The organism is Vibrio gigantis (assembly GCF_024347515.1).
In the GTDB taxonomy this organism is placed as follows: Bacteria; Pseudomonadota; Gammaproteobacteria; order Enterobacterales; family Vibrionaceae; genus Vibrio; species Vibrio gigantis.
In genome coordinates this window covers 1,845,483-1,960,825 of sequence record NZ_AP025493.1, presented here as the reverse complement: position 1 = coordinate 1,960,825, position 115,343 = coordinate 1,845,483, and the positions used below count along the sequence as shown (strand labels likewise).

General features: G+C 43.0%; 98 protein-coding genes and 1 riboswitch (2 of these 99 cut by a window edge). Of the genes, 33 read left to right on the top strand and 65 right to left on the bottom strand.

Annotation, left to right across the window (positions count from 1 at the left end):
• The 6 genes from OCV56_RS24690 to yghU all read right to left on the bottom strand — a co-directional run.
• A protein-coding gene (locus OCV56_RS24690) for a DOPA 4,5-dioxygenase family protein (protein ID WP_086712071.1) crosses the window boundary here: on the bottom strand, nucleotides 1–207 show its 5' portion. The gene continues 117 nt to the left of window position 1, outside the view; the window shows 207 of its 324 coding nt (coding positions 1–207); it begins with the start codon at nucleotides 205–207; its stop codon lies off the left edge, out of view.
• Nucleotides 208–405: 198 nt separating this feature from the next.
• Nucleotides 406–1,212, bottom strand: a complete 807-nt coding sequence (locus tag OCV56_RS24685) for a metal ABC transporter permease (RefSeq protein ID WP_086712072.1) — start codon at nucleotides 1,210–1,212, stop codon at nucleotides 406–408.
• Nucleotides 1,212–2,144: a metal ABC transporter solute-binding protein, Zn/Mn family gene (locus tag OCV56_RS24680; RefSeq protein ID WP_086712073.1), complete on the bottom strand. Its 933-nt coding sequence runs from the start codon at nucleotides 2,142–2,144 to the stop codon at nucleotides 1,212–1,214. The genes OCV56_RS24685 and OCV56_RS24680 overlap by 1 nt, the downstream gene beginning before the upstream one ends.
• Nucleotides 2,134–3,270 carry a hypothetical protein gene (locus OCV56_RS24675; RefSeq protein WP_086712074.1) on the bottom strand — a complete coding sequence of 379 codons (1,137 nt, stop codon included), beginning with the start codon at nucleotides 3,268–3,270 and terminating at the stop codon, nucleotides 2,134–2,136. The genes OCV56_RS24680 and OCV56_RS24675 overlap by 11 nt, the downstream gene beginning before the upstream one ends.
• Before the next feature lie 353 nt (nucleotides 3,271–3,623).
• Nucleotides 3,624–4,850, bottom strand: a complete 1,227-nt coding sequence (locus tag OCV56_RS24670) for an NAD(P)/FAD-dependent oxidoreductase (protein WP_086712075.1) — start codon at nucleotides 4,848–4,850, stop codon at nucleotides 3,624–3,626.
• A 225-nt stretch (nucleotides 4,851–5,075) separates the two neighbouring features.
• The gene (gene yghU / locus OCV56_RS24665) at nucleotides 5,076–5,933 is read right to left on the bottom strand and encodes a glutathione-dependent disulfide-bond oxidoreductase (RefSeq protein WP_086712076.1); all 858 of its coding nucleotides are present in this window, start codon (nucleotides 5,931–5,933) and stop codon (nucleotides 5,076–5,078) included.
• A 306-nt stretch (nucleotides 5,934–6,239) separates the two neighbouring features.
• Here yghU and OCV56_RS24660 point away from each other — a divergent pair, with 306 nt between their 5' ends.
• Nucleotides 6,240–6,584, top strand: coding sequence for a YajD family HNH nuclease (locus OCV56_RS24660; RefSeq protein WP_086712077.1), 345 nt, complete (start codon nucleotides 6,240–6,242; stop codon nucleotides 6,582–6,584).
• 135 nt (nucleotides 6,585–6,719) lie between these two features.
• On the opposite strand, the gene OCV56_RS24655 is transcribed toward OCV56_RS24660, so the two are convergent.
• A complete protein-coding gene (locus OCV56_RS24655; RefSeq protein WP_060981516.1) occupies nucleotides 6,720–7,100 on the bottom strand; it encodes a hypothetical protein in 381 nt (126 codons plus the stop codon).
• 594 nt (nucleotides 7,101–7,694) lie between these two features.
• Here OCV56_RS24655 and OCV56_RS24650 point away from each other — a divergent pair.
• The 3 genes from OCV56_RS24650 (at nucleotide 7,695) to OCV56_RS24640 (ending at nucleotide 13,155) form a co-directional block, all read left to right on the top strand.
• On the top strand, nucleotides 7,695–8,933 hold the full coding sequence (locus tag OCV56_RS24650) for an L-lactate MFS transporter (protein WP_060981517.1): 1,239 nt from the start codon (nucleotides 7,695–7,697) through the stop codon (nucleotides 8,931–8,933).
• Between the two features lie 57 nt (nucleotides 8,934–8,990).
• Entirely contained in the window at nucleotides 8,991–10,655 is a 1,665-nt protein-coding gene (locus OCV56_RS24645; protein WP_086712078.1) for a VRR-NUC domain-containing protein, read from the top strand.
• A gap of 145 nt (nucleotides 10,656–10,800) precedes the next feature.
• Nucleotides 10,801–13,155 carry a fatty acid cis/trans isomerase gene (locus OCV56_RS24640; RefSeq protein WP_086712079.1) on the top strand — a complete coding sequence of 785 codons (2,355 nt, stop codon included), beginning with the start codon at nucleotides 10,801–10,803 and terminating at the stop codon, nucleotides 13,153–13,155.
• A gap of 122 nt (nucleotides 13,156–13,277) precedes the next feature.
• On the opposite strand, the gene torS is transcribed toward OCV56_RS24640, so the two are convergent.
• Nucleotides 13,278–16,280 (bottom strand): TMAO reductase system sensor histidine kinase/response regulator TorS, encoded by a 3,003-nt coding sequence (torS, locus tag OCV56_RS24635; RefSeq protein ID WP_086712080.1) that lies wholly within the window; start codon nucleotides 16,278–16,280, stop codon nucleotides 13,278–13,280.
• Between the two features lie 92 nt (nucleotides 16,281–16,372).
• Between torS and torT the strand changes: the two genes are divergently transcribed.
• Nucleotides 16,373–17,401: a TMAO reductase system periplasmic protein TorT gene (gene torT / locus OCV56_RS24630; protein WP_086712081.1), complete on the top strand. Its 1,029-nt coding sequence runs from the start codon at nucleotides 16,373–16,375 to the stop codon at nucleotides 17,399–17,401.
• A 60-nt stretch (nucleotides 17,402–17,461) separates the two neighbouring features.
• Nucleotides 17,462–17,917, top strand: coding sequence for a methylglyoxal synthase (locus OCV56_RS24625; RefSeq protein ID WP_017064778.1), 456 nt, complete (start codon nucleotides 17,462–17,464; stop codon nucleotides 17,915–17,917).
• A gap of 217 nt (nucleotides 17,918–18,134) precedes the next feature.
• Here the strand turns inward: OCV56_RS24625 and OCV56_RS24620 are convergent, their stop codons facing one another.
• Nucleotides 18,135–19,310, bottom strand: coding sequence for an MFS transporter (locus tag OCV56_RS24620; RefSeq protein WP_086712082.1), 1,176 nt, complete (start codon nucleotides 19,308–19,310; stop codon nucleotides 18,135–18,137).
• Nucleotides 19,311–19,538: 228 nt separating this feature from the next.
• Between OCV56_RS24620 and OCV56_RS24615 the strand changes: the two genes are divergently transcribed.
• Complete coding sequence (locus OCV56_RS24615) at nucleotides 19,539–20,429, top strand: LysR family transcriptional regulator (RefSeq protein WP_086712083.1); 891 nt, start codon at nucleotides 19,539–19,541, stop codon at nucleotides 20,427–20,429.
• 121 nt (nucleotides 20,430–20,550) lie between these two features.
• Here OCV56_RS24615 and OCV56_RS24610 read toward each other — a convergent pair whose 3' ends face one another.
• The 6 genes from OCV56_RS24610 to OCV56_RS24585 all read right to left on the bottom strand — a co-directional run bounded on the left by OCV56_RS24610 (nucleotide 20,551) and on the right by OCV56_RS24585 (nucleotide 30,534).
• Complete coding sequence (locus OCV56_RS24610) at nucleotides 20,551–25,491, bottom strand: ATP-binding protein (RefSeq protein ID WP_228761236.1); 4,941 nt, start codon at nucleotides 25,489–25,491, stop codon at nucleotides 20,551–20,553.
• 40 nt (nucleotides 25,492–25,531) lie between these two features.
• Nucleotides 25,532–26,557, bottom strand: coding sequence for an HD-GYP domain-containing protein (locus tag OCV56_RS24605; RefSeq protein ID WP_086712085.1), 1,026 nt, complete (start codon nucleotides 26,555–26,557; stop codon nucleotides 25,532–25,534).
• A 271-nt stretch (nucleotides 26,558–26,828) separates the two neighbouring features.
• Nucleotides 26,829–27,593 (bottom strand): iron ABC transporter ATP-binding protein, encoded by a 765-nt coding sequence (locus OCV56_RS24600; protein ID WP_086712086.1) that lies wholly within the window; start codon nucleotides 27,591–27,593, stop codon nucleotides 26,829–26,831.
• Nucleotides 27,594–27,605: 12 nt separating this feature from the next.
• Nucleotides 27,606–28,556: an iron chelate uptake ABC transporter family permease subunit gene (locus tag OCV56_RS24595; protein WP_086712087.1), complete on the bottom strand. Its 951-nt coding sequence runs from the start codon at nucleotides 28,554–28,556 to the stop codon at nucleotides 27,606–27,608.
• The gene (locus tag OCV56_RS24590; RefSeq protein WP_086712088.1) at nucleotides 28,549–29,502 is read right to left on the bottom strand and encodes an ABC transporter permease; all 954 of its coding nucleotides are present in this window, start codon (nucleotides 29,500–29,502) and stop codon (nucleotides 28,549–28,551) included. The genes OCV56_RS24595 and OCV56_RS24590 overlap by 8 nt, the downstream gene beginning before the upstream one ends.
• 99 nt (nucleotides 29,503–29,601) lie before the next feature.
• The gene (locus tag OCV56_RS24585) at nucleotides 29,602–30,534 is read right to left on the bottom strand and encodes a siderophore ABC transporter substrate-binding protein (protein ID WP_086712089.1); all 933 of its coding nucleotides are present in this window, start codon (nucleotides 30,532–30,534) and stop codon (nucleotides 29,602–29,604) included.
• A 952-nt stretch (nucleotides 30,535–31,486) separates the two neighbouring features.
• Between OCV56_RS24585 and OCV56_RS24580 the strand changes: the two genes are divergently transcribed.
• Nucleotides 31,487–31,696 carry a hypothetical protein gene (locus OCV56_RS24580; protein ID WP_004731601.1) on the top strand — a complete coding sequence of 70 codons (210 nt, stop codon included), beginning with the start codon at nucleotides 31,487–31,489 and terminating at the stop codon, nucleotides 31,694–31,696.
• A 231-nt stretch (nucleotides 31,697–31,927) separates the two neighbouring features.
• On the opposite strand, the gene OCV56_RS24575 is transcribed toward OCV56_RS24580, so the two are convergent.
• The gene (locus OCV56_RS24575) at nucleotides 31,928–32,521 is read right to left on the bottom strand and encodes a hypothetical protein (RefSeq protein WP_086712090.1); all 594 of its coding nucleotides are present in this window, start codon (nucleotides 32,519–32,521) and stop codon (nucleotides 31,928–31,930) included.
• Nucleotides 32,522–33,181: 660 nt separating this feature from the next.
• Between OCV56_RS24575 and OCV56_RS24570 the strand changes: the two genes are divergently transcribed.
• A complete protein-coding gene (locus OCV56_RS24570) occupies nucleotides 33,182–33,721 on the top strand; it encodes a DUF3332 domain-containing protein (protein WP_086712091.1) in 540 nt (179 codons plus the stop codon).
• 75 nt (nucleotides 33,722–33,796) lie between these two features.
• Here OCV56_RS24570 and OCV56_RS24565 read toward each other — a convergent pair whose 3' ends face one another.
• Genes OCV56_RS24565 through OCV56_RS24550 form a run of 4 tightly spaced genes read right to left on the bottom strand, consistent with a single transcriptional unit; the run spans nucleotide 33,797 to nucleotide 37,712 of the window.
• Nucleotides 33,797–34,456, bottom strand: a complete 660-nt coding sequence (locus tag OCV56_RS24565; protein ID WP_086712092.1) for a potassium channel family protein — start codon at nucleotides 34,454–34,456, stop codon at nucleotides 33,797–33,799.
• Nucleotides 34,457–35,557 carry an AI-2E family transporter gene (locus OCV56_RS24560; protein ID WP_086712093.1) on the bottom strand — a complete coding sequence of 367 codons (1,101 nt, stop codon included), beginning with the start codon at nucleotides 35,555–35,557 and terminating at the stop codon, nucleotides 34,457–34,459.
• A 24-nt stretch (nucleotides 35,558–35,581) separates the two neighbouring features.
• A complete protein-coding gene (locus tag OCV56_RS24555; RefSeq protein WP_086712094.1) occupies nucleotides 35,582–36,601 on the bottom strand; it encodes a DUF2955 domain-containing protein in 1,020 nt (339 codons plus the stop codon).
• Nucleotides 36,591–37,712, bottom strand: a complete 1,122-nt coding sequence (locus tag OCV56_RS24550) for an HlyD family secretion protein (RefSeq protein WP_086712095.1) — start codon at nucleotides 37,710–37,712, stop codon at nucleotides 36,591–36,593. The genes OCV56_RS24555 and OCV56_RS24550 overlap by 11 nt, the downstream gene beginning before the upstream one ends.
• Nucleotides 37,713–37,869: 157 nt before the next feature.
• Here OCV56_RS24550 and OCV56_RS24545 point away from each other — a divergent pair, with 157 nt between their 5' ends.
• A complete protein-coding gene (locus OCV56_RS24545) occupies nucleotides 37,870–38,865 on the top strand; it encodes a helix-turn-helix domain-containing protein (RefSeq protein ID WP_086712096.1) in 996 nt (331 codons plus the stop codon).
• 16 nt (nucleotides 38,866–38,881) lie between these two features.
• On the opposite strand, the gene OCV56_RS24540 is transcribed toward OCV56_RS24545, so the two are convergent.
• Complete coding sequence (locus OCV56_RS24540) at nucleotides 38,882–39,943, bottom strand: sensor domain-containing diguanylate cyclase (RefSeq protein ID WP_086712097.1); 1,062 nt, start codon at nucleotides 39,941–39,943, stop codon at nucleotides 38,882–38,884.
• A gap of 118 nt (nucleotides 39,944–40,061) precedes the next feature.
• Nucleotides 40,062–41,066: a Solitary outer membrane autotransporter beta-barrel domain gene (locus OCV56_RS24535; protein ID WP_086712098.1), complete on the bottom strand. Its 1,005-nt coding sequence runs from the start codon at nucleotides 41,064–41,066 to the stop codon at nucleotides 40,062–40,064.
• 380 nt (nucleotides 41,067–41,446) lie between these two features.
• Between OCV56_RS24535 and OCV56_RS24530 the strand changes: the two genes are divergently transcribed.
• A complete protein-coding gene (locus OCV56_RS24530; RefSeq protein ID WP_086712099.1) occupies nucleotides 41,447–41,914 on the top strand; it encodes a hypothetical protein in 468 nt (155 codons plus the stop codon).
• Between the two features lie 104 nt (nucleotides 41,915–42,018).
• On the opposite strand, the gene OCV56_RS24525 is transcribed toward OCV56_RS24530, so the two are convergent.
• The 3 genes from OCV56_RS24525 to OCV56_RS24515 all read right to left on the bottom strand — a co-directional run bounded on the left by OCV56_RS24525 (nucleotide 42,019) and on the right by OCV56_RS24515 (nucleotide 45,198).
• Complete coding sequence (locus tag OCV56_RS24525; protein WP_086712100.1) at nucleotides 42,019–43,305, bottom strand: carbohydrate porin; 1,287 nt, start codon at nucleotides 43,303–43,305, stop codon at nucleotides 42,019–42,021.
• Between the two features lie 301 nt (nucleotides 43,306–43,606).
• A complete protein-coding gene (locus tag OCV56_RS24520) occupies nucleotides 43,607–44,590 on the bottom strand; it encodes a helix-turn-helix domain-containing protein (RefSeq protein ID WP_086712154.1) in 984 nt (327 codons plus the stop codon).
• A 179-nt stretch (nucleotides 44,591–44,769) separates the two neighbouring features.
• Nucleotides 44,770–45,198, bottom strand: a complete 429-nt coding sequence (locus OCV56_RS24515) for a PACE efflux transporter (RefSeq protein ID WP_086712101.1) — start codon at nucleotides 45,196–45,198, stop codon at nucleotides 44,770–44,772.
• A 139-nt stretch (nucleotides 45,199–45,337) separates the two neighbouring features.
• Between OCV56_RS24515 and OCV56_RS24510 the strand changes: the two genes are divergently transcribed.
• Together OCV56_RS24510 and OCV56_RS24505 are read left to right on the top strand one after the other, a co-directional pair.
• Nucleotides 45,338–46,240: a LysR family transcriptional regulator gene (locus OCV56_RS24510; protein ID WP_086712102.1), complete on the top strand. Its 903-nt coding sequence runs from the start codon at nucleotides 45,338–45,340 to the stop codon at nucleotides 46,238–46,240.
• A gap of 379 nt (nucleotides 46,241–46,619) precedes the next feature.
• Complete coding sequence (locus OCV56_RS24505; protein ID WP_086712103.1) at nucleotides 46,620–46,964, top strand: thiamine-phosphate diphosphorylase; 345 nt, start codon at nucleotides 46,620–46,622, stop codon at nucleotides 46,962–46,964.
• Nucleotides 46,965–47,065: 101 nt separating this feature from the next.
• Here OCV56_RS24505 and thiE read toward each other — a convergent pair whose 3' ends face one another.
• Entirely contained in the window at nucleotides 47,066–47,683 is a 618-nt protein-coding gene (thiE, locus tag OCV56_RS24500; protein ID WP_086712104.1) for a thiamine phosphate synthase, read from the bottom strand.
• A gap of 262 nt (nucleotides 47,684–47,945) precedes the next feature.
• On the opposite strand from thiE, the gene OCV56_RS24495 reads away from it, so the two are divergent.
• The gene (locus OCV56_RS24495; RefSeq protein WP_086712105.1) at nucleotides 47,946–49,889 is read left to right on the top strand and encodes a methyl-accepting chemotaxis protein; all 1,944 of its coding nucleotides are present in this window, start codon (nucleotides 47,946–47,948) and stop codon (nucleotides 49,887–49,889) included.
• A 124-nt stretch (nucleotides 49,890–50,013) separates the two neighbouring features.
• On the opposite strand, the gene thiM is transcribed toward OCV56_RS24495, so the two are convergent.
• From thiM to OCV56_RS24435, 12 genes are all read right to left on the bottom strand, one after another.
• The gene (thiM, locus tag OCV56_RS24490) at nucleotides 50,014–50,799 is read right to left on the bottom strand and encodes a hydroxyethylthiazole kinase (protein ID WP_086712106.1); all 786 of its coding nucleotides are present in this window, start codon (nucleotides 50,797–50,799) and stop codon (nucleotides 50,014–50,016) included.
• Between the two features lie 28 nt (nucleotides 50,800–50,827).
• Nucleotides 50,828–51,508 carry a thiaminase II gene (gene tenA, locus OCV56_RS24485; protein WP_086712107.1) on the bottom strand — a complete coding sequence of 227 codons (681 nt, stop codon included), beginning with the start codon at nucleotides 51,506–51,508 and terminating at the stop codon, nucleotides 50,828–50,830.
• Nucleotides 51,509–51,516: 8 nt separating this feature from the next.
• Entirely contained in the window at nucleotides 51,517–52,473 is a 957-nt protein-coding gene (locus OCV56_RS24480) for an ABC transporter substrate-binding protein (RefSeq protein ID WP_086712108.1), read from the bottom strand.
• Between the two features lie 121 nt (nucleotides 52,474–52,594).
• Nucleotides 52,595–53,410 carry an ABC transporter permease gene (locus tag OCV56_RS24475; protein ID WP_086712109.1) on the bottom strand — a complete coding sequence of 272 codons (816 nt, stop codon included), beginning with the start codon at nucleotides 53,408–53,410 and terminating at the stop codon, nucleotides 52,595–52,597.
• On the bottom strand, nucleotides 53,403–54,182 hold the full coding sequence (locus tag OCV56_RS24470) for an ABC transporter ATP-binding protein (RefSeq protein ID WP_086712110.1): 780 nt from the start codon (nucleotides 54,180–54,182) through the stop codon (nucleotides 53,403–53,405). The genes OCV56_RS24475 and OCV56_RS24470 overlap by 8 nt, the downstream gene beginning before the upstream one ends.
• Nucleotides 54,172–55,056 carry a bifunctional hydroxymethylpyrimidine kinase/phosphomethylpyrimidine kinase gene (gene thiD / locus OCV56_RS24465; protein WP_167373146.1) on the bottom strand — a complete coding sequence of 295 codons (885 nt, stop codon included), beginning with the start codon at nucleotides 55,054–55,056 and terminating at the stop codon, nucleotides 54,172–54,174. Before thiD ends, OCV56_RS24470 begins: the two co-directional genes overlap by 11 nt.
• A gap of 98 nt (nucleotides 55,057–55,154) precedes the next feature.
• Nucleotides 55,155–55,266, bottom strand: a riboswitch (TPP riboswitch).
• A 98-nt stretch (nucleotides 55,267–55,364) separates the two neighbouring features.
• Nucleotides 55,365–56,282, bottom strand: a complete 918-nt coding sequence (locus OCV56_RS24460) for a DMT family transporter (RefSeq protein WP_086712111.1) — start codon at nucleotides 56,280–56,282, stop codon at nucleotides 55,365–55,367.
• A 77-nt stretch (nucleotides 56,283–56,359) separates the two neighbouring features.
• A complete protein-coding gene (locus OCV56_RS24455; protein WP_086712112.1) occupies nucleotides 56,360–57,100 on the bottom strand; it encodes a helix-turn-helix domain-containing protein in 741 nt (246 codons plus the stop codon).
• Between the two features lie 169 nt (nucleotides 57,101–57,269).
• Nucleotides 57,270–58,295 carry a DUF4382 domain-containing protein gene (locus tag OCV56_RS24450; protein ID WP_086712113.1) on the bottom strand — a complete coding sequence of 342 codons (1,026 nt, stop codon included), beginning with the start codon at nucleotides 58,293–58,295 and terminating at the stop codon, nucleotides 57,270–57,272.
• Between the two features lie 326 nt (nucleotides 58,296–58,621).
• Nucleotides 58,622–59,011, bottom strand: coding sequence for an ASCH domain-containing protein (locus OCV56_RS24445; RefSeq protein ID WP_086712114.1), 390 nt, complete (start codon nucleotides 59,009–59,011; stop codon nucleotides 58,622–58,624).
• Nucleotides 59,012–59,255: 244 nt separating this feature from the next.
• On the bottom strand, nucleotides 59,256–59,507 hold the full coding sequence (locus OCV56_RS24440; RefSeq protein WP_004731647.1) for a DUF2999 family protein: 252 nt from the start codon (nucleotides 59,505–59,507) through the stop codon (nucleotides 59,256–59,258).
• A 107-nt stretch (nucleotides 59,508–59,614) separates the two neighbouring features.
• Complete coding sequence (locus OCV56_RS24435) at nucleotides 59,615–60,712, bottom strand: YdcF family protein (RefSeq protein ID WP_086712115.1); 1,098 nt, start codon at nucleotides 60,710–60,712, stop codon at nucleotides 59,615–59,617.
• A 495-nt stretch (nucleotides 60,713–61,207) separates the two neighbouring features.
• Here OCV56_RS24435 and OCV56_RS24430 point away from each other — a divergent pair, with 495 nt between their 5' ends.
• The 3 genes from OCV56_RS24430 to OCV56_RS24420 all read left to right on the top strand — a co-directional run bounded on the left by OCV56_RS24430 (nucleotide 61,208) and on the right by OCV56_RS24420 (nucleotide 64,445).
• Nucleotides 61,208–61,888, top strand: coding sequence for a glutathione S-transferase family protein (locus OCV56_RS24430; protein WP_086712116.1), 681 nt, complete (start codon nucleotides 61,208–61,210; stop codon nucleotides 61,886–61,888).
• 485 nt (nucleotides 61,889–62,373) lie between these two features.
• Entirely contained in the window at nucleotides 62,374–63,702 is a 1,329-nt protein-coding gene (locus tag OCV56_RS24425) for a metal-dependent hydrolase family protein (RefSeq protein WP_086712117.1), read from the top strand.
• An 89-nt stretch (nucleotides 63,703–63,791) separates the two neighbouring features.
• Entirely contained in the window at nucleotides 63,792–64,445 is a 654-nt protein-coding gene (locus tag OCV56_RS24420; protein ID WP_158094613.1) for a DUF3299 domain-containing protein, read from the top strand.
• Nucleotides 64,446–64,714: 269 nt separating this feature from the next.
• Here OCV56_RS24420 and OCV56_RS24415 read toward each other — a convergent pair whose 3' ends face one another.
• The 10 genes from OCV56_RS24415 to OCV56_RS24370 form a co-directional block, all read right to left on the bottom strand.
• Nucleotides 64,715–65,251, bottom strand: a complete 537-nt coding sequence (locus OCV56_RS24415; protein WP_086712119.1) for a HEPN domain-containing protein — start codon at nucleotides 65,249–65,251, stop codon at nucleotides 64,715–64,717.
• Nucleotides 65,252–65,412: 161 nt separating this feature from the next.
• A complete protein-coding gene (locus OCV56_RS24410) occupies nucleotides 65,413–66,645 on the bottom strand; it encodes a VWA domain-containing protein (RefSeq protein WP_206192955.1) in 1,233 nt (410 codons plus the stop codon).
• Nucleotides 66,646–66,952: 307 nt separating this feature from the next.
• Nucleotides 66,953–68,476 carry an AAA family ATPase gene (locus tag OCV56_RS24405; RefSeq protein ID WP_206192956.1) on the bottom strand — a complete coding sequence of 508 codons (1,524 nt, stop codon included), beginning with the start codon at nucleotides 68,474–68,476 and terminating at the stop codon, nucleotides 66,953–66,955.
• A 47-nt stretch (nucleotides 68,477–68,523) separates the two neighbouring features.
• On the bottom strand, nucleotides 68,524–71,802 hold the full coding sequence (locus OCV56_RS24400; protein WP_086712120.1) for a DEAD/DEAH box helicase: 3,279 nt from the start codon (nucleotides 71,800–71,802) through the stop codon (nucleotides 68,524–68,526).
• Nucleotides 71,803–72,002: 200 nt separating this feature from the next.
• Entirely contained in the window at nucleotides 72,003–72,893 is an 891-nt protein-coding gene (locus OCV56_RS24395; protein ID WP_086712121.1) for a hypothetical protein, read from the bottom strand.
• A complete protein-coding gene (locus OCV56_RS24390) occupies nucleotides 72,893–74,359 on the bottom strand; it encodes an AAA family ATPase (protein WP_086712122.1) in 1,467 nt (488 codons plus the stop codon). The genes OCV56_RS24395 and OCV56_RS24390 overlap by 1 nt, the downstream gene beginning before the upstream one ends.
• Before the next feature lie 51 nt (nucleotides 74,360–74,410).
• Nucleotides 74,411–75,625: a restriction endonuclease subunit S gene (locus tag OCV56_RS24385; RefSeq protein ID WP_206192957.1), complete on the bottom strand. Its 1,215-nt coding sequence runs from the start codon at nucleotides 75,623–75,625 to the stop codon at nucleotides 74,411–74,413.
• Nucleotides 75,622–77,199: a type I restriction-modification system subunit M gene (locus OCV56_RS24380; protein ID WP_086712123.1), complete on the bottom strand. Its 1,578-nt coding sequence runs from the start codon at nucleotides 77,197–77,199 to the stop codon at nucleotides 75,622–75,624. Before OCV56_RS24380 ends, OCV56_RS24385 begins: the two co-directional genes overlap by 4 nt.
• Nucleotides 77,200–77,368: 169 nt before the next feature.
• Entirely contained in the window at nucleotides 77,369–80,806 is a 3,438-nt protein-coding gene (locus OCV56_RS24375) for a DEAD/DEAH box helicase family protein (protein ID WP_086712124.1), read from the bottom strand.
• Nucleotides 80,807–80,882: 76 nt separating this feature from the next.
• Nucleotides 80,883–82,322, bottom strand: a complete 1,440-nt coding sequence (locus tag OCV56_RS24370) for a sigma-54 interaction domain-containing protein (protein WP_228761234.1) — start codon at nucleotides 82,320–82,322, stop codon at nucleotides 80,883–80,885.
• Between the two features lie 233 nt (nucleotides 82,323–82,555).
• Here OCV56_RS24370 and OCV56_RS24365 point away from each other — a divergent pair, with 233 nt between their 5' ends.
• From OCV56_RS24365 to cas6f, 4 genes are read left to right on the top strand one after another with little or no spacing between them, the layout of a single operon-like run.
• Nucleotides 82,556–83,740, top strand: a complete 1,185-nt coding sequence (locus OCV56_RS24365) for a TniQ family protein (RefSeq protein WP_086712126.1) — start codon at nucleotides 82,556–82,558, stop codon at nucleotides 83,738–83,740.
• Nucleotides 83,741–85,642: a type I-F CRISPR-associated protein Csy2 gene (locus OCV56_RS24360; protein WP_086712127.1), complete on the top strand. Its 1,902-nt coding sequence runs from the start codon at nucleotides 83,741–83,743 to the stop codon at nucleotides 85,640–85,642. It abuts the gene before it with no gap.
• A 5-nt stretch (nucleotides 85,643–85,647) separates the two neighbouring features.
• Entirely contained in the window at nucleotides 85,648–86,703 is a 1,056-nt protein-coding gene (gene csy3, locus OCV56_RS24355) for a type I-F CRISPR-associated protein Csy3 (RefSeq protein WP_086712128.1), read from the top strand.
• Nucleotides 86,704–86,705: 2 nt separating this feature from the next.
• Nucleotides 86,706–87,305 carry a type I-F CRISPR-associated endoribonuclease Cas6/Csy4 gene (cas6f, locus tag OCV56_RS24350; protein ID WP_086712129.1) on the top strand — a complete coding sequence of 200 codons (600 nt, stop codon included), beginning with the start codon at nucleotides 86,706–86,708 and terminating at the stop codon, nucleotides 87,303–87,305.
• 393 nt (nucleotides 87,306–87,698) lie between these two features.
• Here the strand turns inward: cas6f and OCV56_RS24345 are convergent, their stop codons facing one another.
• Nucleotides 87,699–87,905: a helix-turn-helix domain-containing protein gene (locus tag OCV56_RS24345; protein ID WP_086712130.1), complete on the bottom strand. Its 207-nt coding sequence runs from the start codon at nucleotides 87,903–87,905 to the stop codon at nucleotides 87,699–87,701.
• Between the two features lie 92 nt (nucleotides 87,906–87,997).
• Here OCV56_RS24345 and OCV56_RS24340 point away from each other — a divergent pair, with 92 nt between their 5' ends.
• From OCV56_RS24340 to OCV56_RS24330, 3 genes are all read left to right on the top strand, one after another.
• A complete protein-coding gene (locus OCV56_RS24340; protein ID WP_016795647.1) occupies nucleotides 87,998–88,555 on the top strand; it encodes a hypothetical protein in 558 nt (185 codons plus the stop codon).
• Nucleotides 88,556–88,587: 32 nt separating this feature from the next.
• Nucleotides 88,588–89,937 (top strand): DEAD/DEAH box helicase, encoded by a 1,350-nt coding sequence (locus OCV56_RS24335; protein ID WP_228761235.1) that lies wholly within the window; start codon nucleotides 88,588–88,590, stop codon nucleotides 89,935–89,937.
• Between the two features lie 189 nt (nucleotides 89,938–90,126).
• Nucleotides 90,127–90,333, top strand: coding sequence for an antitoxin Xre/MbcA/ParS toxin-binding domain-containing protein (locus OCV56_RS24330; RefSeq protein ID WP_086712132.1), 207 nt, complete (start codon nucleotides 90,127–90,129; stop codon nucleotides 90,331–90,333).
• 70 nt (nucleotides 90,334–90,403) lie between these two features.
• Here the strand turns inward: OCV56_RS24330 and OCV56_RS24325 are convergent, their stop codons facing one another.
• The 4 genes from OCV56_RS24325 to OCV56_RS24310 form a co-directional block, all read right to left on the bottom strand.
• The gene (locus tag OCV56_RS24325) at nucleotides 90,404–91,396 is read right to left on the bottom strand and encodes a TniB family NTP-binding protein (RefSeq protein ID WP_086712133.1); all 993 of its coding nucleotides are present in this window, start codon (nucleotides 91,394–91,396) and stop codon (nucleotides 90,404–90,406) included.
• Nucleotides 91,397–91,407: 11 nt separating this feature from the next.
• Nucleotides 91,408–93,219, bottom strand: a complete 1,812-nt coding sequence (locus tag OCV56_RS24320) for an integrase catalytic domain-containing protein (RefSeq protein ID WP_086712134.1) — start codon at nucleotides 93,217–93,219, stop codon at nucleotides 91,408–91,410.
• The gene (locus OCV56_RS24315) at nucleotides 93,212–93,901 is read right to left on the bottom strand and encodes a TnsA endonuclease N-terminal domain-containing protein (RefSeq protein WP_086712135.1); all 690 of its coding nucleotides are present in this window, start codon (nucleotides 93,899–93,901) and stop codon (nucleotides 93,212–93,214) included. Before OCV56_RS24315 ends, OCV56_RS24320 begins: the two co-directional genes overlap by 8 nt.
• Before the next feature lie 150 nt (nucleotides 93,902–94,051).
• On the bottom strand, nucleotides 94,052–95,095 hold the full coding sequence (locus tag OCV56_RS24310) for a GMP reductase (RefSeq protein ID WP_048659894.1): 1,044 nt from the start codon (nucleotides 95,093–95,095) through the stop codon (nucleotides 94,052–94,054).
• A gap of 598 nt (nucleotides 95,096–95,693) precedes the next feature.
• Here OCV56_RS24310 and OCV56_RS24305 point away from each other — a divergent pair.
• Together OCV56_RS24305 and OCV56_RS24300 are read left to right on the top strand one after the other, a co-directional pair.
• Entirely contained in the window at nucleotides 95,694–96,002 is a 309-nt protein-coding gene (locus OCV56_RS24305) for a hypothetical protein (protein WP_086712136.1), read from the top strand.
• Nucleotides 96,003–96,318: 316 nt separating this feature from the next.
• Nucleotides 96,319–96,870: an outer membrane beta-barrel protein gene (locus OCV56_RS24300; RefSeq protein WP_158094614.1), complete on the top strand. Its 552-nt coding sequence runs from the start codon at nucleotides 96,319–96,321 to the stop codon at nucleotides 96,868–96,870.
• 101 nt (nucleotides 96,871–96,971) lie between these two features.
• On the opposite strand, the gene OCV56_RS24295 is transcribed toward OCV56_RS24300, so the two are convergent.
• From OCV56_RS24295 to OCV56_RS24285, 3 genes are all read right to left on the bottom strand, one after another.
• The gene (locus tag OCV56_RS24295) at nucleotides 96,972–97,400 is read right to left on the bottom strand and encodes a PAS domain-containing protein (protein ID WP_086712138.1); all 429 of its coding nucleotides are present in this window, start codon (nucleotides 97,398–97,400) and stop codon (nucleotides 96,972–96,974) included.
• A 1-nt stretch (nucleotide 97,401) separates the two neighbouring features.
• Nucleotides 97,402–98,406, bottom strand: coding sequence for a response regulator (locus OCV56_RS24290; RefSeq protein ID WP_010430576.1), 1,005 nt, complete (start codon nucleotides 98,404–98,406; stop codon nucleotides 97,402–97,404).
• 335 nt (nucleotides 98,407–98,741) lie between these two features.
• The gene (locus tag OCV56_RS24285; protein ID WP_086712139.1) at nucleotides 98,742–98,987 is read right to left on the bottom strand and encodes a hypothetical protein; all 246 of its coding nucleotides are present in this window, start codon (nucleotides 98,985–98,987) and stop codon (nucleotides 98,742–98,744) included.
• A 212-nt stretch (nucleotides 98,988–99,199) separates the two neighbouring features.
• Here OCV56_RS24285 and OCV56_RS24280 point away from each other — a divergent pair, with 212 nt between their 5' ends.
• Nucleotides 99,200–99,637 (top strand): Spy/CpxP family protein refolding chaperone, encoded by a 438-nt coding sequence (locus tag OCV56_RS24280; RefSeq protein ID WP_086712140.1) that lies wholly within the window; start codon nucleotides 99,200–99,202, stop codon nucleotides 99,635–99,637.
• Nucleotides 99,638–100,056: 419 nt separating this feature from the next.
• Here the strand turns inward: OCV56_RS24280 and OCV56_RS24275 are convergent, their stop codons facing one another.
• Nucleotides 100,057–101,409 (bottom strand): MATE family efflux transporter, encoded by a 1,353-nt coding sequence (locus OCV56_RS24275; RefSeq protein ID WP_086712141.1) that lies wholly within the window; start codon nucleotides 101,407–101,409, stop codon nucleotides 100,057–100,059.
• A gap of 100 nt (nucleotides 101,410–101,509) precedes the next feature.
• Between OCV56_RS24275 and OCV56_RS24270 the strand changes: the two genes are divergently transcribed.
• On the top strand, nucleotides 101,510–102,481 hold the full coding sequence (locus OCV56_RS24270) for a LysR family transcriptional regulator (RefSeq protein ID WP_086712142.1): 972 nt from the start codon (nucleotides 101,510–101,512) through the stop codon (nucleotides 102,479–102,481).
• A gap of 132 nt (nucleotides 102,482–102,613) precedes the next feature.
• Complete coding sequence (locus OCV56_RS24265; RefSeq protein ID WP_086712143.1) at nucleotides 102,614–103,735, top strand: FAD-dependent monooxygenase; 1,122 nt, start codon at nucleotides 102,614–102,616, stop codon at nucleotides 103,733–103,735.
• Between the two features lie 116 nt (nucleotides 103,736–103,851).
• On the opposite strand, the gene OCV56_RS24260 is transcribed toward OCV56_RS24265, so the two are convergent.
• Nucleotides 103,852–105,252 carry an alpha-amylase family protein gene (locus OCV56_RS24260; RefSeq protein WP_086712144.1) on the bottom strand — a complete coding sequence of 467 codons (1,401 nt, stop codon included), beginning with the start codon at nucleotides 105,250–105,252 and terminating at the stop codon, nucleotides 103,852–103,854.
• Nucleotides 105,253–105,552: 300 nt separating this feature from the next.
• On the opposite strand from OCV56_RS24260, the gene OCV56_RS24255 reads away from it, so the two are divergent.
• On the top strand, nucleotides 105,553–106,452 hold the full coding sequence (locus OCV56_RS24255) for a DMT family transporter (protein WP_086712145.1): 900 nt from the start codon (nucleotides 105,553–105,555) through the stop codon (nucleotides 106,450–106,452).
• A gap of 108 nt (nucleotides 106,453–106,560) precedes the next feature.
• Here the strand turns inward: OCV56_RS24255 and OCV56_RS24250 are convergent, their stop codons facing one another.
• Nucleotides 106,561–106,980: a VOC family protein gene (locus OCV56_RS24250; RefSeq protein ID WP_086712146.1), complete on the bottom strand. Its 420-nt coding sequence runs from the start codon at nucleotides 106,978–106,980 to the stop codon at nucleotides 106,561–106,563.
• Nucleotides 106,981–107,165: 185 nt separating this feature from the next.
• Nucleotides 107,166–108,197, bottom strand: a complete 1,032-nt coding sequence (locus tag OCV56_RS24245) for a zinc-binding alcohol dehydrogenase family protein (protein ID WP_086712147.1) — start codon at nucleotides 108,195–108,197, stop codon at nucleotides 107,166–107,168.
• A 200-nt stretch (nucleotides 108,198–108,397) separates the two neighbouring features.
• Here OCV56_RS24245 and OCV56_RS24240 point away from each other — a divergent pair, with 200 nt between their 5' ends.
• Nucleotides 108,398–109,321: a LysR family transcriptional regulator gene (locus OCV56_RS24240; protein ID WP_086712148.1), complete on the top strand. Its 924-nt coding sequence runs from the start codon at nucleotides 108,398–108,400 to the stop codon at nucleotides 109,319–109,321.
• Nucleotides 109,322–109,451: 130 nt separating this feature from the next.
• Here the strand turns inward: OCV56_RS24240 and OCV56_RS24235 are convergent, their stop codons facing one another.
• Nucleotides 109,452–109,832 carry a hypothetical protein gene (locus tag OCV56_RS24235; protein WP_086712149.1) on the bottom strand — a complete coding sequence of 127 codons (381 nt, stop codon included), beginning with the start codon at nucleotides 109,830–109,832 and terminating at the stop codon, nucleotides 109,452–109,454.
• A 168-nt stretch (nucleotides 109,833–110,000) separates the two neighbouring features.
• Nucleotides 110,001–111,194, bottom strand: coding sequence for a benzoate/H(+) symporter BenE family transporter (locus tag OCV56_RS24230; protein WP_086712150.1), 1,194 nt, complete (start codon nucleotides 111,192–111,194; stop codon nucleotides 110,001–110,003).
• 102 nt (nucleotides 111,195–111,296) lie between these two features.
• On the opposite strand from OCV56_RS24230, the gene OCV56_RS24225 reads away from it, so the two are divergent.
• Nucleotides 111,297–111,863 (top strand): helix-turn-helix domain-containing protein, encoded by a 567-nt coding sequence (locus OCV56_RS24225; RefSeq protein WP_086712151.1) that lies wholly within the window; start codon nucleotides 111,297–111,299, stop codon nucleotides 111,861–111,863.
• Nucleotides 111,864–111,940: 77 nt separating this feature from the next.
• Here OCV56_RS24225 and OCV56_RS24220 read toward each other — a convergent pair whose 3' ends face one another.
• Entirely contained in the window at nucleotides 111,941–112,990 is a 1,050-nt protein-coding gene (locus OCV56_RS24220) for a cysteine synthase A (RefSeq protein WP_086712159.1), read from the bottom strand.
• Between the two features lie 169 nt (nucleotides 112,991–113,159).
• On the opposite strand from OCV56_RS24220, the gene OCV56_RS24215 reads away from it, so the two are divergent.
• On the top strand, nucleotides 113,160–113,375 hold the full coding sequence (locus OCV56_RS24215; RefSeq protein WP_017067490.1) for a hypothetical protein: 216 nt from the start codon (nucleotides 113,160–113,162) through the stop codon (nucleotides 113,373–113,375).
• Between the two features lie 207 nt (nucleotides 113,376–113,582).
• On the opposite strand, the gene OCV56_RS24210 is transcribed toward OCV56_RS24215, so the two are convergent.
• Both OCV56_RS24210 and OCV56_RS24205 read right to left on the bottom strand, forming a co-directional pair.
• On the bottom strand, nucleotides 113,583–114,275 hold the full coding sequence (locus OCV56_RS24210) for a hypothetical protein (RefSeq protein WP_086712152.1): 693 nt from the start codon (nucleotides 114,273–114,275) through the stop codon (nucleotides 113,583–113,585).
• Nucleotides 114,276–114,521: 246 nt separating this feature from the next.
• Nucleotides 114,522–115,343 carry the 3' portion of a hypothetical protein gene (locus OCV56_RS24205; RefSeq protein WP_261901425.1) on the bottom strand. 162 nt of this gene lie beyond the right edge of the window, so 822 of the gene's 984 nt are visible here — the last part of the coding sequence; its start codon lies beyond the right edge, outside the window — the gene reads right to left on this strand; the stop codon is at nucleotides 114,522–114,524.

The window sequence follows — 115,343 nt, the reverse complement described above, 5'->3', positions numbered from 1 at the left end:
ACCACGCTCTTGATCCAGCCATTCCACGATGCCCGACTCTTTGTTGGCAAAATGAATCTCAAACATCGGCATCTTATGTGGGCCAACTAAGCGTTGTACTAAAGGAAAAACCTCTAATACATCTTTGCGCTCAGATAGAATCTTTTGACGCAGTGTTTCTGCTTGCTCTGCAAATCGCAGAGGGAAATAAACATGACCGTGGTACATGGCACCATCCTTTAGAATTATGATGACGCGATTTTATACCTAAATAGCCTTCAATAGCTAAATCTAAATATAATATGCCAGTACCACCTGTTCTATAGAAATGAACGGTTTCATGCCCACGGTCTTTCGCTCTACCTTCGGTATGCTTACAAACTATATATCTTGAGTTATCGGGCTCAACGTCATCAGAAGAATAGCCTAGTCAGTTCGGCATATATGTTCAGTTCGGTTGATTCGCCGATATCGAAGAAATAATGACATCGTATTAAATATCACCCCTGCAAAAAACAACGTAATGACAATGCTTGCGCCGCTCGGTAAATCATAATGAGCGGACATGGCCAATCCCGACAGAATACCAACTGTACCAATACTGACACTTGCGATAACAAAACGAAGCCCTTTTAACGCAGCGGCACATAAGGCAGGGATAACTAATAGAGCGAACTCCAAATAGATCCCGGTTAGCTTGACCGTAATCGGCATTAAGATAGCGAATATTAGATAGAAGCCACTACCCTGCATAAATTCGGGCTTTACGCTGACCAACACCAACATCGCGGTCGTTATTATTGCCAATGGCCAAACATCATCCCAAGTAGCCCAAAGTAGTTGCCCATTGAGAATACCTTGAATAAAATCAGCGCCGTGTGGATCTTGACTCACCAATAAAATAGCCAATGAAGCCGAAACGACAAATAAGCTACCAATCATAGGTTCCAGGTGTTGTTTGTAATGCTTTTCCATCAATGCAATTAGGCCACATAGCAGAAGTGACATTGCCCACGGGCCAGCCATTTCACCCAACCATGAATCGCTGAACAACTCATATCGACTTAACCAATATTGGCTCAAAGCAGCACCCAACGCAGCAACTTGTGCAACAGCGAGATCAATAAAGATGATTTGCCGTTTGAGCACTTGTTCACCCAGTACAATGTTACCGACCAACGCAATCAAACCACACAATACGGCAGGTGCCAGCCAGCTATATTCCATCCACATCACGAGCTCTCAGGTATTTCTGAGTCGACCAACAGATCCAACAGATCATCAATCACTTGATCGTACATCTCGTCTAAGCTCTGTCCTTCTGAAACTGAAAGTGGTAACTGAACCATAGGCTTACCGGTTTGTTGATTGAGCCAATTAGCAGGACGCTTATCTTGGTGCGATGAATATACGATGGCATCAAATGAAGCAGGATCAAGTTTCGTTAACGTCTGCAAATGCGCTGTTGTCGGCGAAATACCTGGCTTGGGTTCTAAGTCGGCAATTTGCGTCATGTCTAACCAATCAAAAAGGTAACGATACGTGGCATGGTAACCGACCACCTTTTTACCTTGTAAAGGTTCAGCTTTCGTTTCCCACTCTGCCAATTTTTTACGCCAGTTAGCACGAAATTTCATGCCATTCCGCATATAAACAGGTGAATTATCAGGGTCTATTAGCTGTAAACGTTTGGTGACTTCTCTTGATATAGGAATCATATATTCAGCAGCAAACTGAACATGTGGATTTCCATGAGCGTGGATGTCCCCCATGCTTCGATCAACATAGTCATGGGTATCAAGCATACCAACCATATCGCTCGCGTATAACATGGTTGGTGCGCTATCTTGAACCGCAGGGTTACCACTACGTACTTGCAGCATTGGCAACCAACCTACTTCTAATTCAGAGCCAGAACACATTGCCATGTCAGCTTGGCGCATTTTGGCAATAAGCGACGGTCTCGCTTGCACGTAGTGTGGATCCTGCATGGCTGTGGTCGCCGAGTAGATGTTAGCTTCAGGGGCATGGCTATGTATAAGCGCTTGCCACTCAGGCTCACAAACGAAAATATTCAACGCCATTGCAGGCGAAGATACCATTATAGATGAGGATACAACGGCAACACCTGTTGCCATTGTTAGGAGTAATTTCCTAGAACGCATGAGCACCATGCGCCCCAAAGGTCATTACATATTGCAAGGTAAAGACGTTATCTGTCTCTTTGCTTTGGTTTTCAACACGAGAATATTGTGCCCTAACCGTACCAAAATGAGATGAGTCCCAAGCAACCATCGCATCTGCTTCTTTGTCATTCATTGCAGTAAAATGCATGTGATCACCGTGAGCATGACCATCGTAGCTTTCAGCTTCACCGTAACGCAGACCCGCAGACCAGCTCGGACTAAAGCGATAAACACCCGACACATAATATGCTGCTAAGTTATCTGGGGATTCTGCATCATTTTTGTACTTGTCATCCACGATGCCATCCAACAGCATGTATTCTGCTGCTAGCGTAAAGTTCTGGTATTTGTAGTTACCATTTGGCGCCCACTTCCATACAAAGTCAGCACCGTATAGGTTTGAGCCCGTTACCGCTGCACCATGGCTATGATCGTGGTCGTGGTCATGCCCGTGATCATGGTCTTCAAATTCTCGAGTTTTGCCATTTTCGTTACGTAAGTAACTCAGGCCAAACTGCCAGCTTGATGAATCCGAGAAGTCATCACCCAACTTCATGGTTGTCGTGTAGACACCCACATCAGAACCATCCTCAACAGAAGACATCTTGCTACCACTTAGCGCTTCAACCCCAAACTTCACATACAGGTCAGTCGGAAGAACAATGTTTGCGCGCACACCATCATCGTAATAATGAGAACCCAAGAAGGTACGGTAAGCAGCGGGACGCTCAACAAAACTGTCGGTATGCATGTGTTGGTTATTCAGGTAACCAAAGTCCGATAGGAAACGACCACCTCGGATACTCAAGCCATAAGGCATTGTTAAGGTTTCAATGAACGCTTCTTCAAGCAACAACTCCGTTTCATCATCATGACTTTCAATGACGGTCGTTAAAGAGCCATAGAACTTATCGTCAATATTCGCCGACATGTTCAGCTCTGTATGACCAAGGCCAAATCCTTCATCACGTTCCGAATTATTACGCTGTCCGTCCTGATAGTAACCATCAAGTACGACACCAATTTGTGGGTTTGACAGCGTATCAGCAAAAACAGGGGCAGAAAGAGTGCTACCAATCGCTAGAGAAACCAATTTTTTATTCACTGTATTTTTCCTTTTATAATACTCACCAAGAATTAAGTTGATACGTTATAACATAACAATTAATTCTTGAGAAACAAATTTTGATCATTAGCGAGAAGTTAAATTGTTGTTTTAGGGGGCTTTAGAACCACTATCTATAAGGAAAGTAAAATATGTTGAAGTGAGTCCTTTATTTAAAAAGGTTCGCCACGATTGTCGTAAAAGCACGAGAGCTGCATCTGTCCGAACAAAAGTGCATCTCGATTGAGCAACTAGAGCGACCTCTAAAAAAAACGCCACACTCAATTCTGAGCGTGGCGTTTTATAAGGATGAATCAGTTTGAGTATTGATTCCTAGAACAAATACCCGATGACTAAATCTTTTTACTGTATGGGTTTAGTGCGCATTTAAGTCTCTTTAAGACGACTAGTGCTGTCACTCTGCCCCAACTAAACAAGACTCGCTGATGCAAACGGAAAATAGTGTCGTAAAGGTTTCGTACTAATCTGCCACGCAAAAGCACTCTGTCATTCATGAGAGCACCGACTGCATAGTCATGTCCAACCGCTACCAACATGCCTCCATCGTGAAAAACAAAGGGTTGTAACGCCTTGCCTTTCGCTAAACGCTTGAACTGCTGAGCCAAGTGACCTGCGGCTTGATTCGCAGCTTGAGCTCTTGGTGGAACAAAAGAACCATCCGGTTGAGGGCACTCTGCACTATCACCAATCACAAAAATATCGTTATCGTTGGTCGTTCTTAGTGTCTGATCTACCACTAATTGATTGATTCGATTTGTTTCTAAACCGTCTAATTCACTTAGCCAATCTGCACATTTAATACCAGCAGCCCATACTTGCAGATCTGCTGAAATAACCTCTTCTTCTGAAGTGACTAATTTCGCCTCTTCTGCTCTTTGAATTCGAGTCCCAGTTCTAACGTTAATACCTTGTTTTACCAGAGCTTCATGAACTCGTTTCGACATACATTCTGGCCCAGCAGGTAACACGCGATCTGCCGCTTCAATCAAAGTAATTTCAAGGCTACCTTCCTGACGATAACGCTGTAGCTTGGCGCTCACTTTTGCCAACTCTGCCGCCAGCTCAACACCGGTTGCACCTGCGCCAACAATTGAAATTTTACGCTGACTGCTTGCTCTCAGTAGAGGGTTGATTTCCTGCCAAGCTTTCTGTGCTTGCCCTGCTGAATCGAGGAATAAACAGTGTTCACTGACACCTTCTGTTTTAAAGTCATTGCTGATAGCACCTACAGCGATAACGAGATAGTCGTATTCGAACTCTTGAGTCGTACCGCTAAAGTGGTTCAACTGGATGACTTTGTTAGCACGCTCTAATCCACTCATTGAAGCTTGAACGTAAGTGTAGCCATTACAAGATGCATGCTGGAAGTAGCTAACAGCGTCGAGCTCTTCGTCGAATGTTCCTGCTGCAATTTCGTGCAAGCGAGGTTTCCAGTAGTGATGTGACGACGGCTCAACGAGTGTCACGTCATAACGTTTGTCACGACCTAAACGCGTAACCAATTCAAGGCCAGCAGCACCTCCACCAACCACAACAATTTTTTCTTTCTGTTTCAACATTCGCTTACCCACCATGCCTAAAGGCAAAATCTTTCTGATGGAGCGCATTATATTTATAACAGAATTAATGATAATCCCAATTTAAATAAAATCACTTTTACCAATTTGTAATAATGGCTTTAAATTTGAATCAATTTGACAAGTAACAGGATAAAAAAAGCGCCATATACAAAACGATACATGGCGCTTCTTATCTAACGATATATAGAACTAACTATATAGAGATTACGGCTTTAGTTTCAAAACTTTATCGATGTCTTCCGCAGAATGGCGCTCTGGTACTTGCTCCCACTCTTCGCCAAATGAACGGTTAACCACTCGACCTCGTTGGAAGCCTTCTCGCGCTTCCAGTTGCTTTGCCCAGCGTACAACGTTGGTGTAAGACTCAACCTGTAGAAACTCAGCTGCATCGTAGATTTTGCCTAGCACAAGGTTGCCGTACCAAGGCCAAATCGCGATATCAGCAATGCTTAGCTCTTCACCCGCCACAAATGTGTTATTTGCGAGTTGTTTGTCTAACACGTCTAGCTGACGCTTAGCTTCCATCGCAAAACGGTTAATTGGGTATTCTTGCTTTTCATCAGCGTAAGCGTAGAAGTGACCAAAGCCGCCACCTAGGAATGGGGCTGAACCTTGTGCCCAGAATAACCAGTTGATAGTTTGCGTTCTTGACGCCCCTTCGTTTGGTAAGAAGTGACCAAATTTTTCTGCTAGATGCATCAAGATAGAAGCTGACTCGAAAACATTAACGTCTTCAGCACCAGATTTATCAACAAGAGCTGGTATTTTAGAGTTTGGATTCACTCCAACAAAGCCAGAGGAGAACTGTTCAGCCTCACCGATGTTGATCAAGTACGCATCATATTCAGCTTCTTTAACACCCGCCGCTAACAACTCTTCAAGCAAGATAGTGACTTTCTGACCGTTAGGTGTGCCAAGAGAATACAATTGGAAAGCATGGTCACCAACAGGAAGCTCTTTCTCAAACCGAGCGCCAGATTCAGGACTATTGATGTTTGCCCATTTGTTTCCACCATCGGTATCGTTAACCCAAACTTTTGGCGGAGTGTATTGTTCTGACATGATATTTCCTTATTAATATAGGGTCTCACAAACTGATATTAGGTCACATGTCTGTGGTTAAAACCCCTGAATACGATTTATTTTCAAACTGTTAAGCATGGCTTATTCCAGAAAGACATAACCCGCTTTAATGCTAGCTTGTGTAGTTAAGAGTTAGTGTGTCTAAAAGATAAGTACGTATTCAAACTTCAATGTGATTTGGGTAAATCCACCGTATCATTTAGCAATGATTTTACGAATGACATACCGACAGCTTCAAGAAAGCTGTGATAAAATCGGGATATTACAATTGATAAGGATTTGGCAATGTCTTCTGATTACACAGGTTCGAGTGCAGCGTACGCTCGCCAAGAGAAAGGCTATCGCGAAAAAGCACTAAAACTGTACCCTTGGGTTTGTGGTAAATGTGCGCGTGAATTTGTTTACTCAAACTTGAGAGAGCTTACTGTTCACCACGTGGATCACGACCATACAAACAACCCTGGAGATGGCAGTAACTGGGAACTATTGTGCCTATACTGTCACGATCATGAGCATTCAAAATACACTGACCATGAACGTTATGGTATGGATGCAAAAGCAAGTTTAGATGATCATCAGTCCGCGACACACAACCCGTTTGCTGACCTAGCGAAGATGATGAAAAAGTAAACGTTCTTCATCAAGGATTAATAACAAGAAACCCCAGTATGTCGCCATACTGGGGTTTCTTTTATCTGCGGCCATATAAACTTTCACTGGATCAAAAAAGCCTTCCGAAGAAGGCTTTTGAAAATTCGTTTTGAATTATGCTGCCGCTTGTTTGCGAGACTCTTCTACCTGCTTAGCGCGCTGTTTTAACGTCAATTTATCGCGGTATGCAAACCAAACGTAAGACACAACTACTAAGAAGAACAGGTATGACAATGAGAAAATGAACGGCGATTGAATGATATCGTTCGAAATACCCCAAGAAACACCGACAACAGTCACTGCAATTTTTGCAAAAAAGCCACACATCAATAGCACTAATGCCAACTGTGGGAAACGCGTGCTACGGAATGCAAGCCAGTAGCAACTACCAACTGCTAGCGCCGCAACATAGAAGCCGAATAGGAAAGAGTGAATATGGTCAGCTGCCGCTACACCACCAGAAATTGACATCAATAAAATTAAAAACAGTTTCATAATACTCGCCTCACCATAAGTTGGAAACGCATCCTTTCAAATTTGGAATCTCAGTTTGCGTACTATTTTCCCACTTTTTTCCGACAACACAACCCCTCAAATCGAACAAAATGTAAGCAAAGGTACTAACAAAAAGTCACCTTAACAATTACTTAACATTCTGTTTTTAGTAAAACTCCGCTACTCCTTGTCTCATATGAACAAAGCGCCATTTCGATTTATTTTGTTACACAAAATTAACCTTAGAAATTAATTAAAATTATTTGTAACTCTGTGATATCCGCACGGAATACGCGTCTATTCAAAAACCATCACCTCAAAATCCCTGAAATAATAAGAAGACAAAGCGAAAAAGAACAAAATAGAAGGGTGTTGCAAACATTTTAAAAACCAATGAAAAACAACTCATTAACAAAATGAATTTAATTGACCAAAAATGGAAAAAGAGATTCCAATCACATTTTTATTGGTTATAATCCGCGCTCTTTTGCGCTATCTGTTGATAAACGCAAACTAATTTTGAAGAAACAATCACAATAACCCGTCTTTAGTTAAGTGGCTCTCCACTAACCGATGACAAAACTGAGAATAAAAATGAGCAAGATTGATAAAGCAACACGTATCCTGCTAGCAGGCTTCTGTATCAACCTTTGTCTTGGCATCCTGTATGCTTGGAGTGTATTTAACAAAGCGCTAGTCACTGAAGCTGGTTGGAGTGCTGCTGAAGCATCTTCTCCTTACGCTATTGCAACTATCACATTCTCTGTTTGTCTTCTTGTTGCAGGCATCCTACAAGACCGTATGGGTCCACGTAAGATCCTTATCCTAGGTACAGCGCTTACAGGCCTAGGCATGATTGCTTCTGGTTTCGCTACAACGCCAATGATGCTGAACCTAACGTTTGGTGTTATGACAGGTGCTGGTATCGGCTTCGGTTACGCGTGTCTTTCTCCATCAGCAATGAAGTGGTTCCACTCTTCTAAGAAAGGTATGGTTAACGGTCTTATCGCAGCAGGCTTCGGTCTTGCGGCTATCTACCTAGCACCAGTAACTTCTGCGCTAATCGACAGCATGGGTATCCAAACCAGCTTTATGATTCTTGGTGTTGGTGTACTTGCAATCGCAGTACCTCTAGCAGCAACAATCAACAACCCACCAGCGGATTACACGCCAGCTGAACCTAAAGTAAAAGCAGGCCAAGCACCTAAAGCGGTTAAGAAAACTGAAGATCTAACTTGGAAAGTAATGCTGAAGACTCCTCAGTTCTACTCTCTATGGATCATGTACGCGTTCGCAGCATCTGTTGGTCTAATGATCATCGGTAACATCACTACGATTGCTAGCGTTCAAGCTAACCTGCCAAATGCAGTTTACCTAGCGTCTATCCTTGCAGTATTTAACTCAGGCGGCCGTGTTGCTGCGGGTATGCTTGCAGATAAAATTGGTGGCGTACGTACTCTACTTCTAGCGTTCATCCTTCAAGGCGCGAACATGGCTCTATTCGCTACGTTCAACTCTGAATTCACGCTAATCATTGGTACGGCTATCGCAGCTGTTGGTTACGGTACACTTCTAGCTGTATTCCCAACACTTACTGCTGAGTTCTACGGCCTGAAAAACTACGGTACTAACTACGGCGTGCTTTACACGGCATGGGGTATCGGCGGCGCTATCGGTGCAGCAGTTGTTGGTTTCTCAATGTCGAACGGCGAAGGTTACGGCCTAGCTTACACAATCTCTGCAGTTATGATGGCAGTGTGTATTGTTCTAGCAATCATCACTAAGCCTATCTCTGAAGCTAAAGTTTCTGAACTGAAAGCATCTCAAGCTTAATCGTCAGAAAAGATTGAATTTGTTACTGAAGAGCTTAACCTTAGGGTTAGGCTCTTTTTGTATCAAGCGACTTCTCCATTGACGATAGAAACCACTCCTCAGCTCTCCCCGACTTATTATCTAGACAACTTCAATCGACTGATTGAACACGCTCAAACACTCTACCCCGATCTTCTGAGTGGCGATGAGCGCCGTTGGTTGTCTGAATACAAGCGTCTTTCTGTATCAAGCCAGTGTTTAATGGTTCGTTTGCTTTCGCGTAGAGGTTGTTGGTTTCGCAGCGATAAACTCAACTATGTAGAGATTCCCGATTTAAATAGCGCACTACAAGAGCTAAGCACCTCAGGTTTTATTACGTTAAGTCATCCTGCAGAGCAACATGACCTCGTCATTAGTGAGGTCGAGATCGGGTTGCACTTGCTTACCAAACCAGAGTTGTTGAGCGTATTCCCCGCCCTTAAGAGCAACAAAACGGCCAAGAAAGATGAGCTGTTGTTACGACTTGAACACCAACCTTTTGATCAATTTCAAAGCCTCCCCTTCGACTGTATTTACGTCGTCGAATCTCAAGTTATCGATGTATTACTGTTGCTGTTCTTTGCCAATACCTATCAAGACTTAAGCCAGTTCGTTTTAAGCGACCTTGGGCTCAATACCTTTGAGAACTACCCATTAAGCAAACAGTGCCGCTTCTTCACCTCCAGAGATCAACTCAACCAATTGCTCCAGATGCGCGATGTTCACCGCTTGTATTCAGAAGGTGACCGCAAAGATAGTGAGTTTCTTGAACGGCTTTTAAACTCAATTCCCGCCGAATCAGAGCACAGGAGTATTGCCAGAAAACGAGCGCGCTTGATCAATGATATTGCTCGCGATCTCGAAAGGCTCAACCAAAACGATCAAGCTATCTTTTGGTTCAAACAATCTGTCCTTCCTCCGAGCAGAGAACGACTTGCGCGTATCTATGACAAACAGGGTGAGTTAGACTTAATGTGTGACATTGTCACGCAAATGAAAGCTACTCCATCAGATGTATCAGAATTAGAAGTCGCTATTAAGCTTGAAGACAGGCTATTACGGAAGCAAGGGCACAAAGTTTCACGATCCATAAAGCCGATCTGCAAAGAGATAAAACTGGAATTAGACCTCAGCCAAACGCGAGTCGAGCTTGCGGTAAAGCAGCATTTTGAGAACCAAGGCTGGGATGTCTACTTTTCTGAAAACAGTTTTCTGTGTGGCTTGTTTGGTTTGGCTTTCTGGGATGTCGTTTTCTCTGATGTAGAAGGCGCTTTTATCAATCGCTACCAACATCGACCGCTGGACTTGTACCATCCCGATTTCGTAGACAAGCGAGCCGAACAGGTTGAAGCCGTGTTTCAGACGATATCCAAACATGGACTGAACCATTTGCTCGATACTTACGATGAAAAGCAAGGTATAGCTAATCCCTTTGTTCATTGGAATCATTTCCCTAAAGCACTCATCGAACACAGCATTGCTTCGATTCCCAAGCCCTTAGTTGTCGATCTCTTTAAGGTGATATTGGGTGATTTAAAACTATTCCGAACTGGGATGCCGGATTTGATTGCGTTCAAGGATGGTGAATTTCATTGGATTGAAGTCAAAGGTCCTGGCGACAAATTACAAGATAACCAATGGCGCTGGATAAAGGAGTTTGAGCGACTGTCAGTTCCCTTCTCAGTTTGTTACGTTAATCAGTAAGCCGATCCTGCTAGGCTCTATACTCACTGCTAAGCCTACAGAATCACTCTGTCCTATAGAGATCTTGCCTACAAAATTATCAGAACATGAGCATTTTCAATCATTTTCGATATAATTAGAAAAAATACCTAATATCTAAGTACGTATGAATTTGAAAAAACTCTTCATTTTATCTCTTGTCAGCGTGTTCTCAGGTTGTGCCGTCTACGCGGGTTTAAACTTCGATGAGCTGTTTGGTGAACAACAAGTTCGTGATCGCCAAACCCCTATTTTTTCAGCTCAAGCGCAACACTTTCTTAACGAAGTTAAACCGATCATTGATAACCGATGTGTAGTTTGTCACGCTTGTTATGATGCTCCTTGCCAGCTCAAAATGTCTTCCGTGGAAGGCATCGACCGAGGCGCTAGCAAAGCACTCGTATATCAAGGCACCCGCTTAACGGCTTCTGCACCAACTCGCTTGTTCGAAGATGCATTAACCACACAAGAGTGGCGTGATGCGGATTTTCATCCGGTTCTTAATGAGCGTATGCAGAATTCAACCGCTAACTTAGATGCAGGGCTTGTTTCTCGTATGTTGATCCAGAAAGAGAACCACCCTCTTCCAGATCAAACGCAGCTTGAAGGCTTCGACTTTTCCACTGATCGCGACCAACAGTGCCCGACTATCGAAGAGTACGCTCAATACGAAAGAGACTACCCAACTTGGGGAATGCCTTATGGTATGCCGAACTTAGACAAATCTGAATATGCGACATTGATGAGCTGGCTAGAAAATGGCGCCTTGATGAACGACCATATTCCACTAAGTGATGCTGAACAAGAACTCGTAAATGTCTACGAAAGCTTTCTTAATAAGAGTGACAACAAAAGCCAACTTTCAGCGCGTTACATTTATGAGCACCTATTTCTGGCGCACGTCTATTTCTCTGATTTGGCTCAACCAACACGTTTCTTCACTATTGTTCGTTCATCGACGCCTCCAGGTAAAGCAGTACAACGCATTACAACTCGCCGCCCTTACGACGATCCAAAAGTAGAACGTGTTTACTATCGCCTAATTCCAGAACAAGGCACAATCGTTGACAAGACACACATGCCTTTCGCACTCAACGAAGAACGTCTTCGAAACTGGAACACTTGGTTTGTTGATGCCAATTACACAGTAGCCAAGCTGCCAAGCTACGAAGTTGATGTTGCAGCCAACCCAATGACTTCGTTTGAAGCTCTACCTGTTAACTCTCGTTTTAACTTCATGCTGGATAACGCGCAAAACACCATCATGGCGTTCATAAAAGGGCCTGTATGTCGTGGGCAACTTGCGCTCAATGTGATTAATGACCGCTTCTGGGTTTTCTTTATTGATCCAGAGAAAGCCGATGTCCCGGAAATTAACGCCTTTTACGCGAGCCAAAAGAAAAACCTAAAACTCCCAAGCGAGTTGGAAAGTAACACAGTCCCAGCGTCCAACTGGGTGCGTTATTCAAAGCAACAAGCTCGATACCTTAATGCTAAGTCAGACTTCACAAACAAATGGTTTGAAAGCGGTGTAAACCTAGACACTGGTATCATTTGGGATGGAAATGGTACTAACCCCAATGCTGCTTTGACCATATTCAGGCACTTTGACAGCGCTTCAGTTGTGCAAGGGCTCGTTGGGCCGCAACCTAAAACCGCGTGGATCCTTGATTACGCCCTGCTCGAGCGTATTCACTACCTACTTGTTGCAGGCTTCGATGTATATGGAAACTTCGGCCACCAACTGATTACCCGTATGTTCATGGATTTCTTACGCCTTGAAGGCGAGAGTAACTTCTTAACCCTTCTTCCTAAGGATGTCCGCCACCTTGAGCACTCAAGTTGGTATCAAAACCAGAGTGTACAATTGAGCGATTTCTTGCAGCGTAATATTGCCCCTTTCGATCAACCGACTAGCGTGGTGTACAAAACGGCCGATCCTAAGCGTGAACTGCTGGATATGATCAAAGAGAAGCTGGAACCCGTTCTCGATAATCGTTTTGATATTGTCGAAACAGGCTTTGGTAAGAAGAATGAAGCACTACTGAATCAAGTAAGTTTGATTAAAGGAGAAGGCCTACGTCATGTGCCTCAATTAGTGATGATCATGATTGAAGGCGAAAATGGCCAAGATCAACTGTTTACCATGATTCACAACAATGCTCACAGCAACATTTCGAGCCTGTTTAACGAAGAAGGTAACCGTGATTACGCCAACGACGACTTAACACTCGTACGTGGCGTTGTGGGTAGCTACCCAGCGGCTTACCTATCATTAACTGAGAGTGAAATTCCGACTTTGGTTAAAACGCTACAGAACTTGAACACGGAAGAAGACTACGTGGAGCTACTCGACAAGTTTGCTGTACGACGCAGTTCTCCCGAATTCTGGCCGTTCAGTGACCGTGTACACCGCTGGTATCAACAAGCGCAACCTATCGAGTTCGGGTTGTTAGATTACAATCGCTTTGAGAACCGTTAGTGCTCACGCATAGCCTTCAAAACAAAAAACCTCTGCCTTGGCAGAGGTTTTTTTATCTGACACTTGCTTAGAGAGATCTAAACTCAACCTAAAAAGCTAATTGCAGCGAGGAACAGTGTGCATCAGACATGTTGCTGAAGTGCTGTCAGAGAGTCTTTAACCAGCTCAGTTAAATTTTCAGAGCTATCCCTGTATTGCGTTAATGGGTCGCTGCTAATCTCAATGTTCTTGCACACATCAAACAAGGCTAACAGCCCCAAACTCCCTGCTGACCCTTTTAGCTTATGAGCCAGCGATTTTACTTCACGAGCGTTCTCCGCATCGTTGGCATCAACCAGTTCTTTTAACGTCTCAAGGCTGCTTTGTTCAAATAGCCCAACAATCTGCTTCATCTTGTCCAAACCAAGAATAGACAAATCACCTTCAATCACTTTGTTATCAATTATCACTTTGCTATCAATACTGGTCACAGGACTTTCCCCTTGCTCTGGATGTTCAGCTTTTGTTTCGACTACTAGCTCGCTCCCGGTGCGCTTTTCACAATACCCTAGATTATTCTGCTGGCAGATTGAATCGTTAGGATCCGGTTGTGGTAATAGCAAGGTTTTGCCATCAAGCTGAGTCACAACAAGCCTTGCAAGCGCCTCTTTCTCAAGAGGTTTTGGCAGGAAGCCGTCAAAGCCAGACGCCAAATAGCTTTCTACTTCCTCATTAAACACATGAGCAGATACTGCGATCATAGGGGGTGCTTTGCGTGTTGCGCCTTCTTCATCTTCATGCTGGAGCACATCATCTTTGAGTTGTTGAATTAACTCGACCCCATCGCAGTCAGGCAAGTTGATGTCCACCAGCGCAATATCGAACTCTTGTTCCCTGAATATAGCTCGAGCTCCTTGTCCTGTTGTCGCGATGACCACATCGTGACCTAAATTATTCAAGAAGCCTTCCGCAACAATACAGTTTACTGGATTGTCTTCTATCAAAAGTACCTTCGCTCGAATACAAGCTTCAATGACCGGTACTTTCGTTTCTATCTTCTCCCCGACTTCAAGTGGCAACGAGAACCAGAACTGGCTACCTTCGCCTTCTTCGGAATGAACGCCAATATCCCCATTCATTGCCAACATGATGCTTTTACTGATCGCTAATCCAAGCCCCGTGCCACCGGTTTTGTTGCGACCACTGTCAGTTTGAGTAAAGGCATCAAACAAACAAGCTTGTTCACTTACGTCAATTCCGACACCGGTATCTGACACTTCAAACATGACACGATTTTCATCTTCGATATCTAAGCTGATAAAGATATCGACCGAGCCACTTTCAGTAAACTTAATCGCGTTACCGACTAAATTGTTCAAGATTTGGCTGATTCGTGTTACGTCACCACGCCAATAGCGTTGCACGTCACTTTCGATATAGAAATCAAAATTTAGCTTCTTCTCAGCAGCACGCCCTTCCATCAATTGATAGGTGTCTTGAACCATCTGATGAAGATCAAACGAAGCTGTGCGTATTTCTAAATGCCCGGCTTCAATCTTTGAGTAATCCAACACATCATTCAAAATCGCGAGTAGATTCTTACCGCTGCGGTTAATGATGTCAGCATAGCCTGATTGCAGCGGGTTTAACCCTGTGTCTTTGAGCAGCCTTGCAGTACCTAACACACCGTTCATCGGCGTTCGTATTTCGTGACTCATCGTCGCAAGGAACGCGGATTTCGCGCGGCTTGCTTGTTCTGCGGCGTTACGAGCCTTAGCGTGGTTCCCCACCTCAATATTCAGCTTCTCATTGGTCTTTTGCAGTTGATAGGTTCGGTCTGTGACCAACTCTTCTAAATGCTCTTTGTGCTCTTCGAGTTCGCGTTTCGCTTTTGCTTCACCCACCGCGACCACTTGCAGTGCCTGTGCGGTATTTCTGGCCGTAATAATAGCTTCACCCATATGAGCCAATTCATCATTACCCTTAACTGAGATATCAATATTTAGGCGGCCTTGTGCAATAGACATCAGCGCAGATGAGTATTCCGTAAGACGTTTAACAACCGAGATATACACCACTCGCCACACGATAAATGCAACAATAACCAAACCAATAACCGAAATAACCGACAGCGACCATTGAGCCAAATTCAGTGTACTGGTCAGCTCATCAACCGCTTTCTTGGTGCTTCGATTTGAGTCATCAACCAGTTGGTTAACTGTCGTATTCAGTTGAGAGAACAGCTCTAGCGTCTTTTGCATCAGAAACTCTGACTTCTTGGTGTTCTCATATTGTTCTAACGAAATATCAAACACGACTTGCCGCTTTCTTAGCTCTTCAAGAAGCTGAGACATCTGCGCTGAACGAGTAGGATCTTCGACCGCTTTAACACGGCGCGCCATGATTCTTAGATTGGATTCAAACTCAGATTGGATTTGATGAATACGCTCAACGTTGGTAAGCGTCTGCGTTTCTTCAATTTGATTAAGCATTTTGAACGCCAGTAAATGCAACTCGTGCAAGCGCTCGGACAAATCAAGGTCAACCTCAACAAGCGCATCTAAGGCTTGGTAGGCTTTGTCCGTTTCTTTGGTTTCTAGCAGGTCGTAGATGTGCGTTACGTTAGCAACGGCGATGGTAGCCGTGTTCAAAACTTGGGTTCTTGTCAGCTGTTCTAGCTCTTCGGCCAATAGGCGCATCTCTTCGACACGAGACGACAGCTCTTTGCTTAACCAAAGCTTACGCTCAACCGATACACCCAGCTCAGCCAGTGTGTTAATAACGCTTTGAACGTTGTTTTCAAGTTTATTGAGAAGCTGGGAATCAAAACTGTCGACGCCAAGATCTTTGATATGCTGAAGAAGCGACTCAAGTTGGTCAAATAGTACAGTGCCAGCCTCTTTTCGTTCGGCCTCGTTTCTCGCATTAGAAAGCGTTTGTACTGACGAAATAATACGATTACTCAACTCAGAAACCTGACGAGCCTCGATCATGGCAGGAAGCGCCGAATCAACGACATTTCTTTCCGTTTTTGCTACAAAGCTAAAACCAGAAACACCGATCAATGCAGACAATAGAACCAACAGAGCCATCACTAGGAATGAGGCCAGCAGCTTGCGTCCAATACTCGCTGAAGCTAACAACATAAACTCTAAACCTTAAAACGTTCTTCTTTACCCATGCAGAATACGCTATATTTTGCAGTGTTTCTTATCTAAAACCAATAAAACGGCAATTCATGCTATCTAGACCTTTAGCTTCAAAAATTCTTCTCTCATTACTGGCCTCAGTGACTACGGTCGCAAGTGCTAGTGAGCTTTTGAGCCCAATCAAGCCTGCCGAAGCCACATCACACAAAGAGAAAATTTGTGCCATTTATCCGCACCTAAAAGACTCTTATTGGTTATCTGTTAACTACGGAATGATCTCTGAAGCAGAAAAGCAGCAAGTCGAATTGAGAGTATTGGAAGCTGGCGGCTATCCAAATATTGGTAAACAAGCCTCGCAACTGGTGCTGTGCACACAATGGGGTGCCGATGCCATTATTTTGGGCACTGTATCACCAGACGCCTATCACGATAACCTCACAGACTGGGTTGGCTCCACACCTGTGTTTGCGACAGTGAATGAATTGACGTTAAGCAAAGAGCAACAAAAAGTACTGAAAGGTACGGTTGGTGTCGATTGGTATCAGATGGGCTTTCAAGTGGGTGAGTATCTAGCGAAGCTTCATCCAACAGGCTCTGGAGAAACCCCTATCGCCCTGTTACTTGGCCCACAAGCGAGTGGCGGCACTAAGCCTGTAGCACTTGGCTTTTATGATGCGATCAAGTCGAGCGATATCAAAATCGAAATTAGCTATTGGGCCGATAACGATAAAGAGCTTCAAAGAAACCTAGTTCAACAGGTGATCGAGCAGCCGGATATCCAATATATAGTCGGAAGTGCAGTCGCAATTGAAGCGGCAATCAGTGAGCTACGAGCGGCCGATAAAACCAAAGAGATAGGCTTAATTTCAAGTTACTTAAGCCACGGCACTTACCGCGGCTTACTTCGTCACAAGGTACTTTTTGCGCCAACAGATAAAATGGTTGAGCAAGGTCGCTTATCGGTGAAACAAGCCACGAGTTACTTACGCGGCCAACCATACGAAAAACACAGCGCACCGACTATCGAAGCGCTGACCCCTGCAACACTCAAAGATCAAATTATCGCCGACTCATTGTCACCTTCTGAGTTTCGCCCGGTATTCAGTGTGAATCCTTAGTGCTATATTGGCTGAAGAAATCAAAACAATAAAAACGAAACAACAATTTAGGGAACATCCATGCAAAAAACAACGCGCACTATGCCAACACACAAGCATATCGCTTTGGTCGCTCATGACCACTTCAAACCTGAGCTACTAAGATGGGTTAAAGAGAACAAAGAAAAACTACAAAAGCACTTCCTTTACGCAACAGGCACAACAGGTTCTCTACTGAGTAAAGAGACGGGCTTGGCGATTAAGAGCATGATCAGTGGCCCTATGGGCGGCGACCAGCAACTTGGCGCGCTTATCTCTGAAGGCAAAATCGATATGCTGATTTTCTTCTGGGATCCACTTAATGCCGTACCACACGACCCAGATGTAAAAGCACTGCTTCGTATCGCAAGTGTTTGGAACATTCCTGTAGCAACCAACCGCGCTACCGCTAACTTCCTGTTTAACTCTTCGCTACTTGAAGAAGAAGTGATCATCGAGATCCCTGACTACGAAGCGTATCTAGCTGAACGCACGTAAAGCTGTGTGAACTATCAATAGCTAAACGGCTTCATCCCAAAATAGAACGACGATTTTTAGCAAGCCAGTAACCTTTGTTATTGGCTTTTTTTGTTCGTCACGGCTTTCTAGAGAAAGCCACGATGAACCTTTTTTGACTGTGCTTTGGTAGCATCATTAGCACTGTAGAGAGGCTATCGTAGCATTACGTTCAATTTTCAGGCGGTTCAACTAGTCCTTACACTGGTTGTTTTTGAATGCGTGATTTACGTGCACTGAACGCGAACACTAAGATAACGGCTAATACGAACGGTAAGACATAGATATTGAGGTTCTGCCACCCTGCTGTCGATTCTAACCACCCAGAAAGCATGGCGGTAATAGTCACACAGCCAAAGACAATAAATTCATTAAACGCTTGTGCCTTCGCTTTATTCTGCGATTGGTAAGACTGACTAAATAGCCCCGTTGCTGCTATGAACATGAAATTCCAACCGACACCCAACAGAACTAAAGCCGCTCTGAAGTGCCAAATCGATTCTCCATGAATGTTGATCGCGATGCAGACAACAAACAGCACTCCTCCCGCTAGGATCATCATTCTTGATCCAAACTTCTCGATGAGAGAACCAGTAAAGAATGCAGGTACAAACATGCCCAGCACGTGCCACTCAATGACGCCCGCCGCCTTGGTAAAGTCAAAACCACAGCCAATCATTGCCAATGGTGTTGCTGTCATCAAGATATTCATCACCGCATAAGCGACCATTGCAGCAAACACAGCACCGATAAAGTTGGGCGCTTTCACTATTACACTAAGAGGATCGGATTTAGGAGCCTGACTATTAAAAGAGACTTTAGGAAACTGAATGGTTTGTAAGATGAGTAACGCAAGAATGTTCAACCCAATCAAAGACGCAAAAGCACCGATGTACAAGCCATCTTGCGACCACTGTTGAGACATAATCGCCAAATTTGGCCCTAACACCGCAGCTAAAACGCCGCCAGCCATAGAGATAGAGATCGCTCGATGACGAGCATTTTCATCGCACACTTCGATTGCAGCAAAACGATAAAGCGTACCAAAACCTATGCCAATCCCAAGTAAGAACGTAGCGAAACAAAACAGATAGAAATGTTGTTGAGACAGTGCGTAAGTTGCAAGGCTTGCCCCTGTAATGCCGACTACATTACCAATACTAAACCCTCGTTTTCGCCCTAATTTACCCGAAATTAAAGACGCTGGAATAGTGGCAGCCATCAAACCCAAAAACTGCAGTGCAACCGGCAAAGTAATCATGCTGACACTGGGCGCAATCTGCTTACCGATCAAACCAATCACAGAGATCAGTAATATGTTACCCGTCATCAACAAAGCCTGACACAGTGAGAGCAGCCAAACATTTCTATTCATCTTCGTTCCTAAGTATGAGCACAGTTGGTCAATAGACCAAAAATTCAACAAAGTCGCAACACTTTGTTACTCATAGGAACTCGACACCGCGGCCAATAGACCAATAGACCAATAGCGGTATATAGCAACACATTGACTTTGATCGGCGTTACTTTAGACATCAGAGTTGAAATTATTATTACTAGAGATAATAATAATTTTTTGTTATTTAGACTTTGGACGCTGGGCATGATCAATCCACTTTGGCTCAATACATTTAAGACTCTGGTTGAAGTCGGACATTTCACCCAAACGGCAGAAAAGTTGTACATGACACAACCTGGGGTCAGTCAACATATCAAAAAGCTAGAACAAGCTTGTCATTGTGATCTGCTCTCTCGAGAAAATAAAAGCTTCGAGCTGACCGAACAAGGTCGCATTATGTATCGCTATGCGCTCAAACTAGAGAAAGACCAAGAAGATCTTTTTGAATCGCTCAGCTTTGATAATCCTTATTCAGGCCAGTGCCACCTATCATGTTCAGGTTCACTCTCATTACGCTTATATCCCAAGCTTCTTGAACTTCAGCAACAACACCAAGAGCTCAGCATCAACTTAGAAGCAGCTCCAAACAAAAAGATATTGAATGACCTAATCGAAGGGACTACCGATATCGGCATTGTTCGGCATTCACCGAACGACAGCTACTACCAAAGCCAAGTCATCGGCAAGGAAGCATTGTGCCTTATCGTCCACCACAGCCTTGCTGATATAGAAATTACACCGCAAGTATTGAATGACATCGGGCTGATTGCGCACCCAGATTCTGCGCACTACCTCTCTTTGTACTTCGACCTGTGTGGAGACAAAGACTTAGCGAACATCAACGTTAATGAGATACCAAGATCTGGCTACATCAATCAGCTTCACCAAATCTTGCTGCCAGTTTCAAAAGGGTTAGGTTTTACTGTATTACCGGCTGGCGCGGTTGAGCACTTCCCAGAAAGAGACAAGCTACACGTTGTGCCGCCAAAGGTAGAAGTTGAAGAAACACTGTATTTGGTTCAGAAGAGAAACCGAAAGCTGCCGCATCGATACGATACCGTGATCGATTTAATCAAACAGAATGTGAGTGGTTAGAAACGTTGATTAAATTAAAGCCTTTAACCCAGAAAAGGTTAAAGGCTTTAATATTGAAGAGCTGGTTATAAAACAGCAATTGTTACATACCTAATAAGCAAAACGGCTTATGCCAAGGGGCTTATTCCAACGAGCTTATAACCTCACTGGCTCGCTCGAAATCATAATTATCTAATGCACTCTGAATGTCTTTAAGCACAGCAGCATGTGGATACTGCACGAGTAACTCAGCCACATATTGTGTAGCATCGTTATCATAGGCTTCGAGCAGCGATAACAACTCTGAGCGTTGCTCTTGAGTTATATAATCTGAGTCCGATGTATCAGTAGTACTTGCCTCTTCTGCATCTACAGCTTCGAAGTCAACTTCGTCTACATCACGCTTGTAAACATTAGACTCATCAAAGTGGCACTCCAGCACATTCATAAGTTCCATTAAGCCAAGTTCGCTTTGTTTAAGGTCCTGTTCATTACACGCCTTATTATGGGCCTTGTGTTCTAAATCACTGAGTCGTTCAGCTAATCGTAATCCACCAATCGAAGCAGCCATACTTTTTAAAGTATGTAGATTACGCTCTAACGTTTCCCAATCGCCTTGTTCTAAGTTATCGGAAGCTTCCGAAATCGTATCTGGCGCGCCTTGGCAGAACCTATTAAGCATCTTGGCTTGCAGTCTCACATCATGATAAGTCAGTTGCTCAAATCTCGACTGAGAGAAAATAGGTGGCTCAATTGAGGCATCAGAGTTTAATCCCGCACTATCATTCGAATCATCAGTCTGTTTCGTATGTGAAGACGAGTCAGATGGCGCTCGACCTTCTACTAGCACCTCAGGAACAATGTACCTCGTAATCAAAGACATCGCTTTATCAATAACAATTGGCTTATCCAAGAAGTCGGTTACACCCGCTTCCCTCGCTCGTTGTTTCGCATCGGCAAACACATTGGCCGACATTGCAACAATCGGTACATCTGTATCGAACTCGCGAATCAAACGGGTTGCTTCAAAGCCATCCATAATCGGCATTTGAAGATCCATAAAGATTATCTCGTAGTCGTTACTTTGAGCTAATTCCAGCGCTTCCTTTCCGTTTTCAGCAAGATCCGCATTCAATTTAGAACGACTGAAAAATGCTAAGGCTAGATCTTGGTTCAGCTCATTGTCTTCAACCAATAGTACTCTTTGCCCTTTGAACTCTATCTGATAATCCAACTGCAGCTCTTGGGCTTTAAAGTCGGCTAACTCATCCCCGCTTGCTCGTGGCAATGTCAGCACAAATGAGAACTCGCTGCCCTGCCCGTAAACACTCTCCACAGTAATTTGACTACCCATCGCGTGCACTAATTTCTGGCTAATGTTAAGCCCAAGCCCCGTACCACCGAACCGACGGGTCGTTGTGCTATCCGCTTGGCTAAAGGCTTCAAACAGCTTGTGAAGATTCTCATCCGAGATGCCTATCCCGGTATCCATCACACTCACCTTCATGGTCAGGCTGTTATCGCTAGACTCGACAAGGTCCACCGTTAATGCCACGTTGCCTTTTTCCGTAAACTTAATCGCGTTACCAACAAGGTTAAGAATGACTTGGAACAACCTCAATGGGTCACCTCGCAACGGCGAGTCTAACTCAGGGTCAATAACCATCGACAAATTGAGTTGCTTCTCAGCCGCTTTCGACTCCATCAGCTCAATCACATCATTAAAGGTCGTCACGGGGTCAAACGGAATGTTATCAATAACAAGTTGCCCTGCTTCTATCTTAGAGAAATCAAGGATGTCATTGATTATGCTGAGTAACGAATGACCTGAACGATGCACTTTTTCGATATAATTTCGAGCTACAGGGTTAGATATTTCGCCAATCGCCAGATAAGACAAGCCAATAATGGCATTCATTGGTGTTCTTATCTCATGGCTCATATTGGCTAGGAACTCAGATTTAGCTTGGCTCGCCAAATCGGCTCTCTTTTTCTCTTCTTCCAATTGTTCGTTAAGGTGCTTCATCTCAGAGATATCGAATGCCCAGAACAGCGTGGCGACTTCACCATCCAACTCAAACAAATAGTAACTGACTAACGCAACAAAGCGAGTACCATCAGACTTCCTAAGTACCAACTCTCTGTTTTCAACCTTACCATTGAGGCTAAGCTCATTATGTATTGCGTCACGGACATTTAAAGAGTCGTGAATAGAAACGACGTCGATAGAGGAGAGTACTTGGTCTTCAACCCCAAACAAGCGCTTCGCTGTGTCGTTCGCATAACGAACCTTCTCTTCAAATACGACAGCAGCGGCAATTGGGGAGCTATTTAACATGTTATAGAGCTGTTCTTGAGCCTTCTTCAGTGCATCTGTTGCATCATTGGCAATACTAATTTGCTTAGCAAGTTTTCGGTTCCAGAAAACAATAAGCAGAACGATGAGTAAAGAAAAAGCGGAGATGGTATAAACCAATTCGTAATCGACTCTCTCTATCGCTTTTGGTGCCGCCCACTTCGCTGATATCTGTTGATGCTCTTCAGCAGAAATCCCCTCAATCGCTTTATTCACAATGGAAAAAAGCAAAGGTTGAGACTTGGAGACATGTAAGGTTGGTGAGAGGAAAAAATCAAGTCGTCCGATAATCCCGATCTCTCTGTGACCAAATGAGTCAATGAGATAGTTGAGGACATCGACCGTATCGATCATGCCATCTAAGGTTTTATTATCTAATCTGTTGAGCCCGTCTTCCGTAGAATCTACCTTTACCCATTCAACTTTCGGGTACTTATCTAAAATCGCGTTAGTATTTGCCGCATTCTTCAAGATACCGATTTTCCAACCATCAGCTTCTTCAAGTACCAAGCTACTAACGTCTCTTCTCGATGCAATGGCTAAACGACTCGAAAACAAGCTTTTAGCTGCTTTGACGTTATCTCCTAACGAGCGATTTTCTTGAGCAGCAGAGACCAGATCCACCTCATGATGATCAACCAAGCTTCGAGTCTCAGACCAACTTTCAACGTTTACATGGTTAATACTTAACCCTGTTTTTTGCTCAATAAGCGTTAAATAATCGTCAATCATCCCGATATACTCTCCGGTATTTGATACCGCCTCATAAGGGAGAGAGTTTGGATCGATACCTATCCTCACATCTGGGTTATCTTTGATCCATTGTCTTTCTTTTGGGCTTAAATTTAAAATCTCGCCAATTAAATTGTTTGCTTGATACACATCTGCGATATAGCGTTTGGCCGATTCACCAAACGAATCAAACTGCTCGACCGCGGGAAAATAGACGTGGTTTCGTTCTAGTGATTTAGTATCAAAATAGAAAGTCATCGAGCCAGAATTGATCGTTCCTCCCTTGGTTCGGTAATTTGCTATCTTTGTTACCGACGCAAAGTGAGAGGTGTTTTTTTTCTCGCCGTACTCATCAACTAAGTTCCCGATGTTCCAGGACTTAATAGGACGGTTACTATTATCAGCTTGAGCGGTGATCACTTGGAATGAGCTGTCTGTATCAAAAACCTCAAAAATCTCTGACAACTCTTCAAAGCGGTCATTGACGATAAAATAGGCCGATATCTGCGCGATAATACTCGCTTTCTTAAGCACTTTACTTAAGTCATTCTGGACATTGGTCTCAATAATTTGGCTTAAACCATCATCAGTTTGTTTAAGGTTTGTTATCGCTACATTAAAGCTATCCCTAAGCTCTTTACTCTTAAAATCTACATAGATGGGATACGTAACTTTGTAGTTTTCATGCAGCTCTAGCTCTGCCATTTCGATAAAGCGAGTGTTGGTGATAAACCATTTCAACACTCGCTTTTCGACCATTAACAGATCGACGTTTTGAGCCCTCAGCTGTGAGAATGCTGATTCAAGACTTTCATAATCTTCGACATGTTCGATGTCTAACTTACCGCTCAGTACTTCAATAGAGTTTTTAATTGGTGAGCTGTCGTCATACAATAGAGCACCTAATGACAGATCTTTCTGGGATTGAAGATTGAGTTTACGTCGAGCGAGGGAAACCGGAACAAACTCGACATCAAGAACGCTATCACTCAAGAAATGGGCATTCGGGTCATCAAACTGAACACCTGAAACAAAAGCAATCGAGTTATTGTTATCAATGGCTTTTCTAGCTGCGCTAGGAGGAAGAGTGACAACGTCACCTAGCTTATATCCCATATCATTGAGAGCACGTTGAAGAACATCGTGCTCTAGCCCTACTGCAGTGCTATCTGGGTACATATACGGAGGGTTACCAAAGCCGAATACGCCCTTTAATGGCACTCGATAAGGAGAACTGTCTAACCACTTTGATAGAATCTGGTTCTTATTGCCCACATCGAAGGTTTCAATCTGTTTGTTTATTAGCGTCAGCAGCTCTGATTCATCGGTTCGAACCACCATCGATGCTTCTAACCTTTTCCAATGCTCCAGAACATAATTTACCGCTAAATCATGAACACCAATCTTTTTTGCCAGATCCATGGTGGTGATGGGCTCACCTACAATGCCTTCAACATCGCCTTCCCCTAAAGCTCGTACCGCATCAATAACATTTTCAAAGTCGACTCTCTCAACAGAGCTCAATCTGACTCCTGCGCGCTCCAAGTCAATATTTTCATTAACCATGGCAATACGGCGCTTATGATTTTGATCCAAGTTAGTATCAATTTTGTTGTCGATAGGGACAATCACGGCTACCTGATAAGGAATATACGGCTCACTCGCAAGAAACCGACCACCCTCACTGGGATCAAACTGTTGAAATGGGAAAATATCGCCTCGCCCATCTAACAAGGCTTCTTTCGCCTCAACACGCGAGCCCACACTGATAAATCGAGTTTGAACACCGAATCTAGTTTCAAGATCTAATGCCCAATCTTTTATGATCCCGGAAACCTTTCCGTCATCATCAATAAAAGAGTAAGGATAATGGTCAGTAAGGGCGATAAAAGTCACGGTTGGCTTGTTGTCTAACCACTGATTTAACTGTTCTTCAGTAACTTCAGCGGCCAACGTAGTGCGAAGAGTTAGTGGCCACGCAAATAACACGATCATAAAAGGAAGGACAAAACGATTAAATACCGATGTTAAGCGATCACTCATCTTTAAATTGCTCTTTGATGCTTAATATTTGAGGTAGGTTTTCAAACAGTAAATCGACAATTCGAGGGTCAAAATGTTTACCTTTTTGCTCTTCAAACAAGGCGAGCGCTTCATCGACGCTCCACGCTTTTTTGTAGGGCCTTTCTGCTGTTAAGGCGTCAAATACATCAGCGACCGCTGCAATACGCCCGACTAAAGGGATCTCTTCGCCCGCAATCTGGTTTGGATAACCACTGCCATCCCATTTTTCATGATGATACTGCGCGACTTGAATAGCCATTCGCATCAACTTGGAGTCGCTCTGTCTTCCAAGGATCTCAACACCATACTCGACATGCTTCTGCATGATACTCCATTCATCGGCGTCCAATTTACCTGGCTTGAGTAACACACTATCTGGAATACCAATCTTGCCAATATCATGCATCGGAGCGGCATCACGTAAGGTCTCAGCATCTTCATCTGTCATACCTAAAGCTTTGGCTAAGATCTCGCAATAATGACTCATGCGCATTACATGCATACCGGTTTCATTATCTTTGAATTCAGCCGCCCTACCCAATATGTTAAGGGTTTCTAGCTTGCCCAGATTGATCTCTTGAGTTTTTTCTTTTACTTGACTGAACAACGCGCGTTGCTGGTCATAAAGAGTAATGTGAGTTTTCACACGCTGCAGCGCGATTTCAGGTGTAATTGGCTTCGTCAGGTAGTCAACAGCACCTAGAGATAGCCCTTTCACTTCGGCTTCTGGACCGATCTTAGCAGTAACGAATATGACAGGTATATGTGCCGTATTTGGCTGAGCTTTCAGCTGACGACATACCTCGTAACCATCAATGTCAGGCATCATGATATCTAGGAGAATGAGGTCTGGCTGAGGCACCATCTTGGCAATCTTAATTCCAATGGTACCGTTAATTGCTACTTTGACTTGATAGGTATCTTTGAGTATTGCTGTTAACACATCCAAGTTGCTCGGGGTGTCATCTACGACTAACACTATAGGTTTACGACTCATTGATACCTCGTATAAAAATCAAACAGTTATAACCATAGTGTAGAACGATTTTGGAAGGCAAGGCACAAAAAATGGCAAATGATTTTAAAAAGTGAAGAGCAGATCTTCGAGTGACATCAAACTATCACTTTGGATAAAACAACACGTCAATATTACGTCGATTAAGTGGTTATAAGTCAAACGGAAATCATAAATACAGCCTTGCAACTTAGGTTCCTAACCTAAAAAAGAGCTCCTCATATGGGAGCTCTTTTCGCTTGCTATAGACTGACTAACGACCTGAGTAATACATACAGATTCGAACGCCATCGAACTCGCGAATCTCAAATGGGATCTCGTAGATAGACTCCATCACTGATTTTTCAACCACTTCAGAGACCTTACCCGACTTAACCACTTTGCCTTTCTTCATCGCGACAATGTTATCTGAGTAGCATGAAGCAAAGTTGATATCATGAATCACTATCACCACCGCTTTATTGAACTCATGAGCCAAACGACGAAGCGTCTGCATGATTTCCACCGAGTGTTTGATATCTAGGTTATTCAGTGGCTCATCTAAGAACACGTAGTCCGTATCTTGTGCAACAACCATTGCTATGAATGCCATTTGACGCTGACCGCCACTAAGCTCATCAAGGTATTTATTTTGAATATCAGTAATACCTAAATGCTCTAGAGCTGTATCAACAATCTTGTTGTCCTCGTCTTTCAAGCGACCTTGAGAATGCGGGAAACGACCAAAACAGACCAATTCACGAATCGTAAATCGCATGTTGATGTTATTCGATTGTCTAAGCACAGCAAGGTGTTTCGCTAGTTCTTTGGTATCCCACTCAGCAAGCAGCTTATCACCAATAATAACTTCACCAGCATCACTCTCTGTTAAGCGGCTCGCCATTGAAAGCAGTGTACTTTTACCCGCACCATTTGGGCCAATGATAGAAGTCACTTCTCCCTTCGGGAACATGGCACTGGCATCATCAACCACGAGTGACTTGCCATACTTCTTACTTAAACCTGTTAATTTAATCACTACTTACTACCTTTACTGAATTCTGGTGCGTAACAACAAGAACATAAAATACAAACCGCCAACCAAGTTAATGATCACACTCACTGTAGTTTCAAACGACATCACTTTTTCAATAAACCATTGACCAGAAACCAATAGAACGATCGCTAACAAGCTGCTTGCTATGATAAGCACACGGTGCTGATAAGATCTGAATATCTGGCGAGCTAAGCTAACGGTGATCAAGCCAAAGAACAACACAGGGCCCACCAGAGCCGTCGATACCGCGACCATCACTGACACAATCACTAAAGTAATCTGAGTCAGTCGCTTGGTGTTTACGCCCAAGCTTGTCGCGTTATCAACACCAAGCCAAAGTACATCCAGCTTAGGAGCCAACAGCCACAGGCCAAGCAAGCTCAAACCTAATGGAATAAGGCTGAGATAAACCAGTTCTCCTTTCACGTTATTGAAGCTTGCGAACATCACATTCTGCAGCACCGCAAATTCGTTCGGATCAATCAACATCGCAAGGAAGTTCGCTAAGCTCGAGAATACGCTGCCACACACGATGCCAATCAGAAGCAATGTGAACACGTTGTTTCGCTTACTCTTAAAGTAGAAATGGAACAGAACAAACGAGAACAAGATCATCACGGTCACAGACATCGAAAAGTTTGCGATTGAATCAATCACCCAAAAACTAGCACTGCCAAACACAAACAGAAGTACCGTTTGCACCAGCATATACAAGCTGTCAAAACCTAAGATGGATGGGGTTAGAATTCGATTATTAGTGATGGTTTGAAAAACCAGTGACGATGCCGAAATCGCTACCGCCGCCAATACAATCGACAGCAATTTGGGTAGTCTCAGAGACAAAAAGAACTCGTAGTTATCCCAGGTTAGCCCTTGTCCCACAAAAACGGCCGTCATACACAAAGACGCGATAGCCAGAATCGCGATTTTTACTGAATCACGCATTCGACTTGTCTCTCATGATTAGGTAGATAAAAATCAGGCCACCGAAAATGCTGATTACCATAGAGATTGGAATCTCATAAGGGAAGATGACGATTCGCGCTAACAAGTCACAAGCCAACACCAAGATCACGCCCCAGTAGGCTGTCCAAGGCAGAATTTTCTTCATGTTATCGCCCATCATCAGCGACACAATATTCGGCACGATCAGACCAAGAAAAGGAATGACGCCAACAATCATCACCACAGAAGAAGCACAGATAGCGACAAGAGCAACACCAATGAAAACGATCTTCTGGTAATTCAAACCGATATTTTTCGCAAAGCTCTCACCAATACTCGCCGCGCTGAACTGACTTGCGAAATAGTAAGCCAACATACAAGCAGGAACTGCAAGGTACAGGATTTCATAGCTGCCCTGCAATACGCTCGCGAAGTTCGCCATGGTCCAAGCAGACATGGTTTGTACTAGGTCGTGCTTGTAAGCGATAAATGTCGTCAGCGCTGAAACCACGTTGCCATACATGATACCAATCAAGGGCACCAATACTGCATTCTTGAACTTGAGGTGTTGTAGGAAGCGAACCAATAACATGGTGCCGAATACTGCAAACGCAAAGATGAAACCTAAGTAGCTCCATTGCGCAGCATTGCCTAGCACTAAAATGCCGACTATGTAACCCAACATGGCACAGTCAATGGTGCCCATCGTTGAAGGCGCGGCAAACTTGTTCTGTACGATTTGCTGCATGATCAAACCAGAAACACTCAATCCAGCTCCCGCGAGCACGATGGCAAGCAAGCGAGGGATTCGACTCACGATATAAATAGAATTGGCGTGTTGGTTGCCGTTAAAGAAGTCACTAAAACTGATTTCAGCGACTCCTATCATCAATGACGCAACACACAACACGACAAGAAAGACAGCAGCTGCAATGGGTTTCAACATAGGAATAATACTAAAGGTAGGTCTCTTGGAGTTCGTATAAAAAGTGAAAAAGGGCTTATAAGAACATTCTTATAAGCCCGAAAATCTGGTTAGTGGTTACTATTGAATCGTACGTTCAATGTCACCCAGCATTCGGTGAATGGCTGTCACACCGCCACCCGCCAGATACCAAGCACTTGAATCAAGATAAACGATATTACCTTGCTGTGCTGCAGGTGTTGCCGCGACTAGTGGGTTATCAAATAGTTGCTGCGCGCGTCCTTCTGATTTACCAATCGCTTTCTCACGGTCAAGAACGTAAAGCACTTCAGGTTTTGCATCAGCAATATATTCAAAAGAGATTAGGTTGCCGTGTGTTCCTTTGATCGGAGCCACTGTTGCACTCTTTGATTCCACGAAACCAAAGTCATCAAAGATGATTGAGAAACGGCTGCCTTTGTTAAACATCGCGATGTTGTTACCGTTGTTCATTAGCATCATTGCTGAAGTTTCGTCAGACGCTACTTTGTCATTTACAGCCGTGATTGAACCTTGAGTCTCTTTGATGATCGCTTCAACTTCGGCCTGCTTACCAAATAGCTCACCCAATGAGCGCCAGTTCTGTTGTGCATCAGCCCAGTACTTATCTCCTTCAATAGAGAACATGATAGTCGGAGCAATTTGTGCCAACTTGTCGTAAACTTTAAGCATGCGGTTTTCAGCGATGATAACGTCAGGCTTCAACATGTAGATAGCTTCAAAATCGGGTTCGCTCAACGAGCCAGTGTTTGCTGTCGTTTCTTTGTAAGACTCTAGGTAATCAGGCATAAGGCTATGAGGTGCACCAACTGGCTTCACACCGATTTTGTCCAGCACATCCAAGCTACCAAAACCAAGAACAACGACTCGTTGTGGCACTTCATCAAACTGTGCTGTGCCCTTTACGTGTTCAATGGTCACAGTTTCCGCTTGAACGGTCATCATGAATGATGATGCAAGAACGATGGCAAGCCCGCCCACTAACTGGCGAACTGAATTGATTGTTTTCTTCATGTTTCTTCCTTTGCCATTGAGACAAACCACCACTCATGACAATGAAAGTCAGATTACTCATAGGTGAGTATGGGGCCTACACAACTGCTAAATAACGATAATTTAAAGTCTGTCATTGATTTGACAACAAACTTGTAACGCAAGTGAGAATTATTATCAATAATATTTGCAGTATTTAAGGTACACAACAACTTTGTTATTCAGAAACGTAAAAGTGATTATTCATATTTTGCGAGGCTTCGCTTTGAAGTATTGAGATAGTCAGCAACATAGAAGGGTGTAGACAGAGAGAGTGAACAGTTGGACAAAGAAAAATACGGCGAAGATGTCTGTCGGTCTTAAGCTCAAAGAGGCGTTCTATTCCTGTAAACGCAATCCATACGTATAGTTTTCATTTTCGATTTACAATGTAAAAACCCAGTATAACAGGTACTTAATTAAAGCTATTAATAACGAAAATACGAAAAATTCAAAAGACACATGGACTCGATAACTACCTATATCCAATGAGCGAATGCGCTGACAAAACATCTACCCTTAGATTGATTGAGTGATCAACACGTGATGGCTATTTATTCGACGTTATTTTAAATTTAATTAAAAATAGGGTTGTAATTTAAACAACTAGGCGTATAGTGCGCCACCTGGCTCTGATCTATAGAGCTGTTAATGCTAAAGTAAGTCCAAGTTCCACATAGACAGTTCTCGATTCCCTCGTTACACCATCTCTGCGTCAGCTTTCACCTAGATAGTCATTCAATAGCTTTTAAATTCGATCCTACTACCGCTCTATTCGTCATTTGCTTTCTTTCTAGCGAATTCAAAATAGATCGACTACTTAAATATAAATGTAATAAACACAAGGCACAGTTATGTCACGCAGAACAACACGACAAACCCATTGGTACCAACTATCACGCGAAAAAACAGTCAATAAACTAAAAGGTAATAAATGCTCAAGATTAAAATAGACTTACACAAAGAAGAAATTTCATGGGTCACCGAGATTCGACAGCTCAATAGCGATATACTCCACCGCCACATATTGCCCAAGCTACAACATCACAGTTATCTCATCGACTTTGAATTTAATGAACGAGAAAGCATCGGAACTATCGTTTCAGGCAACGGAAACACCCTAGGACATTTCACACTCCTATAGCATTTCCCAAAGGCGACAAAAAGAAACATCACCTAGTTCCAAAGATATAAAAGATGTCACCCTCAATTCGCTCTAGCAGAACAAATTAGAGTAGAAGTAAAACAGATCAGAAACCTAGCCCTTTTTGCATTTCACACGCGGCTAACGCTAGCTAGGTTATCGTGCTTCTATTGAAACCAACTTATATCGAACTCTGAATCACCAATGACTCATTATCAGTGCATTCATGGACTAATAAGTTAACGGCATCGACCTTAACTTCTGATCCAGCGTATATAAGTGTTCTGCAGCTTGCATGTGTTGAGGGTAATCACTGAATTTCTCACGATTCTCCTCATTCATCTTACATGTCTCATCCACCAGCATTAACTTCCAATACAGCTTTGTTGTATGCAGCATCGCCAGTAAAGGTTTAAACACCTCTTTCTCATAAGCTTGAATCAACTCTTCAATCAATTCGTCACGCTCGTCTTCACTTGCGATTGAACCATTGGTCGCCGACAACACCTTTTGATATTTCAGATTGAGTTGCAGCTTATCCATCACCGTTTGGTTGTCTTCCGCCAGTTCGATGAGCTTTGATTTAATGATGCTCAACCAATTCGCTTGGCTAAGAACTGCCTCATCAACACTCTGAAAATCTTCACGGATTTGACGCTCAACGTCTTTTTGAGCTTTCTTTAAAACGGCACGCACCTTTTGAAAAGGCAGCTGATATTCCTTACTTAGCTCGATAATCAGTTTATGAAAACCACCATTTGGAAGGTGTAAGTTTTCCTTAAACGTCGCCATTGCAGCTTCTTGCTGTTCGGTAAGGTGAGTCATTCTGTTTCCTATTCTTTATAACTTATGGTGCTGAGCCCGCGATCATACCACTATTAACCTCGTTTTTTCGGTAACTTGTTAGGTTACATCTAAGTACGGACTTAATTTCACTCAACCCTTTATCTTTTGGCTGGTTTTTACACTATTTGGCATTAAATGGTAAGTTTCTGTCGATGAATATTCATAAAGTATCCGTACAGGGTATATCGCCAGACAGGAGTCGTTAATTACATATGAAAGACACCAGAGAGAAATGAGAAAACACATGACCTATTCAGAATACAAAGCATCCGATTTGCATAAGTGCGTGAGCATTGGTGCAGAAACAATGGTATCAATTGCCAAATTTACTTTTAAAGCCACTACCCTTTTATTCCGATTTTTCCGTTGGCTTGCGGTGAAGACTTATAACTATGTCATGAAGTAACCGCTGTTATTATCACGACTCTTCCTTTCAAAATATTAAGCGCGCCCTCTGGGTCGCGCTTTTTTTTTGCCTGCATTTTCCGTAGTTAAGTTTCCCATAACCAAATTCTGATACTTGAAGTACGTGACCACTTTATGTCGTCAGTGGCGCTAAATGGTAAAACTGACCATCGAATAAAAACCATACTATACCTGTTCCAACGAAACAGACTTCTAACTTATACAGGTACTAAAATGAAAAAGATTGCACTTAAAATTGTAGGACTAACGGTTTTGGCTTCTGCGCTAACTGGTTGTATCGGCAGCAACGCCGTAACAGGGAAAGTGATGAAATTTAACGTTGAAGTTGTCGATAACCGCTATGCTCGTGCAGGTGTAAACTTCTTATTAGCGCCTGTGTACGGTATTACTACCGCGGCCGACTACGTAGTATTCAACTCACTTGAATTCTGGACGGGTAAGAACCCAATCAGCGGTGCACCACACGTATTTGATACAAAAACAGACACGCACTTCAAAGTAAACGATGAGCTAGATCCAAGCCTTAAAGAAGCGCCTGTCGGCCCAATTTCAAACAATCGCACCATCGAGACCGGTGAGATGATTAAGATCGACGAAAACACGGTTCAAATGGACATCGTTTATACGTCTGGTGAAACGGCGACTCTGACGGGTATCAAAGACGGTCAAAACGTTAGCTATTACATGGATGGTCAGCTTGTATCGCAAACGACTATCGCTGAATTAGAGAAGATTCAAGGCACTGAGGCGTAAGATTTGTAGCTCATAGTGAATTTGAAATTGTAAATAGAAGAAGCCCGGCAATTGCTGGGCTTCTTTGTATGTGCTCTATTGAGATTGAGACTGTGCAAGCCGAATACTCACCAAACTCGCCACCATAATCGCTAAGTAAAAACTGCCGATAATGGACTCCATAAACACGAAGAACTGAGCAATAGGCAAAGCGGGTGAAATATCACCATAGCCAACCGTGGTTAACGTGATAAAGCTAAAGTACATCGCATTGAACAAGTTCGTCAGCCAGATTTGCTCTTCTAACCCATTAAAGGCATTGGGGAAAATTTCTAAAATCAACAAATAGATAGTCGACCAAGCAAACCCTAACAACAAGTAAATACAGATTGAACCGATGATGTGATTGGGGGTCACCGTTTTTGCTTTCATCACCTGCTTTAACGCCGAGTAAATGTGCGAGAACAGGAACACAGCCAACGCTGATAACGTCACTATCGACAGGTTATAGCCTTCCAAAAACGAAAACACGCCAGACACCAACGCCGTTATCAATAACAGTCCATACCAAGAGCGATACAAGGCTCGCTCTTTATGAATCCCAACAATTGAACTCGCCAGTGTAATGATGATGAGAAATAGTATTGTTTTCTGGCCTTGAGGATAAAACTGCTGCATCACCGCACAACCAAAAAACAACACCAACAGTGCATAGAATAAGAAGTAGAAGTTATCGTCTTTAGAGACTGGCTTCATCTATTTTTCCTCTGCCTCTGCTGTTTTTTTATCAATTTCTTCTTGGTTGTTCTCTTCAAGCCCAAGCCACGCCATCATTAACTCGTAGGTCAAACTCAGTATCACAGCACCAACAAATAAACCAACGATTCCTGACATCGCCATTCCGCCCAGCGCACCCAATAAGATAACCAACATTGGAATGTGAGAGCCACGGCTAAGTAATACAGGCTTCAAGATAGCGTCACTGCCGCTCACCAAAATACACCATACTAAGAACAAGCTCGCCGCCAACGTCGATTCAACACTGAACATGTAGATGATCGCAGGTAATAGAGCAAGAATCGGTGGAAGTTGAATAATTGCAACTAGCAGCACAGCTAGCGCCCATAAGGCAGCGGCAGGCACGCCTGCAATCACCAAACCGATTGCCGACATAATTGATTGAATCACAGCAACACCAATCACACCTTGCACAACGCTGCGCACAGTCGATTTAGAGAGCTGTACCAATTCTTCACCTTTACCACCCGTTAAACGCGCCACTAAATGAGTCACACCTGTTTGGCATTTATCAGCATTACTCATGAATGCACCGGCAATGATGGTAGAGATAATGAACTGAATAAACCCACCACCTAGCGAACCAAGAACAGAAGCGGCTTTAGACGCAAACTGTTTAAGTTCGTCAGCATACTTTATGAATGTGCCTTCGATATTATTGGAGGCGGCAACCAAAGTTGAATAAACCTTCTCGCCTATGAACGGAATATCTTGTAAGGACTCTTTCGGTTTAGGCAAGGACAATGTGCCATCTTGAAGCCCCGTCATCAGGTCAGAAGCGCTAGTATAGATACCGGAAGAAAGCGCGGCCAAAGGAATAAATAAAAGAACAACACCAATAAAACTCAGCAATGCACTGGCTTTACCTTTCGACATCCCCGTTTTATTTGAAATTGCGACGGCCACTGGGTACAGCGCAGTCGCTATGATCGCGCCCCACACTACCAACAGAATGAATGGGCGTAGAATTGAAAAACACCAATAGACGAGCATGGCAATGGCTGCAATCTTAATTGCGGCATCAATCGCCTGTTTTGAAAAATCATCGGTTAACTTCATGAGACGTCCTTGTTAAGGTAAAAATTAGGGCTGATTTTGTAGAAACTTCCAATTCCTGGTTTCAAGGAAGAGTGAAGCCAAAATCATATAGACTCCAATTAACACTAATTGAAATATACGTATGAATGTGTTGCTGTCGATATCGCCTGAGCTCATCAATGTGCTTCCTACTAGTACCAATAAAGTACTGAATGCAGTGGCGAAAATCGGTGCTTTTTCTGGAACGGTATAGATCTTGGTGGCCATAAGAATGGCGATAAGTCCTATAAATAAAGAATAGAAGACAATATTGGGAACAATAGAAAGGATTGAAAAAGCAGCAATCGCCAACAAGCCTCCAATACCATTACTGATGACCAGAAACGCACTCAGTTTTACAGACTTTTCCGAAGTGATCATTAACGACAACAACGCGATAAACATCATGGTTAACAAGGCTTCAGATATCTGAAAGATAAAGAAAAAGCACACCACAGGGTAAGAGATAATCATCGCCCTAAAGGCCGCATACCAACGCTGTCTCTTTTCGATTGGCGCAGCAGCGAAACCTGAAAACTTCGATTTAGGTTCAGGAAAGAACACATGCACTAACGCAAAGATCATCACTGAAACCACACCCGATGTTGCCAAGCCAGATGCCAATAGCACCGAAACGCCCGGATTATCAATGGCCATGAATGGCAGCATCAACACGGCAATCAAGAGTATGGTGGCGAACAGGTTCCACTTTGGATCGACAAACAGGTAATAACCCCACAACATCATCAGCCCCACTAAAACCAAAAGTGGGATTGGATAATGTGTAATACCACGCGATAGCAACAAACCAAGCGCCATAGTCGCAACCACCGCCAACAACAATTCGTAGACGGTTTCTTTGTGCAGATTAGGTTTATCAATTAAGAACTTAGCAGTGAACACTGGCGCCACAAACGCAAGTGGCCAGTTTATCCATGCCGCCAAGAAAACAGCCAACGTGACCCCGACGGTATAGCGCAGGATACGTTGCTGTGTTTGTTGGTCAGGAATAGGTTTATCGGACATAAGACAATACGCTAATCAAACGAATCCATACTTTGCCTATTGCGTTGAACACAAAGTTGTCGCCGCTATAAACAATCACATCCGCTTGGCCGCCCACTCGGAGCATACCTTGCATCTCATCTCGTTCAAATTCGATGGTGATAGGAAGCATCTGTGTTTGACGCAACCAACCCGTTTGTTGGCTAGCTTGAGCAAGCTTACCCGCTTGATCGTTCTGTCCCCAATCAACACCCCAATCGATGCTACTCACTCGCCCTTTCACGATTTGTCCTGGAGCAAAATCCAACGCTACTTCAACTTCATCACCGACCGTTACGTTACCTAGGCTGTTCTCACGATAGTAAGCTTCAATCCAGATATCTTCGGTTGAAACAAAGGTCATGATTGCTTGTCCTTCTGATGCATAAAAACCTTCAGATAGGCTAAAGTTAGATACACCACCTTGTGTCGGGGCAGTAATCACGGTGCGTTCTAGGTTCAACTGGGCTTGTTCAAGCGCCAACAACGCCGCTTTTACTTGGCTATTTTCTTGGCCTTCTTTACCCATTTGCTTTTTAGCACGGTCAAGGTCAGCTTCTGCATTCACAACAGCCGCTCGAGATGTTGCTAATGCAGCTCGCGCTTTATCTGCGTCTGATTTAGACACAACACCTTTGTCGGCCATCTCTAAAACACGCTTGGCTTGCAACTTGGTGTTTTGTCTTTCAACAATCGCTGAGGTGAGTTTAGCTTGAGCTGAAGCAATACTTGCGGTTTGAGCTCCAACATTTTGACCTGCGATCTCTAAGTTTTGCTCAGCTTGTTGTACTGCAATGAGGTAATCAGACTCATCGAGAATCGCTAGCTTATCGCCTTGATTAACTAGTTGGTTAGGTTGAACCAGAATATCGAGTACTTTACCCGATACCTCAGGCTTAATCGGAACGATATAGCCTTTTACACGAGCATTATCAGTAATAGGGATGATGCGGTCTGAAATGACACTGAAGATCAACATGAACGCCACGAACAACAATAAGTAGTTTGTGACCTTTCTTACTTTGTCTTTTCCATTTTCTTGCTGACCAACTTCTTCATTGGCTTCTTGCTTATTCCCGTTGACTTCTGACATGGGACTCCCTTCTAGATAACTAACATCAATAAAATTAATACTTTAAAAATAAACCCGGCGATGGAAAACTCAAGTAAATAGGGTTAGATTTACTGAACAAAACATCGTAAATGATATGCACGTCCAATAATATATCAATGCACAAGGATATTTGAGCATGGCTGCTAACCCGTACCAAGTCCCAGTAATACAAACAAGTTATGCCAAGATCTTAGTTCAAATCTTCACTGACTATGGACTCAACTTGCATGAATTGCTTAAAGACTCCGGCTTACCACCAGATCTGATCGAGTCGGAAAGCGATTTCGTACCATCAGAATCTATTAAACGTTTGATTTATTTGACCTCATCTCAACTGGGTGTCTCTCGGTTTACCGATGTCCTTGGTCTCGCATTTAGACGTCGAATAATCCCACATGTCTTGCATCAATTTACCGAGTTTGAAACTATTGGAGATTCGCTCAAACATATCGATAAGATTTTTTCCTACGACTCTCCGGGGAGTAAAGTTGAGTTCATTCAAGAGCATGGTCAAAGCTGGTTTTGCCGAACTGCACCAGAAGATTCATCACCAATGTTCCAATGGGGTGAAGCCTTTGCTGTAACGTATATCGTTGAATTGATGTCAATTTTGACTCAATCACCTTGGCAGCCCAATAAAGTGCGCTTGCAAGGTCACGACATCGATGTAATCAAAACAATCCTTCCAAGCAACTGCCAACTGTTCATCGACCAACCGTCCACTGCCGTACTTATTCCAAATGAGGTTTTGCAACAACCAATACGCTTATCTTCTAAAGATCTAAGCGCAAAACCTGCGCTTATTGAATGGCACACTAGCTTTACTGATAGCGTCTACGAGTTACTCAAGCCCTACATGAAAGAGCAAGACCTCTCACTTGAAGAGGCCGCAGAGCTGCTTAATTTTTCAGTGAGAACGTTTCAACGTAAGCTTAAAAACGAAAATACCACCTACCGAAAGGTCAAAGAGAACCTGATGTTTTCTGTCGCCTGTGAGCTAATGGAAGAAGGTCACACGCTGACTTACATCTCTAGCCAACTGGGTTACACCAACATCTCGCATTTCTCGAGAGCCTTTAAGCGGGTGTCAGGACTTACACCGAAGATTTACCAACGCTCGATATCGTCTTAGATTCTTGTTACATAGATTACCCAAGCACAATCGGAGCTGGGATACCTGAACTAGAGCTACACACCCTATTTCGACCATTCCCTTTGGCACGATAAAGCGCCTTATCCGCACTGCGATAAGTCGCTTCAGCTTGTGCCTGTATTTCAGACACGCCACTGCTCACGGTTAGATTCAAGGTCGTGCCTTTGGTAATCACTTCTTTCAATCGATACATGGCTTCAAACGCTTCTGGCAAATTGGTTTCCGGCATCAAAATGGCAAACTCTTCACCCCCAACTCGAGCCACAATGTCGGTATCTCGACTATTGTTTCTCAATAGGTCTGCAACCTCTTTAAGTGCCGCGTCACCTTGGTCATGGCCATGCTTGTCGTTAATGGATTTAAAATGGTCCAAGTCGATCAAGGCTAAACAAGAATGCGTGTAACCGTAACGCTCGGCTAGGTTTGAATAGTGGTTTAAATCTTTATCGAAACGACGTCGGTTCCAACAGCCTGTGAGGGAGTCTGTTTCCACCAGCATTCTTAATCGGCGCTCTAAGATCTTACGTCGGCTGATATCGGTAAAAGTGACCACGTACTTTTCATTGTGTGGCAGCAATTCGGTAAGCTTTTCGACGACGACGTTGACCGTAAAATGTTCACCAAGTCGGCTGACACCACTCAACTCACCTTTCCATCTGTGATTTTGTTTAAGCGAGCCAGCAATGGTCGATATCAAGCTACTGTTGTTCATAAAACAGAGGTCAGAAATAGGACGAGCTTCAACTTGGTCAAACGCATAACCAGAGACTCTTGAAAACTGCTGATTGACTTGAATTATTCTTAATTGACTGTCGAGGATAATAAAACCGGCGACACCATCAATGATCGCCTCAGACAAGCTGTTCTGGCTTTGGGTCATTTCATGTCGATACAGGCGTGCGGTGATCAGTGTGCTAAGAAGAAACAACGCGCACACAGAAAAAACCATAGCTGCGGTAGAGGCAATGCTCAGCAACCACAAGCTAACTAACGTATTTAGGACAAGTGCAGACACCACGTACATCGGGGCTCTGCGGTCAAAACTTAACTTGTTCATAGTTTGCTCGGGTAATGGGCGGACTAATATGATGGCTAAGTTTTCACTAAGATATTTACCATTTTACGACACATATAAATTCAAATTGTATGAGTACTTTTAAGATCAACAACTTATGCTAGTTATTGAGTAAGAAGAGCAAACTGCCACCACTGAGCGAGCTACCGTAGTTGAAGTTAATCCCAACACCAAAGTTATCAAAAAAATAAGAATCGTAAGGGACATCAAACACTAAGCCTGCACCAAACTCATAGTAATAGTGGGTATCGAGTGGGTCAGTGAGATCCCCTGCCACGTCGATTCTTCTTAGGTTATAGTGAATCTGAGGGTTCTTTAATGACCAAGCATCCAGTGCTACATTCTGTCTAAACTCAACCTCATTGATAAATCGCAAACCTTCAGGGTTACCGATATCGCCATCATTGGCTTCGCCCCAACCAGTACCATAGAAATAACGTGCTCTTGATGAGACATTCCAACTTCCCCACTCTTGTTTCTGCAGGTATTTGAGTTTCACTGACGGCTCACCAATCAATGCCCAAGCCGAAGTGTTCAGCGCGTATCCATCTAGCTGAGATTGGAAGGCTTGTGAGTAGCTGTTTTTATATTCGTATTTATTGCGGTAGTAGAGCAAGTGAGTGCCTAAACCGTAAGCGATAGACCAATGTTGATTGAAATGGCTTTGAGCGCCGAAAAAACCATACAAACCCAATACCGAGTCTTTATTGGGGTTAACTCGACGATCAGATGTAACATCGGATGAAATCTCAATATCTTGCTCAGAGAGCGCATAAGAGCCTCGCACCGACCAAATCAAATCTAGATCAGGATCATCGGTTTTAATCACGGAAGAATAAGGAATAGAACCAACACTCACTTGGCTTCGAGTATCGATGGTTTTATCGGAACCAAAACCACTGTCATTTAGATTGATGAACGAGTTAGGGTCGAAGTCTACAAAACCAATAGAGACGGCATCGCTGTCTGTAAGCGCAATTGAAACGGCGAATATCTTTTCCAAGCGATGTTGAATCGCCTCATTGGACGCATAGGCCGAGGAAGAAATCAGGCCCGTTAAGAGTAAAGCAATAGAAGGGGGATATAACGATTGGGGTGAAAGCATTAAGTTGACTCCATTCAAACTTATGCTTCAAGTGTAATTGGTAATTTCACTATTTCAATCAGATAGTTAATAGTGTGGTTGATACCCCTCTCAGTTCCGTTTGTAAGAGTGTCGCCAAATCTATTGAACCCCAAAGCTCTTCTACGTCTTGGATTCTAAAGTGAATAATCATACCTACCTCTCTTTAAATCATAGACTCATGTCGAGAACTCATTCGAGAACTCATCCGAGAACTCATATTGAATCAATCTTGATCGGGATACTTACCATAATGCGCCACGCGCACTTTAAGAGCTGTTTCGCATCCTGAGAAATAAGCGTTTGAATATCCTATGTTTATCTCCTAAGTTTTTTAGAACCCTTTACTCAGGAAGAAGTAGATGAGCAATATTGAAAAAGTATATGGATTTAATACGCCCCAACGACTCTTTGTCGGCTACACACTTGCGGTACTCGTTGATTTAACCGTTCTCAATTTTTTTGACGAATACTGGGACTTCGTTAATATCGAGTCATTCACCATCTCATTCGCCGCTGCGATTTTGCTACAGCTGTTGCTCAAACTGTCTATCGGCTTGGAACATAAACTTGCGGATTACTTCAAATCTAAACCGGGGACGGCACCTAAAATCTACAGAGGCTTGTCTAGCTACGTAATTCTGGTCGGTTCAAAGTTCGTGATGCTAGAAGCGATCAACATCCTATTTGGCGACAAAGTCGATTTCAGTGGCCCTTGGAACGGTGTGGTCGCCTTCTTTGCCGTAGTGTTTACAATTCTGGTTGCCGAAGTGATTGTTTCTAAAATCTACTTTGCATTGGATGACACGCAGAAGACCGAAAAAGCCTAAGCGCTCGATTAGATTTAACCGAACTAGAAACAAAAAAGTGAGCCACTATGGGCTCACTTTTTACGTTTAGCTTTTAAGTCTAAACAAGATAATGCTTATCGGAATTAGATAAACACTCTCGCTCTAATACCGAATACCAAAGCGCTGCTCTCATTGGAGAACGCAGGATCTTTGATGTACTGAATATCAGGTGTCACTTGGATGAAATCGTTGAGTTGCATGTTGTAGTAGAGTTCTGCTGTAAACTGTTCACCGTCATTACCATACACACCAGTCGAAATGCCTTTTAGAGCGTATTCATTAATTTCTGACCAGTTAACCGCAAAACCAAGGTTGTTCTTTTCGCTTCCTAGGCCAAAATAGCCAACACCGACACTCAATGAGCGTTCATACAAAGCAACATCTCCATCAGAAAAACCACCTCTCACAAACGGCATTACTTGAGGTGTGACAAATTGACTCCACGAGAAGTTAATACCTTTACCAGATTCCCCCCCGCCTGTCGCATCCGACAAGCTATGACGAGTACCACCATCAAAGTGCCACGCTGTAATGTGGAAATTATCAGTGAATATTTGGTCTTGCGATGCTGTCCAACCGAGCTCTAGCGTGGTGAAAAAATCACTCTCATCAAATAATGTATTGAAGCCATCAAAGATATCGTCTGATTTTCCGTTAGCGTCGGCAATACCCGCAATCACATAGTAATTGTCAGTCAGCATATGCCCAGCAGAAAGTGCCAATACACCATCATCAGGTAACCCCATCGCTCCAGCACCCGTTGAAAATGCAAGGTTGCTAAAGCCAGACCATGGGCTCGCGAGTGCGTATGTGTCCACATAGTCAGTAACATCCTGCCATCCCGCGATGACTGAGGTTTTGCCTCCATTGAACTTTTGTTTCCAATGCAAATTGGTGACGCGGAAGCCTTGGTCGCTAAAGGCAGAACCAATCATACCAACATAACCTAACCCTTCTTTAGTACCGTTATTAAACAATCGGTCGGTATCATCAATGAAGGCTAAATTTTTAGGCGCTGAATCAGAGTAAGCATGGCGATGCTCTACTTTCCATACTATTCCGCCTGTATTGCCCGTCTCTTTTCCTACCAAATTCCAAGAGCCATAAAACCTCGCAACACCAGAAGAAGCTTCAACATCGTTCCCCATAGACCCATTGTTAGAGGCTAGACCCAAGACGTTATAATCAGCACCGAATGTGATTCCACTGTCGGCTAATGACTCCCTCCAAGATTTCTTTTGTGCCTTTTGCTCTGCAATCGTATTTTCAACGGAGTCAGGGCCTTCAAAATTGGCCCCGTAAGCCACATTCGTTAACGAACTGTACGCTAGAAAAACAGCAATACTTGTCTTAGATAATCTTGAATTCATCTTGTCACCAATACTTATAAATTTGTTATATTTTATTCAATACCTATCTAGAAAATTGTCATTTGATGACAACCACAAAATTTCTTTCACGACTTTACTTTTAATCATCGCCAGTAACATTTACCAACCACAAATAGGTATCTTTTTGTCAGCATGAATCAAATGAACGGTACATTCCTCATTTACTGAAACTGCAAAAATAAAACCTGTCATTCAATAAGTTAGTAGTGATATTGCCAGTATTCAAGGTAAAAAAAAGACCATTTGGTGACAAATAGTCTTTCGGTAAAAATTACTTAACTTAATTGCAGTGTTCTTTGCGGTACTGTCTTGGCGTCATGTTCATCTGTCGTTTAAAGGCTCGGGTAAAGTGGGAAGAATCGGAATAACCCATCTTCGCACCTACTTGTGTGATCGATAGATCTGACTGCTTAAGTAATTCTAAAACCTGCTCCAGAACCATCTCTTCAATCAAGGCTTTGTACACCACCCCTTCATTTTCCAAACGACGCTGAATCGTTCTGACATGGATATTCAAAATCTCTGAAGCCAAGCTAATTGGGAGTTTTCCCATGGTGAGGTAAGGCTTTATCACTAACTTGAAGGCATTAAGAAATGAACTAGGCAAAGGGGCTTTTGGTTCTAGTGCCTGGGCTACCTTTGGCAAGACAATTGGTTCAAGCATGATCTCTTCTGGGATTTCAAACGCCGTAACTGGCCTATGCGTGTAAAACTGAGCACCACCCATTTGCGGCAAAGATTGGAAGCATTCAAGGTCATCACTCTGAATACCGACCTCCGATGGCTGCCAGCGACCTTGTGTTAATACTGAAAGCAACTCGTTGATAAAAATAACCGAGAACAGTTCAGCGAACTTGAACCAAGGCGCGTTAGTAAACGGCTTCTCGCGAACAAACCACCATTTACCACCAGAATGTTTGGTGTAAAGATTTGCGCCATTCGAGACTTGCTTTAATTGCTCAGAAAATTGGTCAAGCGCACTCTTTAGCGAATCCTGATTAGTCAGTTTAGCGACGAACCTTGGCACATAGGTTTGTTTGCAAAAGCTCCATATAAACAACGCAAACTCTTCTCGTGACGCCGACTCACCCATAATATTGACCACATTTTTAATGGTAGTCTCAGGGAGGTATTCGTAATGGTCGCTACTGGTGAGAATATCATTGGGGATTTTGGCACTGCGTAACAAGGTATAGATCTCACCGTCGATATGTTTGAACAGTTCCGCAAACAGCTCGACTTCTTTCTTATCTACAACCGTCATTTGAAGGGTATTGGACATCCTTTCCTCTTAATCTGTTCTTTCACGAACTCAAACTATCACCTTATTTAAGATAGCAGAATAAATGACGAGTGACCTAGGCTTACTAACCGAATACCTCCGCTAAAATAACGAATAAACAATCGGTTAGTAGCCAAACTAGCGTTTACTGACTTGGCAGATTACTGAACTGCTAGATCCGATCTGCGTACCCAGAATGCACGCACATGATCGTAAACCAGATTAAACACAAACGCGTAAATGGTAATAAAAATGGTCACGCCGATGTCCATTAAAAATGCCTGCCAAATCCCCACGTCAAGTAAGTAAGCCATGACAGGAATTGTTGCTATGAGCAAACCGGTTTCAAATAACACAACGTGAAACACTCGTAATTTCAATGAACGCTCTGATTTCTCTCCGGTGAAGTAGCGATCAAAAATGCGATTAAAGCAGTAGTTCCAAACCATCGCGATGGTAGCAACAACTATCATGGTTCCTGATAAGGCACTCACATCGTGATCGGTAAATATCGCTAAGCCGATTATTGAAAGCGTTACGGCCAAAACTTCGAATAACACTGAGTGAAACACTCTTTCTAAGGTACTCATACATTCCTCTAAATAATCTAGTATGTGTTGGATTAGCTAGGATTATGTCATCCGAAATAATAAGAGAAAGTTAACAGCCATCACGAATAGTGATAGCCTAAACGTTATCACCCTTATTTGATATTGAGCGAGAGATAGCATGTACAGTTTTGAGCAACTAAAAGTCTTCGTCACTGTGTGTGAAAGTGGTTCTTTTTCGGCGGCCGCACGCAAGCTAAAACGCGCTCAATCCGGGGTCAGTCAGTCGATCGCCAACCTAGAAATTGCCATCGACCAAGAGTTGTTCAACAGAGAGAAGAACATCCCCGTTTTAACCTCCACAGGTAAAGCGTTATTGCCTGTCGCCAAGTCGATTCTCGACCAGCAAAAGTACTTCGACCAAAAAGTAGAATCGCTGACCCAAGAAGATGAACACGAACTGATCGTTGCGGTTGATGAAAGCATCATAGACAAGAGTTTCATTAAGATAATCAGTTCCCTAGCCGATCAATTCCCAATCACACACTTCGATATTATTACCACCTCAACCTTTGATGTTGAGGACCTAGTGAGACGTGGTAAAGCTCAGATTGGTATCATCTACGCGGACGGAGAACTTAAGGTAGACATGGATTTCTTCTTGCTGGGTCAAGCTCGCTTCCTAACGGTCTGTTCAGCCACTCACGAACTCAGCCAAATGTCCGTAGTACAAGACTCAGACCTCAAGCGTTATCGCCAATGTGTGCATCGCAGTTCAAAACAACGCGAACTGTGGTTTACCTACGGTATTAGCTCGATGCTTTGGTATGCGAATAATCACAAGACCATTATTGATCTCGTTGAACAGAACGTAGGTTGGGCAAATGTACCCGAAATGATGGTGATGGAAGGCATTCAAAAAGGCGACCTTGTGGCGCTACCTGTCTCACACGAGCATGGTGGTTGGATTACTCCTGTTGGTTGCTTAGTATCACGAAGCCACATTAATGGACCTGTGCTGACCAGTTTAATTGAGAAACTCGAAGGCTATTCACTGCAATACAATCAATGGCAGCCTAACTAGCTTTACTCTACCTTGCAACTCAATATCGGTAGTACGTACTACCGTATTTTGACTCATTTCACCGATAAATATCTTTGTCGTCTGGACAAAACACCCTAGTTGATGTCGCAAACTGACCTAACTACACTGCGATCCCAACGGATTTGTCTTTTCAAAAAAATATAGACAGACCCAAATCGCTCTTTAATACCACTGACCTAACTTCAAATCTCCCACATGAGTGCTCTGCATCGCAGCCACTTATGACAGCTTCAGATAGATCACTTTTTGAATTTAATTCGCCCCAGTTTATGAGCGCTATTTGAGTGCTTTTCTATATCTAAATGAACCTTTTGGAAAATTTGTCGTGAACGTTTTAAGAAATATTTGCCCTGAGAAAATGGGTAAAGAGCGTAACAAACGAGAGTATGATTTACGCGTACTTAATTGTGTCAGTGAAAGCGAATATGAATCGCGTATGGCGGTTTGGAATAGTCTAGCGTTAACTGCTACTCCGTCTGCTTCGGAAACAAAAGGCTTTATTGATGAGGCTTTCAACAAACTTCAGCAAGACCTGAAAGAAGCTAGCCGTGAGTTGTCGATTAACTACACAGACTTCATCGCAATGGCGCATGAAGAGATCAACTACATTAAGGTGTTTGTTGCTGATAAAACCGCACAATACGGTTGGTACGCTGCGATCGTTCTTATGATCATCGGCACCGTTGCTCTTTGCATTCAGTAAGTTAGACCACACCTTTTACTGGCTACTGCATCGAGTGCTTTAATGCGCTCTAACTAGAAAACAAGTGACGAGTCTCATTTGTTTTCTAGTCTATTACCCCATCACGCTCCCATTAGAGATAGCAAGTCCTGCGTCGCTTGTTTTGGGCTTTCAGCATGACATATCGCAGACACCAAAGCCAATCCATGGATACCAGTCTTAACCAACTGCGGGATGTTCGACTCGTTGATGCCACCAATACCGACAATCGGCAATTTTGTGGTTTCCAACGCCATTTGAATGCCTTCGTAGCCCCAGTGTTTTTTAAGGTTTGTCTTGGTCGGTGTTGCGAAAAGCGCACTAAGGCCAATGTAATCGATCGGCAAGCTATCAGCTTCTTGTAACTGCTGTTCAGTCTCAATCGATAACCCAAGAATCTTATCCGCGCCAATCAGCTTGCGTGCTAACACGGCAGGCATATCCGATTGCCCCAAGTGCAAACCATCAGCGTCAACGGCCAGTGCCACATCGACTCGATCATTAATGATCAACGGCACACCAGTTCCAGCTAAAACCGATTTAACGGCTTGTGCACGCTCAATGAAGGCTCTTACGTCCCCATGTTTTTCTCTTACTTGAACCATAGTGACGCCACCAGCAACCGCCTGTTCAACCACGAACTTTAGCGTTTCTAAATCTTGTTGGTCGTCTGTCACCAGATAAAGTTTATAAGGGTTCATATCGTACCTTTGGAGTCGGTGTCTAAAATTGGCGTTGTACCATTTTACCGACAAATCGCATCATGTGCATGGAAGTTAATACTAAATTAGCTCAATTACACACGCACCATCAAATACGCAACTCGTTGAAACCGTACCAAAAAACCTGGATTTTTTAACTAAAGCGTTACTTATTACACAAAGTATTCACTTCAAGCATGCCCAGAACGCTGTTTTATGAAATACTCCTCTTTGAAGGAATCAGGTAAATATAGGGATAGTTATGCGCCACCTTTCTATAGCGCTCAAGATTAAGCTGGGTTATGCCATCTGCTTGCTCTTTTTCGTCATTTCAGGCTTTGTGAGTTACAAAGGTATCCAAACCTTGTCGAACGGCTTCAGCCAATACAGTGAACTCAGCCATAAAGCGACACTCTCAGGCAACATTCAAGTGCACTTTCTTCAGATGCGTTTAGCCTCTGAACGTTACTTAGAGTCATTGGATGAACAGTACGAAACGAATTATCAATCAAGTAAACTCGCGATTGATGATCTGCTCAAAAACTTAATCCAATCCGCCACAAAAACCGATAGCCTAGCTAGCTTGCAGCTCGTGCAAGACAGCGTGGCGGCCTTTGATGTGGCTTATGGATCAATGAAACAAAGTGAGATCCTCATTGACCAACTGGTAAACGTTGAGATGGTCAAACGCGAAACCAACGCACTGAAAGCTGCTCAAAGCTTGTTGTATGAGTCATACAATAACAATGATCCAAACGCGAGCTTATACGCGGGTATGTTGATGGAGAACTTCCTCGCAGCCAAGATCACCGTACTCAGTTACTCAAACAACAACGACCTCAAAACCTATGAAACGGGTAAAGATATCTTTGAATACGCGCTACCGGGTATTGAAGGAGATATTGAGTCTCTCAAATCATCGCCTTATCAAAGTGAGCTGATTGAAGACTTCTCGAACCAACGTGAAGCGTATGCAAAGGGCTTTGAGCAAGTTCATCAGCAGATGATTGAGAACACTCAAAGAACCGCTACCCTCGCCTCAATTGGTGACAGCTTAGCGATCGCGGTCGCGGATGCTCAGAGTATTCTCGAACAACAAAAGCAAGCACTTACACCAGTACTGCAAGCCAGTGAAAAACGTTCGATTCAGATCATCATATTGCTGACGGGTGTCGCTTTGGTTATCGGCATGACAAGCGCTGTGTTGGTGACTCGCTCTATCACCAAAGGTATCGCACAAGTTAAACAGATCACCAACGAGCTTTCTCAAGGCAACCTGAATGTTGAGGTGAATATCGAGAGCAAGAACGAGATTGGCGAGCTACTAACGAACATGGAGATCACCATTGAATCTCTGCGCGATATCGTAGGACAAGTGAACCGCTCTAGTGTGCGCATTGGTGAGATGTCTGAGTCGCTTAACCAAGTAACTAATAACAGCTCGACCAACGCGACCCAGTTGAACAGCGAAATGATGAACATCTCATCCGCGGTTGACCAACTGGCTTCAAGCACATCAGAAATTGCTTCGAGTGCTAACCACGCCTCTCAAGTGGCGAACCAAGCCACCGAGAACGTCGCAATGGGATTGAAAGAAGTAGACAAAACACTGCATGAGATTGGCAGCGCCGATGAAAGCATGCAGGTCAGCAGCCAAAAAGTGACTGACCTACACAAAGAGTCGATGAACATTGGTGCCATTCTTGAAGTAATCAAGGGCGTATCAGAGCAAACCAACCTACTGGCATTGAATGCGGCTATTGAAGCTGCGCGTGCAGGTGAGCAAGGTCGCGGATTTGCTGTAGTAGCAGATGAAGTAAGAACGCTCGCTAAACGCACCCAAGACTCTGCTAGCCAGATTGATGAACTTATCACCTCGCTACAACGTGGTGCTAAAGATGCCTTAGAATCTATTAAGGTCAGCCACAGTACGGTTTCCGATGCTTCAACTCAGGCACAACAAGCTTCTCAGAACTTGCATGTAATTAACCAACACATCCAAGATTTGAATCAGGCCAACAGCCAAATAGCAATATCGGTTGATGAGCAAGATTGCTTAACCAAATCACTGGGTGAAAATGCGCAAGGTGCAAACACCATCGCACAAAGTAACCAAGACTCGGTCAGCAGTATTTCTGGCGCAGCAAGTGACTTAACTGAGGTTGCTCATCACCTAGAGAGCCAAGTAAATCGATTTAGAACTTAGCTAAACCAGCCTTAACACAACTGGCGTAGTTCCGAATCAGAATAGAAAGCCCCCTACACATAAGTGTCGGGGGCTTTTCTTTAAGTTAAGAGCTATAAGTTAAGCTCTTGTAGCTAGATTGAGCTTACTGAATCTTCAAACGTTGAATCAGAGTTTTTTCGTCTAACTGATATAGCTCATCGAGCAAGTTCATTTGTAAGCTACCTGGGCCACGTGAGTTCTCAGCCGCGATTTCACCAACCACGCCTAATACCGCCGCTGCTGCCAAACCACTTTCATCACCAACAGCTGCAAATGCGCCCGTCAATGCGGTTAAGGTACAACCCATGCCTGTCACATACGGCATCATTGGGTGTCCATTATTTAAGGTCACCACGCTGTCTTTGGTGACAACGTAATCTGTCTCACCAGAAATCACCACATTTGCACCGTATTCAGCCACTAAACACTGTGCAGCGCCTAGTGCCGCATCACTGCTATCTAGCGCATCAACGCCTTTGCTCTGCGCCTGCTCACCCGCTAGTGCGATAATCTCAGACGCGTTACCACGAATAATCAACTTATCCGCTAAACGTGCGATTTCACGAGAAGTCTCGGTACGCAGCGTACTTGCGCCACAACCCACAGGATCAAGAACCACCACCTTGTTGTTCGCATTCGCTTGTTCAACAGCAAAGCACATTCTTGGCGTCCAAACGCTGTCGAGCGTACCGATATTAATCACCAAAGCGCCTGAGAAAGACATCATCTCTGCCAGCTCTTGTTGCGAGTGCGCCATAATGGGCGAAGCGCCAATCGCCAATAACGCATTGGCCGTGTTGTTCATCACTACATAGTTGGTGATGTTCACAACCAACGGTTTTTGCTCTCGTACTGTGCGTAGCGATTGGATGATTTGTTCAGTTAGCATAGGTTAATCCTTATTCGTGAAAGTCGCTTTACGCCGCTGGTGAGTCATTAAGTGCATTCAGACCTTGCTGCCAGAACGCCACTTCCATACGCGTTGCGGTTTTGAAGATATGAACAATGTTCTGACCGAGTTCACTGTTGATATCAATTTCAGAAAGCAGCTGATTGAAATATTCCGCGCCCGTTGCCACGCCAGACTGGAACTCTTCACCACCGTAAAGCTGTAACCAGCTCGCGTATGGATTGCCTTCCAAAACAGTATCACTGCTTTCTAAAAGCGCTTTACCAATCACAGCATAACCAATTGAACACGGAGCCAATGCTGCATAGAGATCGACAAGATCACCTGTCATACCCGCATCTAGAACGTAGCGCGTGTAAGCAACTGTGCCGAAATCTTCAGGTTCGTTTTCTAAATCAGATTCCGTTAAACCCCACTGACCACAGTAAGTCACATGGTGTGAAATTTCAGAATCTAATAGAGCATGAACGCTTGGCAGTGCACGGCGCATATCTGCCAAGGTTTTCGCCTTGTAAATTGCCAATGCATAAGCGCGAGCATACTGCTTCAAAAACAGAAAATCTTGCTTCAAGTAATGCAGAAAACACGGCTGAGCGAGAGTACCGTTTGCCAGCGTTTTAACAAAATCATGCTCGGTGTAGTCTTGCCAATCTTGCTGACAGGCTTGGATTAAGTCTTGGTATTTCATGAGATTCCTTAGTCAAAAGTCGGTACGTAATCAGCGGCTTTTGGTAGTGATTTGATAATGCCTTTGTCGAACATGAACTGTGCGTAATCATCGTAACGCTTCATATCGACTGCTGAAGGGCGAAGTGCAAAACGAGTCAGTGTGTCGTTCCATGCGCGTTGGTTAAGTTCGTTGTTCAACGTATCTGGTGAATACGCCACAAACTCACTCCATGAATCTTGTGGGTGGTTCACAATGTAAGTGGTTGCTTGCTCAAGTGCTTTGTTGAACGCTTTGATGGCTTCGTCGTCGTGTTTCTTTGCGTTCGCCACAAAAATCAGCTCATCGTAAGCTGGCACACCGTGCTCTTCAGGGAAGAAAGCTTTTGCTTTAAAACCTTCAAGCGCTAATTGATTCGTTTCGAAGTTACGTAATCCACCCCAGATTGCGTCTACCTTGCCCGATGCCAGTGAAGACGACAGTGCCCAACCTACGTTGATGGTTTGCACGTCAGTAAACTCAACGTTTTCTTGAGCCAGCATAGTGCCGATCGTCGCTTCTTCGTTACCCGCGATCGCGATACCAATCTTCTTACCTTTCAGATCCGCTAACGAATCGTTCTTGCCGTTATCCAACACCATTAGTGTGTTCAGTGGTGTCGCGATAAGGGTTGATGCACGAACCAGAGGTAGTCCTGCCGCCACATCCATGGTTAAACTTGGTTGGTAAGTGACTGCGAGGTCAACTTTACCTGCCGCAACCAATTTTGCAGGTGTGCTTGGGTCAGCTGGCTCTTGGATTTCAACCTCTAAGCCTTGGTCAGCAAAGTAACCACGCTCTTGTGCAATCACAATTGGGCCGTGGTTCGGGTTCACAAACCAATCCAACATCAGTGTCAGTTTCTTTTGTTCAGAATCCGCGAATGCATGACCTGAAACTAGCGAAGCAAGCAGTGCCACTGCACCTACCAATTTGGTATTTTTCATAGTTAACCTTTCCTTTTGAATATTATTATTGTGTTTATCGATCTAATTTTTGACGAGGTTTGTTTAGATAAATAGCCTTGTGAGCGAAGCTTTATTAAACAAAGAGTTATTGAGCGAACCATCACTGGTTCTCCCAAGGGATAGCTTTTTTGAGTAACTTATCTGTGATGAAGTAAAGCGAGATAGAGAGCACCGCCAAGATAAACAAGGCCGCAAACATCTCATCAATGATCATGCGCGCGTTGGCTTGCAACATTAAGTAACCTAGCCCTTCACTCGAACCTACCCACTCGCCGACAACCGCACCAATCGGGGCAATAACCACAGCAACACGAATGCCAGACGCCAGTGTTGGCAGTGCAGCAGGCAGTTGGATATGACGAAGCAGCTGCCATTTCGATGCACCCATCGTCTTAGCGAGATCAAGGTAACCTGTCGGTGTATTACGCAAGCCGTCATAGCAGCAAGTCGTCACCGGGAAGAAAATAATGATCGCCGCCATGACGACTTTTGAGGCTATGCCATAGCCAAGCCACAGCATCAGTACTGGCGCAATCGCAAATACAGGAATCGCTTGGCTGGCAATTAAGATAGGCAATAGCCAACGTTTCAATGGATCAAACATCAACATCTGCAAGGCGAAAAACAGCCCCATAGACAAGCCCAGTAACAGCCCAAGTAAGATCTCTTGCGCTGTCACCCAAGTGTGTTTGAGTAACACGTCATAGCGTTCAATAAGCTTGAGGAAGACCTCAGCAGGCGCCGGCAGAATGAAGCTTGGCATCTCGAAGATAACCACCACCATTTGCCACAAACCAAGAATCACAGCACTGCTGATAAGCAAACGCATCACGGGGTTCATCTGACGAAGATGTGTTGTGCTAGCTTGCGTGTTAGCTGAACGAGCCACAGCTTCACTTCGCGTTAGATCATTCATAATCACGCTCCAACTGGTCTAAGATCGCTTGTTGCAACTCGGCACATTCACCATCTAGCACTCGTGGCGTTGAGGTGTGAGGCACAGATAAAGAGTGAGCACTCGCAGGTATGCCTTGCAACACATACAAGTTATCCGCCAAACGCACCGCTTCCTGTGGATCATGGGTAATCAACACAACGGTTTTATCTCTTAACAGTTCACACGCTAAGCTCTGTAACTTATGTCTTGTTACCGCATCCAGCGCTGAGAAAGGTTCATCCATCAGTACGACTGGCTTGTCTTGCATTAAGGTGCGAGCCAAAGCAACACGCTGGCGCATACCACCAGACAACTGATCCGGCATGGTAAATGCGTAATCAGCCAAACCAACCGAAGCTAGCAACTCCAATGCTTGGTGAGTTTGAGCTTGTTTATTGGATGATTGGCTTAGATGCTTATCTGCGGAATTTTGAAAGCGATGGCTCAGACACACATTGTCGATAACCGACAACCACGGCAGTAGTAAATCTTGCTGCGCCATGTATGCGATGCGATCGGTGAGAGGCAGTTCATCAGACGTTGCCAATGTGCCCTGCCATTCAACTTTGTCATCGAGTAAACCTGCTAGGTATCGCAATACCGTGGTTTTCCCGCAACCGCTGCGACCAAGCAGCACAGTCCACTTGCCTGCTTTTAAGCTCAGTGACAGCCCTGATAAGGTTGCATGTTCACTATCGCGATAACGCAAGGTGGCATTGCTGAGTTGAACCCCAACCGTATCAACGAACATTACCGTGTCCAGCGAAGAAGTGATTTACCGGGCCATGACCTTGACCGACTTGCAACTCATCAGCATGAGCAATCGCGCGTGAAATGTATTGTTTACCTAGGTCGACAGCCTCTGGAAGCGTGTTGCCTTGAGCCAAGAAAGAAGCAATCGCTGATGAAAGCGTACAACCCGTGCCATGGGTGTTTTTGGTAGGAAAACGCTTCGCGCTAATCAAAGCAGACGTGGTTGGTAAAATCAGTAAGTCGTTACTGTTTTCATCTTTCTCCAAGTGACCGCCTTTTAGTAGGACGGCTTTTGCACCTAAAGCGCGCAGGTCTTCAATCATGCCCTGCATTTCCGCTTCGCTTTCAGGGACGGCTTTGCCTGTAAGTGCTGCGCCTTCTGGTAAGTTAGGCGTAATGATGTCAGCTAACGGAATCAATTCTTGTTTTAGCGTGGTGATAGCCGAGTTTTCTAGAAGAAGATCGCCACTGGTTGCCACCATTACAGGGTCGATCACTAAGTGTTTAGGTTGGTATTGTTTGATTTTGTCCGCGACAACTTTGATGATTTGCGAATCCGCCAACATGCCGACCTTTACCGCAACGATGTTCAAATCAGTAAACACTGCGTCTAGCTGGCTAGCCACATGCTCAAGTGGGATTGGAAAAATGGCTGACACGCCTTGGGTGTTCTGGGATGTAATCGCGGTAATTACCGAACAAGCGAAACTACCGGTTGCCGACATGGCCTTAATATCAGCTTGAATGCCCGCGCCGCCGCCGCTGTCAGAACCCGCAATGGTCAAAACAATCGGAGTATTGATCGAAGAAGATTGGTTTTCTGGTGTTTGAGTGCTGCTAGGTGATACTTGAGAATTGGAATGCTGTGTCATGGTCGCTCCTACTGTCTAAAAGACGTAAGAGAACCGAACTTTCGCCGCAAAGAGAGTGTGGAGGTGAAACCAATGAGAGATCATTGTTGAACCACGTAGGCAAAGTAATCATAGTTCCCTACGCCAGTGTTAACTGAATCAGGTTCAACGGGTCTCGAATAACGATCTCAGCAAACACCAACTAAGGTATATGCCCCCCGACTATTGATAACGATAGTAACAGCACTCTCGCAACTGAGATACTCATTTTATTCAATTATAAGATTCACACATGAATTTAATTCAATTAATCTTGCTTTAACAAATACTTATAACGGCTTTTTAGCTGGCTGAGATTGGATGAATAAACACATCACTATCAAGAACATACCTAGCCATCCAACCAATGGAATAAGCTCACCCACAATACACACGGCCAATACGGCGGCAACAACTGGCTCAAGCAAGGTAATCAAGTTTGCGCTACTTGCTGTGACATGGCGTAGCCCAAAACTGAAGGCGATATAACCCAAACATTGAGGAAGTAACACCAAGTAACTCACCACTAATATGTTGGTATTCGATGCGAATAGGTTATCCCCTGTAAACCATAGCGTTGGCAGCAACAACATCGCTCCCAACCCAAATATGCTGCCCATTACCGCTTGCGACTTAATGCCTTCGTCTATCAGAGCTTTTGTCGCCCACGAATAAATGGCGTAACACAACCCAGCAACTAGCCCCAATCCAATGCCCAAAAGCTTCAGAGCATCACCAGAAGCACTCACTGATGATGATTCTGAAAATACCAGTAGCCCAATACCAACGACTCCAATGGCAAAGCTCGTGAGCCAGCGCTTGTTGATATTATTCTTTTTGCTAATAAGACACTCTAAAAGAGCAGAAAAGAAAGGCGCAGTAGCAATCGACACCACCGTACCCATTGCGACACCCGATAACTTCATTGAAGAGTAAAAAGCCAGAGGATAGATCGCCAAAGCCAATGCACTCGCCGCTAACAGCTTTTTGTTGAGCAAAAGCTTATCAAGTGAAGATAAGATCTTTCGATACGCCAAGACCGCTTGCATTAAGCCGCCTACACCCATCGAAAATGCGCCAATCGCTAATGGACTGAGATCAGGTGCAAAGCTTGCTGCCGTGCCCGTCGTGCCCCATAAAACAGAAGCAAACACAATGGCTAAAGTGCCTGTTTGGAATTCGTTAACGCGATTGATGGCAAGATTCATTACTATTACCTAGTTTATTTTCATTTCTGAAATAGATAATAGTGAACATAAACTAAGTTGAGTTTGCCAAAAGGACGCTATTCTTGTTTTGAAAGACTCTCTTTCATCGAGCCCAAAAACGCCCTTGGAGACATGCCAAAGTGCTGAGAGAAACGACGACTGAATGCAGATAGGTCGCTATAACCCACATTTTCTGCGACCAATTGAACGGGTAAATCGGTATGACTTAGCAAGGCTTGAGCCTTCTCCATACGATAGCGAGTGATGTACTTAAGCGCACTGATTCCAATGCACTCTTTAAAGCGTTTTTTAAATTGAGTAGGACTTAAACAGGCCGTTTCTGCAAGTTGAGAAATCGAGAGAGGTTGGGCGTAATTATCCGCAATGAGCCTTTGCACCGCTCGAATACGAGGGTCGATACTCTTGCTTACTTCTTGTTGCTCTAACAGCAGTGAAAACACATCCAAGATAGTTGATTCAATGCCACTGTCGACTTGATATTCCAGCTGCTTCTCAACAAATAACAAGAAGCTCATCAAAGGCGGCGTTATCGTGAAAACCGAAAGCTCATGCTCTAACAAGTGCTGCGGTAACTCCATCATATCCGCAACAATAAACCGCGCCGCTTCATCCGCTTTAAACGCATGCGCTGTCGTTACCGGAATCACCACACATTCGCCCACGGCCACTTTACCGACATATCCCACCATTTCGATATTAATACTGCCTTGGATCGGCAATACCAATTGATGATGGTCATCATGTGCATGGGTATTAAATTGCTTGGTGTAAGATCGAATACTTAAGCTAGATTTCATGAGCAACGCCGGAGTACATTTCGCTAGGTTAGAGTAAGAGACACAACGTTACATTATCACTTCCCTAGAGGCACACTCAATGCTCATCAAATACATGCTAGCTACGTAATCAAAAACGGCCTCCAAATGAGAGGCCGTATTTATTAGAATGGTAAATCACGTCAAAGATTTAAAACGATACTTGGCTATCCTGACCGACCACTACCTGAACACTATTTTGAACATCAAAGATTTCAAAACCATCAGCAACCGGATCAGCATTGTCTTCATCACTGTCATGTTGTGCAGTACAGGTATAGCCTAACGAATACGTACCTGGATCAATGAAGCCCAGAGAAAATTCATAGTTCGTCTGTGCTTGATTCATTGCTACTGACGCTGAAGTGATCGGTTTCACTTCATCACTACCGCCAATCGGAGCCATGTCAGGCTTATCGACATTACCTTCATACAAGTACACCGACTGAGCAAATGTATTGTCACCACCGTTACAAGTGTCATAAGTAGAAAGAGCAACAGTGCCTTCAATATTTCCTGTCTCAACCGTATTGATAAGGCTTACAGACGTTCTTTGAATGGTGTAATCAGGGAAAGTCGAACTGTTCTTTAGGCCACGTCGAAGATCGAACTCGACAACAAAGTCGTTACTTTGTTGGTTCACATTAAATGAGTTATTAAAGTAAAGCACGCCAGCGTTATCTTCTTTACCCACACCTTGCGGGCACGCACCTTCACCTTTCACCGTTAACTCACGAGTCGTATCATCGTTTTCTACCACGTAAGATGGATCTGTTGGGTGATCGCCATCATTCGCAAACACACACAACTTATAACTGCCTACCGGAATTACCTCATTTTCAATCAAAGGGAGCGCATCGCTGCCTTGGTAATCCAATAAGTTAACACTTAACGGAATAGGATCCGCACCATCGGGTAATGGATCGCCATTTTCATCAACATAGTCACCGTTTTCATCCGTTTTATAGACGTCATATACCAATGGAGAACCTCCCTGTTGGGGAAGTAAAGCAACCTTACTGAATGTCACAGTGACGTCTTTAACATCATCAATGGGCGCATCACTCACGCTCAAGGTAATTGGTGTCGTACTGCTTGATGATCCTGAATCACCACCACAACCAACAAGCCCAGCCAGCACAAGGCTTGCTAAAGCGGTTTCCTTTAAATACTTCATAACTCATTTCCTATAAAATCACTGCTCAATAAAGGACTTACTTAAGTGCCCTTTTATTCATAGCCTTGTTGTGAGCTCTAGATTGACAACGGTATGGATCTATCACGCACCTCCAATTATTTGGGGCTACTGCTCGTCCATCATCGCTGTTCAAATAGGTGCACATATCAAGTCGCGCATAGGTTAATTAAGTCTAGTAAGTAATTTGTCAATACGCTCACGAAATTGGTAAAGGCTCTGTCAAATGTATTCAAAGTACCTTAGCCATCAAGTAAAAAGCCAAAGAACATGAGTACTTTGGCTTGAGGTTCATTCGAATAAAGAGACTATTCGATAGTTCGAATTTCTATGGCGAATATACCGTGAACCGGGATCATCTCTTTGTATTCGTGAAAGCTGTAGAGAAGCTCAACGCCCTCATCAATTGAATCACTCAAATTAGATAACACTCCTAGCCCCTCTGCCATCAATAACGCTCTAGGATCAGGGAAATGTCTTACGTCCAATATTTCGACAGTCAGCGCATTTGGCTGAATCACATCTAAACCAACAAACGGTGGGCCTGATATCACTTGAAAAACAATGTGGTCTCCTTTATTCAACTGGTCATATTGAATGGCTTCATAACTGTTATTTGTTCTTATCTCAACACGCTTAGCGCCACTCTTTATTGCGTCTAGTGGTCGTTGATAGATTTCCAGCTTGTAAGAATTCATAAGCCCTCTTTTGCGAATGTTATATTTAAACTTGTTCAATCATGTCAATCACTGTTGTTAAGATAGCGATAAACACGCCCTGTCATTTAGCTTAGTTCACGCACTTTAATTGAACGCCAAGATCAAAAAAGCCGTTTAAGTATTGATACTCAAACGGCTTTTTATTGGAGTCTAATTCACGATCTCAAGAACAGTTAACCGAATCGGCTATCGCTCCCTAACAAAATCGCTCATTCACACTCTATTATTTTTGAAGTTGCTCTTTAGCGGCTTCAACCTTAGAAAAATCTAGGCCAAGCTCTTCAACTGCTTCTTTGATTAGCGCAGGGTTTTGCATTACCTGCCCCATCAGCATTTGAAGTTTATCTTGTGGTAAACCAAGTTGGCTGATCGTCGCCATTGCTGCAAGAGGGTTCTCTGTCAACGTTTTGAATAGCTCGCTGATCTGCTCGTCGCTAATATTGTTCTCTTTCAACATTGCTAAAATCGGGTTCATTTTTTTGCCTTTGAAACACTAAATTAAGTAGGAGCACAGCATACCATCTAGCCGTGCTCGATTGTACTAGCAACTTATACTTTGCCTACCGTGAAGTAACCTAAAGCCTAGCGAGACTCTAATGGGTAAGAGCGATAGCTCCACATACCATACGTTCTAAGAGCGTCACGGTAGATACCTAGTAGCTCTCCATCACTTGCTTTCTTAAGTTCTGAAAGTGGCTTGTCTGGGTAAGAAACCGTATCGAAAGTAATGCCCTGAGGGCCGGTTTGCCAGCTTGCCACTTCAAACAAAGTTTGACCACGGCGAACGTGGCTTGCCGAACTGATAATGGTCGCGTGCTTAATATCATGACGAGCAAGTGCATAGCTACTGAATAAGGCATTGCCTACCGTGCTGGTCGCATAATTCTCTTCAATGATGCGATCTTTACTTACCCCTTTCTCGATAAGCCAGTCCGCCATCAACTTGCCTTCAGTCTTGTGGTTCTTCGGCACGCCACCCGTTAACACGATCACCGCATCCGGATTCGCTTTAGCCATCGCCAATGTTGTTTCAAGACGTTCAATCAAGATCTGATGCATTGAGCCGTCTGGATTAAGCGCGTAACCCAAAGTAACGATCGCGCCATGGTCATCAAGCAGACCTTTGTCCGCAGACTCTTTCAGTGGTGTCTCTAAAACCCGATCGACCGTAGCAAAAATACGTTTGATGTCCTCTGCTTTGCCTTTGTTCAGACTTTCCAGTTTCTCCATGTGCTTATTGGATTCACTTTCATTGCCTTCAAATCGCTGCCAAACCGCAAGGTAAGCGTGAAGGTCAACATCGTCTGGGGCAACCGTCAGCGCTTGCTCAAACAACTCAATAGCGCGCTCTGCATTCTTGTTGTAGATCTGAGCGTTTGCTGCCGAGATAAGCAAATCGGTACGGTAAGGCTCTAGCTGATAAGCTTCTAACAATCGGTTGGTCACAATTTCCATGTTGCTTGGCATTTTAGCCGTGAAACCCGCGTGAGAAATTCTTGCCGGAGACTTAAACGCCTGCAACGCATCAAGAAGTAGTTGGTCGACAACTTGTCGCTTAGTCACCAACTGCGCGTAATCCGCTGAAGCTTGTACTGCACCATCGTTAGCAGCAAAAGAATAAGGTGTTGCGCCAAAAGCAAGCATGCCACCAAGAGCGAGGGCGATAATGTTCTTTTTCATGGAAAGATCCTGTGTCGTTAAGTGTTCACATCAGATTTGCTCACCAATGTAAGTCCCTAAGATTAAAAAACCGTGAAGTACACCTGAATCTCCAACGTTTATATTCATTTGTGGCATAAGGTGTGGCAGTAGATCACGATTTTGAACTTACCAGTAAGCCTGTGTATCCAGATAATTCTGGTTTTAACCAGTTCTCAACGTTTTTGTTGGAATATCTATCCGCGGATTTCATACGCCTATCCCACCAAAAACCCCCCATCACAAAGCCAAACTCCACATAAAACGACGAATCAAAAAAGCTACTTTAAGCTCTTTTTTTCAACAGCTTAAAATCCAACACACTGAATCGCTCGATTCCATTCTCGCTCTAATAAAGAAGTTTTAAGCACATAGATTTAAAACACGCATCAGCCGATTTTCAAATAAATTAAAATCAATTATTGAACGATCGTTCAAGTGATGCTTTAATGAATTACCAATACAAGGAGTTACCCCATGCTTAAGTTCTATTTTCACCAAACACCCAACCCAATGAAGATCGCTCTGTTTCTAGAAGAGACAGGCCTAGATTTTGAACTCGTTCCTGTTGATACTTTAAAAGGCGAACAACACACGCCGGAATATCGCTTAATAAATCCAAATGGAAAAACGCCAGCGATTGAAGACGAAGGACAACGCGTGTTCGATTCGAACGCTATCCTTCTGTATCTCTCAGAGAAAACAGGCAAGCTTGGTGGTCAGCCAGAAGACAGAGCCGAACTGCTCTCTTGGATGATGTTTATTGCGAGTGGCCTTGGCCCATACTCCGGCCAATCGGTACACTTCCACCATGCTGCGCCAGCAGGCCTAGACTACGCAGTAAACCGTTACCTACGTGAAGCGCAACGTCATTACGAAGTGCTAGAAAAGTATATGGAAGGCCGTGAGTTTATCGTCGGTAATGAGTACACCATTGTCGATGTAGCCGCATGGGGCTGGATTGATAAAGCACCTGTCGTGCTTGGTGAAGAAGGCCTAGAACCTTACCCGAACTTGAAGCGCTGGTTTAACGCCATCAACACTCGCCCAGCCGCACTGCGTGCCCGCGAAACCGGCAAAGATATTGAATTTAAAACCGAACGTGATGAAGAAGCGAAACGTGCACTGTTCCCGTCTAACTTTCCAATCAACGAATAATTCAGCATAACGACGGTACTGTTATCTGCTTCTAGATATTTATATCTAAGATAAAACGTGCCTTGTTGATTACTTTGTTCGTCACAAAGCAGATAAAGTTTACGATGTAGGCGAAGTCACTAAACGATCCTCATAGTAACAACACTCAAACAGCAGACTTAATGCCTGCTGTTTGAGTGTTGTTATTGCTAATAATCGCTCCTCGCCTGTAGATATATCTATCTCGCTCCTTTATGACACCCTGCACCCTATAAGCCATACCGCGCGCAAAGATCAAATCACCGCAATCAAATCTAGTCATAAATCTTCATGTCATCAAATGGCAATTATCAAACCTTGATTACTGGCAACATTACTCCTAAGTTTATGAATGTTAGTCATTTAAAACGGATATTTTCTGAATAACTAACTTCGTAACACTAGTTTAGTAAGGATTGTTACGCGATGCGGATACCCCGCCACGCACGGAAATTATAGGTACCATAATGAAACATAAGAGTCTTAAACTGTCAGTTGTCGCAATATCATGCTCACTCGCCTTTTCAGCGAATGCCGCGTCTACCCTTTTTACCAATGTTGACATCTTTAATGGAACTGAAAACAAGCTCTATGAAGACCACAATGTACTCGTGGTTGATAACAAAATAGAGAAGATATCTAAATCTGCAATTGACGCAGCTGATGCAACTGTCGTGGATGGACAAGGTAAAACGATGATTCCTGGGCTTATCGACATGCACTCTCACTTGTGTATCCAAGAAGGCATGTTAGTAGGTAAGCAGGGATATGATCAAATGGCAATGGGTGCCAGAACCTACGTTTCAATGAATCAATATCTAGAACAAGGCTTTACGACGGCTCGTGATGCTGGCTGTAATATCTTGGGTGTGGCAAAAGCGGTTAATAATGGATTGATTGATGGACCTAGAATCTACCCATCAGGCGGCTTCCTAAGCCAAACAGGCGGCCATGCTGACACAGGTAACTTTAATGACCAGCCAGGAGCTGTTGATGATCTTGAGCGCCATGGTTTTGGTTATATCGTTGATGGTAAAACGGAAGTCCGTCGCGCCGCACGCCAGAACCTAAGAGCTGGTGCTACCCAAATTAAAGTCATGGCAGGTGGCGGTGTTGCTAGTGAATTTGACCCTATCCACATGACCCAAATGTCGGTAGAAGAGCTAGAGACAGCGGTAGAAGTTGCTAAAGATTACGGCACTTATGTAACCGTACACGCGTATCACGATCGCTCAGTTAACCGTGCTATCGACGCAGGTGTTCGTACTATCGAGCACAATTTCTTGGTATCGGAAGATACAATCAAACGTATGAAAAAAGAAGGCGTTGCACTATCAGCGCAAGCGGTGATGTCACTTAAAGCTTTTGCTGATCCAGAATCAATCACTTTCTTTAGTCCAGACCAGAAAGCAAAAGCTTCTAAAGTTTACGAAGGTGCATTACAGATGTTCAAGTGGGCTAAGAAGCACGACATTCTTGTAGTAACCGGCGGTGATATGTTTGGGCCTGCCTATAACATGGCACAAGCAGAGAACATGACCTACATGCAAAAAGCAGGATTCACGCCATTTGATATCATGAAAATGGGAACCTCTAATGCGGCTGAAGTATTAAGCTGGAGTGGTGGTATGAACCCTTATAAATATGGCTCATTAGGTAAGATTGAAGCAGGAGCTTATGCCGACTTGATTCTTGTTGATGGTAATCCACTTGATGACATTGAAATTCTGAATCAATACGAAGAGAAATTCCAATACATCATGAAAGACGGGAAAGTTTACAAAGACACCCTATAACAAAACTAGGGCAAGTTGAACGACTTGCCCTCATTCCCTCAAATCCACGTTAACTCTTATTTTCTATGGTTGTTCAGAATATGATTTCTATGTGTCGCAAACTTTTCTTAACTGTTGTTTTGTCTGCCTTTTCACTTTCAGCTTTTTCTAACGAAGTGTCGTATACCTATTGGGAAGAGCTTCGCCCAAATATAGAAACAATCGAAGACCCTTTTGTACACCTTAATGTAAATCAATTGGATGATTTAGCCTACGTGGCTAAATACCTTCAAATTAGCAATATAGCTGAGCAATCTCCTTCAGAAGAACTAAAAAAAGAGTATGCGGTATCTAAGGCTCGACTAGAAAAAGCGGGGATTGATATCCATAAATTGCTTGATCTACGTGAGCAAATTACTGACCAACGAAAAATTATGGCAACGCAAGCAAACCCAAGCATCCTTAACGCAACTCATCGAGTTCCAGGCTATATTACGCCGATCGATTTCGATGGTTTAAAGGTCACTAAGTTTTTGTTTGTCCCAACAGCAGGGGCATGTATCCATACCCCTCCACCACCAGCGAATCAAATGATTCTGGTTGACTATCCACAAGGGGTTGAAGTTGACTCTCTATCAACTCCGATGTGGATTGAAGGAAAGATCACAACTAAAAATTCCACTTTAGATATTAGTTATGTCGATGGTGAATCCGAAGTCTCCACAATCTATTCTATGGACGCAAGTAAAGTCGATTTCTATTAAACAGGTACACGTGTAACACGCTTCTTATATCAAAGAGCCGCTAAAAAGCGGCTCTTGATTTTTAAACTGTTGAAACAACCATAACGTGACAACAATGAACTCATTAAAATCATAGACTTAATCTAAAAACAACCATATCTTGATATCGCATAAAACAACCATAAGTTGATATTTTTGTGAATCAAGTATTTCAGCAAAACTACTGCAGTAAGAAAGTTACTTTCAGCTAACTGGTAAGACTCATCTCAAGATTAGAAAACATACAATCATTACAGTTCCGATAACCTTGTATCAGTCACGTTCACCAACTCTCTAAAGAACCTGATGCACTTGTCCAGCTCTTCGCGCTTAACGATGTGAGCTTCGGTTCTATCGGTTTGAGCGCGGTGAACTGCCTCTCCTCGTTTTTTTAACCATTTATTGAGTTGTGATCTAGCTTCATCAGCGGTTTGAAAATTATTCCAAACCCAAGCTTCGGTGACATCAATACCGAAGAACTCAGCAAAAAGTGCTTTGGTCTTTTTTGACCCAGGATTGTTAAAGTATTTAAGATGCTCATCCAGTCGGTTCTCAACAATTCTTCCAAGTTGTGAGCCTATAACAACACCATATTTCGCATCAACAAGCTCTTTTGCTATGTCTTCTACATAGGTTTCCCAAGCAGTAAGAGTCATTATCAGAGTTGCTCTCTTAAGTACCTCTGGAGGTTGGGAGTTGGAGTGACATCCGTTTAACTGATCGTAACACTCTAGTAATTGCTCTGCGTCTGAGATCGCGTACTCAAAATTGGCTTTAGCTTCTGACATCCTTGATCCTAGTTATCATGACTATATGCATAAAGTGAAATTTACCATATTTAGGATTCAATCAATGATAACTAAGTTCAATAAAGTTGAATTACTTCAATACGCTAGTGACTGTTAGCTACGAATCTTGCTGGGAGTAGATTCGCATAGCTAACAAGCGTCTAACGTCTTAAGTCAGTCCACTCTGAAAAGTAATGAATGGGTTCACAAATTTTGTTCATTGATGCGTAGTGAGAGTTACCTATTTGAATACCGTGAACCTGTAACCCATGATTTTTCCTTCGGTTGCTAATTTTTCTACTTAATCCCGGAGACACTGGAAATTCGCCATCACTCACTAGCAAAATATCGGCTTTATACCACTCTTCCGAATCACATTTTTCTAGAGCTTTGTTAAGTGGCCCTTCAGCATCAGTACCACCACTAAAAGACATGGTCAAAAAATTAAGTAAGACATTAAAGCCTGAAGCATCCAATGTTAGGTCAAGCTCACTGACTTCTCCCTTACTACCAAACAAATAAACGTAACAGCGACGCTTTTCCTTGTATGCGACCTTTAGACATTCCAAAACACTGGCTTTGGCAATATTTTCTGGCAACCCAGCCATAGAGCCCGATGTATCCAAGCAGATCACCATCGGACCTCGGTTCTTATTACTTTTATTGACCTGCTTTTCACTTATACTCTCTTGTTCTATTAACTCTTCTGTTTCTAGGTTCTCAGTCCCTTCCACTGAGTAAGAAAGTAAAGCATGCTCAGCTCGCTTGGCGTGCCACAGTTTTTTAAGTACAGGGTTGGTTAACAGTGAGGCTTCTTGAGGCAACATTCTAGAGATCGAATCAGAGCGAGTAATACCTTTCGTCTCCATTGGAACAAGAGGTGTCGTTACATACTTTTCATGTCTGGAAGTTGCACTCATTTTGATTACTATTTCTTCAAGGACTAACCCTTCTGCTTGCTCATCACGCCCTAAGTCTCGAATCAGGTTTTGCAATTTGGGAAGCTTTTTAACAAGCTTGTTTAACCGAACAATATCGAGCCAGCCATGGCTTTGGAAAACGCCTTTTGATAAGTCAAAGCCTAAACCTGTAATCAGTCCAAGTTCAGTAAATACCTCTTCTAATTGAGCCCATACTGTTAGCCTCTCTTGCCATACATCAGGCAAGATACTAACGCCATCCTGCTCAGAGAGTAATTGCTGCCAGGTCTCCTCTGAGGCAGTCACGGATATATTGGCTCGCTGTGCACTGGTAAGAGACAAGGATTTAACTTCTTTACGCTTACTCTTTTTCTTCTCTAAGGCTAGCTTAATTTGAATTAACGCCTCATCTTCCAACTGTTTAATCAGATCGTCTATTAAAGGCACTGCTTGAGACTGAATCTTATCTATCACGATAAGTATGTCCGATAGCAAAGCGTCTGTAACTTCTGAACTTTGTGAGCAATAGCGGTTTAATTCTGTGTCCTCAATCACTTTACAAATAGCATTTTTTAGTGGTTGAGGAGCCAAAGGAAACAAGCTCGTCGGGCTCCCCCCCACAAGAAGTTCATTTCTGGAATTAACTAGGGACTCGCACCGTTCTACTAATTCACCATTAGTATTTGTAATAACAGCGGGAAGAAACTTCTCCGGCACGTTATCGAGGCATGTAAATAGGCTATCCAAATTGAATAACGGAGATTGAACTTGATATGACTCGTTAATCACACAGTTCTCCTTCGATTACGTCACTATTACTTGGATCTAGAATTAAAGTTGGGGATTCTTCTAGAGGAAGGTTTTTAAAACCTGATTCCAACGAAGCAACCCTTTTAAGTAATTTATCACCCTCTTTTATAGACGCTTGAAGAGCATTGGTAACTTCAGACAATAAGCTTTTTTCTAGCCAGAGGTGTATATCAAAGTAGCCAGAGACTTCTGATAGCTCTTTGTTCACATGATTGTAATGGGATTCTACACTACTTCTTAGACTTTGGATTTCTCTAACTCGACCTTCAATATGAGCTTTCGAAAATGAGCTATTCAGAGGGATTGGAGTATTTTTAACTTCATCAAAAATTGGTTTATTTTCTCCACTTCCCATGTGATTTCTTTTATTAGTAGTTTTCTCTTTGTAGTAACTATTCCAGTACAACAATTTTCCGTAGTTATCTTTTTTGTGGTACTTGCTAACCTCTTCCACGACTTCATCGCCTTCTCGGTCAAGATACAAAGGGCGGCCTTTAGAATCTTGTTTATGAGTAAGTTGGTCTTCCTTAAGTTTTGTTTCCCACGCTTTGATAACCTGCGTCAAACGCGATGACGGAGTTTTTCCGTCGACTGTCACCAATCGCTTGTAGAGCTCTTGTAGGCCTTCAAATTGCTCTGGTTGCTCCCATAAACAATGCGGCAAAATCCAAGTGTCGTAAATACTGGTTTCAGTGAAGCCTGATGTGAAAGCAGATACCTTCATTAACTTCACCAATTTTCGCCAACGGCGATCAGATACGTAAATATCTTGTGCGGTTAAGTAATGTCGAAACTCTTTGCAAGCTTCTAATGTCGCAGGAGTTATAACTACTTTCTCGGCAAGATGCTGTACCTCATTTAAATCTTCTATTTTCAAACGGATATTGAGCTCTGGATCAAAATCCACTAATGCACCGCACAATAGTTTGTCAAATGAATCATTAGACACAGGTGACACGTAAGAGCGCAGAATAAATCTATCATACAGTGCACTTAGTTCCTGAGCATCAGGTAATTCATTACTCGCTGCAACTATAGAGACTAAGGGAACATCAACTCTCCGATTTCCATTGTCGAACTGGCGTTCATTCAGCAACGTCAAAAGACTATTTAATATCGCACTATTGGCTTTGAATATTTCATCAATAAACGCAACGGATGCTTCTGGTAAATATCCACTAGTTAACCTGTTGTATCGGTCTTCTTCTAACGATTTAATCGAAAGGGGGCCAAATAACTCTTCAGGTACAGAAAAACGTGTCACTAGACGCTCGAAGTAATTGGCCTCAACAAAGACACTTTTCAGCCGCTTTGCCAATTCACTTTTAGCCGTTCCTGGAGGCCCAACGAGTAACACATGCTCACCAGAAAGTGCGGCTAGCATCATAAGTCGGACTTGCTGCTCTCTTTCCAATAATCCATCACTCATCTGGGCCATTAGTGTTTGTAGCTTGTCTTTTCTGTTCATCGTTGTTGTACATACTGTCGTTGTCAAAATAAATTCCTTCTCTTTATGTCGTTAGCGTACATTTGGTAACGGATTTAGTCCGAGCACCACACGCGTAACTCAGCTAATGTTGTTTTCTTTATGAAAAGTTCTGTTGTTCCAAGTAATTTGAGCATTTCTTCTGTAATTTTCTCTTTGCTCACTCCCGGTTGCACCACTGCGACTTGAAACTCGATAGGAGTGGTACGTGAGCGATTTTTGATGCTTTCCAACTGAGCTATATTCCCTTTCAAAAAACGGCTTTGACCTCGCCCTTTCCAAGCTCCCTCACGCTTTTGAATATGTTTGTATAAATAAGGAAGACCAACATGCTTCCAACGTACAGAACGTTGAGCCTGCCCGCAGACTTCATAAAGATCACTTAGTCGTCTTCCAGGTTCATTACCATGAGAGTATTTACAGTGGTACAGGCTTAGAATTATCTTGTCCGGCAGAGATTTAATTGCCACTAAATCAGCAGCTTCTCCATGGTCATCATCATTGATTACGATGTCGTACTCTGAGTCGATAAGCTGCCAAGTTTGGTGCTGTACTGTATTAGTATTTAAGTTCGCACCCATTGACTCTTTCGTTATGTCCACGGTCCATCCGACAGGATTCAATGCGTCAGGAGAGTAACTACCTATATTGTCCCTCACCTCAACCCAATAGCAGTTATAAGAAAATGAACCATCAGCGTAATAGACGAATATCGGATCGTGGTACATCTCCTCTATGAGCGTTCTAGGTTCAGAGTTTCCTACTTGAATAGAGATCGGCTCACCTTCTAACAATTGATAGTCATAACCTTTCGACAGCTCTTGATCGATCAGCAATTTGTATTTCGATGCGGTTTGAGAGGACTCAAAAACCAGAATGGGTTCTTTGGTTTGTTCATCCCATGTCACTTTTAAGTCGACCTCATACAAGTAGAATGAAGATGAACCAAAGTATATTTTGACGCCCTCTTCATTACGGACTTGAAGTTGCTCACCCCACTGTATTGATATCGGCATATAAAGATGAGGGTTGTCTATTTTCTGAGGTCTCAAGAAGTCACGTGTAATGTTTGTATCATCATTACCACCCTCTACTACTTTATCCCACGCTGCTTTTGCCCAGAGTAACCAGTCGGCGATTGAACCCGCTTTGGGAGACCAAACTTTACCTTTACGCTCCGAACAGCCCCACAATACTTTGTTGCCATCCTCATACCCCATGGCCGCAATATTGCTAAGAGTTGACGCAGATTTTTCAACTGCGCTTAGCCCCTCGGTAACGTTTGGTCCAAAGAATTGCGTAAAGCTAATCGCTCCGTTTTGTGCAGAACCAAGATTATTCACCAGTGGATATTCGATGTTATTGAGAACATTAAAAATCTGTTTTCCTGACATAACATAAGTGGACTCACCACATAATTTTTCAGCCAGTATTTCTACTTTAAACCCCTTATAATCATTTGAATAAATGAGTAAAGCGTTACGTTCATTATCCCAATGAGCTATCAGTATTTTGTAGTTGATGTCTTTAACATCTTTAAAGTGACCCCATTTCACAGACGTGCTGGCTACAGCCAACAACACCAAAATATTTTCCTCGCTTGAAATTGAATGCCACATTTCATCATGACTGAATTTGATATCCGTGAACTTTTCAGGATTCCAACTTTCACAATCTGTCTTAAATAACATAGCTGAGCAAGATGGTCGCAAGTTCCAGAGCGAAAGCTGTTCGTGCAAGTCACCTTGCCCTCTAAGAGAGTCAACAACCTCCTGTAATCGCACCTCTCGTTCTATTTGATTCTCTGACAAGCGTCTTAACACTTCATCCCAATCAGCACCAAGTGCGTACAATTTCTGCAACGCACCTTCAACGCCAGGATCTGCTATATTTACAACCACGCTTGCAGAACCAAGTGTTTCTTTGTGAGAGACACGGGTAAACCGCCCAATAAACTGTAACGTTATCGCCAAACTTTTATGATGGTCATGAATAGCCGCAATTTTTAGGTTTGGTAAATCGTACCCTTCACCTAGCATATCGACACATACTACCACTTTGGCTTCTCGTGCTCGCAGATAGGCAAGGCGCTTATTTTGTTCCGTTTTAGAAAGGTCAGAATGAACCAATACAGGTTTAAGCTCTGGCGCTAATTTCTGATATAGATTAAAGACTTCTTTCGCTCTTTCTTTAGTTTTCACCCTAGCCATCATTAAGTGATCAAGCCCTGAATCCATATCATACTGTAGCAACTTGATTGCTTTATCTGCGATAGCGAGATCCATGGAATCTTGGAAGTATTCTTCTACTGGTTCGAGCTGTACGTTAGTAAAATAGCCTGCTTTTTGAGCTTCACCCATGGTGTAGTTGTAGATGATTTTGGCACCCAAACTTTGAGTATCATTACGGAAAGGCGTAGCGGTAAACTGAACAACTCTTTTTCCAACAAATTGCTCTTTTATTCCATTCCACGTATTAGCTGAAATATGATGAGCTTCGTCAACAAAAAGATGACTACAAGCGTTGCAGATTGTTTCAAGTACACCTGAATTGGCAAAGCGTGATTTCAATATTTGAGGTGTTGCAACTAGCACATTAGCACTGTCGAGCAGCTTCTGCGCCTCTTCTACAGTCTTAATGCCCTTTTTGATCTTCACGACAGCTGGATGGAGTATTTCCTCGGGTACAACACCCAACTCTGCCAAGCAACCAAGAGTTTTGAACTTATCGCCAATTTGATCTCGTAACGAATTTGAAGGAACCAACACCAGGACTTTGTCGCTGCGGTGGTAGATCGTTGTCGCCAACATAGTCTCTGTTTTGCCTGTTCCAGTCGGTAGAACGACTGTACTAGGCTCTATATTCGCTGATCTTGAAAACTCAGCCGAGATTGCGTGAAGAGCACCGACTTGAGGCGTACGCAATCCCAAGCTACCCGACTCTGTGTCCTCGGCCTTAAATATGAACTGATTCTGCCAAGACTTGGAAATTTGCGAGGGTTTCAAATCGTTCAATTTCGTCAACGGGTGGTTTAGCCATCGAAGTTCGGATTCGACAGCTAGCACCTTAAAACTTGCAGGTTTTAGTGTGTATAAAACTGGGTAACCTTCAAGGTGCGAAACACAAACACGCTTACTTTTAACAATATAAAACTTAGCGTAATCACCTCCAATTGGCGACTTACAAATAACGATATCAGCGTTATCTGTAGTAGCTATCGATACTGTGAGCTCAAACGAGCGACGTCCGAACCTCTCGACTCTATTTCCAGATACTTGGATATCCGGGAAAGAAAATGATGGAATTGTTAAAGTAGTAGAATTAGCGTCTGTCATATTCGATGGCACCTCGATTCTTAAATGTTGATACAACAATGCAATCAACAAGCATGCCAAACGCTAACATTATGATTTAATTGAATCTTTGCAAACTATCACAGTTTTATATGGTAATAATATTTACCATATGTAAACAAATTAACAGCCAAATAATCCTGCCACATGTATCGCATCAAGTTACAGACCCCAATTGTTCATTAGGGATGCGAGGACCAAACACCTCTCACAAGAGCAAAATCTTCATATTGAAGAGACGTGTTGTAAGAATTTGCTTTCGCTTGGAGCAAATCGTTGGGCATCGGAGTTATATCTGTGAGCTCTTGACGTTGATCTCTATCATTTGGTTCTGCAAACCCCCTGTCGTAGATCAAACCACCCTTGGCTGTGAATAAACCTCTAGAATGTAAAAAACCCGAACCATCATCATCTGCGCAATACCAATACAGCTTAATGTTCCCGGGCATGACAGCTTTTAGGTCTATTAGAGCTTCTTCTGTTCGAGCCCAAGCTGGTTTTCCGTCTTCTTCTGAAAAAATATGAAACTCTACTTCAGCCTTTTTACATAACTTCATAAGTTCAAGCAGCGTTTTACGATAACCCGACTTAGTAACACAAATAAATGGGTCGTAAATAGTAACTTTCTCCGCACCGAGTAAAAGTGCGGTAGCTGCTTGAGCTAGAGACAATGCATCTCGAGGAAATTGAGAGTTGTAGTTAAAGTCGGGGTCTTCTAACTCAGTAATCGAAGAAACAAAAACAGGTAACTGAGTAAATGATTGCTCGACTAATCTATGAAACGGAACATTTCCATGGCTTTCTGTAGCTGCATTTACCCAACTACCTTCTTGATACGTTCGAGTAAACGTAACTGTCTTATTATTTTTGAAAGTTCTAAGTCGCTCTGTTGCTTTATCCAGCGAAGTTCCATTGTGCGTCTGCCTTAATTGGTCAGAGACATCTCTAAACCAAGCTTTCGGAAAACCAGACAACACAGCCCCGCGGTCAAACCCTAGTCGCGCATCCAACAGAGCCAAGTCGGCCAAAGAGTTGACTTCAGTAGGCGCTACCGCAAATTCCAAATGCAACATCAGAACAGCTCCTCCCTTCTTTCTTCAAAAAAGCCGTTTGGCCAAGGTGCATCAAACTCACCCTCATCAGTTGTTTTGATTGGAATTAAACGAGTTTTGCCTTCGGATTGCTCACAAAAAACTATCTGTACATCACTTTTCTTACAACCAAATGGTTCGTATTCGATCTCTTCATCTGCGGTTTGGCGGCGACGTTTCAACAGCCTCAATAACAAATGTTCGCTGTGGGTCTCAACCAAGAACATACGGTCAGGGTTTTTCTTAGTTGCCTCGAGCATCATATCCCCTAAGGCTAACTGCCACTTGGGGTGAATATGCAGTTCAGGTTGCTCGCACGATACGATAAGGTCCTGCTCAAGCGATGTAGCAACTACAAAAGGAAACACTTGAGAAACGCCAACACCTACGCTTGATGGCAATAATGTAATATCGGTGTATAAATCCCTTAGAATAACTTTTTTCTCACTTAAATTTACGTCACCATAATCTTGTGCTTCAAAACGGTAGTTAGTACCAAAGAAACGACTACTTTCAAATTTCTTACTAGTTTGAACTTTGACTTCATCTCTTGAGAATGCAAATTTTTCCCAACCAGCAGTACCATCATACCAACGCTGTGAGTTCGTGTTTTTGTTCAAGACAGTCGCACGTGTTGGTACAATACGTAATGGTCCAATATGGATAAAGTCTTCAAGTTTTTTTACTAATAGCTTTATTGGCGCAAAGGCAGCTTGAGACAGTGAGGCTTCTGCAAACAACTGGGCTGCCAGTGGATGGCTTTCGAAAACATCAGACCAATCGAAGGGGGCATTGGATAGATCGAGCTTTTTGTAGATATTTGGCAAAGCATCTTGGCCGTTTATTGAGACATCTTCCCATTGGCCTGAATCAAAGAGGTTTTCGATTTTAAATGATTCATCTACTTCCCAATGTGGCAGTGGTTGATAGTGAGTAATTTGGCAATCTGGTCGACCTGCTTGAGCTGTTGTTTTGAAAAACTCAATGCCGTGGCTTTTACATACATATCGGCTGATGTACGCACGATTTTTGGTATGATCCCACTTAATATCTAACTCGAAAGATAAAACGTCAGCTTCTGAATCAGGCGTAAAGAATAATGTATTCTCTAGTAACCAACGTTCGGACTCTGATAAATAATCATCCCAAATATCCGTTGCACCGTCTCTAAAGTCCAGTGTTGCGCCTAGGGTGATAACGCCATTTAAATCCTTACCATATACAATATTGCGAAAACCGCCAAAGTAGAGCGACTCCCCAGCGATCGAACTGTATTGCGCATCAAAATTGCGTTTAGCGGCCACTTCATACAGATACAGTAATGCATGTAATACTGTGCTTTTGCCAGTACTGTTAGCGCCAAAGAACAACGTGATAGGTGCTAGTGGGATCGTAGCTTTGTTTTTAATGCCTTTGAACCCACCAACGGTAAGTGATGTTATTTTCATTTTTACCTAACCTTTGATCAAAAAAGAGGCATCCGAAGATACCTCTGAAATTTATAGTTGGTCTGAGAAAGCTTTTTGAGAGAGAGCAGAAAAGTTGTTTTGAGCCCCCCCTAACTGCTCTTTATAGTTATCCAATACTTTTTGACTTTGATGAAGTATTTTGACAAACCGCTGTTGTTCATTGCTAGGCGGACAGATTATCGGGAAGTCTTCAATATGGTTCTTGTTTAGTTGTCGCTTATCTATTCCACCAACACATACGGATCTTATATGGTCTCGATACTCTTTCGTAGTAAGTATAAATTCAATAAACTCATGTACATTATCTGGTTTAAGCCTAACTAAATACACATGCCCATTTATATTAGCCTCGTCATCTGTTCCATAGTAAATAGCAGCTCGTCCCAAACTACTGTTTTCAGTATTGATACGACCAGTTTTAGTTATCAATATATCCTTGTGTTTCAAACTACTTTTGGACATTTTTGCATGTGTTTCATCATCAAGACAAACGATGTCATCTAGATCAATGCGCTTTTTCCACACGTTTTGACTTCTTAAAAATGCAATGCCCTTTTCAACATATACATCATTTCCCCCTTTAGGGGTTGTGCCATTTAGAATTTTCTCTGACAAAGTAGATAAGGTTACTTGTTCCCAACCCCTCGGGTTAACTACCGGGTCACCAAACATATCCAAAAACACACAGCGTAAGAACTCATCGGCAAGTTCAATGGCTTGCTTGCGTTTCTGGCGAATCGCATCGGCCTTGCCCAAAATGGCAGCAATGCGTTTTTGTTCTTCTAGTGGTGGCAGCGGGATTTCTAGTTCGCCGACCTGCTTTCCCGTAAGTTGTGGCACTGCGGAGCCAGTATTTAACCTCTCAAATCTATTTTTAGTATCTGGTGAAGTTATAAAATAATACAGATAATCAGCATCAACTTTATTATTAGGTCGAATAATCATCATTTGAGCGTTAATGAATCCTGTTGCGTATTTTGAACTAAAGATACAACAACTACCAAGAGTACCTCGTAAAGTAATAACAAGGTCATTCCTTTCTAACTTTCCGCGACTCAATGATTCAAATTTTTCTTGTGTTATAAAGTTCTTAAAACGCAAGTCCAGCTTGTTATTAACAATATTTTTTGAATTAAGGAATAGAACACCACTATCTACAATATCGCTTCCGCTAGGATAGTTTTTAGACCTATCACCATTTATAAGCTCAGCTATATCCTTAAGCCTTACCACGGGCCAACTCATAGCATCGACTCCAACTCGTTTAAATCAGTAAGAATCTCATTCTCTAGCGCTTTAAGTTTGCCTAAAACCACCTTTGGTTCTTCGTAGCTGTCTTGTTGATAAACCACTTCTTTATATTTTTTAATCGACAGATCGTATTTGTTCGCTTTGATGTCCTCTTTCGCTATCAAGAAAGCTTTTTTCGTTTTGTCTGACCACTGCTCAATAGATTCACCTGTCATTACAGCGGCTTGATACGCTTTGTACTGCTTAACGAGGTCTGGTAAATCGTTCTCTTTGATTGGCGTACGTTTATCGTCAAGTGATTTTCCATCGGCCTGTACATCGTAGAACCAAACGTTTTCAGTACTGCCACCTTTGGTGAAGATGAGAATTGCGGTAGATACACCTGCGTATGGCTTGAACACACCGCTTGGTAGCGAGATTACCGCTTCTAACTGGTTATCTTCAATTAGGTGCTTACGCAGTGCTTGATGCGCTTTAGAGATACCAAATAGAATACCATCAGGTACAACCGTCGCACTACGACCACCGATCTTAAGCATGCGTTGAATCAACGCAACAAAGAGCAACTCGGTCTTTTTGGTTTTCACAACTTTTAGAATCGCAGGATCAACATCTTCTTCATCTAGGCTGCCCTTAAATGGCGGGTTGGCTAGGATGATATCGAAGCCATTTTTTGCCTCATCGGGGAAGCGTTCCATAAAGCTTTGGCTTAATGTGTCTTGGTAGTGAATATCTGGCTGTTTAACACCATGCATCACCAAGTTCATTGCCGCTACACGGAGCATGGTGGAGTCAAAATCAAAGCCGTGGAACATGTCGTAATCGATATGAGCACGGTTTTCTAGCAAATCTCCTGCATACAAGTGATTAAATACCGGATTGCCGTACACATCTAAAACAGGCTTGCCTTCCGTGTCAAAAGCTTGTTCTTTCTCCACACCTTCAGGTGATGAATACTTTTCTAGCAGGTATTCGTAGGTCGAAGATAAGAAACCACCCGTACCACAGGCTGGGTCACACACTCGGTGCGTTTCTTCTACATCGAGCATTTCAATCATGGCACGAATAATATGACGCGGTGTACGGAACTGACCGTTAATACCTGCGGTAGTTAGTTTAGAAAGCAAGTACTCGTACAAGTCACCTTTCACATCTTTGTTTTCTAGCGGCAGCTCACTCACCAACTCAACCGCTTTAACCAATAGCGATTGCTTTTGGATCATTAGCTGCGCATCTTTCATAAAGTCTGCAAACAGCGTGTCATCAGACGTGAGTTCTTTGAAATACGGAAAGAGTTCGTCTTTTACTAGTGGGTATAACTTTTCTGCGCCAAGATGACGGAAGTTTTCCCAACGAATGTGCTGTTTATTGTCTGGAAAGCGGCGATTAAATGGGTTGCCCGTTCGTGCGCTACGTTTTTCGTCGTTACGCTCGTTCATGTCTAGCATGCGGGCGTACATCAAATAAGTAATTTGCTCAACGACGGTTAAAGGGTTGGTGATCCCACCCGTCCAAAATTCTTCCCATAGCTTGTCAATTTGGCTCTTTAATGCGCCTGATGTAATCATTATTCATTCTCTTAGTTTTTCGCTTTACTGCTTGCTTAGTTCTTTGGCAAAGCTAGTTCGGGAGCAACCAGCGGGGTATTCAGAGCCTTAATTCAAGGCCCTAATTCAAGGTAATAGCCGCTGGTTTTAATGGGTGTAGTGTAATCAGCTTACTGTTTTAGCCAAAGGGTTAATTCACTGCTTTCTCGACGCTTGAGTGTTTATTACCCAAATGCACGCTAAAGCGACGCACAAATTGTTCAACTACATCTGCCTGCGCTGGGTTCGGGAACACTCCGTCTAATCCCGCATCGTCAATTTGATTAAATGGTGCGTCATAGAGAGCTTCAATATCAACGCTGCCATAACGACATAAGTGATTCTTGAGCATACCGATAAAACGCTGCTGTCTTGCGTTCAAGTGAGTATGAACTTGTTGAACGAATGCGGTAAATTCATGCTCAATTTGTTGTTCATCCATCCCTACAATCGTTCGTAAAATTTGGTCTAATTCGGCGGTTGATTCAGGGAAAAACTCTTTGAGTGTATGTAAATCCACATTTGGGTTTTGTGTATGCACTAATGCATTCAGTGTTGATAAATCAGCTTCTGTCACCGCTTGCCCGCCACGTATTTTCTGCAGCACAGTGTTAGATTCAAACAATGGTGTCAGTGTTTTTTCAACTTCTTGACGGTAGATCTCGTAATCCACAGTGATGATGTCGGTTTTAATCTCTTGCGTTTCATACAGCCCTGAATCTTCTTGCAAGTCAATAATGGGCGTTTTCGGAGCAGGAGGCGCTGCGCCTTTATCGCGTAAATGGATAACCGTGCGCAAATTATGACGACACGCTTCTACCGCAAAATAATCGGCATCACTCAAATAGTTGGGTTGTTGAATCTGCTTGATCGTTGCCGCTTTACTACGCACTTCATTGAGATGCATTGACAGACTGATGACTTTGTCTAAGATCGGCGGTGCCTCTAACTCAACTTTACTTGGCTGCTGCAGTTTGGTGAGTTGCAATTGTAAGAATTGCAGGTCTAAACGCAACGCTTCACTTTCACCAGTAGTCTTCTTCCACTGCATCAGAGGTGCCATTTCATCAAAGAGTAACGCTTTAGTATCTGGCGCCATCTGCATTAACCGTTTTTCTTCACTGAGCTGTGCTTTTAGTTTCCATTTCTCGCGTACACCGATGGTTTTATCGTTTAGAGAGTCAATGTCTGCCTTAATCTGCGGTATAACGTCGGCAAAGATTTCCATCTCTGCTTTTTTAAGCGCTTCGACGGCAAGCACTAATTTGGCTTCAAATACTTTTTGCGCCAAAGATTTACTTTGCGTTCCTTCATCCTCATCTGGGTTCATTTTGAAATGCTCAAAGTTGCCCCAGTGGTCGAAGATGAGGAAGTGCTTTTTATCTGCTCCAGGTCCGTACAAGTTTTCACATAAACGTGTACCACGCCCTACCATTTGCCAAAATTTCACTTTTGATTTTATAGGTTTAGCAAAGACCAAGTTAACACATTCAGGTACATCTATACCGGTGTCTAACATATCAACTGAGACTGCAATGGTAACTTCATCATCGTTACCTTCAGTACTTTTGAAGTTGTCGATAAGCTCTTCTGCTCTCTCATATTTTGAGTGGATAACTCGGCAAAAATTACCCCCCATATCTGGGTACATTTCACTAAACAACTCAGCTAGCAGTTCGGCGTGAGCTATGTTTCTTGCAAAGATAATCGATTTACCAGGAAGTTGGTCATCCACATCTTTTAAACCCTTTTCCATTAGGTTGCGGATGATTGCTCGGTTGGTATCTTTATTGAATATGGCTTTATCAACCTGCTTCGCATCGAAATCCAGAGTGTTTGGATCAATACCTTGATCTTCTAGTTCTGCAATCTGCTCATCCGTCAGTTCGCTTGCCTTAATGCCGTCACGTAAGAATTGAGTTGTGTGAGTAACGACTTTAAATGGAACTAAGTTTTTCTCTTCAATCGCTTGCTCAAGTGGGTAGTTCGCCGTCGGCATTTTGTAATCACAGCCAAACAACTGACTGGTTGAGCGCGAAATCATCTCAACAGGCGTCGCGGTTAAACCCACTTGTAATGCATCGAAATATTTGAATAGCTCGCCGTACTTGTTGTAAATCGAACGATGCGATTCATCAGCAACGATCAGGTCAAAGTGGCCAACATCATACTCTTCATAATTTTGGATCATACCCGGATAGGTCGCGATAACAATACGCGCCTTTGAAGCTAGTTCTTTCTTACTTTTACCTTTGATGAAAAGCGGCTCTTTAGTGTGCTCATTAAACGCATTACCAGCCTGTTTACGTAGCTCTTTTCGGTCACATAAGAACAGAATACGTTTCGCCCAACCTGCATCTAACAAGCGCTTCGCTAAAGCAATAGAGACTCGCGTTTTACCCGTCCCGGTTGCCTGAACAATAAGTGCCTTTCGATGCTTGTCTGAAAAGCGCTCGCAAATACGGCTGATGCTTTCCATTTGATATAAACGGCCCGCAACTTTGGTATCAATGGGTGTGCTGTTTAGATCTTTCTTTAACTCTCGTTGAAGAATCAGATATTGAAGGCTGTCTTTTGAGTAATAGCCAAAAATCAGTCTAGGTGCGTAACCCTGAGCATCATCCCAAATATAGATTTCGTAACCGTTAGTGTAGAAAATGACTGGGCGCTGGCCGGTACTTGCTTCGAGAGCATCTGCATATAACTTTGCTTGCTCACGACCTGCATTGGCATCTTTTCGAGTTCGTTTAGCTTCAATGACAGCCAGTGGCTTTCCATTGTCATCCCACATAACATAGTCGCAAAAACCTTTACCTGTCGCAGTAGGCTGCCCATCCACTTCATACTCTTTTGACACCTGTTCCGTGCTTTCATTATCAAGAGCAACATCCCAACCTTCACTGCGTAATTCAGCATCAATGAGGCGCTTACGAGTTTCCGCTTCATTGAAATCAAAACTGCTTTTTAGCGACAAAGTATTAGTGCGAATTTTATCGGCTTTAACTTGGTCAGTTTGCTGCTTCAGCTGAGCGGCTTGTTTCTGAGCTTCTAACTGCGCTTGCTTTACTTCTTCTAATTCTTTTAGCGCTTTCTTAAGAAGATCGTCATTTTGGTTAAGCTTCTGCTGTAACAGTTTGTTCTTTCTCTTGAACTCAGCTTTAGACTCTTCACCCGTTGGTGCATTGTCTGGAACAGTAAATTTAGGGCAACCTTCTATATCACCGTCGCCATAGGCCATATAGAGCCAGCAACCAATAAAGTAAGACTCTTTCAACAACCAAATCGAATCATGTTGAGAGACTTTCCCTTCATGAGCAGCTTTGTTGCCCCCCTTGCGAACAGCGTGAAATTTATCAGCAATGGTTTTATCAACAACCGAGGTAAAAGCGCCACTGACAAGTTTGTCGTGCATTGAAGCATTGGGAGCAACAGGTAGGTGAAGTTCTTGGTATAGGTAACCAACAATTTTTTCAACATAACAACGTAGCTTAACGAGAGCACTTTGCGGATCAACAACGGCGTACGTTTCAGCAAAAGCACCAAGCTCAGCTAACTCGGGCCACTGTTCTCTTAAATGTTCAAAATTCATAGACTTCTTCACCTTTCTGTCTCCTAAGATGAGTGATACTTTGCAACGTTTACGCCAATTTCAAACTTGCTTGTTTTTATGATTCTAAATTGAGCGTTTTCAGCCAGTTATTCAGCGTTTGATGATTCTTTAAACCTAACGATTTTGCAGCTTTAGATTTATTTCCAGCAGCATAATCCATCGCAGACTCAATTGCACTTTTCTTTATATTATCAATATGTTGCTGAAGGTCACCAGGAACCCTAAATTCACCATTGTTCGCCGTAGTCAGGTCACGACTTATTATCGCAACGTCCAAATCTTGTTTAGTGATCTCTTTACCTTCCGACCATAATACGGCTCGGTTTAATGTGTTCCATAGCTCACGAATATTACCCGGCCAGCTGTATGCTTCTGCAAATTCTATTGCAGACTTGGAAATATTCTTACTCTCAAATAAGGGATGAGTCTTCATCTGCTGGTTTATCTCGATCATCAACTCTTCGATCAGGAAAGGGATCTCTTCTGAACGCGCCCTTAACGAAGGCAACTCAATCACTCCAACGGCTAGCCGATAGAAAAGGTCTTCACGAAAAGACTCGTCAGAAACCATTTTAAAAAGGTCACGGTGTGTCGCAGCGATAATCCTCACATCAACGCTTTTCGTGGCAACGTCTCCCACCTTTGTAATTTCCTGCTGCTGCAATGCCCTAAGTAATTTCACTTGAACGGCTAAAGGGAGCTCACCAACTTCATCAAGAAATAATGTTCCACCATTTGCTTGCTCAAACAACCCTGCATGATCTTGGTGTGCCCCTGTAAACGCACCTTTTACATGACCAAACAAAATCGAATCAACCAAATTTTCAGGTAAAGCACCACAGTTAACAGCTTTAAATGGCTTATCAGCACGAGGACTGGCTTTATGAATACCTTTTGCCATCACTTCTTTACCGGTACCACTTTCTCCGAGTAGCAAAGCTGGTAGATCGGCATAAGCCAATCGTTGTGCTTTCTTAATGACGTTCTGCATGACAGTAGATTTGGCTGTAATCGTATCAAAAGCACTATTGAGAGAAGGTGTTTTTGAAGCAAGTTGAGCAATAGCTGTTGACGAAGATTTTTGATACTCAGCAGAAAAGTCTACAGGTACATCAACTTCGATTAACTGACCTTGAGGGGTAGTTTGAACTAACCGACATTTCGCAATACTCTTTCCAAGTAAAACAGAAACGACTGTCATTGCAGGCGTACCAGAGGTCAGGTTTAGAAAAATACCATCAGCCTGATCAGAGACATAAGCCAGTTGCTTGTGCATGACTTTGGTAATTGCAGTGTAATCAATTGGAGATGACAACCTGATACGTTGAATCTTTACTGAAGTATTGGAACGCCCGGCACAAGCCAGTTTTTTTTCAAGCCACTCTTTGTAATCATGCCATTCATCTTCCCATGTACTAGCCAGAATCACGACATCATCAAATGCTGGCGCTTTTAACGCAATAGTCGCAATTGAAGCTGTTTTATCTAGCTTCATCTGATCAAGGTCTGTTCTTCCAAGCCAACTAAGCAAGGTTGCCATTCTATCTTCCGTAATTATCTTTACTTATTGATAAATACTTTACAGCAATAGTCTCTTAGTTGATATTCAATTAAGTGAAATGCAGATCCAGATTACACAAAATGGAAACTTGTCGATAGCGTCTCAATCTGAAGTAAAACTCGGTTAATCATGTTGGTAACTCCTATATTTGGATTAGGAGGAGCTTAATGCTTTTACAAAGACCCAAACCACACAGTAACGAAAGCTTGGAGAGCTTCTTTATCCGAGTTGCAAATAAAAATGGCTATGAAGATGTGAACCGTTTTCTTATGGCCACGAAACGTTACCTTCAAGATATCGACTGCTCAGGGTTCCAGACCTTCCCTACTAACATCGGCAAGATGAATCCTGCGTCAGCCAAAAGCAGTTCCAGTGCCCGAATAGCTTCACTCCTGAAGCTCGCTCAATTGACGTTTAATGAACCGCCCGAGCTGCTTGGGTTAGCAATTAACAGAACAAATTTAAAATACTCTCCATCCACCAGTGCTGTGATACGAGGTTCTGAAGTTTTTCCTCGTAGTTTACTTCGAACTAAATCCATCCCCTGCTGCTCATTGTGTTTACAACAAAATGGCTACGCCTCCTACCTTTGGCATTTTGAGGGTTACGATCACTGCCACATTCATAATACACCTTTAATTACTGCCTGTAGTTGTGGGTCTGAATTTGACTACCGAGAGTCGGGGTTGAAAGGAAATTGCAGTAATTGCAAAGAACCTATAGCCATAAAGAGTTCAGAGGTGAGTCATGAGGTAATATTCACTGTTGCAAATTGGCTCGCCGGCAATGAGTCTAAAAATCTACCTGACGTCCCCAAAAGCTACCGTTGGGGGTTGGTTCATTGGTGGCTCCATCTTAATGACAATAAGTTCGACCATCTATTATTCACCCAATTTTTCTCGAATTGGCCTAGCTCGTTTCATTCTATGATTGATAGCGAAATCGAATTCAACGTAGATCACGCAATTGTTGGAAGAAAAGAATTGCGGGTAAAAGATCTTATGGGGCGGATATTTTTTAGTTCCATTCGATTACCAGAGCGCAACCTGCAGCACAATATCGTCTTAGGAGAGCTTCTACGGCATATAGAAACACATTTATGGAATAGCAACGGTCTGATCGCTAACCTACGCATGAACGCTTTAGAGGCTGCTGTATTCCTCAATTGCAGTATGGATGAGGTAACTTCAATGGTAGAACAGCGCATCTTAAAGCCAAATCGTAAAACTAAGCCAAACATGCCTCTGGCGGTTAACGACTACTTATTTTATTTCGGCGACATCTTCTGCCTTTGGTTAGCCGAATTTCAAACTGATGAATTTAACCGCTCGTTCTATGTATCGAGGTGGTAAATGGAAAGTTTGAAAGAGTTACTACAATCAAGGCCAGATGATTTGAACAAGGAATTAAAGCGAGCATTTCGTCCACTCACACCGCATATTGCGATTGATGGCAAAGAACTTGATGCACTGACGATATTAGTCAATTTAACCGATAAGACAGATGATCAGAAAGACCTGCTAGACCGAGTCAAATGCAAGCAAAAACTTCGAGATGAAAAATGGTGGGCTCGCTGTCTAAAAACGGTTGAGTATAGACAAAGCCACAACCTAAAGTTTCCAGACATACGCTCTGAAGGTGTTATTCGCGCGACTCCTTTGGGGCAGTTACCTGAATTTTTACTCTCATCTTCTAAATTAAAACCACACCACTGGGCGTACAGCCATGATTCGAGTGATGTTAACAAAAGCGCCTTATTAACCAATGAATTTAGTTGGAATTGTGTGATTTCATGCCTTGGGGATTTACTTAAAGATGTAGAACACCCGTTGTGGCAAAAACTCAATACGCTTGGCTGCTACCAGAAAACACGTAAGGCTATCGCTAAAAAATTGGCTCCGATTTCTCAAACAACGATTAACGTCAGTCTCGCTCCAAATTACTTAACTCAACTATCTTTGCCTGATAACGACAGTTCTTATATTTCACTCTCGCCAGTGGCTTCTCAATCGATGCAAAGTCACTGTTATCAAGCGCTAGAAAATGAGTATCGCTATACAGCGTTAACCCGTTACAGCCGCAGTACTAACATGGGAGTATTGCCTATGACATGTGGTGGGGCCTTAAGAATGTTCAGGTCTGTTCCTAATTTCTCAAAAACGCCTCACTGTAACCTCAGTAACAATGAGCGCTGGTTAACAAAAGAAAGCATTCAATCGTTAAAAGATTATACGCACTTGAATAAGCGTCTAATCACCGAAAATCAAAAACAAGCATATCGAAAATCAGCAACCGACAATATTCGAAAAATGATTCGGGCATGGCTGTCACATCAAAACTCTGAAATAGATGCCAACACACTGACTGAATACTTAAATTATGATCTTTCTCAGATGAGAACAACGAAGCGTTTTGCGTATATTCCCAAACTCACTAGGTTGTTTCACAGCCTCCTAAAACAAGAGTTAAATTGCCCATTGACCCAATCTCCTGTCGATGAGCCTAGCTCAAACTCTGGTTCATTTTTGCTCTTACCCAATATCACTGTCTCTGGAGCAACAGCTTTGAGCTCTTCTATAACAATCGGTATTCCTTCGCTAACAGCATTCTATGGATATGTGCATGCATTTGAGCGCAAGTTGAGAGAGTTACACGCAGCAACGAATATTGAGTCGTTTGCTATCTGCATACATCAGCTCCATTTAGACAAACGTGGTTTAACCAAAGAGTTTGTTAAGAAGGCTAATAGCACAATATCTCCCCCATCAACACATGATGACTGGCAGTGTAATTTCACATTTAGCTTTATCCTAAAATTCTCGCATAAGCCAAACATACCCAATGACTCTATTATTAAAGCCCTACCAAAACGGCTTGCCCGAGGGGCAACCAAGATTTCTATTGCAGACTTTCATAGCATTCAGCCATTCGACAGCTTAACTTCCGCCGTTAAATATATGCCAATACAAACGGGAAAATGGCTCTCGCTCTATAAGGGCCATCTGAATAGCTTTGATGACTTGATAGAAAGCGTTAGGGAGAAGCGGTGGTTAACCCCCTCTTGCGTTGGATTTCATCTGCTAGAGCGACCAGTAGAGAAAAAGGACGCATTACGAGGCTATAAGCACGCATTTTCCGAGCCTATTATTGGGCTCATAAACCCTATCATTTTTGGGGAAACGACAGACCCTAATAAAATTTTATGGCGTTATAAGTACCATCAAAACCATATCGCATTACAAACAGAGGCATAACTATCATGGAACTACCAACCAACTTAGCTTATGAGCGCTCCATCAACCCCTCCGACATTTGCTTTTTCGTTGTTTGGCCTGATGGTACGAAAGAACCTCTAAGATATACATCTCGCATTGCGCTTGGCCAAATGGAAACGGCCTCATTAGCCTATGACTCCCTAGGAAATATAAAAGAAACTGCGACTGCAGGAAAACTAGCACATGGTAATCCACACGCTGGTGACTTTTGTAGTGTCCCTTTCGGTTCTAGCCACATTGAATGCTTTTTCTCAATATCTTTCTCATCGGAATTGCGCAAGCCATACAAGTGCAACTCAAAAGAGGTCAAAGATACAATCATTAAGCTAATCGAACTCTATGAAAAACGCATCGGCTGGGAAGAGCTAGTATCAAGATATCTCATAAACGTCTGTAACGGGTCTTGGCTTTGGAAAAATACCAAGAGGGCGTACCGCCTTGACGTAGAACTATCACCTTGGCCTTGGTCTGAAAAACCTGTTTCATTTAAAAATATACGTACAGAGTACAGAGAAGAATCAGCATTTAAAGCTCACCAACAGTGGAGTGCAATCCGTCAGTTAGTTATTGATGCATTCAGCCAATCGGATGGACTAGCAATATTTGAAGTTAAAGCTAATCTGGTACTCCCAACAAATAGTGAGATTTACCCAAGCCAAGCATTTACTGAAAATGAAAATAAGAGCACAAACAAAGCAGGCAACAAGGCTCGAACATTCCAGAATACTCAAATCGAAAACACACGCTCTCCAATCATTGGTATTTACAAAGTAGGTGCTGCCATTGCAACAATTGATGATTGGTACCCGAACGCCCTTGAACCATTGCGAGTCAGTCGATTTGGCGTTCACAAAGGCGATGTGACTTGTTATCGTCATCCATCAACAGAGAAAGATTTGTTTACCATTCTTCAAAATGCGGAGCAATATATTGAACGCTTATCTGCACCAGGGAAACTGAGCCAAGAAGTTACTAATGACTTGCACTACTTAGTTGCTAATCTAATCAAAGGTGGAATGTTTCAGCATAAGGGTGATTAACTATGAACTGGTTCTATAAGACAGTGACTTTCTTTCCAGAGCGCTGTGACAATGAGGTACTCGCAGCAAAGTGTTTGAGCACTCTTCACGGGTTCAATTACAAGTATGATACGAGAAGTATTGGCGTTTCTTTTCCTGATTGGTGTGAAGATACTGTCGGCAAAAAGCTAACGTTTATCAGCACGAGTAAAGTTGAGCTCGATTTGTTACTTAAGCATCATTACTTTATTCAAATGAGACAGCTTAGCTATTTCGATATATCAGCAACGACGAAGATTCCCGCTAATTGCGAATATGCTGCGTTTACTCGGAATCAGTCAATCGACAAATCTTCTGCTGCAGGTCAAGCAAGAAAGCTGAGGCGACTTGAAAAACGTGCAATCGCTAGAGGGGAAGCTTTTAATCCCGCTCTACTTAAACAAAAAGAACTAATCGTTCTTCCTCATTACCATTCGCTCGAAGTAAGCAGTCAAAGCAAAAACAGTACCTTTCGGTTGAACATACAAATGAAGGCTACTCATAGCTTTGAAGGTAACTCGATGTTCAGCAGTTACGGATTGTCCAATACAGACAATTCGTATCAAGCAGTCCCCCTAATTTGACCCTATTTCCATCAACACTTTTAAGCTATTGAATTATAGAAGATTGATCACAGTGAGAAAAATAGGGTTACTTGACGCTAAATCTATTAACTGATTGATAAAGTTATACTATTCTTTAATTAGTAACAGTGAACTGCCGAATAGGTAGCTGATAATAGACTCTATATCGATGAGCATCACAATGTTGTGTGAACTGCCGAATAGGTAGAAGCCCCTTCGATATCAATTCTGTTGCTTCCAATCTCAAACCACTATTCAGTGGTTTGCTTTAGAAAAAAATGAGGACTATAATCCTCAAGGCTACTGCAAAGTAGTTGATAACAAACGAACCACATTCATTCGAGTTCCAGAGCAATTCACTGCTGAATAAGTAGATACTCTAAGACATGTAACTTAAGGCAATAAATCTCTCACATCACACTCAAGAACTTCGGCCAACTGATACGCTTTTTCGAGTGTGATGTTCACTTCTCCACGCTCAATCCTGCCAATATAACTTCGATCGATATCAGCCAACAAAGCTAGTTGGTCTTGAGAAACCTTCTTATCCCTGCGTTTCCCGCGTAATTTGGCCCCAAAGCGCTTTGCTAAGTCTTTCATTTAAAACGACTCTAAAAAACAAAAACTATCGCCTCTTGATGCATTTATTACCACGGACTATAATCCGCAAAAATTCACAAATAGATTCAACAATGAGTTCAAAAGTAAAAATTAATCAAGATATCTTTGATGCAATTAATCGATGCAATTCAAACCAGTTCAGCATTATTGAGATTAGAAGTTCGATTCAAAAAGAATCTGACCAGTATGAGAACAGTAGCGTTGCTCGACTTTTTGTAGCGAGGTCATTGGAGCGACTTCTCTCGTTAGGTGTATTACAGGCAACGGGGGAGGGTCGAAACAGAACGTTTTCAAAATCAGATAATTTTGATTCAACGCAATTTAACATTGTTCCTAGACGCAAAAAGGTCATAGCAAAAGAACAGGGACTAAAAATATCCGAATTAAATATAGCAAAAGCCCAATTAGAGGTTGAACGACAAGACATAACTGCGCAGCTCACAGTAACTCTTGCTGAGATTGATGAATACCAAAGCCTTATGCGACGCTTCAATTCCTTACAACCATTCATACAACCGAGTTACCAAGAAGCAACTAACAAGTCGGCAAAGCTAATGGCTCAATTGAATGTGTGGACAAACACTATATCTCTAATTAATCAAAATACTGGTGGTAAAAAAGAATGTTGAGGCGTTGGCAATCAGAGTGTATTGGAAACGCAATGGCCCACTACATTCAAGGAAACAAACATTTTTTAGCACAAGCCACACCAGGTGCAGGCAAAACATTTATGGCCGCCAATCTAGCTAAAGGCTTATTTGAACGCTCTATGATCGATTTCGTTATCTGCTTTTCTCCATCAAAGACTGTGTCATCGAGTATACAAAGTAACTTCTCCGAAACACTACAAGATGAAATGGATGGAAAGTTTGGCTCTCTAGGTACATCTATCACTTACCAATCAATAACACACCTAGATGACAAGTTCTGGAATAGGCTTTTAAAATATCGTGTACTTTGTGTTTTTGATGAAATACATCACTGCGGTGGTGATAATAATGAGAACAGCAATGTCTGGGGCCAACTGATTCTATGCAAGATTAAGAAAGTAGCCACTTATACACTCGCTTTAACTGGTACACCTTGGCGTTCAAATTTGACCCCCGTTGTACTCTCGTCATACAGCGATCCTGAGGGGACGATTGTATGTGATTATCAATACACACTAGCGCAAGCTGTCCAAGACGGCGTTTGCCGTAAACCAACGATTACGCTTATTGATTGTGATAAATCCTCGATTAAGTTAGATAATCATATTGAATCATTTAACTCATTCAATGAGCTTATATCTGAGAGTGAAATTAACTACTCTACTATTCTCAACAACAAACCTGCTTTGATTCATATTTTGGGAACAGCCGTTACTCGCTTGAAGAAAATTCGAAGTCAATCCCCATATGCCGGAGGCTTAATCGTAGCTACATCTGTCAATCACGCCATAGAAATAGCTTCACTACTCAAAAATACATTCAATCAAACAACCACGATAGTCACATACAAAAATGATGACTCCCAAGTCAGAATTAAACAATTTAGAACCGACTACACCGAGTGGATTGTGAGTGTTGGTATGGTCAGTGAGGGCACAGATATTCCGAGACTCCAAGTATGTTGCCATTTGAGCAACATAAAGACCGAACTCTACTTTCGCCAAATCCTTGGTCGTATACTCCGTATGACTTCATGCCCGAACCAAGAAGCATGGCTATATACTTTTGCCGCCCCAAAACTTATCGAATTTGCAGAAGAAGTTGAACGAGATATTCCAGATAGCTGTCGTTACTTGAGGAGGCCTCAGAAAAAACCAAACCAAGCACTAGAACACATAGCTACAAATTCAAATCTCCCCCTTAGTGATAATGGAGACAATACCGATAGTGTCTCCATCAATTTCTCTGGACGAATTGATCAGAGTGGTAGCACAGAATCGGAAAGCAACTCTGCCGAGATCGCGGACCTAACACTGACAAGCTTTAAACAACGAGTAATTGAAGCTTTCCAATATCTTTGATCCAGTGTGGTTAAATCTTATAAGTGACACGTCGAATTTTCAGCGAATCAACCCTCCACAATCTGACTTTTGGCCACTTCTTGTTTAGACCATTGTTATTTATCAGTTCGCCTAATCATTATTTGGCCTACTTTTCTTAACGTAGTATTATGTATTACACTTACTACATCCATTTAGGTGGAGTTTAAGGTGAATAAAGAAACGAAAAAGAATTTTGATAGAGTATTTCAGGAAGCACTAGCGCTGTTTGGAAGTGAAGAAGCTACTCATTACTGGCTTAAACACCCAGTTAGAGGACTAAGTAACAAACGGCCAATTGACATGCTTTCAACAACTGAAGACACTCAAGTCGTAATTAGTTTAATCGGTCGTTTAGAGCACGGAGTGTTTTCGTGACCTTTTGTAGTAGGTTTTGCCCAGAAAATAAGGACAACGCTCCTTAAGTAGTGTTGTGAACACCATTACATTACTCAAACATGTTCCCACCATTAAGCTTACTTTTTGATCTTGAATTAATGTTTTTCAGATAATCCTCCCATCCAATATCCTTTGGTGGAGGACGCAACATTTCCTCCGTCACCTTGACTCCGTTTTCAAAAGGGTTTTTCCATGTGTAGGTCTTGTTACTACATGTGAGCTCAGCAGCAACAACTAGATCTTCATAAATAATCGTGGCCCGATGATTATCAATGGCATTAACCGATGCTTGATAGATGAGGTTTCTCAGCGAACGCATATTACCTTCAGAAAAAGCATATAGTTTTTTCTGAAGGTTTTTCTCTGCTAACCCAGCCTCTTTGACAAAAGGTAATAATTTATCAAGATTTTCCAGAAATTTTTTGAATACACCTTCACCACCCTGATAGCTAAATGGGCGGAGTTCACACTGAATTGAGAATCGTCCATGCAGTTGTGAGTTTGCTTTCAATACAACCTTAGAATACGGCATACCAAAAAGAACAATTGGGCACTTCGTTCTATTGAGTATCATTTTGAGCCAATTGCCTACTTGTGTAAGAATGCGATTTGACCTCTCTTCAACTAAGTGCTGAAATTCATCAATAATGATCAACTTAACGCCAACCAAAGGTATCAAGTCAGTCAGTTTTTTCGTCAACCTCGCCAGATCAGTATCATAAAGCGCTAATGGGTCACCCATTTCAAGCAACAACTCTCTTGCTGCATCAATAGGCTTCGCATTGTCTGGTAATTCGATATGCAGAACAGGAACTATCTCTCCTCGCACTTTAGAATCACGATTATTTTGACTTAAATATTTTTTGATAACCGTCGTCTTGCCTACTCCCGATGCACCAAAGACCATCATACAAGTTGGCTCGGATTCAAAATCTGACAAATCCCTACATCTATCCATATAGCCCAAAATTTTCGTAACACTCGGCGTTGATACAAATGCTCTTTTGGCTTTTGAGATGCGCGCTTCTCGAGTTTCATTCATCTAATGATTTCTCAAACATAACCAATATCCCAATCTTCATTATCTACAATTACAATTTCTTCTTCGTCTTTCTGGGGTGGGACTAGCTTAGTATTGCTGATGCTCTTTGCTCTTGCGCTATTTTCCTGATGCCTAGCTCCACGCCTCCGAGATCTAATTTTCTTTGTTTCAAGAATTGAACGATCAGCAATTTCTTCAATTTTGATCTCTGCATCGATTTCCTTATCTTCGTCATATTCTGCTGAATTTAATTCTGCTAGATACTTAATATTGTATTTATGCTGCCACAGAGAGACTCCACTAGCATATTCATAATCTATAGCATTAACCGTGAAGTATTCGTTCACATCTTCATCTAACACCCAAATGACCGCCATACACTCTGTATTATATTTGAACTGCACTTTATGATTCCCTTTCTTACCTCTGTACCCAGCTAAACGTTCACTGCTGTATGTCAGTCCTTTGTAGACGGTTACACCTGCTTTGGTTAGTTGTTTGCTATCAACAATAGCGAATTTAAAGTCCAACTCATCTTTAGAACCAGAAAACTCTTCAGGCTCCCATTCTTGGCACCCATTTCGCCAAGCGATATTCGGACAATTAGTGCCTCTCTGGTTAGAGTCTTTATGATAAATATCTACTAACCAAATTAAGTAAATTTCTTGAATTTCATCTAGTGTAAGAGTAGCTTCACCCACTGAATCATAACCCTCTCTCTGAAGGTATTGACTAAAAGCTTTCCCTGGTAAATCGTCTAATAGAGAAGTATTGATCGTCCCGTATTTACGTTCGACATCAGGCTTATTGTCAGGCACTTCGACTCTGTTTTGATGAACATTGATCAACAGTGACTCACATGCTTTATCAAAGGCTTTAGACAAAAATTCTTTACCATTATCAGTTACGAGCAAGTCAGGGATACCGTAACATAGCCATTCATTTTCAATTGATTCATATGAAGACAATAAGTCATCTTTGCGTTGTATTGCATTTTTTAGGGCTAACGATACCGATACGTAACTGGGTGGCTCAAAACCTAAATAAAAACCAATTACGGCTTTACTATAACAATCTACTAACTGCGTGAGCCAAGGTCTTCCTAAAGTAACTCGATGTACTGGGTGTACCGCAAATATATCAACCATTGTATGGTCTATTTCCACCCGCTCTAATACGGCCGAGGTTGTTATCTTCTTTCCCATACGGCGGAATTCTCTTTTAGCAACTCGTTCGCCTTTCTTTGCTGCTAATACTTCGAAGGGAGTCTTCTTTTTAACCCGTATTCTTACAGACTCGTATTTAGGGTATGGATACTTTGTACCGTGCGTTAAGTTATATTGTCGAACTTTACGCTTAACTCGCCTGTGTGCCGAGCTGATATTGATCTTTCGACCAGAAATAACTCTTTCAACTGCTTGTTCTATTATCGAATCAACAATTGGTGAAACTTTAGCCCCCCTATTTCCTCTACTTTTAAAGTCAGGAGCTAAACTAACCGGGTTATAACCGGAGGCTCTGAAAACTAACCACCACCTGTATATTGATATCGCACTTGGAATATTTTTGTCGTGTAACTGTTGCAGTGCGACGCGATATGGTTCGATTGTCTTGGGAGTGATTTTTTCGCACTTACCAGCTAAAAAACGAAGAATGCTTAGACGAAAAGTAATCTGATTGGCTATATTTTCAGGAAATGCGGATATATCTTGATATGTTGCTTCATCGACATCGTTGGAATCAACGACTCTATCATTCTGCTCAAGTTTTTCTTGCTGAAGTGCTGACTTCCTATGAAAACTTGAAAATGATTTCTTAGGCATAACAACCCAATTCAAATTCAGACTCAAGTGATAGTGGGGTCTCTAAGCTCGTCTGGAGGAGGTTTCGAGAGAGTAAATCACACAGGAATGGTAATATTTTTCTTCCATTTAAGCCAAGGTGATGCCCTAAACTCTTTGCTGTTTGCGTACCATTCCGTTTCAAAGTAGTAAGGAGAATTTGATGGAAGTCGTTCAAGTTATCTCTTGAGGCATATCTATGCAAAAGCTTAAGGTTGTTAAATATGACCACATCCAGTATTTCTTCCTCTACAACCAGCTCTAGATCTAACCCTATCTCAAACGCACCTTGAACTTTTGCTTCCCATTCACAATGAAATTCCTCTTTTGAACTTTCCTTGTCGGACTTTACCTCGTACAACCTATATTCACCAGTATCAAATTGAACTAGAAAGTCTGGAACATAAGTATGGGTCTTACCATTTAGGCTGTATGAAAACCTTATCGGTTGAGAACAAAAGCGAACGATACTAGGTTCGAAATCAAAATGATAACAAGCGGCACATTCTAAAAAAGATTCTACCGTGACTCTTTTTCCCATCTTAGCACTGACGTAACGGTGTATGTTTTTTCCACGTGATTTAGTTAAGTTTCTAGCAGGAGTGTCAAACGCAGTTTCAAGTTCAAGCAGGGTGGCTATAGAAAGGAAAGGTAGAGCAGACATAATATTGCCTCTTCACGATTTTGTCGTAAACTTACACAAGTTTAGACCATGAAGAGGCAATATCAAATTATGGCTGTACCAAAAATCAATATATGGTTGTAAATATCAATTTATGGATGTTTCAACATAAACTATTCGAATTCGTTCAGATTACTCTTTACCGAATACGTTGTTTTCTTGCTCTTGTACACGGATGAAAGTAGTACGCTTAGTTAGCTCTTTAAGCTTCGCTGCGCCTACGTATGTACAAGTTGAACGTACACCACCAAGGATGTCAGAAATTGTGTTGTGAACTGAGCCACGGAATGGAAGCAAAACAGTTTTACCTTCAGCTGCGCGGTACTTAGCAACACCACCAGAGTGCTTGTCCATAGCCGACTGAGATGACATGCCGTAAAACTTCATGTACTGCTTACCGTCTTGCTCTACTACTTCTCCGCCTGATTCAGAGTGACCTGCTAGCATGCCGCCTAGCATTACGAAGTCAGCACCACCGCCGAACGCTTTAGATACGTCACCCGCACATGAACAGCCACCGTCACCGATGATCATGCCGCCAAGGCCGTGTGCCGCGTCGCCACACTCGATGATTGCAGAAAGTTGAGGGTAACCTACACCTGTTTTAACACGAGTAGTACAAACCGAACCAGGGCCGATACCAACCTTAACGATGTCTGCGCCCGCTAGGATAAGCTCTTCAACCATGTCACCTGTTACAACGTTACCAGCAGAGATAACTTTGTTCGGGAATTCTGCACGTACTTTTTGTACGTACTCAACTAGGTGCTCTGAGTAGCCGTTAGCGATATCAATACAGATAAATACGAAGTCTTCGCTAAGTGCCATGATTTGCTTAGTCTTCTCAAACTCAGCTTCAGAGGTACCAGTTGAAACAAATACGTTGTTCAGTGTTTTCTTGTCTGCTGTTTTAGCGAACTCAGCCCACTGCTCTACCGTGTAGTGCTTGTGTACTGCAGTCATAACACCGTGCTCTGCTAGAGCAGCTGCCATTTCAAAGCTTGCTACCGAATCCATGTTAGCTGCAATTACTGGAGTACCAGACCATTGACGACCGCTATGCTTGAATGTAAAATCGCGGGTTAATTCAACTTGAGAACGGCTTTTAAGGGTAGAACGCTTCGGACGGAAGAGTACATCTTTGAAACCTAACTTAAGTTCTTGTTCGATACGCATGGTGTTTTCCTTGATTCATAAAATTATGTGTCTCTCGCGAAATGCGTAGTAAAACCGTTGGCAGACGAGTTTACTTTTCTTCGGACACAAAAAAACCGGAGCGTTGGCAGACGCTCCGGTTTTCAGTATTATAGGTCGCGATTTATTAACTGCAAGACTGATATTTCAAGTTTTTTTGTGATACAGTTCGGTTAAGTTGCATACCCAAACAACCCCCACTTCCGATAAAATCACGTTTATTCCCTTTAAAACAAACAGTTAACCAGCTCAAAACAAAACGTTTGCGCAAACCTTTGCCTAGCTCAAGTTACCCTCACACAACTATTCACTCATTATTTGTCACTATCCTTCTATTTTCGCGAGCTAAGTCTGTCTATTTCCCCAACTTTCAGTCTCATTATTTCTCAAAAAAAAACTATAATTTTTCAATGAAATTCTCTTTCTCGCCTGAAGTGTTCAGTTTTTAGTCACAAAGCCGGAACACGATTCACTCATTTATAAATTACCGCTTTGTATGACTCTGTCTTGTGCTTTGTTAGGAGCTTCACTACCGCCAAAAGCCCAAAAGGATCTTTTTATACAAACCTAGGTGCGACGGTTGTATCAGACGGTTCAGATTCAGAAAACGGGGGACTTCGCACAACTTGGTTATAGCCACTACCTATCTCCCTTCCTCTCAGTCGATGTCAACTATCGTCATACTGCCACGAATAACGGCAGTATCTCTTCTACTAATGATGGGGTTTCATCAAAATATGAATCTTATGGTGCAGGGCTTAAAATCCAAAGAGGGCTAGGTGGTTTGGAAGTTTATGGTGTGGGTCGCGCCAGTTACATTAATTCTGAAGTGACACGCTGGAGTGTTGCAGATAATGCAGTAAAAACCACCAGCGATAGTAGTTGTTGAATCCTATGAGAACACAGGTGTTACATTTTCAGTACAAAGTCCCCATTAGTACTCGATGCAAGCGTTAGCTATCAATGGTTGCCTGGTAGTGAAGGAGCGACTTCATTTTATGGTGGCGTTTGCCTCAGGTTTTAATCTTGCTGACATCATATTCATATGTCAGTTTCGCCTAACAGCCATGTTCCTTCTACTGTATCCCATCACCGGAATTATTCATTGTTTACTTCGAGCTTTTAAATTTCTCACAATACATATGGGATGGCATACTAAATATGTTACTATATGGCATACTATTAACGCCACATTCGGAGAGCTCATGCTATTGCCATCTCGCCTACTATTATTAAGCCCTTTAGCTACTTTATGCTTTAATGCAAATGCTGCTAAACCTGCTCACGACGTTTATTCAGAATTAGGTGGCTCTTCCATAAGTAACGGAAACACAACTACCCAAGCAATCCATAGTAAATTTGGCTTCTACTATTATGTAACCCCATTTATCGCACTGGATGTAAACTGGAACCAAGCTAACAGTTATACCGATGGACCTAAAACTAAGGACTTTGGTTCTAAATACCAAGGGCTCGGTGCTGCTGTAAAAGTACAGCAGCCTATTATGAAAAACTTCAGCCTATACGCCAAAGGCGGAGCAAGTTATATCACCTTTACTGAGAGCCAATGGGATAACAATATAGGTTCTCACGTAGATACAAAAGAATCAGGACTCTACCCAAATGCTTCTATTGGTGCTGACATGCGAACACCGTGGAAAAATTTCTCTGTGAATGCTAATTATAATTATCAAATGCTACAAGATGACTATAATGCTTCAACTTTTAGTATTGGCTTTAATTACCACTTTAAGTAAGCGCATCTACTAACCACTAGTCAATTACTCTCCGATACAAATGCAAAATAGCCAAGGCCTTCACTTTGGCTATTTTGTAAATAAGCTTAGCGCCAATAACTTTACGATATCAACGCTTCTGCCGTTGCATCCTGAATAGACAGGAACAGTGAGGTAACTTGGCCTGTTGGCGAACGCATCGGGTTAAGTGTCACGTTCTGATACATGAAGTCAGCCTGTTGGGTTACAGGCCTAACGTTACGACACTTAAACAGATAAGGCCTTTGTTGCCATGTAATGAAGCTGCGACAACCTAAATCGTAAACCGGCTTAGTCTTAAGCCTAAACCACTCTTCAGGGATTTCAGGGAACAGTTCAAAGATAGACTTACCGATAGCATCATGTGATTGCTTACCGCTATGGTGCGTCATGAAGCCATTCCAAACTTGTACCTGAAAGTCACGGTTAATGACCACCAGCCCCATATCGACGTTTTGGACCATGTCCACCATCCAGTGGAACTGTTCAAATTCAGCAGGAAGATTCAGCATATTAAAACTCCTCCATTAGGTAGGCCAACTTGTTGTCTAGAAGAGGCAGAGATTCGTCAACGAACATAAACAGAAGGTCACAACGGATGGACGTTCCATCAATGTTATAACTGACTTCGAAGGTCATGGTCTTCTTAAACGAGCCACTGGTATTCTCAATCACAGAATCAATCGAGATGTGTTGCCCTAATAGAACAGGTGAACTCTGGAAGAAGCGAACCTCAGATTGCTCCCCTAACCCATTCAAGAATGAGCCGACTAGGATATTCGATACATCCATCAGCAGTTCTAGTTCTTCAAGCTGCTCGCTTTCGGTTGGCACCTTCATGAGCTTCTTAAGATCGCTCACGCTTGAGTCACTCAGTAATACTAATGCTTCACCTGCTATGCCTTCTCCGCTGAAGCCTTGGCAAACACCCGACACTTGGTCGTTGTCTGCTAGGTCGCGAAGTGCCATGTGCAATTCACTCACTTCGAAGATGTTCACGTTCGGCAGTGGTAAATGAACAAATACATTAAAGTGGCGCGCTAATGCATCAGCAGCACGGCCTATCGCCACGTTAGCGACTTCCATATAAATGTCACGTCGGCGAAGTATTGGGAGTTCTAAAGGCGAAGGCGTAATGAGTTGAGGCTGTTTTGGCGGCTCAACATGCTCACGTAAAATGGCTTTTAACGCTTCTTTATCGATCGGCTTTTGCAAAAACGCTTTAGCACCAAGGTCCATGACCTTCTGCTGCGCTTTTGGTTGGATATCACCAGAAACCACCACAACAGGCGTGGTATCACCCAAACGTTGCATCTCTTCCAATGTGCCATAGCCATCTAGTTCTGGCATGGTGAGGTCGAGGAACATCAGTTTGAACTGGTTTTGAGCTAACTCTTCAAGTGCATTAAGCCCATGAACAGCAAAAGTTATATCTGCATTTAGAGAACTAGGCAGTGATCGAGCCATCTGCTTCCTTGCTAACGCAGAATCATCACATATAAGAACTGGGAACGACATAAATGCACCACCGAAAAATTAAAGCTAATTCGAACGAGTGTAACAGAACATTATGGTATCAGGTACGGGGTGAATGGATTTATGTGCAGATTATTAGTAAGAATGATGATACAGGTGGGTAAGCTATTATCTCGCGTTATTCCTTATGAAAAACAATATGCTACAAAGACAATAACAACTCAATATTATTGAACATTAACACTATTTTATTAAATAGCAGCCTTAATAAGTGAGTTTATTAAGGCTCGGTTTACTCATGCACTTATCGCTTTGATATAGCCAATATCTGAGAACTAATGCCAGATGTCTTATACATTAGAGCAAATACAAAAAAGCTAGAACTGATAGGTCGGCCATAGTATCAACAAGGCGAAACGGATAATCACAGCAAAAACCAATAACGCGATACCGAGTCGGTACCATTTATATTCGGCTATGTTCATTGGGATACGCTTGTAGAACATCGTAATCACGCCTTTCCAGTCGCTACTACGTCTTCCGTACTGCATCATGCTCGTAAAAACAAACAGTGCGCCAAGCACTAACATTCCTTTTTCAGCCCAGAACAATCCAACTTCCATTTGCGTATTCCTTGATAAAACGATGAGCGACTTAAGTCATTCTAGTCACCTTTTAGCTCGGTTTCTGTAAGACCAAGGTCTAACTCGTTCCGTGCTTAGATGAACGTAACTAAATGAACACAATTAGCTCAGCGGATTAAACTGAACGACATGTTCATATCGAGTTCAGCTTCCTCACCTATACTCACGTTTCCACTAACAGGAGAAACTCAATGAAATCACTGAAAAAGTCGCTTTGTGTATTAACTGCTTCAGCCTTACTCGTTACCGCTCCGTTTGTGAGTGCTTCATCACCACAACAACCGCCACAGCCAGCAGTGAGCCCACTGCAAATGGTTATTGCTTCTTTAAATTTAAGCAAAGAACAACATTCGGAAGTCATCTCCCTCATTGAAGACTACCAATCTGATAGAACAAAAATCGATATGGATAGTGCGATAGAACTTAAGAAAAAGCAGATCGCCTTAGTGACTCAGCCTGAGTTTGATGAAGCTGAGATGGAAAAGGTCATCGACACCGTTCAAGCCACTGAGAAGTCGATGGTGATGCAAGAAATGCGTCTTAAGAACAACATCTACAACGTATTAACTGAAGAGCAAAAAGAGCAATTTAAGACGCTGATGAAGTCCGCGCTCTCTGGCGGAAAGTAATTTGGTAGAGATTTGGTAGAGAATAGTCTGGGAATAAGTCATCTGGTAGAAACTAGCGCCCCCTAATCCTGATATTGATTCACTCCCCCAAGAATCTATTAGGGCGTGTTGATCTTTCGAGCTGATTTTTGCAGCGAGTTGCTGGGTATTTATACAAGGCAGAGACTTTGATGTGTAGCTAGCCTACATGAGAAGCCGATAACGCAGTAGAAATGACCAGCAAACGCTGCCCGGAGGGTTCGGCTAAAAGCGTTTTACTCTTTGTTGAGGGAAATTTGCTTAGAATGACTAGGCCACTTCTCCCTCGCCGCGATTAAAACGCTTTTATCTCGAACAAAATTTAACCACGAAAGATCAACACGCCCTAGATAAACAAAAGCCACAGACTTTGCTGTGGCTTTTTTGTATTTCGGTAAAGCTTAAGAGTAAGCTGAACAATCTAAGTCTGGTGTCTTGCTGCTCTTGTTAAGAACGACCATCAAATGAATAAGCAGCAGAATACCTGTCACACCTAAGCCAACGCCGATCCCGCCCCAGATCCCTGCTAGCTCGAATTTCGGCATCAAGTACCAAGCAGCAGGCAGGCCAAACATCCAGTAACCAATGGCTGTCATCACGGTCGGCATAGAGACAATCTTCATCCCTCTTAGCAGGTTAATCGCCAACAGTTGCCAAGCATCAACAATAAAGCACAACGCCACTACCCAGATAACAGAAGCTAATAGCGATGTCATAGCGCCAGTACTGTCGTCTAACTTAAAGATAGAAGCGATCATTTCAGGCCATAGGATGAACACCGCAGACAAGGCGACACTCAAGACTGACACCAATATAAAGCTTTGAATCGAGGTTCTCTTGATGCCTTCGTAGTTGCCTGCGCCATAATCACGGCCAACCAAAATTGCGGCAGCTTGCGAGAAACCGAAATTGAAGTTCCAAGTAAAGCTTAAGCATTGCAACAAGATTTGGTGTAGCGCTAAAGAGGCAATACTGATCGTCCCTGCCATCAAAGTGCCACCGTAAATCAAGCCGTGTTCAAGTAAAGCCGCTAAGCCGATAGGTAGACCCATCAACAACAACGGACTCATCAGCTTGATGGAGTACTCTTCGGTATTTAGCCAAGGTGCGAACTGTTTGAACTCGTCGCGTTTGAACACCCAAACCGTGTATCCAACCATCACGATAAATGCAGCAATAGCCGTCCCCAAACCTAAGCCTGTTAAACCCATATCTAACTGGAACGTGAGGAAGTAGCTCACTGGCACATTCAAAATCACTGTGATAATCGACATCACCAGAATAGAACGCACATTGCCAAACGCACTGGTTAAGCCACGCAGCACCAATAAGATAAGCGAAGGCAACATCACCCATTTTAGGGCGTGCACATATTCCATAGCCAAGGTGATCACTTCTTGAGGTTGTTTCGCGGCTTCCAACACCAGCGGAGCAAACCAGAAGCTCGCCATTAAGGTCACGCTGAGCACGAATGCCAACATGGTTGCGCCTTTCACCGCCAATCTGATTTGTGTATTACCAAACTCTGGGCGTGCCACGCGCTGACCATAAGCAATAGCGATCAGGTTTGCGACACAACCGACTGTGCTGCTCGCAATAATAAAGATGAAGAAGTAGATAGAGGCACCTAAGCCACCAGCCGCTAGGGCTGACACGCTGATTCGCGACATCATCCAAACATCAGTAAGGACTAAAGCCATGGATATCAGCTGTGAAATGATCAAAGGGAATGCAAGAGTGAGTATTTTTTTCATGAGCGCCTCAGTTAATTTCGCCCAAAATACGATCGATGGGGCTGGCGTTCAATTGATAAATTTGCGACTCTAACATTCCAAAAACTCATGCGAACGAATTATGACCCCATATCCTAGCTTGCCATCCTCCCATAATGGCTTAAAAGCCTTCGAAGCGGCTGCAAGGCTGATGAGCTTTACGCTGGCTGCCGACGAGCTCAACGTGACACAGAGTGCAATCAGCCGTCAGATCAAACAGCTTGAAGATGAGCTGAACGCATCTTTGATCATTCGTAAGCATCGAGCGATTGAATTAACGGTACAAGGTCATGATTTGTATGTCGCTTTGCGAGAAAGCTACGGCAATATCGAAGCAGTTATCGCCTCTTGGAGTGAGCCGAAACAGAAACGCATAGTGATCAAAGCAACCTTGAGTTTTGCTACGCGCGTGTTGATCTCTAAGGTTCGTGAATTAAACGAGCGTTACCCAGATTACGAGATCGTGATCGTTCCTGTGATTGAAGAAGATGAAGCGATCAACAGCAGCGAATACGACTTGTTGATCTTCCACACTCGATTCAAAAAACGCTATGACAACGCACCTGACATCACTTTCTTACGTGAAGAGTTCATGGCGCCAGTCTGCTCCACGAGCTTAACAAATGCTGTTGGTTTGACTAAGAAAGATACCGACCTTGATTCGATCTTAACCATGCCACGGCTGCACCCGACCTTAGATCACCATGATTGGAAGGTATGGCTAGCCGATGTCGAATCACCTCCGAAGAAGCCCGTCAGAAATACCAGCTTCTTGTCTTTGGATATGGCGCTCAGTGCGTGCTTATCGGGTGAAGGCGTCACGGTGACGGATCTGCTTTTAGTTTTGCAGGATCTCCAGCGCGGCTTCTTGTATTGCCCAGAGAATGCCAAGATCCAGAACAGTGCTTGGACCTATTTCATCCACCAGCGCACTCACTCGCCATTGATCAGTGGTTTGATTGATTGGCTTAAAATAGAGACAGCGAAAGAGATCGAATTGTTGAAAGCACTCTCCCATCAAAATCATTGGTCTGGTGTTATCCAAGATCATTAAGGGATCTGTGCCTAAGATTTAGAAATCGCATTAACCTTATCATTTATAACGTTTATTTATCGATTCGAATGACCTATCTTACGCCCTATGAACCAGTACAACGATACTGGCATCTATTCTTAGGAGAAAGTGATGGAACAACAACGTCTAAAAGTTGCGATTATCGGTGCGGGACTGAATGGTTTAGCACTTGCATTGTCACTGCATAAATTTGGCATTAAAGCTCGAATATACGAGAAAGCAGAACAGCCGCGCGCTGACGGTACTGGCATCATCATGTGGCCAGAGGGCATGCAAGTCCTTGCGGCATTGGTGGGTGTCGATAAAGTAAAAGCCGCGTGTAACCAAGTCGATACCATCTCGACCTTAACGGCGGCTGGGTTTCCCATCAACACGCTCAATATGAGTGACTCGCCAAGCAAAGCCAACGCGCCTATTGGTTTGTTTCATCGCAGCCGCTTATACCAGCTGTTATTAAACGAATTAGGCGATGACTGCATTGCAACGAACCAACACTGCACAGTAAACCAAGACAGCGAGCAACCGCAGATACTCATCAATGGCGAACCTCTTGATGCAGACATCATTGTCGGTGCCGACGGTGTGTTCTCTCAAGTACGAAAATTTGTCGCGCCGGAAGTGTCTTTAAGACAACCGAACGTCTACTGCTGCCGCGGCGAGATTGATTTCAAAACACCTGAGATCAGCGATGATGAGTGTTATGTATTCGCAGGTGATAAATCTCGTATCGTAACCTATACCTACGACCGAGAAACCCAAGGTAAGTACTGGTTCGCAGCATGCGCTGTTAAAGAAGGTGAAACGCTTTCTAAGCAAACCGTGTTAGAGCAGTTCTCTCACTACCCTAGTTACTTACTGGATATGATCCGAGATACGCCAGAATCGAAGATCTTACCTTCTCCCCTTACTGATGTTGCGCCATTCGATACTTGGTATCGTGATAATGCGGTTTTACTTGGAGATTCATGTTGTGCTGTATTCCCAACTATGGGCATCGGTTTCAGCTTAGGTATCGAGAACGCTTATGTGCTAGCACAGAGTATTGCTTCTAACTTTGAGGGCACAGAACAAGCCTTCAAACGCTACCAACAGCGAGCTCAGCAACGTTCACACGAGCTGCAAAACATCACACACAGACTCAGTGAGCTCACTTACAAAGATGAGTTCAACCCAGTTGAAGTGGCAGAGCTTTACCAACAGTTTGCTATCGCGAATAGCCGCTCGCCTTTTTAATGGCTTGATTCGCTAGCAATAGTTTCTCTACTAGAAAAGCCGCAGTATTCACTGCGGCTTTTTAGGTTATTGGGGCTGCTCTCTAACTACACCAAATGCTGCAGCTTAAACAGACACTACAGTTTAAACATACGTGCACTGCGTGGTGGTAAGTTGAAGGTATGATAGCGAGAAGTCACGGTTTCTGTTGCGCTGCTTAATACGTCTTTGTATTGAACATGCCAATTGAACTCGTGTTGGTAGGTATCAACCGTCACGCCACGCGTTTCGCCACACTTGTTAATACCAACTACGCCTTCTTTGCCACGCTTGAACAACAACGTGCACTGGTCGCTCGAAATCATCGTCATTGTTTTGCCTTGCATCGCGTTATGGAAGCTCAACATGTTTTTCATTGTCGAGCTGTTCCACACATTGCCCCAACGACCGTTATCCTTGTCTTCAGAATCAGGAAGATCATCACTGTAAATCAACGGCGTGCCACCGTCTTTACCAAGGATATAAGCGTAAGCGAGTTGCTCATCTTGTGGGTCCATGATTTGATAACGGAAACCATCGTTGGTAGGAATATCATGCGTGATGGTAAAGGTAATTGCTCGGCTATCATCTAATGCTTGTCCGTAAGCTTGTGGATCATGCAGTTGGTTTAAACCGCCGCTCATAGAGAAGGCCGAACGAATCGAAGCAAACAGCGGGAAATCGTACGCAGAGTGATTGGTGTTGTTCAAATAAGGCGCTAAGAACGACTCATAGCCGCTGTTCCCTGCCCCACCACTAGTGATCACCTCACCAAACACGTGCATGTTCGCGGTGATTTCAGGTGTAAACACTTGGTCGATTTGGTATTGGCTCATGTGTTTCACCGCATCAATACGGAAACCCTTGATACCCATGTCTTTTAGCGCTTTTAGATATAAACGTTGCTGTGACACTACCCAGTTATTTGGATCGAGATCCGGAAGACCCACATCGCCGTCGGCACCACACAAACGCCAGTATTGAACATGACCCGGATCATTCCAGTCAGTAATACAGCCTGCCGCATGGAAATCGTTAGCTGAAACAAAACCCTGCGCTAAGTTGCCAAATAAAGTCTGGTCGGCATAGTAGCTTGAACGGCTGGCATAGTCGTTTAGCACTTCTGTGCCTGGGTAATCCAAGTCACTTCGCTTCCAGCTTTCATTCGCCATGTGGTTAAGTACAACATCCGCGTAAACATCAACACCGACACTTTTCAGCGCAGTTATCATTGCAGCTAAATCTTGTTTGTTCCCCAACGGAGAATCAATGGTACGTAGATCTTGTGGTTGATAACGCGCCCACCATTGGGTCCCACTAGATTTCATTGCCGGAGCAACCAGTACTTTCTTATAGCCCGCTTGAGCTATTTGGTTTGCATTGGCTGTCACGTCTGAATACTTCCAATTGAAAGCGTGCAAAATGGTGTCAGCGTAAGCCGCTGAACTAAAAGAGCAAAGCGCGAGCGTGGATATGAGTAGGGTATTTATTGGTTTCATAGAACATATCTCTCATTATAAATTCACAAGAATGATATGAGCGACAAATACAATTAAAACGACCGATAAATCAGAGTTGAATTAGCGTCACCTTCTGTTGATGTTGATTTTATAAAATTGAGCTATAGCCGATATTATGTGGGGCAAAATGTGATGTGCGTTTTATGGGGTCGCACAGATATGCGCAAAGAGTGGAAATGAGAATTAATTGAATCAAGTTGACGAGAACAAGACAAAGACTTTGGTCGGCTCTCCTAAACTAAGCTATGATTCCTTCTCCCTCTACCGATTGATATTTTTATGCCCTCTTTCTCTTTTTCAATGATCCCTGTTGGGGTTCGATTCATGATCCTTTCTGCTTTTGGATTCGCACTGATGTCAGCTTGTGTGAAATACATCAGCAACTACGGCATACCTGTATTTGAGATCGTTGCGGCAAGGGCGTTGGTGTCATTGATCATCAGCTACATCGATGTAAAACGAAAAGGCATTTCGATCTGGGGTAATAACAACCCTCTGTTGTTCGTTCGAGGCGCAGTCGGCACTGCTGCACTGATGTGTGTTTACTACGCTGTGACCACGCTACCGTTAGCAGAAGCGACCATTCTGCAGTACGTACACCCCGTATTTACCGCATTGCTTGGCGTGTTATTCCTCAAAGAACGTGTCCAAAAATCGACTATGATCTGTATTGCGTTCTGTCTAGCGGGATTATTAGTAATGGTACAACCAAGTATGAACAGCGGCGCAAGCAGCGAATTGCCTTTGTTCAGTATTATGGTGGCGTTATGTGGCGCGTTTGGTAGCTCAATCGCTTATGTGATTGTGAGAAAGCTGAGCCAGACGGAAGACAGCTCTGTCATCATCTTCTACTTCCCACTGGTTGCCCTGCCAATATCGACAGCCCTTATATGGAACGACTTTGTATGGCCAAGCCTATTCTTAACCGTGATGTTAGTGCTAGTCGGGATTTTCACACAGATAGGCCAATACGGTTTGACCAAAGCGATGCAGACTCAAGCGGCGGGTAAGGCTTCGGCTTACTCATACGTGCAGATCGTGTTCTCGGCACTGTTAGGCGTGTGGATCTTCAATGAGATCCCTTCAATATGGACATATCTTGGTGGTGGCCTGATTGTCACTGGTGCGCTCATTAACGTGTTTGGTAAACAGCTATTAGTACCGTTCAAGACTAAGTAGATAACCGAACGAAAAAGCAGTTAGCCAGCAGCTATTAAATAGATCTAAAAAGGGCATTGCGGAATATTCCACAATGCCCTTTTTGGTACTTTCTACCCAAAGGGTCTACTAGCTTGTAGCATTACGCAGTTTGGGATCATCGCTAAGGTATTCAACGAACTCGATTTCAAAGCCTGCCGGATCCACAAAGTAGACATTTTTACGGTAAGGTTCTTCAGCGCCGGGTTTAGCAATCGGGAAGCCCGCATCGATAAGGCGTTGAGTGACGCTTTCGATGTTATTGGTCACATAAGCGAAGTGCGCGAGGCCAACCGAATGCCCTGCTAAATTTCTATTTTCACCTTCGCCGTGATCACTCAATGCGATGTATTGGTACTCGTCACCAAAATGCAGCCAGTTGCGCGGCTTACCTGACCATTCACCCTTTCCTTCGTCACGAACATACCAATGAGGGAACGCCGCTTTATAGAAAGTCAGCATTTCTGGGATGTCTTTAACCACTAAATTCACATGTTCAAGTTGGATCATTCTTCTCTCCTTAAAGTATTCTCGTAAGCAACGTTGCATATCCTAATACCTCAAGTTAAGTTGAGGTAAAGCACTAATTTGCATTTATTTCGAGAACGTTTTTAGAGCCCAAATTGTTCTACTTTGACTACATACAAACTTTAAGTTTAGACGACTACTTCAGCTGTGACTTCTATTTGAACCAACTACAATCCGTATTTAATAGCTGTTTTACCAATCGATGCGCTACTTTCAATACGTTGGTGCGCCTCTTTCAGCGTATCTGCACTCAAACCATTCAGTGTCGTGGTTAGCGTAGATTTAATACGGCCCGCATCAATCAAGTTCGCAGTTTGGAACAAGATATCTTGCTGCTTCTGAATATCGTCGGTATTGAACAGCGAACGCGTAAACATGAGCTCCCAAATGAAGCCTACTGACTTACCTTGTAGTGCCGACAGGTCAATCTCGCTATCAAACTCAACAATCGAACTGATCATGCCTTGCGGTGCAATCAATTCTACCATCGCATCCCAGTGGCCTTTTGTGTCTGCGACATTAAAGATGTAATCCACATACCGGATACCTTGCTCACGCACTGATTCAACCAAGTTACGGTGATTCACGACGAGATCCGCCCCCATGTCTTTTACCCACTGTTCGGTTTCAGGTCTTGACGCTGTCGCAATAACATTAAGGTTGGTTAATTGCTTCGCTAGCTGAATAGTAATAGAGCCAACACCACCAGCACCGCCAATGATCAGGATAGATTTTTTCTCTTCAGGGCGAACACGCAGGCGATCAAATAACGCTTCCCACGCAGTGAGCGTTGCAAGCGGCATAACAACCGCGGCTTCATCCGTTAAGCTTTGTGGCGCTTTAGCTGTGATACGGTAGTCAACGGCTTGGTATTCTGCGTTGGCGCCCATGCGTGTCACGTCACCCGCATAGTACACACGATCGCCTAATTCGAAGCCTTCGACGTTTGTGCCTTTACCAACCACTTCCCCAACAGCGTCGTAGCCCAACACTTTTGGTTGCTCAAGCGTCTTATCTTTTGCATTGCGAATACGGATTTTCGCGTCTGCAGGGTTGATAGAAGTCGCACTCACTTTTACCAGTAAGTCATTCTCTTTTAATGCCGGCAGGCTTGTTTCGAATTCAAACAGGCTTTCTGGTTCTGTAATCGCTAGCGACTGAGTAAATCCGATGGCTTTCATTGTAGATGGTAGTGACATGATGCTTCTCCTTAAATTCGATAATTGAATCTTAGAGATTTCTCACTTTAGATAAACAGCCTAATGTTTGAATTATTATCAAATTATTTTTGATAATAAGGTGTATATACGCAAGCAAAATACTAAGATTAACCACAGCAAAATGGCCAAACTTATGGCGAATAGAGCAACCGACTCATGGCTCAGAACAGGGAAATGAAATGCTTCTTGAAGACTTACAAGTAATTTTAAAGGTAGCGGAGTTTCGAAGTATCACAGCAGCCGCCACTAACCTAGACATGCGCACAGCAACGGCAAGTGCGGCGGTGAAACGCGTTGAAGCGGCACTCGGCGCAGAGCTTTTCGTTAGAACCACTCGTCATCTTCGCCTCTCTCCCGCTGGAGAACGATATTTACCAGAGTGCGAACAAGCGTTGAAAATGTTGGACCAAGCGAAACTCAATATGCGCGAGGAGCTTGGTGTCATTGATGGCGAAATTCGAATCGCGCTTTCGTCAGATTTAGGGCGAAACCTTGTCATACCTTGGCTCGATGAGTTTCTATTTGATTACCCTCAAGCAACACTTCGAACGAGCATCAGCGATAGTAACATCGATTTTTATCGTGATTCTGTGGATATGGCGCTGCGTTATGGTTCACCGACTGATGCCAATATGTACGGCTTCAAAATATGTGATGTGCCGAGAATCTTATGTGCTTCACCTGAGTATCTCGCAGAAAAAGGCAGCCCAGACCATCCAAGTGATTTGGCCGAGCACAACGGACTGCTGTATCAACTTCATGACATGTTACAGGACGAGTGGGTATTTAACGACGGAACCCAAGACCACAAAGTAAAGCTCAAAGGAAATCGTGCATCCAATGACGCAGACCTAGTTAGACGATGGTGTGTTGCAGGAAAAGGCATCGCAATAAAGTCTTGTTTGGATATGTCGAGTCATTTGCTGTCTGGCGACGTAGTCAAAATCATGCCTAACTATGAGCCGACACCCACTGAACTGTGGTTGGTATGCCCAAGCCGTCAATCCATCACGCCAACCGTTCGTTTACTGAGAGATTTATTCCGTGAGAAAACGGCAGAGATCCTTTCCCAGCTAAATAAGCAAGGTGTCATCAGCAGCTAAGCATCTTAGTTCTGAATTACAAAACTGGATACAAAAAAGGCGCTAGCGAACAATTGTTCACGAGCGCCTTTTGCGAATGGCCTATCACCAAACATGGCAAACCGATTCGCTTACTTTAGAAGATACTTAGTTACTCTTCGATGATATCGCAATCAGCACAACACTGAAGCGCGACTTCATGTTCAAACTCAACAGTGTCTTTACCGTCTTCAAGCAGCTCTGCGATCTCGTCAGCAACTTCTTGCTCATCATCCGCCTCGACTTCACCTTCAAGTTCTTCTTCTGAATAACCAAAGAAGTTCAACAGCAAGTACTCGCGAGCTTCTTCTTTAGTGCAAGCAACATTCGCTGTCAGGTCAGGGGTAATCTCACCTTGTGCAAGTGTTTCTGTCAGTTGTGCTAGAACAACCTCTTTCATCGCTGGCGTTAACCAACCAAGATCTGTGCTTACTGTCGTTTTTTTGCAGTCAAAGCAAGGCAATTGGTGAAAGTAGTATTGAAACGTAGTCATAGGTAATATCTTCTTTAAATGTTGTATAGCGAGATTATGCGCGTTTTGTAGCAAAATACTATCCCAATCACAACCAAAGGCTGATTCAAGCTGAATATTTGTGCCAACTTAAGAGCAGCATGATGGCTGTAAATAAACTTAATCTTAGCGTAGATAAACCTGACATCATTATGACTGAATTTGCGAAGGGCTATTAGTCCCATTCGACCTGACATTATGATTGTGTAACCAGCAACAAAATAGCCCAATGCAGAGCCCCCAGAACGCACTACCGATACCTAATAAATTCGTACCCGAAGCAGTAAATAAGAACGTAAACAACGCTGGTTCTCTATAGTGGCTGTCTGCCATAGAAACCGTTAAACAGTTCATCAATGTAGGCATCACCGCTAACCCCGCAACAGCGATGACTACCGCCGAAGGAACAGCACTAAACAGCGACACAAATGACATCCCCATCACGCCAGCTAACAAGTAGAACATACCCATGGAGATTCCCGCCATATAACGCGTTTTTGGATCATCATCGGCATTGGGGCCCATACAGATCGCTCCGGTGATTGCGGCAAGGTTATACGCAAAGCCTCCCAGCGGTGCTAATAGTAATCCTGTAACACCTGTGGTAGTAATGATCTTCGAGGAGTCCACCTGATATCCGTTTGCTTTCAACACAGCAAACCCCGGTAAGTTCTGCGAAGCCATAGTCACGATAAACAGTGGAATGCCGACGCTGATCAACGAGAAGAATTCGAAATGAGGCACGATGAATACCGGCGTTGTTAACCCCACCGTGACCTGGCTGACATCAAGTTTGCCAAAACCAATACACATCACCAAAGCAATAACGAAGATACTGGGGATGAGTAAGTTTCCTAACCTCGATTTCGCCAAAATAAACACAGCAAGCATAACTGCTACTATCTGAATTTCTTCCATTAACGACGTAAACAAGCCCAAACCGAACTGCAATAAAATTCCCGCCAGCATGGCCGATGCAATCGATGTTGGGATCTGTTTCAGTACCCTTTCAAATATTCCGGCCATGCCAACTAGAGTGATTAATAACGAGCTAAACAAGAACACAGCAACCGCCTGATTCATTGTTAACCCTTCAAGAGAAGTAATTAACAATGCAGCTCCAGGTGTCGACCAAGCCGTCACCACTGGTTTCTTGTAGTAGAACGAGAGCAATATCGTGGTAACACCCATACCAATTCCCAATGCCCAGAACCATGACGCGACCTGTTCTTGAGTTGCTCCGGCACTCATCGCGGCTTGGTAAATGATCGCTGCAGCACTTGCATACCCGATGAATACAGCAATAAAACCCGTGCTGATGTGGGAAAATTTTAGCTCAGTCATGTTATTTTATTCCTATGTGCGTTATAACGTCCATAAGCTAAACCTAGCATTTGTGCGCTATAACGCACAAGCTATTTATGGACAAAATCTTGTAGAAAAAGTATGCAAACAGAAATTAAAGTCGGTACTAACTTGAAACGTCTACGCCAAGAAAAAGGCTGGAGCCTAGATAAAGCAGCAAAAGCGACAGGCGTAAGTAAAGCAATGTTAGGTCAAATTGAACGTGGGGAATCCAGTCCCACCGTCGCTAAGCTCTGGCAGATTGCATCCGGATTTGAAGTATCGTTTTCCAGTTTCATCACAGAAAGCTCCAACAATGAGCTGACGAGTTTATTCAGAGATGCAAAGGAGCTAAGGCGCGAGGAATATAACGTTGGTTTTTTCGTCAGCTTATTATTTCCTTTTGAGGAGGCACTAGGGTTTGAAATCTTCGAGCTAACCCTAGCACCTACCTATCAGCATGAATCCGAACCGCATAACACTGGCGTTACCGAGCACATCTTATGTATTTCAGGAGAGATGGCAGTGCTGTTTGATGGTGAGTGGCAGGCGTTACGAGCAGGACAAGCCGTTCGATTTAACGCTAACCAGAAACATGGCTATAAAAATATCGGTAAAGACAATGCCGTATTTCATAATGTGATTCACTACCCTAATAGCAAGCAATAGTGCTGAATTTGGCGATAACGTATCTTTTACTCTAACGGATGAGCTGTAGGCCACAAGCTAGTATTAACTTAGAACGACTATACGTTGACGACCATACTACCATCTTCTGCTTGATAGCGAGCCCATAGTTGAGAAAGGTTTTCTTTGTTTAGCTGTATCTCTTTTTCTTTAAGAAACGCTTCGTTGTGCAGCTTCGAATACGAGCGTTCAGCAAGGTCACAGCTAAATGTAACGATGGTTTTCCCTTTCCCCATTCTAGCCGCAGCATATAGCGCTCCTGCTACGTTCAACGAAGAACTGCTCCCTAGAAGAATCCCGTCTTGCTCTGCAACAAGTCGGGATATCGTAACCAAATCCTGATCGGGAAGCGTGATTGCACGATTGATTTTTGCCTGCCTGAAATTTTCAACCGTTCGCATGATCCCTATACCTTCCGTGAACGAGCTTCCCGTTGATTGATAGTGTCCATTACGTAAAAATGAATAAATGCCGGACCCATTTGGATCAACTAACCAAGTTTCGAGATTTGGTTGCTGCTCAGATAGGTAGTGTGAGTTTCCGGCAATGGTTCCGCCAGTCCCCACCACTGAAACTAGAGCATCAATATTGCCTTTTGTTTGCTGCCAGATCTCCGGTCCAGTATTCAAATAGTGTGCTCGATAATTACTGAGATTTTCGAACTGATCTGCCCACCAATAGTTCTCATTTTCGACACCAATCCGCTTAGCCGTATGGTAAAAATGTTCAGGATTAGCAAAAGGACAAGGGTCGACCAATAACAATTCAGCGTTATAAAGCGAGATCATACGCTCTTTCTCTTGTGCCTGCCCTTTTGGCATCACCACCAACATTTTGTAACCAAGGGATTTAGCTACCAGAGCAAGGCCGATGCCAGTATTTCCTGCGGTACCTTCAACGATTGTCATTCCTGGCTTCAGCTTACCTGCTTCTTCTGCATCCATAACGAGCTGAAGTGCTGCTCTATCTTTAATCGAACCACCCGGGTTTTGGTGTTCGCACTTAAGAAGAATCTCACAACCTGATATCTCTGAAAGACTGTTGATTCTAACAAGATCTGTATCGCCAATGAGTTCACTGAGATTGTTTGCAATGTGGAAAGATGACATCGCGACTCCATTTATTGGTTGAGAATGAGTTTGTTCATCGATTGGGTTGTCGATGATCATAAGCGTAGCTCTGAGCCCTGCTTAGTCAAGGAGTGCCTAAATTGAAAAGACTCTCATTTTCCAAATAGCAATTATAATTAGGGTGAACGGTTAAATTGAGGGTAGCAAAATGTTTCTAAAAGAGAAAAAGAGCGGTGACCTCGTAGATGTTACTGAAATGACCAAATTAACCAACTTATTTCAGGACAGTATCGAAGGTCGGTTTCAAGCTGGCGAGGAACAGCAAGACCCTGAGATGTTTAAAAAGTCCGAACTGATGTTTATGTCAGGAGAGGAGTTACCTCGATGCTGGACAGATCCAAACTACCGCTCAGGGACTAAATAATCAGCTATTTCGGAACACCTGGAAAGTTGTAATTAAAACGCTCTTCTAAAGGTGTTTGAGGATGGCCTTGTGGGCTATGCGGCCTACTTAAAGCTCGGATGCATCTTTACTAGACACAAAAAAGCGAGCCACTTAGGCTCGCTTTTCAATATCTGTCTTGCTTAGGCTTTGGCTTCGATTACAGAAGTTCTACCGACTGTTTAGCAACTAAAAGTCAAATGTTAGGCTGAAATCAATACTATTACGATCTGGTTCATCAACGTAATAGTTATATGAAACCGTTGGTTTGACCCCAAACACAGAGATCGTGACACCAGGGCTCAAGTAGTGAGAGTAACCGCCGTCTGTGTACCAACTAAATTGGCTAACGGTAAACTTTTCGTAGTGAGTCATTTGATGTGTATAAGAAAGTGAAAGGGATAACCAGTCATTCACTTCATAAAAGCTACCAAGAGTTTTGTCCAAGGAAATGCTTTCGGATCTTAAGTTCTTTGTCCAATCCTGATCTATATACTGGATGGTAAAGTCGGAGTAAAAAATAGCATCCTCCCAAGCAAAAGCGCTAAACACCCCTGAATTGTAAACCTCTACGTTATCTAAGTTACCACCAGCGGCAACAGTGACCTCATTGTAGATTAAATCAGCGAGAATGAAGGAGTAACCAATTCCTAATTCGCCAAAATGGTCACTATCGTATTGCCCGAATACACGCCAAGTCTCATTGAAGTTATGCGAACCATAGAGTGTATAGGTCAGTTCATTATTATTGCTCTGTTCGAGATAGTTCTGCTTGCTAATCGAGATATTAAAAGTGTCCCCCACGTAATCAACAACATCTTGCCAATCAGCTTGTACAGAAAAAGAGAAACAAATAAGTGCGAGCGAGTATAGTTTATTCATGTTGAAACCGTATTTAGATCTCAATCCATGAGAGCTGTTATTTATTGATAGCAATGATATAAGCAGTGAAATAATTGGAATATTGAGTAATACGAAAAAGCCTATTAAGACAAACTTAATAGGCTAAGAAAGGGGTGGACAATCCTTTGCCCTACATGAACTCTTTAGTTCAGATCTAAGTTACTCATATAAAAATCAGGCTACCTAGTGACAGCCTGTATTCTAATATCAAAAGTGATTGAGCTGTTACTTAGCTAATTTGTTCATAACTTTAGCTTTGATGTTTTGTAGCTTGGTACGGTCAATATTTTTTACTAGTTCTTTTGCACCTTTACCGCCATCAAACTCTGGCAAGATTGGACCATTACCTACAACTGGTAGGTGCTCTTTACCATTTAGGTAATCCTTCGTAACAACCTGTCCATTAATACGTAATTCAACAGCTTCACCCTCATGCATAATGACGCGAATATCATTACCTTCAGACCCATTTAAATAAATTGCATTGTTACCATCTTTGCCAAAGCCAACAATATCAACATGACGGGCGTCTTCACCGGCACCTGTAATGAAGCCTTTCAGGTATGTTGTACCGTTGATTTCTACCGTTTCTAACTTGGTCTCGCCCTCCCACTCAGGTAAAACCGGCTTATCTTTGATTGGACCATTATCCACCTCAGGTAGAATTGGGCTGTTGTCGATAACTGGTAAGCGATCTTTTCCATTTAGGTACTCTTTCGTAATTACCTGTCCATTAACACGTAATTCAGCAACTTCACCCTCATGCATAATGACGCGAACATCATTACCTTCAGACCCATTTAAGTAAATTGCATTGTTACCATCTTTACCAAAGCCAACAATATCAACATGACGGGCGTCTTCACCGGCACCTGTAATGAAGCCTTTCAGGTATGTTGTACCGTTGATTTCTACCGTTTCTAACTTGGTCTCGCCCTCCCACTCAGGTAAAACCGGCTTATCTTTGATTGGACCATTATCAGCTTCTGGAAGACCTGACGAATCATTTGACGACGAGCTAGAAGACCCACTTAGTACTGCAGCAGT

Excerpts from the sequence above, each read along its gene's own strand:
- OCV56_RS24560 (WP_086712093.1), bottom strand. The coding sequence starts at position 35,557 with ATGAAGTTAACCGATGATTTTTCAAAACAGGCGATTGATGCCGCAATT.
- OCV56_RS24685 (WP_086712072.1), bottom strand. The coding sequence starts at position 1,212 with ATGTGGATGGAATATAGCTGGCTGGCACCTGCCGTATTGTGTGGTTTG.
- OCV56_RS24570 (WP_086712091.1), top strand. The coding sequence starts at position 33,182 with ATGAAAAAGATTGCACTTAAAATTGTAGGACTAACGGTTTTGGCTTCT.
- OCV56_RS24225 (WP_086712151.1), top strand. The coding sequence starts at position 111,297 with ATGCAAACAGAAATTAAAGTCGGTACTAACTTGAAACGTCTACGCCAA.
- OCV56_RS24565 (WP_086712092.1), bottom strand. The coding sequence starts at position 34,456 with ATGAAGCCAGTCTCTAAAGACGATAACTTCTACTTCTTATTCTATGCA.
- OCV56_RS24605 (WP_086712085.1), bottom strand. The coding sequence starts at position 26,557 with ATGAGTCGTAAACCTATAGTGTTAGTCGTAGATGACACCCCGAGCAAC.
- OCV56_RS24540 (WP_086712097.1), bottom strand. The coding sequence starts at position 39,943 with ATGAACAAGTTAAGTTTTGACCGCAGAGCCCCGATGTACGTGGTGTCT.
- tenA (WP_086712107.1), bottom strand. The coding sequence starts at position 51,508 with ATGAAATACCAAGACTTAATCCAAGCCTGTCAGCAAGATTGGCAAGAC.
- OCV56_RS24245 (WP_086712147.1), bottom strand. The coding sequence starts at position 108,197 with ATGTCACTACCATCTACAATGAAAGCCATCGGATTTACTCAGTCGCTA.
- OCV56_RS24420 (WP_158094613.1), top strand. The coding sequence starts at position 63,792 with ATGTGTCGCAAACTTTTCTTAACTGTTGTTTTGTCTGCCTTTTCACTT.
- OCV56_RS24470 (WP_086712110.1), bottom strand. The coding sequence starts at position 54,182 with ATGTTCGTTGATACGGTTGGGGTTCAACTCAGCAATGCCACCTTGCGT.
- OCV56_RS24255 (WP_086712145.1), top strand. The coding sequence starts at position 105,553 with ATGCCCTCTTTCTCTTTTTCAATGATCCCTGTTGGGGTTCGATTCATG.
- OCV56_RS24390 (WP_086712122.1), bottom strand. The coding sequence starts at position 74,359 with ATGAAAATAACATCACTTACCGTTGGTGGGTTCAAAGGCATTAAAAAC.
- OCV56_RS24515 (WP_086712101.1), bottom strand. The coding sequence starts at position 45,198 with ATGAGTACCTTAGAAAGAGTGTTTCACTCAGTGTTATTCGAAGTTTTG.
- OCV56_RS24395 (WP_086712121.1), bottom strand. The coding sequence starts at position 72,893 with ATGTTGCATTTGGAATTTGCGGTAGCGCCTACTGAAGTCAACTCTTTG.
- OCV56_RS24280 (WP_086712140.1), top strand. The coding sequence starts at position 99,200 with ATGAAATCACTGAAAAAGTCGCTTTGTGTATTAACTGCTTCAGCCTTA.
- OCV56_RS24480 (WP_086712108.1), bottom strand. The coding sequence starts at position 52,473 with ATGAAAAATACCAAATTGGTAGGTGCAGTGGCACTGCTTGCTTCGCTA.
- OCV56_RS24450 (WP_086712113.1), bottom strand. The coding sequence starts at position 58,295 with ATGAAGTATTTAAAGGAAACCGCTTTAGCAAGCCTTGTGCTGGCTGGG.
- OCV56_RS24290 (WP_010430576.1), bottom strand. The coding sequence starts at position 98,406 with ATGTCGTTCCCAGTTCTTATATGTGATGATTCTGCGTTAGCAAGGAAG.
- OCV56_RS24425 (WP_086712117.1), top strand. The coding sequence starts at position 62,374 with ATGAAACATAAGAGTCTTAAACTGTCAGTTGTCGCAATATCATGCTCA.
- OCV56_RS24365 (WP_086712126.1), top strand. The coding sequence starts at position 82,556 with ATGCTTTTACAAAGACCCAAACCACACAGTAACGAAAGCTTGGAGAGC.
- OCV56_RS24610 (WP_228761236.1), bottom strand. The coding sequence starts at position 25,491 with ATGATCGTGTTATTTGCGTGGCCACTAACTCTTCGCACTACGTTGGCC.
- OCV56_RS24320 (WP_086712134.1), bottom strand. The coding sequence starts at position 93,219 with ATGCCTAAGAAATCATTTTCAAGTTTTCATAGGAAGTCAGCACTTCAG.
- cas6f (WP_086712129.1), top strand. The coding sequence starts at position 86,706 with ATGAACTGGTTCTATAAGACAGTGACTTTCTTTCCAGAGCGCTGTGAC.
- OCV56_RS24580 (WP_004731601.1), top strand. The coding sequence starts at position 31,487 with ATGCTCAAGATTAAAATAGACTTACACAAAGAAGAAATTTCATGGGTC.
- yghU (WP_086712076.1), bottom strand. The coding sequence starts at position 5,933 with ATGTCAGAACAATACACTCCGCCAAAAGTTTGGGTTAACGATACCGAT.
- OCV56_RS24435 (WP_086712115.1), bottom strand. The coding sequence starts at position 60,712 with ATGAAAAAGAACATTATCGCCCTCGCTCTTGGTGGCATGCTTGCTTTT.
- torS (WP_086712080.1), bottom strand. The coding sequence starts at position 16,280 with ATGTTGTTAGCTTCAGCGAGTATTGGACGCAAGCTGCTGGCCTCATTC.
- OCV56_RS24340 (WP_016795647.1), top strand. The coding sequence starts at position 87,998 with ATGAGTTCAAAAGTAAAAATTAATCAAGATATCTTTGATGCAATTAAT.
- OCV56_RS24520 (WP_086712154.1), bottom strand. The coding sequence starts at position 44,590 with ATGACGGTTGTAGATAAGAAAGAAGTCGAGCTGTTTGCGGAACTGTTC.
- csy3 (WP_086712128.1), top strand. The coding sequence starts at position 85,648 with ATGGAACTACCAACCAACTTAGCTTATGAGCGCTCCATCAACCCCTCC.
- OCV56_RS24415 (WP_086712119.1), bottom strand. The coding sequence starts at position 65,251 with ATGTCAGAAGCTAAAGCCAATTTTGAGTACGCGATCTCAGACGCAGAG.
- OCV56_RS24530 (WP_086712099.1), top strand. The coding sequence starts at position 41,447 with ATGAGCAATATTGAAAAAGTATATGGATTTAATACGCCCCAACGACTC.
- thiE (WP_086712104.1), bottom strand. The coding sequence starts at position 47,683 with ATGAACCCTTATAAACTTTATCTGGTGACAGACGACCAACAAGATTTA.
- OCV56_RS24660 (WP_086712077.1), top strand. The coding sequence starts at position 6,240 with ATGTCTTCTGATTACACAGGTTCGAGTGCAGCGTACGCTCGCCAAGAG.
- OCV56_RS24440 (WP_004731647.1), bottom strand. The coding sequence starts at position 59,507 with ATGAACCCGATTTTAGCAATGTTGAAAGAGAACAATATTAGCGACGAG.
- OCV56_RS24445 (WP_086712114.1), bottom strand. The coding sequence starts at position 59,011 with ATGAATTCTTACAAGCTGGAAATCTATCAACGACCACTAGACGCAATA.
- OCV56_RS24295 (WP_086712138.1), bottom strand. The coding sequence starts at position 97,400 with ATGCTGAATCTTCCTGCTGAATTTGAACAGTTCCACTGGATGGTGGAC.
- OCV56_RS24595 (WP_086712087.1), bottom strand. The coding sequence starts at position 28,556 with ATGCGTGATTCAGTAAAAATCGCGATTCTGGCTATCGCGTCTTTGTGT.
- OCV56_RS24230 (WP_086712150.1), bottom strand. The coding sequence starts at position 111,194 with ATGACTGAGCTAAAATTTTCCCACATCAGCACGGGTTTTATTGCTGTA.
- OCV56_RS24650 (WP_060981517.1), top strand. The coding sequence starts at position 7,695 with ATGAGCAAGATTGATAAAGCAACACGTATCCTGCTAGCAGGCTTCTGT.
- OCV56_RS24250 (WP_086712146.1), bottom strand. The coding sequence starts at position 106,980 with ATGATCCAACTTGAACATGTGAATTTAGTGGTTAAAGACATCCCAGAA.
- OCV56_RS24620 (WP_086712082.1), bottom strand. The coding sequence starts at position 19,310 with ATGAATAGAAATGTTTGGCTGCTCTCACTGTGTCAGGCTTTGTTGATG.
- OCV56_RS24235 (WP_086712149.1), bottom strand. The coding sequence starts at position 109,832 with ATGACTACGTTTCAATACTACTTTCACCAATTGCCTTGCTTTGACTGC.
- thiD (WP_167373146.1), bottom strand. The coding sequence starts at position 55,056 with ATGACACAGCATTCCAATTCTCAAGTATCACCTAGCAGCACTCAAACA.
- OCV56_RS24315 (WP_086712135.1), bottom strand. The coding sequence starts at position 93,901 with ATGTCTGCTCTACCTTTCCTTTCTATAGCCACCCTGCTTGAACTTGAA.
- OCV56_RS24510 (WP_086712102.1), top strand. The coding sequence starts at position 45,338 with ATGTACAGTTTTGAGCAACTAAAAGTCTTCGTCACTGTGTGTGAAAGT.
- OCV56_RS24210 (WP_086712152.1), bottom strand. The coding sequence starts at position 114,275 with ATGAATAAACTATACTCGCTCGCACTTATTTGTTTCTCTTTTTCTGTA.
- OCV56_RS24375 (WP_086712124.1), bottom strand. The coding sequence starts at position 80,806 with ATGAATTTTGAACATTTAAGAGAACAGTGGCCCGAGTTAGCTGAGCTT.
- OCV56_RS24505 (WP_086712103.1), top strand. The coding sequence starts at position 46,620 with ATGGGTAAAGAGCGTAACAAACGAGAGTATGATTTACGCGTACTTAAT.
- OCV56_RS24460 (WP_086712111.1), bottom strand. The coding sequence starts at position 56,282 with ATGAATCTTGCCATCAATCGCGTTAACGAATTCCAAACAGGCACTTTA.
- OCV56_RS24240 (WP_086712148.1), top strand. The coding sequence starts at position 108,398 with ATGCTTCTTGAAGACTTACAAGTAATTTTAAAGGTAGCGGAGTTTCGA.
- OCV56_RS24300 (WP_158094614.1), top strand. The coding sequence starts at position 96,319 with ATGCTATTGCCATCTCGCCTACTATTATTAAGCCCTTTAGCTACTTTA.
- OCV56_RS24310 (WP_048659894.1), bottom strand. The coding sequence starts at position 95,095 with ATGCGTATCGAACAAGAACTTAAGTTAGGTTTCAAAGATGTACTCTTC.
- OCV56_RS24400 (WP_086712120.1), bottom strand. The coding sequence starts at position 71,802 with ATGACAGACGCTAATTCTACTACTTTAACAATTCCATCATTTTCTTTC.
- OCV56_RS24545 (WP_086712096.1), top strand. The coding sequence starts at position 37,870 with ATGGCTGCTAACCCGTACCAAGTCCCAGTAATACAAACAAGTTATGCC.
- OCV56_RS24220 (WP_086712159.1), bottom strand. The coding sequence starts at position 112,990 with ATGTCATCTTTCCACATTGCAAACAATCTCAGTGAACTCATTGGCGAT.
- OCV56_RS24345 (WP_086712130.1), bottom strand. The coding sequence starts at position 87,905 with ATGAAAGACTTAGCAAAGCGCTTTGGGGCCAAATTACGCGGGAAACGC.
- OCV56_RS24215 (WP_017067490.1), top strand. The coding sequence starts at position 113,160 with ATGTTTCTAAAAGAGAAAAAGAGCGGTGACCTCGTAGATGTTACTGAA.
- OCV56_RS24275 (WP_086712141.1), bottom strand. The coding sequence starts at position 101,409 with ATGAAAAAAATACTCACTCTTGCATTCCCTTTGATCATTTCACAGCTG.
- OCV56_RS24535 (WP_086712098.1), bottom strand. The coding sequence starts at position 41,066 with ATGCTTTCACCCCAATCGTTATATCCCCCTTCTATTGCTTTACTCTTA.
- OCV56_RS24260 (WP_086712144.1), bottom strand. The coding sequence starts at position 105,252 with ATGAAACCAATAAATACCCTACTCATATCCACGCTCGCGCTTTGCTCT.
- torT (WP_086712081.1), top strand. The coding sequence starts at position 16,373 with ATGCTATCTAGACCTTTAGCTTCAAAAATTCTTCTCTCATTACTGGCC.
- OCV56_RS24385 (WP_206192957.1), bottom strand. The coding sequence starts at position 75,625 with ATGAGTTGGCCCGTGGTAAGGCTTAAGGATATAGCTGAGCTTATAAAT.
- OCV56_RS24590 (WP_086712088.1), bottom strand. The coding sequence starts at position 29,502 with ATGTTGAAACCCATTGCAGCTGCTGTCTTTCTTGTCGTGTTGTGTGTT.
- OCV56_RS24640 (WP_086712079.1), top strand. The coding sequence starts at position 10,801 with ATGAATTTGAAAAAACTCTTCATTTTATCTCTTGTCAGCGTGTTCTCA.
- OCV56_RS24625 (WP_017064778.1), top strand. The coding sequence starts at position 17,462 with ATGCAAAAAACAACGCGCACTATGCCAACACACAAGCATATCGCTTTG.
- OCV56_RS24265 (WP_086712143.1), top strand. The coding sequence starts at position 102,614 with ATGGAACAACAACGTCTAAAAGTTGCGATTATCGGTGCGGGACTGAAT.
- OCV56_RS24655 (WP_060981516.1), bottom strand. The coding sequence starts at position 7,100 with ATGAAACTGTTTTTAATTTTATTGATGTCAATTTCTGGTGGTGTAGCG.
- OCV56_RS24285 (WP_086712139.1), bottom strand. The coding sequence starts at position 98,987 with ATGGAAGTTGGATTGTTCTGGGCTGAAAAAGGAATGTTAGTGCTTGGC.
- OCV56_RS24550 (WP_086712095.1), bottom strand. The coding sequence starts at position 37,712 with ATGTCAGAAGTCAACGGGAATAAGCAAGAAGCCAATGAAGAAGTTGGT.
- OCV56_RS24430 (WP_086712116.1), top strand. The coding sequence starts at position 61,208 with ATGCTTAAGTTCTATTTTCACCAAACACCCAACCCAATGAAGATCGCT.
- OCV56_RS24575 (WP_086712090.1), bottom strand. The coding sequence starts at position 32,521 with ATGACTCACCTTACCGAACAGCAAGAAGCTGCAATGGCGACGTTTAAG.
- OCV56_RS24370 (WP_228761234.1), bottom strand. The coding sequence starts at position 82,322 with ATGAAGCTAGATAAAACAGCTTCAATTGCGACTATTGCGTTAAAAGCG.
- OCV56_RS24335 (WP_228761235.1), top strand. The coding sequence starts at position 88,588 with ATGGCCCACTACATTCAAGGAAACAAACATTTTTTAGCACAAGCCACA.
- OCV56_RS24360 (WP_086712127.1), top strand. The coding sequence starts at position 83,741 with ATGGAAAGTTTGAAAGAGTTACTACAATCAAGGCCAGATGATTTGAAC.
- thiM (WP_086712106.1), bottom strand. The coding sequence starts at position 50,799 with ATGCTAACTGAACAAATCATCCAATCGCTACGCACAGTACGAGAGCAA.
- OCV56_RS24495 (WP_086712105.1), top strand. The coding sequence starts at position 47,946 with ATGCGCCACCTTTCTATAGCGCTCAAGATTAAGCTGGGTTATGCCATC.
- OCV56_RS24380 (WP_086712123.1), bottom strand. The coding sequence starts at position 77,199 with ATGATTACATCAGGCGCATTAAAGAGCCAAATTGACAAGCTATGGGAA.
- OCV56_RS24270 (WP_086712142.1), top strand. The coding sequence starts at position 101,510 with ATGACCCCATATCCTAGCTTGCCATCCTCCCATAATGGCTTAAAAGCC.
- OCV56_RS24525 (WP_086712100.1), bottom strand. The coding sequence starts at position 43,305 with ATGAATTCAAGATTATCTAAGACAAGTATTGCTGTTTTTCTAGCGTAC.
- OCV56_RS24585 (WP_086712089.1), bottom strand. The coding sequence starts at position 30,534 with ATGAAGAAAACAATCAATTCAGTTCGCCAGTTAGTGGGCGGGCTTGCC.
- OCV56_RS24615 (WP_086712083.1), top strand. The coding sequence starts at position 19,539 with ATGATCAATCCACTTTGGCTCAATACATTTAAGACTCTGGTTGAAGTC.
- OCV56_RS24475 (WP_086712109.1), bottom strand. The coding sequence starts at position 53,410 with ATGAATGATCTAACGCGAAGTGAAGCTGTGGCTCGTTCAGCTAACACG.
- OCV56_RS24455 (WP_086712112.1), bottom strand. The coding sequence starts at position 57,100 with ATGAAATCTAGCTTAAGTATTCGATCTTACACCAAGCAATTTAATACC.
- OCV56_RS24670 (WP_086712075.1), bottom strand. The coding sequence starts at position 4,850 with ATGTTGAAACAGAAAGAAAAAATTGTTGTGGTTGGTGGAGGTGCTGCT.
- OCV56_RS24680 (WP_086712073.1), bottom strand. The coding sequence starts at position 2,144 with ATGCGTTCTAGGAAATTACTCCTAACAATGGCAACAGGTGTTGCCGTT.
- OCV56_RS24555 (WP_086712094.1), bottom strand. The coding sequence starts at position 36,601 with ATGTCCGATAAACCTATTCCTGACCAACAAACACAGCAACGTATCCTG.
- OCV56_RS24325 (WP_086712133.1), bottom strand. The coding sequence starts at position 91,396 with ATGAATGAAACTCGAGAAGCGCGCATCTCAAAAGCCAAAAGAGCATTT.